Source organism: Nisaea sp., assembly GCF_040217065.1.
Taxonomy (GTDB): Bacteria; Pseudomonadota; Alphaproteobacteria; order Thalassobaculales; family Thalassobaculaceae; genus Nisaea.
Map to the genome: position 1 here is coordinate 1 of NZ_JAVJNX010000004.1, position 112,761 is coordinate 112,761.

At 62.0% G+C, this 112,761-nt stretch carries 112 protein-coding genes, 2 tRNA genes and 2 pseudogenes (1 of these 116 only partly in view); 58 read left to right on the top strand and 58 right to left on the bottom strand.

What is annotated here, in order from left to right:
• The 3 genes from RH950_RS01510 to RH950_RS01520 form a co-directional block, all read right to left on the bottom strand.
• On the bottom strand, positions 1-372 hold a 372-nt coding region (locus RH950_RS01510; RefSeq protein ID WP_350052999.1), incomplete at its 3' end, for a GTP-binding protein.
• Between the two features lie 102 nt (positions 373-474).
• Positions 475-548, bottom strand: a tRNA-Gly gene (locus RH950_RS01515).
• A gap of 110 nt (positions 549-658) precedes the next feature.
• Positions 659-743: transfer RNA gene (locus RH950_RS01520), tRNA-Tyr, on the bottom strand.
• A gap of 200 nt (positions 744-943) precedes the next feature.
• On the opposite strand from RH950_RS01520, the gene rlmB reads away from it, so the two are divergent.
• Entirely contained in the window at positions 944-1,753 is an 810-nt protein-coding gene (rlmB, locus tag RH950_RS01525; protein WP_350053001.1) for a 23S rRNA (guanosine(2251)-2'-O)-methyltransferase RlmB, read from the top strand.
• A 184-nt stretch (positions 1,754-1,937) separates the two neighbouring features.
• A complete protein-coding gene (locus RH950_RS01530; protein WP_350053003.1) occupies positions 1,938-3,410 on the top strand; it encodes a hypothetical protein in 1,473 nt (490 codons plus the stop codon).
• Position 3,411: 1 nt separating this feature from the next.
• On the opposite strand, the gene RH950_RS01535 is transcribed toward RH950_RS01530, so the two are convergent.
• Both RH950_RS01535 and RH950_RS01540 read right to left on the bottom strand, forming a co-directional pair.
• Positions 3,412-4,062: a c-type cytochrome gene (locus RH950_RS01535; protein WP_350053005.1), complete on the bottom strand. Its 651-nt coding sequence runs from the start codon at positions 4,060-4,062 to the stop codon at positions 3,412-3,414.
• A gap of 105 nt (positions 4,063-4,167) precedes the next feature.
• Positions 4,168-5,304 carry a zinc-dependent alcohol dehydrogenase family protein gene (locus tag RH950_RS01540; protein WP_350053007.1) on the bottom strand — a complete coding sequence of 379 codons (1,137 nt, stop codon included), beginning with the start codon at positions 5,302-5,304 and terminating at the stop codon, positions 4,168-4,170.
• Positions 5,305-5,588: 284 nt separating this feature from the next.
• On the opposite strand from RH950_RS01540, the gene RH950_RS01545 reads away from it, so the two are divergent.
• Complete coding sequence (locus RH950_RS01545) at positions 5,589-6,044, top strand: GNAT family N-acetyltransferase (protein WP_350053009.1); 456 nt, start codon at positions 5,589-5,591, stop codon at positions 6,042-6,044.
• Positions 6,045-6,057: 13 nt separating this feature from the next.
• On the opposite strand, the gene RH950_RS01550 is transcribed toward RH950_RS01545, so the two are convergent.
• Both RH950_RS01550 and RH950_RS01555 read right to left on the bottom strand, forming a co-directional pair.
• Positions 6,058-7,305, bottom strand: a complete 1,248-nt coding sequence (locus RH950_RS01550) for an FkbM family methyltransferase (protein ID WP_350053011.1) — start codon at positions 7,303-7,305, stop codon at positions 6,058-6,060.
• Positions 7,306-7,435: 130 nt separating this feature from the next.
• Complete coding sequence (locus tag RH950_RS01555; RefSeq protein WP_350053013.1) at positions 7,436-8,203, bottom strand: short-chain dehydrogenase/reductase; 768 nt, start codon at positions 8,201-8,203, stop codon at positions 7,436-7,438.
• Positions 8,204-8,785: 582 nt separating this feature from the next.
• Between RH950_RS01555 and RH950_RS01560 the strand changes: the two genes are divergently transcribed.
• On the top strand, positions 8,786-9,373 hold the full coding sequence (locus RH950_RS01560) for a 3'-5' exonuclease (protein WP_350053015.1): 588 nt from the start codon (positions 8,786-8,788) through the stop codon (positions 9,371-9,373).
• 26 nt (positions 9,374-9,399) lie between these two features.
• Here RH950_RS01560 and RH950_RS01565 read toward each other — a convergent pair whose 3' ends face one another.
• The 8 genes from RH950_RS01565 to RH950_RS01600 form a co-directional block, all read right to left on the bottom strand.
• Positions 9,400-9,891, bottom strand: coding sequence for a gamma-glutamylcyclotransferase family protein (locus RH950_RS01565; protein ID WP_350053017.1), 492 nt, complete (start codon positions 9,889-9,891; stop codon positions 9,400-9,402).
• Positions 9,891-10,355: a DUF8265 family protein gene (locus tag RH950_RS01570; protein ID WP_350053019.1), complete on the bottom strand. Its 465-nt coding sequence runs from the start codon at positions 10,353-10,355 to the stop codon at positions 9,891-9,893. The genes RH950_RS01565 and RH950_RS01570 overlap by 1 nt, the downstream gene beginning before the upstream one ends.
• 25 nt (positions 10,356-10,380) lie before the next feature.
• Positions 10,381-11,325, bottom strand: coding sequence for an acetamidase/formamidase family protein (locus RH950_RS01575; RefSeq protein WP_350053021.1), 945 nt, complete (start codon positions 11,323-11,325; stop codon positions 10,381-10,383).
• Between the two features lie 27 nt (positions 11,326-11,352).
• Complete coding sequence (locus RH950_RS01580) at positions 11,353-11,967, bottom strand: DUF2062 domain-containing protein (protein WP_350053023.1); 615 nt, start codon at positions 11,965-11,967, stop codon at positions 11,353-11,355.
• Between the two features lie 157 nt (positions 11,968-12,124).
• On the bottom strand, positions 12,125-12,940 hold the full coding sequence (gene phnX / locus RH950_RS01585; RefSeq protein WP_350053025.1) for a phosphonoacetaldehyde hydrolase: 816 nt from the start codon (positions 12,938-12,940) through the stop codon (positions 12,125-12,127).
• 17 nt (positions 12,941-12,957) lie between these two features.
• A complete protein-coding gene (locus RH950_RS01590) occupies positions 12,958-14,094 on the bottom strand; it encodes a TIGR03364 family FAD-dependent oxidoreductase (RefSeq protein ID WP_350053027.1) in 1,137 nt (378 codons plus the stop codon).
• Between the two features lie 77 nt (positions 14,095-14,171).
• A complete protein-coding gene (locus RH950_RS01595; RefSeq protein WP_350053029.1) occupies positions 14,172-14,720 on the bottom strand; it encodes a PAS domain-containing protein in 549 nt (182 codons plus the stop codon).
• Between the two features lie 218 nt (positions 14,721-14,938).
• Complete coding sequence (locus tag RH950_RS01600) at positions 14,939-15,379, bottom strand: protein tyrosine phosphatase family protein (protein ID WP_350053031.1); 441 nt, start codon at positions 15,377-15,379, stop codon at positions 14,939-14,941.
• Between the two features lie 234 nt (positions 15,380-15,613).
• Between RH950_RS01600 and RH950_RS01605 the strand changes: the two genes are divergently transcribed.
• Positions 15,614-16,819, top strand: coding sequence for a pentapeptide repeat-containing protein (locus RH950_RS01605; protein WP_350053033.1), 1,206 nt, complete (start codon positions 15,614-15,616; stop codon positions 16,817-16,819).
• On the opposite strand, the gene RH950_RS01610 is transcribed toward RH950_RS01605, so the two are convergent.
• Positions 16,812-17,957, bottom strand: a complete 1,146-nt coding sequence (locus tag RH950_RS01610) for a nucleotidyl cyclase domain-containing protein (protein WP_350053035.1) — start codon at positions 17,955-17,957, stop codon at positions 16,812-16,814. The genes RH950_RS01605 and RH950_RS01610 overlap by 8 nt on opposite strands.
• 240 nt (positions 17,958-18,197) lie before the next feature.
• On the opposite strand from RH950_RS01610, the gene RH950_RS01615 reads away from it, so the two are divergent.
• The 7 genes from RH950_RS01615 to RH950_RS01645 all read left to right on the top strand — a co-directional run bounded on the left by RH950_RS01615 (position 18,198) and on the right by RH950_RS01645 (position 25,565).
• Complete coding sequence (locus tag RH950_RS01615; RefSeq protein ID WP_350053037.1) at positions 18,198-19,388, top strand: pentapeptide repeat-containing protein; 1,191 nt, start codon at positions 18,198-18,200, stop codon at positions 19,386-19,388.
• 5 nt (positions 19,389-19,393) lie between these two features.
• The gene (locus RH950_RS01620; protein WP_350053039.1) at positions 19,394-19,771 is read left to right on the top strand and encodes a PilZ domain-containing protein; all 378 of its coding nucleotides are present in this window, start codon (positions 19,394-19,396) and stop codon (positions 19,769-19,771) included.
• A 264-nt stretch (positions 19,772-20,035) separates the two neighbouring features.
• On the top strand, positions 20,036-21,238 hold the full coding sequence (locus RH950_RS01625) for an imelysin family protein (RefSeq protein WP_350053041.1): 1,203 nt from the start codon (positions 20,036-20,038) through the stop codon (positions 21,236-21,238).
• A gap of 99 nt (positions 21,239-21,337) precedes the next feature.
• On the top strand, positions 21,338-22,837 hold the full coding sequence (locus RH950_RS01630) for a di-heme oxidoreductase family protein (RefSeq protein ID WP_350053043.1): 1,500 nt from the start codon (positions 21,338-21,340) through the stop codon (positions 22,835-22,837).
• A gap of 10 nt (positions 22,838-22,847) precedes the next feature.
• Complete coding sequence (locus RH950_RS01635) at positions 22,848-23,942, top strand: imelysin family protein (protein ID WP_350053045.1); 1,095 nt, start codon at positions 22,848-22,850, stop codon at positions 23,940-23,942.
• Positions 23,943-23,947: 5 nt separating this feature from the next.
• Positions 23,948-25,075: a DUF1513 domain-containing protein gene (locus RH950_RS01640; RefSeq protein WP_350053047.1), complete on the top strand. Its 1,128-nt coding sequence runs from the start codon at positions 23,948-23,950 to the stop codon at positions 25,073-25,075.
• A gap of 106 nt (positions 25,076-25,181) precedes the next feature.
• A complete protein-coding gene (locus RH950_RS01645) occupies positions 25,182-25,565 on the top strand; it encodes a c-type cytochrome (protein WP_350053049.1) in 384 nt (127 codons plus the stop codon).
• Between the two features lie 48 nt (positions 25,566-25,613).
• On the opposite strand, the gene RH950_RS01650 is transcribed toward RH950_RS01645, so the two are convergent.
• The 4 genes from RH950_RS01650 to RH950_RS01665 all read right to left on the bottom strand — a co-directional run bounded on the left by RH950_RS01650 (position 25,614) and on the right by RH950_RS01665 (position 28,534).
• Entirely contained in the window at positions 25,614-26,573 is a 960-nt protein-coding gene (locus RH950_RS01650; RefSeq protein ID WP_350053051.1) for a ChaN family lipoprotein, read from the bottom strand.
• On the bottom strand, positions 26,573-27,097 hold the full coding sequence (locus RH950_RS01655) for a hypothetical protein (RefSeq protein ID WP_350053053.1): 525 nt from the start codon (positions 27,095-27,097) through the stop codon (positions 26,573-26,575). The genes RH950_RS01650 and RH950_RS01655 overlap by 1 nt, the downstream gene beginning before the upstream one ends.
• 107 nt (positions 27,098-27,204) lie before the next feature.
• Positions 27,205-28,089, bottom strand: a complete 885-nt coding sequence (gene sigJ, locus RH950_RS01660) for an RNA polymerase sigma factor SigJ (RefSeq protein WP_350053055.1) — start codon at positions 28,087-28,089, stop codon at positions 27,205-27,207.
• 13 nt (positions 28,090-28,102) lie between these two features.
• On the bottom strand, positions 28,103-28,534 hold the full coding sequence (locus RH950_RS01665) for a carboxymuconolactone decarboxylase family protein (RefSeq protein WP_350053057.1): 432 nt from the start codon (positions 28,532-28,534) through the stop codon (positions 28,103-28,105).
• A 146-nt stretch (positions 28,535-28,680) separates the two neighbouring features.
• Here RH950_RS01665 and RH950_RS01670 point away from each other — a divergent pair, with 146 nt between their 5' ends.
• From RH950_RS01670 to RH950_RS01690, 5 genes are read left to right on the top strand one after another with little or no spacing between them, the layout of a single operon-like run.
• Entirely contained in the window at positions 28,681-29,415 is a 735-nt protein-coding gene (locus RH950_RS01670) for a DUF1538 family protein (RefSeq protein ID WP_350053059.1), read from the top strand.
• Positions 29,416-29,418: 3 nt separating this feature from the next.
• Complete coding sequence (locus RH950_RS01675) at positions 29,419-30,249, top strand: DUF1538 domain-containing protein (RefSeq protein ID WP_350053061.1); 831 nt, start codon at positions 29,419-29,421, stop codon at positions 30,247-30,249.
• Positions 30,246-30,596, top strand: a complete 351-nt coding sequence (locus tag RH950_RS01680) for a P-II family nitrogen regulator (protein ID WP_350053063.1) — start codon at positions 30,246-30,248, stop codon at positions 30,594-30,596. The genes RH950_RS01675 and RH950_RS01680 overlap by 4 nt, the downstream gene beginning before the upstream one ends.
• On the top strand, positions 30,593-30,994 hold the full coding sequence (locus tag RH950_RS01685) for a CBS domain-containing protein (protein WP_350053065.1): 402 nt from the start codon (positions 30,593-30,595) through the stop codon (positions 30,992-30,994). The genes RH950_RS01680 and RH950_RS01685 overlap by 4 nt, the downstream gene beginning before the upstream one ends.
• 20 nt (positions 30,995-31,014) lie before the next feature.
• Entirely contained in the window at positions 31,015-32,382 is a 1,368-nt protein-coding gene (locus RH950_RS01690) for an MFS transporter (RefSeq protein ID WP_350053067.1), read from the top strand.
• Between the two features lie 58 nt (positions 32,383-32,440).
• Here the strand turns inward: RH950_RS01690 and RH950_RS01695 are convergent, their stop codons facing one another.
• The 8 genes from RH950_RS01695 to RH950_RS01730 form a co-directional block, all read right to left on the bottom strand.
• Positions 32,441-32,884, bottom strand: a complete 444-nt coding sequence (locus RH950_RS01695; RefSeq protein ID WP_350053069.1) for a VOC family protein — start codon at positions 32,882-32,884, stop codon at positions 32,441-32,443.
• A 103-nt stretch (positions 32,885-32,987) separates the two neighbouring features.
• On the bottom strand, positions 32,988-33,620 hold the full coding sequence (locus tag RH950_RS01700; protein ID WP_350053071.1) for a 2-dehydro-3-deoxy-6-phosphogalactonate aldolase: 633 nt from the start codon (positions 33,618-33,620) through the stop codon (positions 32,988-32,990).
• A gap of 37 nt (positions 33,621-33,657) precedes the next feature.
• A complete protein-coding gene (locus tag RH950_RS01705) occupies positions 33,658-34,629 on the bottom strand; it encodes a zinc ABC transporter substrate-binding protein (RefSeq protein WP_350053073.1) in 972 nt (323 codons plus the stop codon).
• Positions 34,630-34,706: 77 nt separating this feature from the next.
• Entirely contained in the window at positions 34,707-35,510 is an 804-nt protein-coding gene (locus tag RH950_RS01710; RefSeq protein WP_350053075.1) for a metal ABC transporter permease, read from the bottom strand.
• Between the two features lie 27 nt (positions 35,511-35,537).
• Complete coding sequence (locus RH950_RS01715) at positions 35,538-35,921, bottom strand: RidA family protein (RefSeq protein ID WP_350053077.1); 384 nt, start codon at positions 35,919-35,921, stop codon at positions 35,538-35,540.
• Between the two features lie 124 nt (positions 35,922-36,045).
• A complete protein-coding gene (locus tag RH950_RS01720) occupies positions 36,046-36,987 on the bottom strand; it encodes a diguanylate cyclase (protein WP_350053079.1) in 942 nt (313 codons plus the stop codon).
• Positions 36,988-37,125: 138 nt separating this feature from the next.
• Positions 37,126-37,557, bottom strand: a complete 432-nt coding sequence (locus tag RH950_RS01725) for an acyl-CoA thioesterase (RefSeq protein ID WP_350053081.1) — start codon at positions 37,555-37,557, stop codon at positions 37,126-37,128.
• Between the two features lie 3 nt (positions 37,558-37,560).
• Positions 37,561-38,379 (bottom strand): hormone-sensitive lipase, encoded by an 819-nt coding sequence (locus RH950_RS01730; protein ID WP_350053083.1) that lies wholly within the window; start codon positions 38,377-38,379, stop codon positions 37,561-37,563.
• 134 nt (positions 38,380-38,513) lie between these two features.
• On the opposite strand from RH950_RS01730, the gene RH950_RS01735 reads away from it, so the two are divergent.
• Positions 38,514-38,990, top strand: coding sequence for a MarR family winged helix-turn-helix transcriptional regulator (locus tag RH950_RS01735; RefSeq protein WP_350053085.1), 477 nt, complete (start codon positions 38,514-38,516; stop codon positions 38,988-38,990).
• A gap of 19 nt (positions 38,991-39,009) precedes the next feature.
• Here the strand turns inward: RH950_RS01735 and hutC are convergent, their stop codons facing one another.
• Together hutC and RH950_RS01745 are read right to left on the bottom strand one after the other, a co-directional pair.
• Positions 39,010-39,711 carry a histidine utilization transcriptional repressor HutC gene (hutC, locus tag RH950_RS01740; RefSeq protein ID WP_350054234.1) on the bottom strand — a complete coding sequence of 234 codons (702 nt, stop codon included), beginning with the start codon at positions 39,709-39,711 and terminating at the stop codon, positions 39,010-39,012.
• A complete protein-coding gene (locus RH950_RS01745) occupies positions 39,708-41,084 on the bottom strand; it encodes a formimidoylglutamate deiminase (RefSeq protein ID WP_350053087.1) in 1,377 nt (458 codons plus the stop codon). The genes hutC and RH950_RS01745 overlap by 4 nt, the downstream gene beginning before the upstream one ends.
• Before the next feature lie 91 nt (positions 41,085-41,175).
• Here RH950_RS01745 and hutI point away from each other — a divergent pair, with 91 nt between their 5' ends.
• Genes hutI through hutU form a run of 3 tightly spaced genes read left to right on the top strand, consistent with a single transcriptional unit; the run spans position 41,176 to position 45,623 of the window.
• On the top strand, positions 41,176-42,375 hold the full coding sequence (gene hutI / locus RH950_RS01750) for an imidazolonepropionase (protein WP_350053089.1): 1,200 nt from the start codon (positions 41,176-41,178) through the stop codon (positions 42,373-42,375).
• Complete coding sequence (gene hutH / locus RH950_RS01755) at positions 42,372-43,919, top strand: histidine ammonia-lyase (protein WP_350053091.1); 1,548 nt, start codon at positions 42,372-42,374, stop codon at positions 43,917-43,919. The genes hutI and hutH overlap by 4 nt, the downstream gene beginning before the upstream one ends.
• A 30-nt stretch (positions 43,920-43,949) precedes the next feature.
• Positions 43,950-45,623 (top strand): urocanate hydratase, encoded by a 1,674-nt coding sequence (hutU, locus tag RH950_RS01760; protein WP_350053092.1) that lies wholly within the window; start codon positions 43,950-43,952, stop codon positions 45,621-45,623.
• Here the strand turns inward: hutU and RH950_RS01765 are convergent.
• From RH950_RS01765 to RH950_RS01775, 3 genes are all read right to left on the bottom strand, one after another.
• Positions 45,620-47,113, bottom strand: coding sequence for a tripartite tricarboxylate transporter permease (locus RH950_RS01765; protein WP_350053094.1), 1,494 nt, complete (start codon positions 47,111-47,113; stop codon positions 45,620-45,622). The two genes, hutU and RH950_RS01765, sit on opposite strands and share 4 nt — an antisense overlap.
• Positions 47,114-47,123: 10 nt before the next feature.
• On the bottom strand, positions 47,124-47,600 hold the full coding sequence (locus tag RH950_RS01770; protein WP_350053096.1) for a tripartite tricarboxylate transporter TctB family protein: 477 nt from the start codon (positions 47,598-47,600) through the stop codon (positions 47,124-47,126).
• Between the two features lie 102 nt (positions 47,601-47,702).
• Positions 47,703-48,641, bottom strand: a complete 939-nt coding sequence (locus tag RH950_RS01775) for a tripartite tricarboxylate transporter substrate binding protein (RefSeq protein ID WP_350054236.1) — start codon at positions 48,639-48,641, stop codon at positions 47,703-47,705.
• Positions 48,642-48,857: 216 nt separating this feature from the next.
• On the opposite strand from RH950_RS01775, the gene RH950_RS01780 reads away from it, so the two are divergent.
• From RH950_RS01780 to msrQ, 4 genes are all read left to right on the top strand, one after another.
• Positions 48,858-49,535 carry a response regulator transcription factor gene (locus RH950_RS01780; RefSeq protein WP_350053098.1) on the top strand — a complete coding sequence of 226 codons (678 nt, stop codon included), beginning with the start codon at positions 48,858-48,860 and terminating at the stop codon, positions 49,533-49,535.
• Positions 49,528-50,898 (top strand): sensor histidine kinase N-terminal domain-containing protein, encoded by a 1,371-nt coding sequence (locus tag RH950_RS01785; protein WP_350053100.1) that lies wholly within the window; start codon positions 49,528-49,530, stop codon positions 50,896-50,898. The genes RH950_RS01780 and RH950_RS01785 overlap by 8 nt, the downstream gene beginning before the upstream one ends.
• Positions 50,895-51,953: an ABC transporter substrate-binding protein gene (locus tag RH950_RS01790; protein ID WP_350053102.1), complete on the top strand. Its 1,059-nt coding sequence runs from the start codon at positions 50,895-50,897 to the stop codon at positions 51,951-51,953. The genes RH950_RS01785 and RH950_RS01790 overlap by 4 nt, the downstream gene beginning before the upstream one ends.
• 256 nt (positions 51,954-52,209) lie before the next feature.
• Positions 52,210-53,133 (top strand): protein-methionine-sulfoxide reductase heme-binding subunit MsrQ, encoded by a 924-nt coding sequence (gene msrQ, locus RH950_RS01795; RefSeq protein WP_350053104.1) that lies wholly within the window; start codon positions 52,210-52,212, stop codon positions 53,131-53,133.
• Here the strand turns inward: msrQ and pstB are convergent.
• Entirely contained in the window at positions 53,078-53,824 is a 747-nt protein-coding gene (gene pstB, locus RH950_RS01800) for a phosphate ABC transporter ATP-binding protein PstB (RefSeq protein WP_350054238.1), read from the bottom strand. The genes msrQ and pstB overlap by 56 nt on opposite strands.
• Before the next feature lie 185 nt (positions 53,825-54,009).
• Positions 54,010-54,636: a 2-hydroxychromene-2-carboxylate isomerase gene (locus RH950_RS01805; protein WP_350053106.1), complete on the bottom strand. Its 627-nt coding sequence runs from the start codon at positions 54,634-54,636 to the stop codon at positions 54,010-54,012.
• 139 nt (positions 54,637-54,775) lie between these two features.
• Between RH950_RS01805 and RH950_RS01810 the strand changes: the two genes are divergently transcribed.
• Entirely contained in the window at positions 54,776-54,958 is a 183-nt protein-coding gene (locus tag RH950_RS01810; RefSeq protein ID WP_350053108.1) for a DUF2256 domain-containing protein, read from the top strand.
• Here the strand turns inward: RH950_RS01810 and RH950_RS01815 are convergent.
• The 3 genes from RH950_RS01815 to RH950_RS01825 form a co-directional block, all read right to left on the bottom strand.
• Positions 54,916-56,442: a cryptochrome/photolyase family protein gene (locus tag RH950_RS01815; protein ID WP_350053110.1), complete on the bottom strand. Its 1,527-nt coding sequence runs from the start codon at positions 56,440-56,442 to the stop codon at positions 54,916-54,918. The two genes, RH950_RS01810 and RH950_RS01815, sit on opposite strands and share 43 nt — an antisense overlap.
• 269 nt (positions 56,443-56,711) lie before the next feature.
• On the bottom strand, positions 56,712-56,849 hold the full coding sequence (locus RH950_RS01820; RefSeq protein WP_350053112.1) for a hypothetical protein: 138 nt from the start codon (positions 56,847-56,849) through the stop codon (positions 56,712-56,714).
• 127 nt (positions 56,850-56,976) lie between these two features.
• Complete coding sequence (locus tag RH950_RS01825; protein WP_350053114.1) at positions 56,977-58,857, bottom strand: PhoX family protein; 1,881 nt, start codon at positions 58,855-58,857, stop codon at positions 56,977-56,979.
• A 428-nt stretch (positions 58,858-59,285) separates the two neighbouring features.
• On the opposite strand from RH950_RS01825, the gene RH950_RS01830 reads away from it, so the two are divergent.
• The 3 genes from RH950_RS01830 to RH950_RS01840 are packed head-to-tail and all read left to right on the top strand — an operon-like array spanning position 59,286 to position 61,172.
• A complete protein-coding gene (locus RH950_RS01830) occupies positions 59,286-59,999 on the top strand; it encodes an energy-coupling factor ABC transporter ATP-binding protein (RefSeq protein WP_350053116.1) in 714 nt (237 codons plus the stop codon).
• Positions 59,996-60,595: an energy-coupling factor transporter transmembrane component T family protein gene (locus RH950_RS01835; RefSeq protein ID WP_350053118.1), complete on the top strand. Its 600-nt coding sequence runs from the start codon at positions 59,996-59,998 to the stop codon at positions 60,593-60,595. Before RH950_RS01830 ends, RH950_RS01835 begins: the two co-directional genes overlap by 4 nt.
• Positions 60,596-60,620: 25 nt before the next feature.
• Positions 60,621-61,172 (top strand): biotin transporter BioY, encoded by a 552-nt coding sequence (locus RH950_RS01840; RefSeq protein WP_350053120.1) that lies wholly within the window; start codon positions 60,621-60,623, stop codon positions 61,170-61,172.
• Between the two features lie 73 nt (positions 61,173-61,245).
• Here RH950_RS01840 and RH950_RS01845 read toward each other — a convergent pair whose 3' ends face one another.
• The 6 genes from RH950_RS01845 to RH950_RS01870 all read right to left on the bottom strand — a co-directional run bounded on the left by RH950_RS01845 (position 61,246) and on the right by RH950_RS01870 (position 67,798).
• A complete protein-coding gene (locus RH950_RS01845) occupies positions 61,246-61,533 on the bottom strand; it encodes a hypothetical protein (RefSeq protein WP_350053121.1) in 288 nt (95 codons plus the stop codon).
• A 98-nt stretch (positions 61,534-61,631) separates the two neighbouring features.
• The gene (locus RH950_RS01850) at positions 61,632-62,600 is read right to left on the bottom strand and encodes a PLP-dependent transferase (protein ID WP_350053123.1); all 969 of its coding nucleotides are present in this window, start codon (positions 62,598-62,600) and stop codon (positions 61,632-61,634) included.
• A 4-nt stretch (positions 62,601-62,604) separates the two neighbouring features.
• Positions 62,605-63,747 carry a hypothetical protein gene (locus RH950_RS01855; protein WP_350053125.1) on the bottom strand — a complete coding sequence of 381 codons (1,143 nt, stop codon included), beginning with the start codon at positions 63,745-63,747 and terminating at the stop codon, positions 62,605-62,607.
• Between the two features lie 19 nt (positions 63,748-63,766).
• Complete coding sequence (locus tag RH950_RS01860) at positions 63,767-65,311, bottom strand: acetolactate synthase large subunit (RefSeq protein WP_350053127.1); 1,545 nt, start codon at positions 65,309-65,311, stop codon at positions 63,767-63,769.
• A 119-nt stretch (positions 65,312-65,430) separates the two neighbouring features.
• A complete protein-coding gene (locus RH950_RS01865) occupies positions 65,431-66,693 on the bottom strand; it encodes a polyhydroxyalkanoate depolymerase (protein WP_350053129.1) in 1,263 nt (420 codons plus the stop codon).
• A gap of 148 nt (positions 66,694-66,841) precedes the next feature.
• Positions 66,842-67,798, bottom strand: coding sequence for a S1C family serine protease (locus RH950_RS01870; protein ID WP_350053131.1), 957 nt, complete (start codon positions 67,796-67,798; stop codon positions 66,842-66,844).
• Between the two features lie 529 nt (positions 67,799-68,327).
• On the opposite strand from RH950_RS01870, the gene RH950_RS01875 reads away from it, so the two are divergent.
• The 3 genes from RH950_RS01875 (at position 68,328) to RH950_RS01885 (ending at position 71,605) form a co-directional block, all read left to right on the top strand.
• Positions 68,328-68,843 carry a D-glycero-alpha-D-manno-heptose-1,7-bisphosphate 7-phosphatase gene (locus RH950_RS01875; RefSeq protein WP_350053133.1) on the top strand — a complete coding sequence of 172 codons (516 nt, stop codon included), beginning with the start codon at positions 68,328-68,330 and terminating at the stop codon, positions 68,841-68,843.
• 125 nt (positions 68,844-68,968) lie between these two features.
• The gene (locus tag RH950_RS01880; RefSeq protein WP_350053135.1) at positions 68,969-71,140 is read left to right on the top strand and encodes a malate synthase G; all 2,172 of its coding nucleotides are present in this window, start codon (positions 68,969-68,971) and stop codon (positions 71,138-71,140) included.
• 9 nt (positions 71,141-71,149) lie between these two features.
• On the top strand, positions 71,150-71,605 hold the full coding sequence (locus tag RH950_RS01885) for a GIY-YIG nuclease family protein (protein WP_350053137.1): 456 nt from the start codon (positions 71,150-71,152) through the stop codon (positions 71,603-71,605).
• 33 nt (positions 71,606-71,638) lie between these two features.
• Here the strand turns inward: RH950_RS01885 and RH950_RS01890 are convergent, their stop codons facing one another.
• Positions 71,639-71,845, bottom strand: a complete 207-nt coding sequence (locus tag RH950_RS01890) for a hypothetical protein (protein ID WP_350053139.1) — start codon at positions 71,843-71,845, stop codon at positions 71,639-71,641.
• A 380-nt stretch (positions 71,846-72,225) separates the two neighbouring features.
• Between RH950_RS01890 and RH950_RS01895 the strand changes: the two genes are divergently transcribed.
• From RH950_RS01895 to RH950_RS01950, 12 genes are all read left to right on the top strand, one after another.
• Entirely contained in the window at positions 72,226-73,296 is a 1,071-nt protein-coding gene (locus tag RH950_RS01895) for a methyl-accepting chemotaxis protein (RefSeq protein ID WP_350053141.1), read from the top strand.
• Between the two features lie 28 nt (positions 73,297-73,324).
• On the top strand, positions 73,325-73,561 hold the full coding sequence (locus tag RH950_RS01900) for a hypothetical protein (RefSeq protein ID WP_350053143.1): 237 nt from the start codon (positions 73,325-73,327) through the stop codon (positions 73,559-73,561).
• Entirely contained in the window at positions 73,558-73,704 is a 147-nt protein-coding gene (locus RH950_RS01905) for a hypothetical protein (RefSeq protein ID WP_350053145.1), read from the top strand. Before RH950_RS01900 ends, RH950_RS01905 begins: the two co-directional genes overlap by 4 nt.
• Positions 73,701-74,747 (top strand): Rieske 2Fe-2S domain-containing protein, encoded by a 1,047-nt coding sequence (locus tag RH950_RS01910; RefSeq protein WP_350053147.1) that lies wholly within the window; start codon positions 73,701-73,703, stop codon positions 74,745-74,747. Before RH950_RS01905 ends, RH950_RS01910 begins: the two co-directional genes overlap by 4 nt.
• A complete protein-coding gene (locus RH950_RS01915) occupies positions 74,744-75,505 on the top strand; it encodes a hypothetical protein (protein WP_350053149.1) in 762 nt (253 codons plus the stop codon). Before RH950_RS01910 ends, RH950_RS01915 begins: the two co-directional genes overlap by 4 nt.
• The gene (locus tag RH950_RS01920) at positions 75,505-75,777 is read left to right on the top strand and encodes a hypothetical protein (RefSeq protein ID WP_350053151.1); all 273 of its coding nucleotides are present in this window, start codon (positions 75,505-75,507) and stop codon (positions 75,775-75,777) included. Before RH950_RS01915 ends, RH950_RS01920 begins: the two co-directional genes overlap by 1 nt.
• 13 nt (positions 75,778-75,790) lie before the next feature.
• Positions 75,791-76,504 carry an SDR family NAD(P)-dependent oxidoreductase gene (locus RH950_RS01925; protein WP_350053153.1) on the top strand — a complete coding sequence of 238 codons (714 nt, stop codon included), beginning with the start codon at positions 75,791-75,793 and terminating at the stop codon, positions 76,502-76,504.
• A gap of 251 nt (positions 76,505-76,755) precedes the next feature.
• Positions 76,756-77,937, top strand: a complete 1,182-nt coding sequence (locus tag RH950_RS01930; protein ID WP_350053155.1) for an acetyl-CoA C-acyltransferase — start codon at positions 76,756-76,758, stop codon at positions 77,935-77,937.
• A 12-nt stretch (positions 77,938-77,949) separates the two neighbouring features.
• Positions 77,950-79,149, top strand: coding sequence for an acyl-CoA dehydrogenase family protein (locus RH950_RS01935; RefSeq protein WP_350053157.1), 1,200 nt, complete (start codon positions 77,950-77,952; stop codon positions 79,147-79,149).
• Between the two features lie 13 nt (positions 79,150-79,162).
• Positions 79,163-80,305, top strand: a complete 1,143-nt coding sequence (locus tag RH950_RS01940; protein ID WP_350053159.1) for an acyl-CoA dehydrogenase family protein — start codon at positions 79,163-79,165, stop codon at positions 80,303-80,305.
• 143 nt (positions 80,306-80,448) lie between these two features.
• Complete coding sequence (locus RH950_RS01945) at positions 80,449-81,111, top strand: HAD family hydrolase (RefSeq protein WP_350053161.1); 663 nt, start codon at positions 80,449-80,451, stop codon at positions 81,109-81,111.
• Between the two features lie 85 nt (positions 81,112-81,196).
• Positions 81,197-81,868, top strand: a complete 672-nt coding sequence (locus RH950_RS01950; protein WP_350053163.1) for an HAD family hydrolase — start codon at positions 81,197-81,199, stop codon at positions 81,866-81,868.
• A 248-nt stretch (positions 81,869-82,116) separates the two neighbouring features.
• Here the strand turns inward: RH950_RS01950 and RH950_RS01955 are convergent, their stop codons facing one another.
• Positions 82,117-82,575 (bottom strand): tetratricopeptide repeat protein, encoded by a 459-nt coding sequence (locus tag RH950_RS01955; protein WP_350053165.1) that lies wholly within the window; start codon positions 82,573-82,575, stop codon positions 82,117-82,119.
• Between the two features lie 48 nt (positions 82,576-82,623).
• Positions 82,624-83,511 carry an S-methyl-5'-thioadenosine phosphorylase gene (locus RH950_RS01960; protein ID WP_350053167.1) on the bottom strand — a complete coding sequence of 296 codons (888 nt, stop codon included), beginning with the start codon at positions 83,509-83,511 and terminating at the stop codon, positions 82,624-82,626.
• 455 nt (positions 83,512-83,966) lie between these two features.
• Here RH950_RS01960 and RH950_RS01965 point away from each other — a divergent pair, with 455 nt between their 5' ends.
• Positions 83,967-87,452 carry a response regulator gene (locus RH950_RS01965; RefSeq protein WP_350053169.1) on the top strand — a complete coding sequence of 1,162 codons (3,486 nt, stop codon included), beginning with the start codon at positions 83,967-83,969 and terminating at the stop codon, positions 87,450-87,452.
• On the top strand, positions 87,449-88,549 hold the full coding sequence (locus RH950_RS01970) for a response regulator (RefSeq protein ID WP_502889689.1): 1,101 nt from the start codon (positions 87,449-87,451) through the stop codon (positions 88,547-88,549). Before RH950_RS01965 ends, RH950_RS01970 begins: the two co-directional genes overlap by 4 nt.
• Positions 88,550-88,652: 103 nt before the next feature.
• Here the strand turns inward: RH950_RS01970 and RH950_RS01975 are convergent, their stop codons facing one another.
• From RH950_RS01975 to petA, 3 genes are read right to left on the bottom strand one after another with little or no spacing between them, the layout of a single operon-like run.
• Positions 88,653-89,423: a cytochrome c1 gene (locus RH950_RS01975; RefSeq protein WP_350053173.1), complete on the bottom strand. Its 771-nt coding sequence runs from the start codon at positions 89,421-89,423 to the stop codon at positions 88,653-88,655.
• Entirely contained in the window at positions 89,423-90,679 is a 1,257-nt protein-coding gene (locus RH950_RS01980) for a cytochrome b (RefSeq protein WP_350053174.1), read from the bottom strand. Before RH950_RS01980 ends, RH950_RS01975 begins: the two co-directional genes overlap by 1 nt.
• Before the next feature lie 12 nt (positions 90,680-90,691).
• Positions 90,692-91,222, bottom strand: a complete 531-nt coding sequence (petA, locus tag RH950_RS01985; protein WP_350053176.1) for a ubiquinol-cytochrome c reductase iron-sulfur subunit — start codon at positions 91,220-91,222, stop codon at positions 90,692-90,694.
• A 187-nt stretch (positions 91,223-91,409) separates the two neighbouring features.
• Here petA and RH950_RS01990 point away from each other — a divergent pair, with 187 nt between their 5' ends.
• From RH950_RS01990 to RH950_RS02005, 4 genes and pseudogenes are all read left to right on the top strand, one after another.
• Complete coding sequence (locus RH950_RS01990) at positions 91,410-91,904, top strand: tRNA (cytidine(34)-2'-O)-methyltransferase (RefSeq protein ID WP_350053178.1); 495 nt, start codon at positions 91,410-91,412, stop codon at positions 91,902-91,904.
• Between the two features lie 287 nt (positions 91,905-92,191).
• Positions 92,192-93,543: pseudogene (locus tag RH950_RS01995) on the top strand (IS1380 family transposase).
• 392 nt (positions 93,544-93,935) lie between these two features.
• Entirely contained in the window at positions 93,936-94,712 is a 777-nt protein-coding gene (locus tag RH950_RS02000) for a substrate-binding domain-containing protein (RefSeq protein WP_350053180.1), read from the top strand.
• A 118-nt stretch (positions 94,713-94,830) separates the two neighbouring features.
• Positions 94,831-96,522 (top strand): methyl-accepting chemotaxis protein, encoded by a 1,692-nt coding sequence (locus tag RH950_RS02005; protein WP_350053182.1) that lies wholly within the window; start codon positions 94,831-94,833, stop codon positions 96,520-96,522.
• A gap of 68 nt (positions 96,523-96,590) precedes the next feature.
• Here RH950_RS02005 and RH950_RS02010 read toward each other — a convergent pair.
• Positions 96,591-96,731: pseudogene (locus RH950_RS02010) on the bottom strand (DNA-3-methyladenine glycosylase I); the annotation flags it as partial.
• A gap of 121 nt (positions 96,732-96,852) precedes the next feature.
• On the opposite strand from RH950_RS02010, the gene RH950_RS02015 reads away from it, so the two are divergent.
• The 3 genes from RH950_RS02015 (at position 96,853) to RH950_RS02025 (ending at position 99,151) form a co-directional block, all read left to right on the top strand.
• Positions 96,853-97,467: a TetR/AcrR family transcriptional regulator gene (locus RH950_RS02015; RefSeq protein WP_350053184.1), complete on the top strand. Its 615-nt coding sequence runs from the start codon at positions 96,853-96,855 to the stop codon at positions 97,465-97,467.
• Between the two features lie 139 nt (positions 97,468-97,606).
• Positions 97,607-98,173: a peroxiredoxin-like family protein gene (locus RH950_RS02020; protein WP_350053186.1), complete on the top strand. Its 567-nt coding sequence runs from the start codon at positions 97,607-97,609 to the stop codon at positions 98,171-98,173.
• A 93-nt stretch (positions 98,174-98,266) separates the two neighbouring features.
• The gene (locus RH950_RS02025; protein ID WP_350053188.1) at positions 98,267-99,151 is read left to right on the top strand and encodes a lipid A biosynthesis lauroyl acyltransferase; all 885 of its coding nucleotides are present in this window, start codon (positions 98,267-98,269) and stop codon (positions 99,149-99,151) included.
• 11 nt (positions 99,152-99,162) lie between these two features.
• Here RH950_RS02025 and RH950_RS02030 read toward each other — a convergent pair whose 3' ends face one another.
• Positions 99,163-101,004: an ABC transporter ATP-binding protein gene (locus RH950_RS02030; RefSeq protein ID WP_350053190.1), complete on the bottom strand. Its 1,842-nt coding sequence runs from the start codon at positions 101,002-101,004 to the stop codon at positions 99,163-99,165.
• A 238-nt stretch (positions 101,005-101,242) separates the two neighbouring features.
• Between RH950_RS02030 and RH950_RS02035 the strand changes: the two genes are divergently transcribed.
• The 5 genes from RH950_RS02035 to RH950_RS02055 are packed head-to-tail and all read left to right on the top strand — an operon-like array spanning position 101,243 to position 108,349.
• Positions 101,243-102,826 carry an ABC transporter substrate-binding protein gene (locus RH950_RS02035; protein WP_350053192.1) on the top strand — a complete coding sequence of 528 codons (1,584 nt, stop codon included), beginning with the start codon at positions 101,243-101,245 and terminating at the stop codon, positions 102,824-102,826.
• A 27-nt stretch (positions 102,827-102,853) separates the two neighbouring features.
• Complete coding sequence (locus tag RH950_RS02040) at positions 102,854-103,810, top strand: ABC transporter permease (RefSeq protein WP_350053194.1); 957 nt, start codon at positions 102,854-102,856, stop codon at positions 103,808-103,810.
• A gap of 13 nt (positions 103,811-103,823) precedes the next feature.
• A complete protein-coding gene (locus RH950_RS02045; protein WP_350053196.1) occupies positions 103,824-104,651 on the top strand; it encodes an ABC transporter permease in 828 nt (275 codons plus the stop codon).
• A complete protein-coding gene (locus RH950_RS02050) occupies positions 104,648-106,312 on the top strand; it encodes an ABC transporter ATP-binding protein (protein WP_350053198.1) in 1,665 nt (554 codons plus the stop codon). The genes RH950_RS02045 and RH950_RS02050 overlap by 4 nt, the downstream gene beginning before the upstream one ends.
• A gap of 21 nt (positions 106,313-106,333) precedes the next feature.
• Positions 106,334-108,349 (top strand): CocE/NonD family hydrolase, encoded by a 2,016-nt coding sequence (locus tag RH950_RS02055; RefSeq protein WP_350053200.1) that lies wholly within the window; start codon positions 106,334-106,336, stop codon positions 108,347-108,349.
• 97 nt (positions 108,350-108,446) lie between these two features.
• Here RH950_RS02055 and RH950_RS02060 read toward each other — a convergent pair whose 3' ends face one another.
• The 6 genes from RH950_RS02060 to smc all read right to left on the bottom strand — a co-directional run.
• Entirely contained in the window at positions 108,447-108,950 is a 504-nt protein-coding gene (locus RH950_RS02060; protein ID WP_350053202.1) for a F0F1 ATP synthase subunit B family protein, read from the bottom strand.
• Positions 108,950-109,540 (bottom strand): F0F1 ATP synthase subunit B family protein, encoded by a 591-nt coding sequence (locus RH950_RS02065; RefSeq protein ID WP_350053204.1) that lies wholly within the window; start codon positions 109,538-109,540, stop codon positions 108,950-108,952. Before RH950_RS02065 ends, RH950_RS02060 begins: the two co-directional genes overlap by 1 nt.
• Before the next feature lie 88 nt (positions 109,541-109,628).
• Positions 109,629-109,853, bottom strand: a complete 225-nt coding sequence (locus tag RH950_RS02070; RefSeq protein WP_028466437.1) for an ATP synthase subunit C family protein — start codon at positions 109,851-109,853, stop codon at positions 109,629-109,631.
• 77 nt (positions 109,854-109,930) lie between these two features.
• Positions 109,931-110,662 (bottom strand): F0F1 ATP synthase subunit A, encoded by a 732-nt coding sequence (locus RH950_RS02075; protein ID WP_350053206.1) that lies wholly within the window; start codon positions 110,660-110,662, stop codon positions 109,931-109,933.
• Between the two features lie 12 nt (positions 110,663-110,674).
• On the bottom strand, positions 110,675-110,932 hold the full coding sequence (locus tag RH950_RS02080; RefSeq protein WP_350053208.1) for an AtpZ/AtpI family protein: 258 nt from the start codon (positions 110,930-110,932) through the stop codon (positions 110,675-110,677).
• 295 nt (positions 110,933-111,227) lie between these two features.
• A protein-coding gene (gene smc, locus RH950_RS02085) for a chromosome segregation protein SMC (protein WP_350053210.1) crosses the window boundary here: on the bottom strand, positions 111,228-112,761 show its 3' portion. Its footprint extends 1,940 nt past the window's final position; only the last 1,534 of its 3,474 coding nucleotides appear in the window; the start codon falls outside the window, past its right edge; the stop codon is at positions 111,228-111,230.

The window sequence follows — 112,761 nt, forward strand, 5'->3', positions numbered from 1 at the left end:
GCGGGCCAGAAGGATGTGCTCGCGGGTCTGCGGCATCGGGCCGTCGGCCGCCGACACAACCAGGATCGCGCCGTCCATCTGCGCCGCACCCGTGATCATGTTCTTCACATAATCGGCATGGCCCGGGCAGTCGACGTGCGCATAGTGACGCGCTGCCGTCTCGTACTCAACGTGCGCCGTCGAGATCGTGATACCACGAGCACGCTCCTCCGGGGCCTTGTCGATCTGGTCATAAGCCGTGAAGCTCGCACCGCCGGCTTCCGCCAGCACCTTGGTGATCGCCGCCGTCAAGGACGTCTTGCCGTGGTCAACGTGGCCGATCGTGCCAATGTTGCAGTGCGGCTTGTTCCGCTGAAACTTTTCCTTCGCCATCGCGCACGTGTTCCTGCTTGATTTGGCGGTCATGCCGGCACGCAGCACCGATCACGACCCAAATTGATCCCTCTGCTTGGCCAGACCGCGGCGCCCGTGCGATGGAGCGGGTGAAGGGAATCGAACCCTCGTATTCAGCTTGGAAGGCTGCTGCTCTACCATTGAGCTACACCCGCCGAGCACATCGCACACCACGGCGGTGCCCGCGACAACTGCCCCGAACACCGACCAACCTCTATAGTCTCGTATCCTGCATCCATACCGGAGTCCGGCAGCGGAAGCAGGATGGTGGTGGGGGTTGGATTCGAACCAACGTAGGCATAGCCAACGGGTTTACAGCCCGTCCCCTTTAGCCACTCGGGCACCCCACCGGGTTCCCTTACACAGTTTCCGGGGACCGCTGGGCGCTCCGTCGGGGATCCGCGTTGGAAGGGAGAGCGAAATATGAGAAATAGTCTCTGTTTGTCAACGTGAAAAAACATGTCAAAAGCGGGAGCGGCGGCATTTGAATGAATGCAGCCGATTTCCGTCACGCAACATTCCGGAGCAATCCGGTCATGAGGTCGTCGCCATGGCAAAACCCCAATCCCGCCCATCCGCCGGTGGCAAACGCCGCGGCAAGCCGCCATCGAAGCCACCGGGGCGGGATCTGTTATGGGGCTGGCATGCCGTGTCCATGGGCCTGCAGAATGACAAACGCCGGATAACAGGCCTGCTTTGCACGGCCCGGTCCGAGTCGGAACTTGGACAATGCCTGGATAAACTGGCCGACTCGCGCAGAGCCGAAATTCCCGCGCCGCGAATCGTCGAGAAAGACATCCTCGACACTCTCGCCGGCCCGGACGCTGTGCATCAGGGGGTGGTTGCCGAAGTCCTGCCCCTCCCCGACGTGGCGATCGAGGACGTTATCGAGGATGCCGGAGAGCGCTGCCTGCTGGTGCTGCTCGATCAGGTCACGGACCCGCACAATGTCGGAGCGGTGCTGCGCTCGGCCTCCGCCTTCGGCGCCCGCGCCGTCATTGCCCCCGACCGCAATGCCGCACCGACGACAGGCGCGCTGGCGAAAGCGGCCTCCGGCGCGCTGGATGCGATTGATCTGGTCCATATCACAAATCTGAGCAGGGCCATGGATCAGTTGCGCGATGCCGGGTTCTGGTGCGTCGGACTTGATGGCGATGCCCGCGGGGCGCTTGAAAGCGTCGACCTCAAGGGCCGGATCGCGATCGTGATGGGAGCGGAAGGAAGCGGTCTCAGACGGTTGACCCGCGAACATTGCGACATGCTCGTCCGGCTGCCCACGTCCGGCCCGGTCGCGACCCTGAACGTTTCGGCGGCAACGGCCATTTCTCTGTATGAATATGCCCGGCAAAACCAGGATTGAGGCGAGTCATGTAGAAAATGGTCCAAGTAGTGTTCTATGCCACATGCATATGCTATTCCGCGTTGTAGAATTGACCCGTATCCGTCGTCGAATTCCGTGGATAACAGCTGTAGAATCGATGGAATTAACCAAATATTGTTTTTTGACGGCATACAGAGTGTTTTTATCCCGGCATGCAGATTGAATGATGGACCCGCAAAAAGCAGAAGCGCAGAGTTTCAAGGACGCGATATGCGAGGACGTGTCCGACTTCTATTCGCGGAAGTCCCGCGACGCCATCGGTCGTGCCGCCGGCCGGTACCTCCAATCCGTTCGAATTACGCCAACCGAGTTGCTGCATTCCCACCGGCATCAGCGCGCCTTCAGCGACGCCGGAACCACGCTCATGCAGGCGGTCCAGAAGGCCGCCATCGCGCAGGTCAAAGGCACCCAGATGCCTGTCAGCGAGCGGGTGCGGCGCCTCTACGAGATCACGGACAAACTGCATAAGGACGCCCTGGAAAAGCTTGAGAAAGAGCCGGCGCAAAAGCTCGAGAGAGAGAATATTCCGGATGTGGTTGCGCTTCGTAAAGGCGAGACGCCAGACGAGCAGGCCTTCCGGATCAGGGCCATGCTCACTGCCACGCTGGACGGCATAAACGACTGGGTCAAAAAGTTTGAGTGCCTCTATGAACTCGGCCATGACATTGCCGGCCTCGAAGCCTTCGGCCATTTCGATTCCATCATCGCCGAGATCCTCCGCGCCCCGAATGTCGGCAAGGCCATCTACGGCGAATTACCGACCGCAGCCGAGGAAATTGAAAAACTCCTTGCGCTCTATACCGGCGACATCGAGCCGTCTCACGCCCCCGACAAACCGGCAAATGCGAAAAATTTCTACAAGCTTGCGAAGTCCGGCTATATCCCGGAAACGCGGGACGTCCTGCTGCGACAGCTGACGCTGGCGCTGAACGCGGGCGGAAAGCTGACACGCGGAGATCTGCGCACGGAACTGGAAGAGGTCCGGGCACTGCACAAGCGCCTTTCGAACCCCAACGGGTTCCTCGGGGGCGAGGAATGCGACATTGCCCTGCAAAAACGCGAAGCATCCCTGCTGAGCGACGAGACAATCGATCTTCTTCTGGGCGGGCGTCTGGATGTCGGCCAGAAAGTCCAGCTGGCTCTGGAGGTGCGCCAGAACGCCATCAGCGAGAAAGGTGCGGATTACCTTTCGAAATATGTCACGTCGATCGTAGGCCAGCCGGATTTCTCCCGCGCCGTCATCGGCCGGGACGGGACGACGGAGGAGAAACTCGGCTTTATCGGCAAGATCTTCAAGGATGCCAGGGCCAATGGGTTTCCGCCCCGTATCGAGGACCGGATCTGCCGCGCCCTGGAAGAGATCCAGACGGATCTGCTGGAGAGCAGCGACTATTTCAAGACGCTGGAACGACGTGCCGGGTCTACGGCGAAGAAAGCCCTGACCGTGATCGACATGATCGGCGACGGGATCCTGGTCGGATCCGCCAACATCGCGATCGCGCGCAAATCCGCGCATGACTTCATGAAGAAACCGGATTTTCTGGAAACCTATCTGGCGGACGGCGACGCCTCGGCAAGCAAGAAATCCCGGCTTCAGGCACTTGAAAAACGCCTGAAAGCCGCCGGTCTGGCCTGAGCTAACCGCCGCTGGTACGCATTTCCGCTGCCTCCGCCTGACGCTGCCGGACATCCTCGGGCCAGCGACTTTTCAGAAACGCCACGACGGCCCAGATGCCGGCATCCTTGAGCTGAATTTCGAAGCTCGGCATGTTGTTCTTGTAACTGCGCGGCGAGAAGGGCTGGCCGCCATACTTGACCACGTCAAAGATATCGTCGTCGCTGAGCCGCCAGATCGGCGCGCTTCCGTCCAGCGGCAGCGCCGGCCGGCTGCCGGACGGAAAATCCCCGTCCCAGCCCGCCTGCCCTTCCATCGCGTCACCGTGACAGAAGGCACAGTTTTCTCGATAGAGCTTGTGCCCCTGCGCCACCAGGGCCGCGTCCTGCCAGTCCGCGCGGACGGCCGTCTCGAGGGCAGTGCGCTCGTAATAGACGGTCACCGCCGTGATGATCGCCCCGATCAGTGTCGCCGCGGCGAGAAACCGTCCCTTGGGGCCCAGCTTGCGAGACGCCCGGGCCGCCAGGCCGAGCCCTGCTTCAGCCTCGGCCTCCTCGGTTGAATCGATCATCTGGCGCAGTAACCGGTCGCTGCGCCGCTCGCTGCCGGAAAAGGCCCGGGCGCGGATCCGCGCCTGGCGGCGCGCCCGGCGTTCGTTATCGGTACGGCTCACAATCCGCCTCCGAAGCATGCGGGAATCTGGACATGCGGCGATGATACGCGAATGCCGTTGCGGCTGTCATCTCGCGCATCCGGCCGTCGGCCCGCCTGCTTCTCCTCAGGCCGCGTGCGGCGTCAGGATCTGCCGGATGGCCGATCCGTCGGCGAGCCGGTCAAATCCCTCGTTGATATCGTCGAACCCGACCGACCGGCTGATCAGCGCGTCGATCGGCAACCGGCCCTGCTGGTAGAGATCGATATAGCGCGGAATGTCCCGCACCGGCACGCAGCCGCCCATGTAACTGCCGCGGATTGCCTTCTCGTCCGACACCATCGCCGGCGGACTGAACGAGAAGGTGCTGCCGGCAGGCGCGAGACCCGCAACGACAAGCTCGCCGCCGGCGCGCAGCAGGCTGTAGCCAGTCTCCATGGCCGGAATGGCACCGGCGAAATCGAAGGCGAAATCGACGCCGCCACGTGTCAGGTCGCGGACCTGCTCGGCCAGGGTCGGGTCCTTCGCGTTGAAGGTGTGGGTGGCGCCGAGCTGACGGGCAAGGCCTAGCCGGTCATCATTCAGGTCGATGGCGATGATCGCCCCGGCGCCGGCCACCTTTGCACCGAGCAATCCGTTCAGGCCGACACCGCCGAGACCGATCACGGCGACACTGTCGCCGGGCCGGATCCGGGCCGTGTTCAGCACCGCGCCCACGCCGGTCATCACCGCGCAGCCGAAGATCGCCGCCTTCTCCAGCGGAATGCTGTCATCCACCTTGACGCAGCTGCCCCGGTCCATGACGGCATATTCGGCGAAACAGGAAACACCCGAATGGTGCGCGAGGGACTCGCCGGACGCGGATTTCAGGCGGCGACCGCCGCCCATCAGATCGCCCTTGGCCCGGGCCACCGCATTGACCTCACAAATCTGCGGGCGGCCTTCGAGGCAGCGCCTGCAGCGGCCGCAATTGGCGCTGAACTGGAAGACAACCGGATCGCCGGGCTTCAGGTCGCGGATGCCGGGGCCTATTTCGACCACCTCGCCCGCGCCCTCGTGGCCGAGCACAAGCGGGACCGGGCGCGGCCGGTTGCCATTGATCACCGACAGGTCGGAATGACAGAGCCCGGCGCCGATTACCCGGACGAGGATCTCGCCCGCTTCCGGCTTCGAAAGCTCCACTTCCTCGACGGAAATCGGCCGTGATTTTTCAAAAGGCGCCGTCGCCCCGGACTGCCGCAATACGGCCGCACGCATCTTCATGACTGTTTCCCATTCCCCGACATTTTTTTGACCCCGCCATTGTCGGCGGACTCTTGGCGGGACGGATCGATCATCGGTGTCCCGAAGGATTAGACCGTGAGTTTATGTCGCCCCTGCCGCCGCGGCAATCGTGTGAGATGGAAAATAGCTCCGGATTCAGCGTTCTAACGCCTTTCCTCAGAGCGGTGCACACCGGACAGCGCCGAGGGACGGGGTTTATGTCTCGCGCAGGAAACGGCCGGGCGCTATAGAAAAGGCCTCCCTGTTCAGCCGGGCCCGATCCGATGACCCTGACCTTCCGCCGCGCCACCGACGCCGACCTTGCCGCCATCATCGCCATGCTCGCCGACGACGCGCTCGGCCGGGAGCGCGAGAATACCAGCGTGCCTGTCGCCGCGTGCTACCGGGATGCCTTTGCCGCAATCTCCGCCGACACCAACCAGCTCCTCGCGGTCGCGGAGAAAGACGGCACGGTGACCGGCACCCTGCAGATCACCTTCCTGCCCGGCCTGTCGCATCAGGGCCTCTGGCGCGGGCAGATCGAATCCGTCCGGATTTCCTCGGCCGCACGCGGCGGCGGCATCGGGCGGCAGTTCCTGGAATGGGCGATTGAAACCTGCAGGGAGCGCGGCTGCGGGATCATCCAGCTGACCAGCGACAAGAGCCGGACGGATGCGATCCGGTTCTACGAGAATCTCGGATTCGCGGCCAGCCACGAGGGTTTCAAGCTGAAGCTTTGACAGCGCTGACCGCTCAGGAACGCGGCAGGCAATAGAAGATCGACTCGTATCGGGTCATCGAATAGCTGCCGAAATAGAAATCGTACCCCTCGCACATCTCCATCAGCGCCAGTGGCATTTCCCAGAGATGCCGGGTTGCGTGATAGACGCTGAAGGCGAGCTTGGGGCGGAATCGGGCGATGATCGGCGCGATATCCTTCAGGATCATTTCCTCCGCGCCTTCCACATCGAATTTCATCAGGTCGATCCGGTCCGGCGCGATCTCGTCAACCAGAGTGGTGATCTTCCGGGTCGGGTAGGTCTGGAGGCTGTCCGGGTTCCGGTCTTTCGCCTCTTGTGTCATCGAGTATTGATGCGATGACGCCTGCCCGTCGTCATACTCCAGGAAATCGGACACACCATCTTCGTTCGTCACACAAAACGGCCAGATTTCGGCGAACCCCTCAAACTGTTCCATGGCCGTCCGGGCAGACCGGGCAAGATAGCTGTAGCCCAGCGGATCGATATTGACGAGCCGGCCCCGGCCTTTCATCAGCGCCGCGAAGACCGGAAGCTCAAATCCGTCGAAAACTCCGAAATTCAGGACCGTGTCGCCCGGCGAAACCCGCGCGTAGTCAAAATATTGCTGGCTCCGCAGCATGGTGTTCACAAAACATTCGGCGCGATTGGCCGGTGTTCCCAGCAGAACTGACCGATAGGCGTTCTTGCTCCGCTGGTCCGCGAGTGCCGAGCCCACGGCGTTGATCTGCCGGACATGTGCCGCGATCCGGTTTGGGTCGCTCAAAGACGGAAACAGGCGCGGCGCGATGCTGATAGCCCCATCCTCGACCTTCGCATGCCCGTCCCGCAGCAACATTTCGGTGGCGATGTTCGTTGGCAGACTGACGCCCTCGGTCGGGTCTTTCTCCGGATCGGGAACGATCATCGGGGCAAAGCGGGTCATGAACCCGGCAAGGCCATTCGATGGACTGTCCGTCACGAAGGGGAACACAAAAACGCGGTCAGCCGCCCAGCCGGCAGCGGCCAGTTCTGCCGCCCGGCGAACCCAGTCAGGCTCCGGAATCAGCACGACCACGTCATCCGCCGGTACCGAAAGATCTCCCTCTGCAATCAGCCCCGAGAATATGGCGCCCGGCCGCGCCAGTCTGATCAGGTTGATCAGGCCGTGGGTCAGCGCGTCGGTGCCGTAAACCAGATACGGGACCTCGGGCAGATCAACGGGGTGGGTGATCGGCGTGTAGTTGATGGTGCGTGAGATCATTGATCACCAGGAAATACGAAACGGACCTCCGTGAGAGATACAACCTCCCACCCGGCGCGCAAGAAAATTGCCGCGGAGAACAGATTTGGACTGTCGCCGCGCTACCACGTGATGCCAGCAGCGACCTCGTCTACCGGTATGTTTGCCCTCCATCGAGATCGACCATGATCCCTGTCGCCCAGCCCGCACGCGGCGAACAGAGGAACGTCACCACGTCGGCGATCTCCTCCACCGAGGCGGCCCGGCCGAGAGGCTGGCCTGCCAGAAAATCCTGCCACCGGTCCGCATCGCCCTTCTCGTCCGCCGCCTTGGTCTTCAGCAGGGTGACAAGACGGTCGGTCGCGACCAGCCCCGGATTGACACCCAGAACCCGCATGCCATCCGCCAGCGCGTTCGAGCCCATCGCCTTGGTGAAGGCGTTGAGCGAGGCATTGCCCGCGGTGCCGGCGATGTATTTCGGATCCAGCTTCACGCCCGCGAGACCGATGACATTGAAGATCACGCCCCCGCCCTGCTCTTTCATCAGGGCGTAGAAGGTCCGGGTCATGTTGATATAGCCGAACACCTTGAGATCCCATGCCGCCCGCCAGGTGGCCTCGTCGATGGCCTGCAGATCACCTCCCGGAATCGCGCCCGCATTGTTCACGACGATATCCGGCACCGGCAGCGCGCCAGCGAGCGCTTCCACCGCACCCGGGGCGGACAGATCCGCCGGATGAATGCTGCAGGTGGCGCCGGCCGAGACCAGCTCGTCCCGCGCCCGCTCCAGCCGCTCTCCATCCCGGGCGACCAGATGCACGGCGCACCCCTCAGCCGCGAACGCCTTGGCGCAGCCGAGACCAATGCCCTTCGAGGCGCCGGTGATCAGAACGCGTTTACCTTCAAGTCCCAAGTCCATCTCAATTCTCCCTGCTGCAAAGCAGAGCGATCATGCCGCTCCGATCCGTCTTTCGGGCAGTATCGGGAGGATAAGGGCCCGGCGCCATGCTCCTCTCGCCAGTCGGAAGAAAAGCAGACATCGGAACTGAACTAAGGTGATTCACCCTGTTCGCGAATCTGGACACCGCCTTGACGGCGCCGATCAAGTTTCACCGCCATGCGTTCCCCGCAAGGCTCGACACTGACCCATGCGGGGAAAAAACCGGCCTATTCATTGACCCTCACCCGATTCGGAGTCACAGTTCCAGCGTCCCATCCGGACACACGGAACCCACAACAGGGAGGTCGTATACGCGATGGAACCACCGATGCAGGAAACGCGTCTCTGACAACGGGACGCGACGGCAACAAGCGGCAGCTGACGCTTCAAGTCCGCAGACATATCAAGTTTTTTGAGAGCTAAACGCTCGATAATCTGTTTATACAACAGGCATGTAATCATGCTATGCCCCACCTGACGCTGATGCGCGGTGGGGCTTTGCATTTTGGCTCCCTGACATATTCCTCACCGCTGTCCCACTGATCACGGGTAACCGCCGCGATGCATAAAAACCTGCGCCATGACCGGGTGCTGGTCGTCGATCTCGAATTGACCTGTTGGGACGGCCCGCCACCCGATGGCGAACGACCGGAGATCATCGAGATCGGTGTCGCGGAGATCGATCTGAAGCGGGACGAGATCAGCCGTACGGTGTCCATGCTGACCCGCCCGACCGCATCCCGCATTTCCCCGTTCTGCAGCAGCTTCACGGGCATTACGGAAGACATGGTGGAAGCTGACGGCATTCCGTTCGAGGAAGCCTGCCGGCGGTTGCGCAAGACCTACGGGTCGACATCGAAACTCTGGATCGGTTGGGGCAGCGACGATGCGCTGTTCGACACTGAAGTCCGGGCAAAAGGTGCCATGGACCCGGCCTCGCATCGCTATCTCGATCTCTGCCAGATCCAGGAATACATGCTGGCCGGCGGGCGCCGGATATCGCTCGATGAAGCGCTGACGGTCATGAAACTGGCCCGGGCCGGAACGGCTCACCGGGCGCTTGGCGATGCCGTCGACACGGCCCGTCTGTTCCTCGCCTGGCGCGAACGGTTCGGCCTCGGTGCCCTGCCGCACGAGCATTTCGACTGACGCCGTCCGTCTGGCGCCAAATCATCTCAGCTTCCGTAAATCTCCCGCACCGTATCGAGCCAGAGCCGGTCTGCTGCTTCCGGGTCGAGCCTGCCGAAGCCGGTCATGTAGATCTCGGCCACTTTCAGGAAGCGGGCTTTCTCCTCGCGCACCCAGTCCGCATAGGACCAGGGAATATCCGTCGGCGCGATATTGCGGACGGCGCCGCAGTAAAGCGCGGTTTCCGGACCCGTTCCGATTTCGACAGAACAGTGCTCGATGGTGAAGTCGAAATCCTCGAAATACCGGATTCGCGCATCGTCCTGCGGCGCGTAGTTGCGCATCAGCAGGCCCTCGACATGCAGGCCCGGCGCCTCGACCAGTGCCGGATAGGGCTCACGCTCGACCCGGACCCGGGCAAAACCGGACAATGTCGCCGCCGTCGTCAGCGGGCCCGGATCGTGCCCGAGGACGATGCCCAGCACGTCGGGATCCATCAGTGTTCCATAGAAGAAATACGGAAGCACCGGCACCGACACTAGCGATTCTCTGCCAGGAACACGGTGCAGCGGGTGGTTCCTTCGTGCTTGAAGACATAGATGCCGGGATAAATGTCCATCTCAAGCGATCCACGGATATCGCGCGCCCGGGCAGCCCGATAGGTCTCTCCGCCGACCCGGACGAAGCCGCCGCCATAGCGCCGGAACTGCCCCCCGCGACAGGCTTTCGTCGCCTGCCGGTCCAGATCCGCGACCTCATAGAGCGGCCTGTTGTCCTTGAACAGCAGACCGCGTTTCTTCGGGTTTTCGTAGATCGTCGATTTTGGCACCGTGACGCGCTTCATCCGCCATTTATGCTGCTCAGGCGCCCGCGAGAGATGCCGCGGGTTGGTCATTTCCGGAGAAATCCGTCCCGCCGCAGCAGGCGCAGGCGGCATCATCCCGCCGACCGCCATGGCGGCGACCAGACAGGCTGTCCGTCCGCAACGAAATAGATTCTGCATTACGTCTCCCGCCTTTTCAGTGCGCTCAACCGGCATCCGCCAGCAAATGTTTCGCCAGCATGACGTGGATTCCCTTGTTCCCGTTCACCATCTGGGTGACCCGCAGGTCGGCGGCCAGGCTGCACAGCATGTAGGCTTCCGGCCTGGTCCGGTTCGTCCGCGCGGTGATCAGGTCCAGCATCTGCCGCAGGGCATCCCGGCCGGCTTCATCCAGATCCTCGTTGAAGGCCATGGTCATGAAATGATCCGGCGTCTCCGCCCGTGGCAGGGTCAGGTGCATGTCATCGCGGACGGTGAGCCGGAAGCGCCCCTCGAGAGCGGTCTCGATTGCGGTGACGCAGACCTCGCCATCGCCCTGGGCACCATGCCCGTCTCCGGCGGAAAACAAGGCACCCTCGACGAAAACCGGCAGGTAGAGCGTGGTGCCCGCGACCAGTTCCTTATTGTCGATATTGCCGCCGTTCGCCCGCGGCTGAATGGTGCTGACCCGGCCCCAGGCTGGCGGCGGCGCAACCCCCATCACACCGAAGAACGGATGCAGCGGAAGCTCCAGGCCCCAGGGCAGCCGGCCGACATTTCGTTCAATGTCGATGGCTATGATGGAAAGCGTAACTTCATCGAAATCGTCCGGCAGCGCACCTTTCAGCGGTGCGCTGTAATTGAAGCCCCAGTCCTGCCGCACTTTCACGTCGAGAATGTCGACCTGCAGCACATGGCCGGGCTTCGCCCCCTCGACATGGACGGGACCGGTCAGAATATGACCCGGGAGCCCCGGCCGCATTGCGTCAATGACCGCCTGATGCTCCGGAAGGATCGTGAAATCCGGGCCTGGCAGGACCGGTTTGTCACCGGAGATCGACTGGATGACGACTTCCTCACCGGAGGCAACCGTCAGGGCCGGTTCCAGCGCCGCATCGAAGTAACCCCAATGCACCGTCTCCAGATTGCTCTTGAGCATATGCCCCGGCATGGCTCCCCCTTCCGTAAACCTCAAATATCAGTGATGGCTGTTGGTCGCCGGTTGGCGCGACTTGAGCACCGCCTGCTTGCGCGCCGCCTGCTTGCGCGCCGCTTTCCGGGCCTGTCGTTCGCGTCGCGCGACCTTGAAACGCTCGATATAAATGTGACTCCAGCGATACCCCAGCCAACCTCCAGCGACCATCCATGGCAGGCACCCGACAAACAGGGGCAGGCCCCATTCGTTCAGCATCGACGTCAGATAGGTCCAGACCGCCATGAATCCGGACACGTCCTGCCCCAGAATTGCATCCAGCCGCTCCGAGAAATGGCCGAAGGCGGTCAGGTTTTCCCAACGCCCGAGCATCAGGTTCCCGGTCTGCAGAAAGATGTAATAGACGATCGGCACCGTGAAGACGTTGGTCGCCCAGGTCCATGCCAGCGCCACAACCAGATTGAAGGTCCAGGACGGCCTGACAAATCGAAGCAGGGACCAGATCCCGGCCACGATCGGCATCTGGATGCCGACCAGGGGAGTCAGGGAGACCGCGACACCGATCCCGACACCGCGCGCCGTATAATCCGGCAGCCCCGTCCCGCGCAGGATGGGAATAACGAGCCGGTAACGTAGCAGGCGGTTGAAAGGTGTGATCATGGATAAGGTCAAATCGGATAGAGGGTGCCAAGCCGCACGTAGCGCCAGCCATAGCAAGCCATGAATGGCGACGTCACGTCACAAAGGGACGTTTGCACGAATCCGTTTACATTTCGTGACTGCCAGCCATCTTTACACCCCTGGTTCCCAGATTAATTCAGGGCCGCTCACCTTTGGCGAGACGCGCCTCGATATCGTCGACCACATCAAGCAGCGATGCGACACTGTCGATCAGGTAGTGCGGATTGGCGCTGCGCAGGGTCTTTTCGGCTTGCCGTTTTTTCTGTGCAAACGTTGCCTCGTCCAACGCTTCGGTATCCTCCAGGGACAGCCCGAACGCGTTTCCGGACACTGTCACGCCCACCGTCCAGCAACCGGCGGCATTGCCCTCGGCGATGCCCGGTTCGGTATCGTCCACCTTGATGCAGGCGGCCGCCGGCCAGACATCGAGATCCAGGAAGCACTTGTACATCATCAGCGGCGACGGCCGGCCGTGCGACAGATCGCCGGCACAGACCATGTTGTCCGGCGCGTAGCCGCGTTCCCGGGCAATCGGCACCAGCCGCTCCATGATCTCCCGGTTATAGCCGGTTGTTGAGCCGATCTTCAGACCCCGCCCGCGCAGCGCCGAGACGGTTTCAAGAGCGCCGGGAATGATATCCGCGAAGTCAGGAATCACATCCATGTTCATCGGCACGAACACCTCGTAGATCCGGTCCACATCGCTGTCGGCGAACGCTGCGCCCTGCGCCGCGCGCCACGCTTCCGCTATGCGCGGCTGGGTTCCGACCGCCTTGATATGATCCCATTTCGGCAACCCCATCGGCGCCCGCGCCTCGTCGATGGTGATCTCGACGCCGAATTCGGCGAATGCCCGCTGGAAGACCCCCATGGGCGCCCTGCTGCCGTGGTCGACAATGGTTCCGGCCCAGTCGAAAATGACGGCTTTGACATGTATGTCGTCGGTGGACATCTGGTCGCTCCTGTTGATTACGCTGCGTGCCCGTAGAGGGATGCGATTGTCTCTTCGCCGAGGGCAAAGGCGGTGCTCATGCCGGTGCCGCTGGACACGACCAGCAGCCGGACACCGTCCTCCGGCTCATCAATGAATGCGGTGCGGTCCGGCGCCGAGGGATAGATGCCGGTCCAGCGCTCGATCACCTTGCGGTTCCCGAGCTGCAGCATCCGGCAGGCTTCCTCCATGATCAGATCCTCGACCACGGCCGGGGCGAAGGGGTCGGGTGTCGTCGCGTAATGATGAGAATCACCAACAACAAGCGAGCCGTCCGCACCCTGCACCACAATCAGGTGAATGCCATGCGCCAGCCATTGCGGCTGCTCGCGCTCCAGCCGGGCGCGCAATTTCGAGGAGGCGGCGCAACCGGTGTAGCCTTCATACCGTACCAGGCTGAGATCGGACATGATCGCGCCCGGAAGCTTCCAGTCCGGCGGCTGGGGCGCAACCCGCAGCATCTGCAGCTTGCAGAGCCGGAGATCATAGGAAGCCAGCCGCTCCGGATAGAGCGTCGCGATATCCGGCCCGGGGCAGACAATCACGGACTCGGCGCGGATCGTCCCGTTTGTGGTCTCGACCGTCTCCGCCGTGACGCCGGTCACAGCGGTCGACCAGCGGAACTCGACGCCGCACACGGATTCAAGATACCGGGCCAGGCGCGGCAGGGCCTGACGCGGCTCGACCCGCGCTTCATGTGGACTCCACAAGCCTGCGCGCAGATTCTGCGGCCCGGCCATCGGCGCCTTCTCGCGGGTTTCGTCTGCTGTCAGCAAGACACAGTCGCGCCCCATTTCGGTGGCGGCAAACTCTTCCAGGACCGCGACCGCTTCCGGCCTCTGGGCAGTGACGAGCAAACCGTCATGCAGAACCGGAATTCCTGCTTTTGGCGCGATATCCCGCCAGATCATTGCGGACCTGAAGGCCCGTTCCCAGGTCTGCCCATGTTTCTGACCCGTGACTGTCACAAAGCCGAAATTGCGAACGGATGCGCCGTTCGACTGCGCATCGCGGTCGATGATGACAACCTTTTTGCCGCGTTTTGACGCCGCCAGCGCGCTCGCCAGTCCGCAAATCCCCCCGCCGACGATCGCCAGATCGTAGCTATGTCCCATCGTCATTCATCCGCAGTGATCACTCGTTTGCCGTTGCATAACGGTATGGCAAACGCTCTCGTCAATCGAGTGCGTATTCAGACGACGTCGATGCTGAAATGGGAAAATCGTCCGGAAACATCTTCCCAGCCGTCGCCGGTTGCGATGTGTACTTTCGGGTGGCTCAGTCCTTCGCCAGCCTCGATCACCTGGCAGGTGTAGCACATGTCGGCCCGGCCACCGTCCCTGGAGAGCGGCATAATCAGCCGGGAAGCCTTTAGAAAACGTCCCTGGTCCCAGCGAAACCGGCTGTGCGCCGCCACTGCGACCTGACGCTCGCAGGCAAGCATATACAGGCCGAGGATGAAGTCCAGATAGTCACCATCGAGAACGCTGGAAAGCTCCATTCCGGTGATATCACGGCCAAAAAATTCCGTGAAATGGGTTCCGACCACCCTGTGGTGAACCGTGCGCAGCTCCGTGTTCACATCCACCAGGATGGAATAGGGCAGGAATTTCGGGCCGATCTCCGTCGGATCGAGATCGCGCCGAAGCGCTATGTCATTCTCGCCCTTGATGCGGCACCAATAGGCATGCATCGCGATGAGTGTCGCGCTACCCAGAGCTGTTTCCGTCTCTAATAGCAACGCCTTTTGCCCCAGTCCGACGCACATACAGCCTGCATCGGATGCAAGCCAATCGGGGCGCAGCCTATCATTCAATTCGATTTTGTCTTAAATAATTTTCAGATTGTATGCTGGGGTGCCTATTTACTTAGATTTCGCAAATTCACAATTAAACCAAGGCCTTCGGCCAAGCATCATTTCGTTCGTATCGCCGTCCGCACCGCGGCGACAGATTTTCCTCAGGCACCGAGTGTTTCTCTGTATCCTTCGAGCATCGGCCCCATGGCAGAAAGATCGTACCCCTGCTCCGCAGCGGCCGATGTCACGTCCGAAATCGATTTCCCATGAAAGCAAACCTGAGTCAGAGCCCACAGGATTGTCGAGCGGGTTCCGCTACGGCAGAACGCGAAAACAGGCCCGTCGGACGCCTCGATTGCCGCATGATGCTGCTTGACCAGGTCCGGAGACAATGTCGGCAAGGTCATCGGAATATATGCATATGACAACCCGGCGGCTTCCGCGGCGGCCTTGAGTTCCGCGTCAACGGGCTGCCCCGCCTCTTCCCCATCCGGACGATTATTGATCACCGTCCTGAACCCCAGATCAGCTAACTCTTTCATTTCTTGAGGAAAAATCTGCCCCTTTGCAGCATAGATCTCGCTGATCCGCTTGAAGTCCATTGGGTTCAATCCTTCGGTTTCGATTGGAATGCATGACGGGTTTGCATCCATCATAGGCCAGCATGACGGATGAATTTAACCGAACTTGGGGCCATGTGCGAAAATTCCCGCCCGATCGATCAGTCCGACTGGTTCATAATTATAACCAATCTGATATAAACTCTTTCAGCAGACCACTATGCCGCTTGCTAATTACCTGGTCCGCATCGGGTAAATCTGGGTTTGGGGGAACCTATGGCCGCAGGGTCGATAGACCAGCATCTCCTGCTAGAAGATGCCCAGAAATTTCTGGGCACATTTCTGGCAGAGCACAAGAAATGGCTTCAGCGAAAGCCCGGTGGCAAGCAGTGCGACTTGTCGCGTCTGCATCTTGAGGGAGCAGACCTCCAGAGCGCTTTGCTCACCCGTGCCGTGCTTGTTGGCACAGATCTTCAGAACGCAAAGCTCGAAGGCGCCGACCTCAGTGAGTGCGATATGTTCGGGGCGAAGTTGCAGGGCGCGAATCTGCGGCGCGCGAAACTCCAGCGGACGATTCTGCGCGGGGTCAATCTGAGGAATGCAGATCTGTCTCATGCGGACCTGGAAGATGCGGATTTCCGCGGCGGACTGGTGCTCGGAGAGTCCCCCGGCGAGTCGCTCGGCATGGAACAGAGCGATCTGAGCGAATGCCTTATGGATTTCGCCCGCGGACAGCGTGCCAAACTCTCCAATGTCGATCTGAGCGGTGCGAGCCTGCGGGAAGCCAACCTGAAAGGCGCGGAGCTGTTCGGCTCCGACCTGTCGAATGTCGATCTGACGGGCGCCAACCTGGAAGACGCGGATCTGTCCGATACCCGGCTGACCAATGCCAAACTGGAGCGGACGATCCTGAAAGGCGCCCGGCTGGCGAACAGCATGGTCAGCGAAGACGCCCTGGCGAAAGCCGAGATTGACGCGAATGCGCTCGACGAGATCAACAACGTCAAACTCAGCATCGATCTGGACACCACCGGTGACTTCAAATCCTTGCCGCCGGAACTGCGTACCGCGCTGGCGCAGCATTTCGAATGGCTGCAGTCAAACGGTGCCCGCGGCTGCCGCGCGGTGATCAAGTCGATGTCCTTGAAGAAACTGAAGCTGCGCCGGCAGAACCTGACCGGTGTGGCACTCTATTCCTGCGACCTCAGCGATGCGGACCTCTCTTTCGCCAATCTGGTGCTGGCGGATCTTGAAAAGTGCAACCTGATGAATGCCAGTTTCGCAGGCGCCCTGATGTTCGGCACGAATTTCAAGGGTGCATTTATGAATGGGGCGGATCTGTCGAATGCCCATGTCGGGGCAATGCCGATTTTCGGGGCCGACGGCAAGCGCACCGGCAAGGTCCGCAAGACGGATATGAGCAAGGCGAACATCAGCGGCGTGAAGTTCGACGGTGTCGACATGGACGGCATCCTCAAATAGCCCCCGTTGCCTCCGGCCCGGCTCCAGGTTTCGCGCCTCCCCGGAGATCGCTGTGCTGCAGACCCGAGAAAACGGTGCTCCCGTCCTTCATATGCGTGTTGACCTTGGCGTTGTAGCAGATGTGTTCAATGCCGTGTTTGTCGACGATCTTGATTTTCTGGTTGCGGAACAGCGCTTCGTCCCGCGGCCCGGTCAGGTAAAACCGGCTCTCTTCCACTTGATTGCCGAAGACCTTGAGGTTCCTGAATCCATCCAGGACCTTGTTCGCGGCCACGACATAACGGTGCGCAGTCCAGGGTTCCGGCCCCTCCGCCCTGTTCACGCAATCCCCGACCAGGATCTGGTCCGCCCGTGCCTTGCCGATCAGGCGCGCCACATTGATGGTCACATCACCGACGATGTATTCGTGCCGGGCGACATATTTGGGGCTTGGCTCATAGAAGACGTAATGGCTTCCGCCGCTCAGCGCCATGCGGAGCTCCGGAAGTGGCATCTTTTCGGACATCTCCTGCTGCAGGCTCTTGTAGTAGAGCGAGAACAGGGTCATCAGCACACATAGGCTGACATCCTCATTCAGACCGGTCTGCAGGTTCCAGACATAATAACCGTCGCCGGTTGTCGACCGCCCCATTTCCATCGGCAGACCAGCGCGGTGCAGCGTCGCCTCCGCGAGAGACAGGCAGAACTGGAGCGTGGAAAGATAACTCGCCTGCTCTTCCGGCGTGTGTTTCGAGAACCCGACCACATCGATCAGGAAGACCGTACGGAACGGCACGAAACCGATCGAGTATCGCGACATGACGGACTCGACATCATCATGGGAGAGCCCATTCGCACTGCCGCCGATCGGGAAATCCAAGCGGATCTCGGTCGGCTGCACCGCGACGAAATTTACAACCTCCTTGAACTCGCCATCATTCAGATGGCGCGGTCCTTCAAACACCCGGCGGATCGGATCCTTCATTTGGAGCAGGCGGGTTTTCGGCAGCAGGACGAGTTCAAGCCCCTTCCCCGACGGCCTCCAGGCAACAACAGCACTTGATCCGAACTGAGACAACTCGAACAACAGCTGGTTCAGAGACAGACGCAGATCGTCACGTCGCCCTGAAGCATGGTGCCCCTGATTATCAGCGTGCATTGACGTTCACCTTGTGTAAAGGAATCGCCCCTACACTAGGATACTGCAAGGTGGCCGGGAACTCCCTTGCGTCGAAACCTGAACACTCGGGTGATAACCGTATTCGAAGCGCGATAGGCGAGGCCTCCTCGCCGAATTGCAAAATACCTGAGGACAGCTCAGGGCAGGACCGGGACGACGATACGCTTCATGACTGTGGCATTCGAAAATTCTGAACTCAAGCCAGTCCCAGAAGATCTGATGGCGGCGATCAAATCCCACCATACATATCTTTCCGGGAGGCCCGGTGGCCTGCGCCTGAAGAACGACGAACTCGACGTCTCGCATTGCCGTTTCGATTACATGTCCCTCTCGCAGGCCGTCCTGCCCTGTGCGGAGTTTTCCGAAAGCTCCTGCGTCCGCAGCGATTTCAGCGAAGCTGATCTTTATGGATCGAATTTCGCATGGGCCAAGCTGGAAGGTGCCATTTTTACAAAAACGGATCTTCGCGGCGCGAACTTTGTGATGGCCGACCTCACCGGCGCCTCCATGCAGAACGCGGATCTCCGGCCCGGTCAGATCGTCCGCTGGTCCGGCAACACCAGCGGCGGGCCGGTCAGCACCAACCTCGACAGCGCGAATTTGAATGACGCTGATCTGCGCGGCGCAGACCTGCAGGACGCGAACCTGAAAAATGTCCGCGCCATCGGCACCATGTTCGCCGACGATGATATGTATGCAACCAACCTCGCCGGCGCCATCCTGAACGGCGCGGACCTCTCCGGCTCGAAAATGCGCGGGGCCGTGCTTGCCGGGGCATCCGTCAAAGGCACAAACCTCTCGAACTGTGATCTTTCCGGCGCAAACCTGCGCAATGTGGATCTATCAAAAGCAACCCTCCACAACACCAATCTGGACGGCGCCATCACCCTGGAAAATGGCGCGGACCTGCCCGACGATATCGCGGAAGTTATCCGGTTGCACAGCCAGTGGATCATTTCGGATGGCGAAGTCGGCGAACGGGCCAATTTTGACGGGATGGACCTCAGGAACATCGCCCTGACGGGCTGCGATCTGCGCGGTGCACTCTTCACCGGCGCGCAGCTCGAAGGCACACAATTCAATCAGTGCGAACTGATGCTCGCGAACTTTTCCGGGACCGATCTGGTCCGGGCCAGCTTCCTCGGCGCCACACTGCGCGGTACGATCTTCGTGAATGCCAATCTGGTCGATGCTAAGTTTCTTGGCGCAAGGCTGGAAGTGGCTGAGATTTTCAACGCGCAGCAACAACGCACCGGCAAATCAATTCCCGTGATGTTCAATGGCGCGGTCCTGCAGGGAACGGACTTCTCCCGCGCCACGATCAGCGGTGCAATCTTTACCGATTCGGTTCAGTTCGGGACGATCTGGAACCATGCGAAAATCGAAAACTGTACAGGTATCGTCGGTTAAACAAGATGACAGCGAAAACGACCAAATCGATGACCTCCCTGCCCGGCAACCGTCGTGAATTCTCACGGCGCGCATCATCCCTGTCGGCCCTGATATCCCTGACACCGGAGTTCTCCGAATCCTGGCCCGCGAATATCGCCGACATTTCGCTGATCGGCATGAGGCTGACCGGGACATTGCCGCAAATCGACGGCGGCCCGGTTTTTGTCCGCCCCGACGGCACCGGCATCACCATCGCCGGGGATTTCATCTCTCAGGGTGAGGGCGGCTTGCGGTTGAAATTCGATCTCGACACCGTGCAGCTGGCTCAACTGGTCGCGTGTTCGGATGTTTACGCATCTCTCATTCTCGAGACGATTTCGGACGACTACCCACCGCGCTAACCCTTACAAACCAGCAGCATTCCCTTACCTAATAAGCTGATTTATATCATTTTTAAAGAAGACCAATTTAGTCACTTATTTGCTGTTGCAATTGAGAATGACTTTCAATATGGTCCCTTCATCGACGCCGGAGCCAACGAGACGGAGGTCTCCCGGACGATCTTTGGAGAATGAGATTTGCGCACGAAATCACTTGCCAAAACGGCGATCGCAGCCCTTGCAATCGCAGGCAGCCTCTCTGCCGCGCCGGTTCACGCAGACGCCATGAGCGCAAAGAAAGACATCATCAAGACCTATTCGAACATCGCGGCCGCCGCCTATGGGGACTCCCTGGCAGGCGCCAAGAAACTCCAGAACGCGATTGCTGCGCTGGTCGCCAAGCCGACGGATGTGACGCTTGATGCGGCCCGCAGCGCCTGGATCGAAGCGCGCGAGCCTTACCAGCAGACCGAGGCCTACCGGTTCGGCAATGCCATCGTCGACGATTGGGAAGGCAAGGTGAATGCCTGGCCGCTGGATGAAGGCCTGATCGATTATGTGCAGACGGACATCTACGGCGGCGAGTCGGACGGTAATCCCTATTACACAGCCAACGTGATCGCCAATCCCAAGCCGGTCATCGCCGGCAAGGAGCTGGATGCGAGCACCATCAATCGCGACCTGATCCAGTCCCTGCATGAAATCGACGAGATCGAATCCAACGTCGCGACCGGCTATCACGCCATCGAATTCCTGCTCTGGGGCCAGGACCTGAACGGCACCGGCCCGGGCGCCGGTGCCCGTCCGGTCAGCGATTTCAGCACGGAGAACTGCACCAACGGGAACTGCGCCCGCCGCGCCGCCTACCTCACCACCGTGACCGACATGCTTGTCGATGAGCTTGCATGGATGACGGAACAATGGGCTGACGGCGGCGCCGCGCGCACCGATCTGGTCGAGGGCGACGCGGATCGCGGCATCGCCACCATCCTGACCGGCATGGGCAGCCTCTCTTATGGCGAGCTGGCCGGCGAGCGGATGAAGCTCGGCCTGATGCTGCACGATCCCGAGGAAGAGCATGACTGCTTCAGCGATAACACCCATCGCTCGCACTACAACGATGCCCTCGGTATCCGGAATGTCTATCTCGGCGAATACACGCGGACCGACGGGTCCGTCGTGAAAGGCGCCAGTCTCTCAGCGTTCGTCGCCGGCAAGGACAGCAGCGCGGACACGGATCTGCGCGCCGCCCTGGATGCCACCATGAACAGGATGACCTCCCTCTCCGACACAGCGGAAAAGGGGGAGCGTTATGACCAGATGCTTGCGGAAGGAAACACGCGGGGGAACGAGATCGTTCAGGCCGCCGTGGATGCCCTTGCCGTGCAAACCAGGTCGATCGAGCGTGTCGTCGCAGCGCTCGGTCTGTCAGCCCTCGAATTTGAAGGTTCTGACAGTCTAGACAATCCGGGAGCTGTTTTTCAGTAACCGGTGCGGCACCAGCATATCTCTCCCACTCAAAGGGGACGGCTCACGCCGTCCCCTCTTTTCTGGTCGCACAGACCCACTTTGCGCTAGAACCGAATCATGCTGAACCGATCGAAACTGCTGTTCTGTGCGCTGCTGATCTGCGGTGCTGGCGCGCTCCCGGCATTCGCGGAGATGGAGCGGGACCGCATTGCCCGGATCACGACACCGACGTCCGATTTCTCCAGGCCGGAGAAATACGAGACCATGCAGGCGGGCGCCGCGACCCATCGCAAACGGGTCAATGGCGACGCCTTCTCCCATCCCTCCGCAAACATGGCTTTTGACCGCCGGCTCTATTTCGAAATCGGCGACGGTATCTTCAAGAAGATGTGGGTCAGTTCGCCTGCCAGCACGCAATCATCGGACGGTCTCGGCCCGCTCTACAACGCCCGCTCCTGCCAGCGCTGTCATCTGAAAGACGGGCGCGGCGCAGCGCCGGACGGTCTGCAGGCCGAGAACGGTTCCGTTGCCCTGCTGCTCCGCCTCAGCATCCCGCCGCAGAGCGACCAGGACCATGTCCGGCTGAATTCCGGGGCGGCCGCCGCCATCCCGGACCCTGTCTATGGCGGCCAGTTGCAGAATTTCGCGACGCCGGGCCAGACAGCGGAAGCGACCGTCACCGTGACCTACGAAGAAACTCCGGTGATGCTGTCGGATGGCATCACCGTGTTCCTTCGCATGCCCGTGATCACGCTGACCGACCCGGGCTACGGGCCCTTCCGGGAGGATCTGATGATCTCCCCGCGCATCGCCTCGCCGATGATCGGCCTCGGCATGCTCGAAGCGCTCTCGGAAGAGGATATCCTGAGCTGGGCCGATCCCGATGACCGGGACGGAGACGGCATTTCTGGGCGCGGCAATCGGATCAAGAGCAAACTCACTCAGGAAGTGATGCTTGGCAGGTTTGGCTGGAAAGCCAATCAGGCGACTCTCAAGGATCAGGTCACCGACGCCTTCTCCGGCGATCTCGGAATTTCCTCCAGCCTGCATCCGGCGAATGCCGGTGACTGCACCCCGGCCCAGTCCGCCTGCATGACCGCTCCGGATGGGGGAGACGCGAAAAGCGGCAATGTGGAAATCAATGACCACCTGCTGGACCTGGTGACCTTCTACAGCCGCAACCTCGCGGTTCCGGCCCGGCGCGATGCCGACGACCCGCAAGTGCTCGCCGGCAAGCGGGTATTCTACGAAGCTGGCTGCATAGCCTGCCATCGTCCGAAATACGTGACCCCGCGCGATCCGCTGCGCCCGGAACAATCCTTCCAGCTGATCTGGCCATATACGGACATGTTGCTGCATGACATGGGCGACGGCCTGGCCGACAACCGCCCCGACGGATTTGCCGACGGCCGGGAATGGCGCACGCCGCCGCTCTGGGGCATCGGCCTGACAAAAACCGTCAGCGGACATACAGATTTTCTGCACGATGGCCGCGCCCGCAACCTGCTCGAAGCCATTCTCTGGCACGGCGGTGAGGCGGCCGCCGCGCGCAACCGGGTGATCGATCTGCCGACCGGGGACCGCGAGAACCTTCTCCGTTTTCTCAACTCCCTATAGGCGACACGCCATGCAACGCATCCTGATCCTGATGGTCTCCATCCTGGCAATCTCGGCCGCGGGGCCGGCCGGACCGGCGCGCGCGGCAGATGCGGACGACACCTCCAGGGCCATTGCGAAGGCAAGCGTCTACGATCACATCATCCCGCGTTATGACCGGCTGGCTGCAGCCGGAGCCGGACTTGAAACCGCCGCCACGGCTTATTGTCAGGACCGCACACAGCAGAACTTCACCGCACTCGACACCGCTTTCCGGGATTACTGGATGGCCTGGGCCGGCATCCGGCATGTCCAGTTCGGCCCCGTGCAGTTCCTTGACCGGGGCTTCCGCATCCAGTTCTGGCCCGACACCCGGAACAAGATCGGCAAACAGCTGTGCCGCGTCCTCGCGGCTGAAGACAGTGCCGCGCTGGAGCAGACAATATTCACCAGGACCAGCATCGCGGTTCAGGGGCTCCCGGCCCTGGAGCGATTGCTGGCCGGCGGCAATGCGGGATATGACGGTCCCAAGGGCGCTTTCAAATGCGCCCTGACCGAGACCATAGCCAGCAATCTCGCCATTATTGCCAGAGGCATAGTCGATAACTGGAACCCGACCGACGGCTACGCCCACGCGGTCGCGGTGGCAGGTACCGGCGAGGGCCCCTATTCGGAAACCTACGAGGTGACGGTCGAGCTGTTGCAGAGCCTGCTTGGCGAGCTGGAAGCGAGCCGCGACGTCCGGCTCGGACGGCCGCTCGGCTCAGCCCTGGACAAGGCCCGCCCGAAACTGGCCGAAGCCTGGCGCAGCGGCCTGTCCAGCGACATTCTTGTCGCGTCACTGAAGGGCACTGAAGATCTTTATCTCAGCGGTGGATTCGACAGAGCCTTGCGGGATGCCGGAGAGAACGCACTGGCCGATCGGATCACCGCCGGGTTTCAACACGCCGTCACGCAGACCCGCGCGCTTGAAGGCTCCCTCTACGAGGCCTTCGCCGCACCGGAGAAACGCGAAGCCCTGCAGGCCATCCGCGCGGGTCTGAATGTGCTCGCCGGTCTGATCGGCACCGATCTGGCCGTTGCCCTCGATATCTCGCCGGGTTTCAACAGCCGGGACGGGGACTGAGTGTCATGATCACACGCAGAACCTTGATCGCCGGGCTCATCGCTTCCGGAGCAACCGCTCTGGTCTCCGCTCCGCTCACCGCAGGGCAGGCCGATGACCGCCTGCTGATATCCTGTGCCCGGAAGCCCGACGGCAGTTTCGTGCTGGTCGGCTTCACCGGGAAGGGCGCGGTCTCGTTCGAGCTGCCCCTGCCCGGGCGCGGGCACGCAACGACCATCTCGCCCGACCGTAGGACCGCTGTCCACATGGCCCGCCGTCCCGGACGCTTCATTCTGGTTGCCGATCTGGAGACGGGCACGCTCCGGGATCTGGTGAATGCGCCAAAGGGCCGGCATTTCTATGGCCATGCCGGGTTCTCGCCGGACGGGCGCCTGCTCTTCACCACCGAGAACGACTACGACAATGCCCGCGGCGCCATCGGCGTCTGGACCGCTGGTGCGCGCTATGAGCGGGTCGGGGAATGGGACAGCCACGGTATCGGCCCGCATGACCTCAGCCTGATGCCGGACGGCGTGACCCTGGCCATCGCCAATGGCGGCATCCTGACCCATCCGGACAGCGGCCGGGCCAAGCTGAACATCGCCGACATGGCGCCGGGCCTGGTTTTCCTCGATGCCCGGGACGGCAGCTTCATCCGCAAGGTCGAACTTCCGCAGGAACTGCACAAGAACAGCATCCGGCATCTCGATACCGGCCCGGACGGCACGGTGCTGTTCGGCATGCAGTATCAGGGCGACACATCCGATGCCCCGCCGCTTGTCGGCATGATCGGCCGCGACGGCAAGAGCACCCTGTTCGATGCCCCGGAAACCCTGTCACCCCGGCTGAAGGGCTATTGCGCCGATGTCGCCATCGACCCGAGCGGACAATTCGGCGCCGGCACCTTCCCGCGCGGCGACAGGATCGCCATCTGGTCGATCCCGGACGGCAGGCTGGTCTCCTTCAACAGCGTGCGCGACAGTGCCGGCGTTGCCCCCGGACCGCACGCAGGCGGCTTCCAATTCTCCACCGGTTTCGGCAAGCTTCTCTCCCGCGAGGTCGATTCCGGAAGCCATGTTACCGAAGGCCGCACCGAACGATTTGCCGGATTGGCCTTTGACAACCATATGACTGTGCTTGAGCGGCCACTCTGATGCGCGGTGCGACAGTTCAACGACTGGGCGTCGTTCGTTCGGAGCGGTACAAAGAAAACCGAACAGATCTGTCGACCTGAAACGACCGGCTCAATTGGAGAGAAATATGCTGCGCAAAGCCATTTACGTCGCCACCCTTCTGGCCCTTACCGTCACCCCGGCAATGGCCGAAGGCGACGCGGCGAAAGGCGAGAAAGTCTTCCGCAAGTGCAAGGCCTGTCATGTCGTCGACAAGGAAAAGAACCGGGTCGGCCCGCATCTCGTCGGGATCTTCGGCCGGGCCGCTGCGAGCGCGGAAAAATTCAAATATTCCAAAGCTTTGAAAGCCAAGGCAGACGAAGGTCTGGTGTGGGATGAGGCAAACATGGCCGAATTTCTGAAAGCTCCGAAGAAATATGTCAAAGGCACCAAGATGGCCTTCGTCGGGCTGAAGAAGCAGGACGAAATCGACAATGTCATCGCCTATATCAAGGCCGAAAGCGGGAAGTAAGACCGGGCGTCCGAAACATGGCCGCGCATCGGTTCCGCCGGTGCGCGGTCAGTCTTTCGTGGAGGCACCGAATCGAGCCTTGAGCTCGGCGCAATAGTCCTTATTCGGCTGTGCCGGATCCGTGTACCAGACATAGTCGAATCGGTCGGCCGGAATCTGGCGCTCTTCTCCCGCCCAGACGATCTCCAGATCGCCTTCCAGCAGGCCGATTGCCGAGACATTTCCGACGCCCAACCGTTGCTGAAGATGGAATCCCACACCTATATCGCGGCGCGCATGCTGTGCTCCGGCGATCAGCACGGCGCCGTCGGCTGCAGCGGCGGATCGTACCATCGCCTCTGCCAGACTGGCATCTCGCGCAACCTGGACGGCAAGCATCGGGGCAAGTCTGTCTCGCGGAATGAGCCCGCAATGCCCGCGATAAATCTCTCCCAGGAGCGCCTCCCGGACCGACTCCGGAATCGGCTCGTGTAATCGGAGAGCCGCCATCAGCTCGGGCTCCAGGTCCTCTCCGCCGCTGATCGCCCGCACCGTTGCCGCATCCAGATTTCCGGCAACCATCGGCAGCTTGACCGTCAACGCGACTTCCGCGATCGGGCGATAGAATTTCCAGTCGGGCCAGCCGGACCCGGCCCAGCCAACGACTTCGGCAAATGCATCCGGGTCTGCATTCCCGCTGGTTTGGAACTCATCGATCATGGGCTGCTTGCCGCGCTCGATCATCTCCCAGACCAGCGCCGGCTTCCGGCCCAGCGCGATCATGCGGCGCAGGAGTTCCGCCTGAATCTCGTGATGCTCGGGATTGTCGTGCTTTTCGCCAAGGAGAACAAAGCGCCGGTCCGCAAGGTCTTCCGTCAGGCGGTCTAGCGAAAGCGGCTGGCCCGTTGCCGTTTCAAACAAGGCGGGCGGCGGGGAGGCAGCACCCGGAGCGGCGGCTGTCAGCGTCAGGGCGACGATGAGCGCACAGAAATACGGGCCGACGCGATACGGGATACTGGAAATACTCATCAATCAAACAGGCTGTCGATGGCGTCCTGGTCCATGATGTCGTCGATCTCCGCCTGATCGTAGCGCGGCACGGTGCCATTGATCACACCGGAGATCTGCTCCAGCGTCAGCGTGATCTCACGCACCTTGGCCATGGTCTGCTCGCGGAATGCATCTTCCGGAATCGTGCCGTTCAGTTTCTTCAGAAGATCCACGGTCGCGAAGATCTGCTCATTGGCCGTCGCCACCAGGTCCTCGAAGGCATGGATATATTCGTGCGGCGCGTTTTCATAGGACCAGATGGCCAGTTCCTTGTCCGAGAATCCGCTCGCCGCAAAATGCTCGGTGTAAGTCGCCGGCTTCCATTCCTCAACCTCCTCAAGCATTTCCGGCATATCCGGAATCAGCTCGAACAACATCACCACTTCATTGAAATGGTTCAGATAATCGGTCGCCAGCAGGGAGGTCTCATTGATATTTGTCCCCCGGACCAGCAGCCTGTAGGTCTTGGTAAGGCGAGGTTGCGTCTCCATCTCGGCAAACATACCGCATTCCCGGCTCAGTTCAGATGCAATTTTGCCAGTAGAAACGGCAACTGCTTAAAATTACGTGTATTTTACGTCGATCGGTATCCTTCTTACAGGCAGCGGCCTCAGTCCGCGAGATCGAAACCGTGCAGCTTGTCCGGATTGCGCATGATCATGATTTCGGCGATCTGCCGGTCGGCATTGACGCTGAAGGAGACCACGGCATGGGCGACGGCACCGTGCCGCACGATCAGGGCACGCTGCGCGTTGATCTCGGCTTCGGTCACGGTATAGGCCGACCAGAATTTCGGCAGAGCCCTGGTGACAAAGGTGAGCACCCGATCCGCGCCTTTGACCGGCCCAAGGATGGATGCCGCTTTACCGCCGCTATCCGCCGTCAGAACCGCATCACGTGTCAGCAATCCGGCGAGGTCGTCCGCCGTCCCTGTCCGCAGTGCCGTCTGGAAGGCATCGATCAGCCTCTTCTGCAAATCCTGGGGGGCGGGTTTGGTATTACCCGCCTGCCGGACATTCACCCGGGCGCGGGAGACCAGTTTGCGGCAGGACGCTTCCGTGCTCCCGAGCTGCTCCGCGATTTCCGCATAGTCCATCGCGAACACATCATGCAGCACGAACGCCGCCCGCTCCTTCGGCGCCAGACGGTCCAGCACCAGCAGAAACGCCATGGTCACGCTCTCGCTGATCATCAGATCCGTCTCCGGCGTCGCGCTTTCATCCGTTGCCATAGGCTCCGGAAGCCAATGGCCGACATACTCGGTCCGGCTGCGCCGGGCTGATTTCAGAACGTCGAGAGCCCGCCGGGTACAGACCGAGGTCAGCCAGGCGCGGGGTTGCTCGATCGCGGCGCGATCGGTCTCGCTCCAGGCCAGGAACGTGTCCTGCGCGACATCTTCCGCCTCGGCACGGGAGCCAAGGAGCCGATAGGCGAGGCCGATCAGCATCGGCCGCGCCTGCTCGAACTCCAGAATGTGATCCGGACTCGATGTCATCAGTGCATTTTCATCAATGTTGGGAGACCTGAATACGGTTCCAGAGATTGATCATGGCGATGATCGCCGTCAGCGTCGAAATGTCCTTGTCGGAGAAGTGCTTACGCAGTTCCTCCCGCAATGGCCCAAGATCGGCCTTCGGGTCCAGCTCGGTCAAGGCCTCAGTCCAGGCCAATGCCGCCTTTTCCGCCGGGGTAAAATCCCGGACATGACGCCAGACGATAACCCGGTCGATCCGCTCTTGGCTGTCGCCGTCCTTCAGGGCTTCCGCGATATGCATTTTGACGCAAAAGGCGCACTGGTTGATCTGCGAAGCGCGCAGCTTCACCAGATGATGCAGCAGCTTGTCGAAACCGGCTTCGGCAATACTTCCCTCGACCGCTTGCAGTTTGCCGAGGACTGCCTCCGCGTTGGCATAAAAATTTATGGGCTCGGTGCCAGCCATATCTGTCTCCTGCTTGGCGTTACGATGTGGTTTCAAAGACATGTCGAGCCAGCCTTCTTGGCTGTGACGTCAGTCTGGAAATTTTCCGTATGCATGCGGCGATGGGCACACTGGATGTTGGCTGATCAACCGTTTAGCGTGCCTTCATGGTCAATCGGTTCCTTGCGTTCGGCTCTCTGTTGCTCAGCACTGCCCGTGATGTGTTGCCGATTGTTATCGTCGTTGCCTTCTTCCAGCTTGCCGTCCTGCAGCAGCCCTTCCCGAATCTGGGACAGACGCTGGCCGGCCTCGTCATCGTGATTCTGGGCCTGACACTGTTTCTGCAGGGTCTCGAGATGGCCCTGTTCCCGATCGGCGAATTCCTCGCCGGCGCACTGGCACGCAAGGGCAGCCTGATCTGGCTCCTGCTGTTTTCCTTCGGCCTCGGTTTCGGCACCACGGTTGCGGAACCCTCCCTGATCGCGGTCGGGGACGAGGCCGCCCGCGTCATGGCGGAAGGCGGCTTCATCGGAAACGATCCGGATGCAATGCGTTCCTATGCCCTCGCCTTGCGCTACACGGTGGCCGTTTCGGTCGGCCTCGCTATCGTGACCGGCGTCTTCCGCATCCTGAAAGGCTGGCCACTGCACTGGATCATGATCGGCGGCTATGTCGCTGTACAGGGCCTGACCGTCGTCGCGCCGGAGGAGATCATCGGCATTGCCTATGATTCCGGTGGCGTCACCACCTCGACAGTGACCGTCCCGCTGGTCACCGCCCTCGGCGTCGGGCTGGCGACCGTCATCAAGGGCCGCAATCCGGCAATCGACGGTTTCGGGCTGATCGCTTTTGCGTCACTTTCGCCGATGATCTTCGTGCTCATTTTCGGGATGGTGTTTTAGGCCATGGCGATGGAATGGATCAACGCTCTCATCGACGCCTTTCTCGGCACGCTGATCGACGTGTTCCCGATCGCCGCCATTCTGGCCTTTTTCCAGCTGGTTGTGCTGCGCCAGCGCATCCCGAATCTGGGCCGGGTGCTGCTCGGCTTCGTCTATGTGATTCTCGGTCTGGCGCTGTTTCTGGTCGGGCTGCAGGAGGCCTTGTTCCCGATCGGGGAGCTGATGGCGACACAGCTGACCGATCCGGCCTTCATCGCCCCAGGGCGCGCCATCGGGACCCTCGACTGGGCGGACTATTACTGGGTCTATCTGTTCGCCGCCGCCATCGGCTTTTCCACCACCATCGCCGAGCCGTCCCTGATCGCGGTCGCCAACAAGGCGAGCGATCTGACCGGTGGCACGGTCAATGGCTGGGGTCTGCGTATCGCGGTCGCCATCGGCGTGGCGCTCGCCATTACCGTGGGCGCCTTCCGGATCATCACCGGAACACCGCTCTATCTTTACATGATCGCCGGCTACGCCATCGTGGTCCTGCAGACATTGTACGCGCCGCGCATGATCATCCCGCTGGCGTACGATTCCGGCGGTGTCACCACTTCCACCGTGACCGTTCCGCTGGTCACGGCTCTCGGCCTCGGTCTCGCCTCGACCGTTCCGGGGCGGGACCCGGTGCTGGACGGGTTCGGACTGATCGCCCTTGCCAGCCTGTTTCCGATGCTCAGCGTGATGGGCTATGCCCAGGCCGGCGCCTGGATGGCCGCACGGCAAAAACGCCGTGCAAACGCCCTTTCCAGGATTACCTCAACACCCCCACAGCCAGGGAGCCAGCGATGAAGTTCAAGCTGATAGTTGCCGTGGTAAGCGATGCCAAGACCGAAATCGTGGTCGACACCGCACGGAAGTGCGGCGGCACCGGCAGCACCGTCATCACCAATGTCCGGGGCGAGGGCCTGAAACCCTCCTCCACCTTCCTCGGCCTGACCCTTGAGGGCCAGCGCGACGTCGTCCTGCTCGTGGTCGAGGAACATATGTCGCGCCATATCCTGGAGGAAATCTGCCGGGCCGGCCGGTTCGACGAGGATCTCGGCAGCGGTGTCGCCTTCCAGATCGATATCGAGGACGCCGTCGGCCTGACCTCGCAAATCAAGGAAATCGAAAAAGAGATCGAGGAAGAAATATGAACCACCATCCTTATGTGAAGGTCGAGGACGTGATGAGCGGAGACCCGCATGTCATCGACGGCCTCGCAACGGTGCGGAACGCCATCGACCAGATGCGTGAGCACAATGTCAGCTCGCTGGTGATCGAGCGCCGGGACGACCGGGACGAGTATGGCGTCGTCACGGTCGGCGACATCGCCGCGCACGTCGCCAGCAAGGACCGCTCGCCGGAACGCACAAGCGTCTACGAGGTCATGTCCAAGCCGGTGCTGAGCGTCGATGTCGGCATGGATATCAAATACGCGATCCGCATGCTGAACCGCTTCAAGCTGACCCGGGCACTGGTCACTCGCCAGGGCGAGATGGTCGGCATTGTGACCCTCAGGGACATGGTCGTGCGCTATACTGCGCCGGACTGACATCTGCCCAAGCGGGGAACATGATCGATATTCTGCGCCATTCCGCCTACAGGCATCTTTTCTTCGCGCAGGCCCTGTCGCTTCTCGGCAGCGGCCTGACAACGGTCGCCCTCGGATTGCTGGCCTATCAGCTCGCGGGACCGGATGCCGGGCTTGTCCTTGGCACCGCGCTCGCCATCAAGATGATCGCTTATGTCGTGCTCGGACCCGTCGGCGCCGCGCTTTCCTCCCGGTTTCGCCGAGGGCCCTTTCTTGTCGTGCTGGATCTGATCCGGGCAGGATTTGTCATCCTGCTGCCGTTCGTCACGGAAATCTGGCAGATCTACCTGCTGATCTTTCTGTTTCAGGCCTGTTCCGCCGCCTTCACGCCGACCTTCCAGGCAACGATCCCGGACCTCCTGCCGGAAGAGCGCGATTACACCCGGGCCCTGTCCCTGTCGCGCCTGCTCTATGATCTGGAGCAACTTGTCAGCCCGATGCTGGCCGGACTGCTCCTGACGGTCACGACGTTTCACGGCCTGTTTGCCGGCAACGCGCTCGGTTTTCTTGCGTCAGCACTCCTGATCGTCACCGCATCCCTTCCCGCCCAGAAACCGGATGCAACAAAGCGCAGCTTCCGCGCCCGGGTGTCGCGCGGCAGCTGGATCTACCTGAAGACACCGCGGCTGCGCGGTCTGCTCGCGCTGAGCTTCGCGGTTTCGGCGGCGGGATCCATGGTGATCGTCAATACTGTCGTCTTTGTCCGGGACGTACTCGGCGGCAGCGAACGGGACGTCGCGCTGTTCTATGGAGCGACGGGTCTGGGCTCGATGATCGTCGCCCTGACCCTGCCGAGACTGCTCGAGCACCGGTCCGCCCGACCGATCATGCTGGCGGGCGGCGCGCTTCTTGCGCTCTCGCTGTGCGCGGGCATCGCGGCGGAAACCTACCTGCAGGCCCTGGCCGCGTGGTGCATGGTCGGGATCGGCTCATCCATGGTGATGACCCCGTCGGGACTTCTGCTGCGGCGCTCGTCCCATGCCGAGGACCGGACCGATCTGTTCGCCGCCCAGTTCGCCCTGTCGCATGCCTGCTGGCTTGTCACCTATCCGCTGGCCGGATGGATCGCGACCGCCTACGGCATGAATGCCGCTTTCATGACGCTCGCGATCGGGGCGGCGGCGGGGCTGTCAGTCTCGCTGATGGTCTGGCCGCGGCGCGACCCGGCAGAACTGGTGCACGAGCATGAGGAACTGATCCACGAACACCCTGTTTCAGACGACGGGCACCACGGGGCGACGCACCAGGTACCGATCGATCCGTCAGGCCAGACACACCGGCATCGCAAGGTCCGCCACCGCCATACCTTTGTCATCGACGACCACCATACGGCATGGCCGCAAGGGTGACGCTGCCGCAGGCTGAAGCGCTGCCGGGAGCCGAGCGATACCGGGATCGGTTACGGTCTTACCAGGAGCCGGTATTCGGCATCGATGCCCAGGGCTCGGCCGGCGCCAGCGCCTCGCCTTCCTGCAGGATCTCGATGGAGATGTCGTCCGGGGACTTCACGAAGGCCATGTAGCCATCCCGCGGCGGGCGGTTGATGGTCACACCCGCATCCATGATCTTCTGGCAGGTCTCGTAGATATTCTCGACCCGGAAGGCGAGATGCCCCCAGGCCCGGCCGGTCTTGTATTCTTCCGGGTCCCAGTTGTAGGTCAGCTCGATCACCGGCGCGCGCTTGTCGGAGGCGGCAGTCGCCTCGTCACCCGGCGCGTAGAGGAAGATGTTCGTGAAGCGGCCCTTCTCGCTGTCATAGCGGTGGGTTTCCTTGAGGCCGAGAATCTCGCAGTAGAATTTCAGGCTCTCGTCGAGGTCGCTGATCCGGACCATCGTGTGCAGATACCGCATGTGTTCGCTCCCGCTTGGCATGCTTGTGGAATGGTGATGAGTTTATGACATCGCGCAGGCGCTGCCCGGTTACAAGCCCGGTTTCCGAAATGGGCTTATTCCGTCATTGCCCCGCACCGTCCCGCCAGGCGGCGATCAGAGCGCTGGCATCGGCCTTGATCAGGTCTACCGGCTTGCCCTGCTTGAAGATCGAGGAGCCGACAGCGACGGCTCGCGCACCGGCCGCAAATAAAGCGGCGATGTTTTCCAGTCCCACGCCGCCGGTGACGACGATTCCCCGGTCCGGAGGCAGGACCGCGCGCAACGCGCCAACGATTTTCGGCTGGATCGCGTCTCCCGGGAACAGTTTAAGATAATCCGCACCCGCGGCCAGCGCCTGAAAGGCTTCGGTCGGCGTGAAGAATCCGGGCATGGAGATCAGGCCGCGGGATTTCGTCTCGTCGATCACCCGGGCATCCGTATTCGGGGAGACCACCAGGCGCCCGCCCGCCGCCGCGACAGCGCGCACATCCTCGTCCGTCAGCACCGTCCCGGCGCCGATCACCGCGCGGCTACCGAAGTGGCGGGCGAGGCAGGCAATGCTCTCGAACGGCAGCGGCGAATTCAGCGGTACCTCGATCACGCGGATACCGGCGTCGAACAATGCCTGTCCGATCTCTTCCGCACGTTCGGGTTCCAGGCCGCGCAGAATAGCGACGATGGGACAGACGCTGAGCGCCTCTTCAATACTGATCACGGCCCGCCTCTCGATTGAGTTCAACCGGTGCAGTATGTCATCTCAGGCAGGATTCGAAACCGTCCGCTAATCCGAGCATCAGGGCATTGTAGGCATCCGGTCCGAACGGGATGGTACTGCCCACCGGATCAAGCGTGCTCAGCTTCACCCCCGAGCCTTCCGCCACCACCTCGGCAAGGCGGGGGCGGAACTGAACCTCCCGGAAAATGCAGCGGATCCCGCCATCCGCAACCCGCTGCCGGAGAGCCTGCAGCCGTGCCGCACCCGGAGGGGCGCCGGTTCCAAGGCTGATCGCGCCGGCCGCCGTCAGATCGAACGCGGCTTCGAAATACTGATAGGCATCGTGGAAGACGAGAAACGGCCGGTCACGGACCGGCGCAAGCTTCTGCCGGACCGTTGCGGAGAGTTTTTCAAGATCCTGCACCGCCGCTTCGGCATTGGCGTTATAGAGCGCAGCCCGGTCCGGATCATGTGCGACCAGCGATGCCGCAATCGCGCGGACGAAGGCCACGGCATTAGAAGGGCTCAGCCAGACGTGCGGATCGTCCGGACCGTGGTCGTGCCCGGCGTGCTCGTCTTGACCATCCTTGTCATGATCTCCGTGCCCGTGCTCCGCGCCCTCGTCATGCTCGGGAGAGTCCCAGAGCGTCCCCTCTCGAACAGGAAGATGCGTAACGCCTTTGACCTCACTCAGTTCGACAACGCGACCGCCATTGTCACCATCCCGGTCGACCGCCGCGTCAAGGAAGGTCTCGATGGTATGGGACACCAGAAAAACCAGATCGGCGTTTTCAATTGCCCGAGCATCGGACGGACGCAGCGCATAATCATGCGGCGACTGTCCGTTCCGGAGCAGCAAATGCGGCTCGCCCGCACCGGCCATGACCTTCGCAACAAGGCTGTGCACCGGCGGCATTGACGTGACAACCGAAAGCTCGGCACGCGCAGGCAGGGCAACAAGCAGAATAGCGGCGCATAAGCCGCCGATCTTTATAAACGGATATCTCATGGGGAATCTCAATGAGTGAATTCAATAACGTTATAACATAACAAAGTTTGAATTCAAGCCCAACCTGACCGAACCGCCTATTCCCTTGCCGACAATCTGCCCGGCCAGCGCGGCAGACCGATCAGGAAGACGGCAAAGGCAACGAGCACGATGGACGGCCCCGCCGGCGTGTCGAACTCCAGCGAGCCCAGCATTCCGATCAGCACGGAGACCACGCCGATAATGACGGCCCCGGCGACCATGGCCTCCGGGCTTTTGGCCCAGCGCCGCGCGCCGGCGGCCGGCAGGATCAGCAATGATGTGATCAGCAGAACCCCGACGACCTTGATTGCCACGGCAATGACCAGGGCGAGCAGCAGGGTGAAAATCAGGTTGGCGCGGCGGCCCCCGAGCCCTTCGGCCCGGGCCAGGTCGCTGCTGACCGTGGTCGCCAGCAACGGCTCCCAGATCCGCCAGAGACAGAGCAGAACGACCGCAACGACGGCATAGATCAGCATGATGTCCTGCCGGGAAACCGACAGCACATCGCCGAACAGCACGCCCATCAGATCGACCCTGAGCCAGCTCATCAGGCCGATGGCGACCAGCCCCATGGCGAGGGCACCGTGCGACAGAATCCCCAGCAACGTATCGGTCGGCACCGAACTCCAGCGCTCAAGCGACAGCAGAAGCGCGGCCACGGCGACCGTCACGGCGAAAATCCCGAGCACCGGCTCGATATTCATCAGGAAACCGAGCGCCAGTCCGAGCAGCGCGGAATGGGCCATTGTGTCGCCGAAATAGGCGAGCCGGCGCCAGACCACGAAACAGCCCAGCGGGCCGGCAGCCAGTGCCGCCCCGATCCCGGCCGCCAATGCCCGCAGCAGAAAGTCGTCAATCACCTGCGCATCTCCCGATCAGCGCATGGCTCAGAGCGCGACAGCCTCACCTTCGACTTCACAAAGAAAGTCAGGCAACGCGAGGGCAGAGATTTCAACATAGGTGCAGGCCGGTGCATGCCCCTCGAACATCCGGTCGCGGATCTCCCGGAAAGAGGCGACCGAGCCCGGCACCGTGGAATAGAAAACGATCTTCACGATGTCCGTCTTGGTCATGCCTGCACCTTCGATGACCTTGAACAGGTTCTCGAAAGCCTGAACCGTCTGGGCTTCCAGGCCCTCTCGCACACTGCCGTCCGGCGCAACGCCGATCTGACCCGAGGCAATGGCCCGCCGGGCATTGGCCGGCACGGTTACAAGCTGGGAATAACGCGAGGCTGGCGCTACAACGCCTTTCGGATTGGTGAATTCCATCGGATTGCTCTCCAACACTGTCACATGGACCTGGACTGACCGCCGCGGCGAGGATCACACGCGGCACGGTCTTGCAGAGATCACTTAGTGGGAATGGCAGGCAAGGAAAAATATATTCTGCGGCCTAGACTGTCTCAACCGTGTCCCGGACAACAACCTTATCGCGACCACTGTCCTTGGCTTCGTACAATGCGATGTCCACCACCTTCAGAAGGTCTTCGATAGTCTCGCAATCTGCATCCAGCTGAGTGCACCCGATGCTGATGGTGAAACTGAGCTCCTTGCCCGCCACCGGGACGCGAATGGCCCGCACCGCATTGAGCAATCTATCCGCCGAGACCAGCGCTTCCTTCGTGCCGGTTTCAGGCAGAAGGATGGCAAACTCCTCGCCACCGATTCGTGCCACGGTGTCCAGGTCGCGAAGTGCATTCTCCAGAACCTTGACCAGCTGCACGAGCACGACATCACCGACATCATGGCCGTAGCCGTCATTGATCCGCTTGAAATGGTCCACATCGATCATCAGAAGCGAGGACGGATGCTTGTACCGGCGTACACGCTTGAACTCATCCTCCAGCCTGGACATGAAATAGCGCCGGTTGAAGGCTGATGTCAGCGCATCCGTCGTGGCCAGCCGCTCAAGTTCCCCGTTCAGAAGTTCAAGGCGCATTGCATATTCCCGCAACCTGAGATGATTGCGGACCCGGGCCGTGACCACTGCCGGCTTGTACGGTTTGGTAATGTAATCGATTGCCCCGAGCTTGAGGCCTTTTTCCTCGTCACCGGCGTCAGAAAGACCGGTCACGAAGATCACCGGCACATTTTCTGTTCGCGGATCATCCTTCAAGGCCCGGATGACCTCATACCCGTCAAGATCCGGCATCTGGATATCGAGCAGGATCAGGTCCGGCGGGCTTTCGAGAGCCTTGTCGATTGCCTCGCGCCCGCTCAGGGCGGCCGAGACCGTTCCGAGATCCTTCAGGATAAGGCTGAGCAACATCACGTTCTCAGGAGCATCGTCGACCACGAGGATCGCGAACTCCGGACTATCGGTAGCGTTGCTCATCTCCGTCTCCATAATGCGGTCCACGGTATCAATTAGACATAGAAACTGTTCGAACTAAATATCCACCCGCAATAGTTAACGCCACGTGAAAACCCGCATATCTCAAATTTGGGACACCCGCACGCAAACACCGCAACCTTACCCCGATTCGGCAGCCGTCACTTCTTTGAACGCTTGCATTCGGCTCTTTATCTGCGCGCTCCAGGCGACCGGACGGCCGCTGCTCTTCACAAACTGGACGAGCGTTGACCGGCAAGTCAGACGCAGTTCGCCGCCACAGGACGCGACGATCTCCACATCCAGACTCGAGGTGCCGATACGCGCGACCGCGAGGCTCCAGTCCAGCACGTCGCCCAGCCGGCTGGGCGCACTGAAATCGACCGAGATCCGCGCTGTCGGGATGCCCCGGTCGTCGATCTCGTGCATCTGCTGGAATCCCCAATCGAGTCCGGTGCGGAACCATTCCTCCACGGTAAGATTGATCATCTCGAAATAGCGCGGATAGAAAACCATCGCCGCCGGGTCACAATGCTGAAAACGCACATGCTGCTGTATCTGGAACGCTGCCATGGATCAGGAATCCTCTCCGGTGAAACGCCGGGTCAGAAGCGAATCCGCTTCTTCCAGGTCGCCGATCACGTTGAAATGATGTTTGCCCTCGGCATGAACCGTCGCCATATCGGCGCCGAGTCCCGTCCAGATATTGCCGAGCAGATCGTTCTGGCGGCGAAATTCCGGGCGCTCGCCGGAGCCCACCCAACAGGTTAGCCGGGCACCCCGAGCGGGATGGAGCAAGGCAGGACTCTCCTTTTCGGCCTCGGCGGCGTCGAGTTTCAGGTCCTTGTTCATTTCCAGGTTCAGCAGGGGACGCAGATCGTGCAGGCCGCTGATCGAGACGGCCAGGGCAATGCGCGCTCGAGTCGCCGCGTCCAGCGGCGCGTCGCGGCACAGCATGCGGCTGACCAGGTGCCCGCCGGCGGAATGGCCGGCAAGATGGACGGGGCCGACGACCCGCTCCGCTGCCGCCTCGACCGCCCGGGCAATCTCCACCGTGATTTCCGAAATACGTGCGGCCGGCGCCAGGGTGTAGCTCGGCACGGCAACCGCCCAGCCGCGCGCGACCGCGCCCCGCGCCAGGTGCGACCAGGTACTCTTGTCAAAAGCCCGCCAGTAACCGCCATGGACAAACACCGCGAGCCCCGCAGCCGAACCGGCAGGCCGGAACAAATCGTACCGGTTGCGCGCACCCTCTCCATACGGGATGTCGAGCTCGGCCCGCTCGCCCAGCTCATGACGAAAGGCCGCGGCCCGCTGCTGCCACATCGGCGGATAGGTCTGCGCCGCGTCGATATGCGCGCCGTTCGCGTAGGCGTCATCCCAGTCGGCAATCATCCGCAGCATCTCCCCACCATATTCCGGCCTACCCTGCTGGCTGCGCGATTCTAGGAGACGTACCAACCGGCGGCCAGCGTCATTTAAATTCAATTTTCTGCTGCGAAATTAATTTAAAAGCCTAAGATTCACCAATGGTGCGATCATCAAGCTCACATCTCGCGGCAGCGGCGGAGACACGCAAAACCCGGCTCAGGCTGTGGCTGAATCTCCTGCGAACCACGCGTTCGGTTGAAAATGCGCTGCGGGAAGAAATGCGCCTCTCCTACGATCAGACCCTGCCGCGATTTGAAATCCTGGCCACCCTGGAACGCAGCGAGAACGGCCTCAGGATGAGCGCCCTTTCAGAGCAGTTGCTGGTTTCGAACGGCAATGTCACGGGCATCGTCGAACGGCTGGTCCAGGACGGTCTGGTCGAGCGGCTTCCTGTGCCGGGAGACAAGCGGGCCACGCTGGTGCGGCTGACCCATAAAGGCGAAGCCGTGTTCGCAGAGATGGCCGATGTCCATGAGCGCTGGGTGAACGATCTGCTCGGCTCGGTCGCCCCGGAAAATGCGCAATCCTTGATCGATGTGCTGACGAAAGTTCGCAAACGACTGCAGGATGACTGAAACCGGCCGGCGGAGCGCCTCAGATCTCCGTCGTCATGCGGTAGCCCGGCCGATAGGCCAGCTGGACGACGGTAATCGGCGCCGCGTCGTTCCATGTTGTCCGCTCGATCGCGAAAAGTGCCATACCTTCCTTGGTGTCGAGGGCCTTTGCCTGGACGGTTGATGCGTTCAGTGCCAGGAAACTGATGTCGCCCCTGGTGAAAGGCTGATTCCGGACCAGCCATTCGTTCGGGCTGATAACAGCGAAATCGGCGTCGGCAAACTCCGGCACAGCGTCCAGATTCACCCACCGGTCCTCATAGAGAAACGGCCGGCCATCCGCGCGGTGCAGGCCTCTCATATGGAGGGCCTCAAAGCTGCTGGTCAGCCCCACCTTCTGCAGCAGTGCCGCCGGCGGACAGGACCGCCTCTGCTCCAGAATGTCGAAGCGATAGGCGCAGCCCATCGCCTCGATCTCGATGCGGGTGATCGGAATTTCCAGCGTCGCCTTGCGCACCGGATCGAGCGCGACCCGGGTGCCCGCCTTGCGCCGCCGCTCCAGCAAGCCACTGTCCGCCAATCCCTGCAGGGCACGGTTCACCGTCGCCCGGGCGCAGCCAAACTCCACCGCAAGCTCGGTCTCGCCGGGAATCAGGTCGCCGGGACGCCAGACGCGGTCGGCGATACGGCGTTTGATTTCGGCCTGAATGCCCTGCCAGGACTTGAGCGCGGACTGCGTCAGAGTGCGTTCTCCAGATCACGAAGTGCTTCACGATAGCGCGCCCGGATCCGGTCCCGGGCGATGTGCCGGCCGTCTCTTACCACATGCCGCCCGGCGGACCAGACATCGCGCACCCAACGGTCGTCGCCGGCAAAGATGAAGGTATCGAGAATGCGGTCCCCGGTGCGCCCCGCAAGATCAAGCGCCGCGCCATCCAGCGCCACGAGGTCGGCCATCCGGCCCGGCGCTATGGCCCCGCTGTCGCGCCCCGCCGCCTGTGCGCCGCCCCGCACCGCCTCCTCGAACAGCACCCGCCCGGCGGACCGGTCCGGTTCGGCCAGAACGGCGCGGCCCTTGTCACGCAAGCGCTGGGAATATTCCAGCGTCCGCAGCTCTTCGCTGAGCGAGATCCGGATGTTCGAGTCCGAGCCGACACCGAAACTGCCGCCCGCCGCGCGATAGCGCACGCCGTCGAATATCCCGTCTCCAAGGCTGGATTCGGTGATCGGGCAGAGCCCGGCCACGGCACCGCTCTTTGCCATCGCCTCGGTCTCGGACGGCTCCATCTGAGTAGCATGGATCAAGCACCAGCGCCGGTCGACCGCATGGTTCTCCAGCAGCCAGGCCATCGGCCGGGCGCCCCAGGCCGCCTCCACTTCCTCGACCTCGGCAACCTGCTCGGCAACATGGATATGGAGCGGCCGGTCCGGACGCAATGCCGCCGCACCGGCAAGCGCCTCCCGCGTCACCGCGCGCAGGGAATGCGGGGCAACGGCGATGGCGCAGTCCGGTGTGAGCTTTGCCACCGCCGATTCCGCTTCTTCGAGCAAGCGTGCATAGCCGTCCGGATCGTTGCCGAAACGGATCTGCCCCGGCCCGAGATCCCGGCCGTCGCAGCCGCCGACCTGATAGAGCACCGGCGCCAGGGTAAGGCCGATCCCCGTTTCCGCCGCAGCCTCGACAACACGTTCGCTCATCTCTCCGAGAGCGGCATAGGGCGTGCCGTCGACCTGATGATGCAGATAGTGGAACTCCACCGATCCTGCATAGCCCGCTTCCAGCATCTCCATCTGCACCAGTGCCGTGATCGCGCTCACATGCGCCGGGGTCAGGGATTGCAGAAAGCGGTACATCAGCCGCCGCCATGTCCAGAAACTGTCTTTCGGATCGGGTCCCCGGCCTTCGGTCAGTCCCGCCATCGCCCGCTGGAACGCATGGGAATGCAGATTGACCGGAGCAGGCAGCAACACGGCGGCGCGATGGTCCGCGCCAGCGGAAGCAGCGGGGTCGCCGGTCCGGACCGACTCTAACCGGCCATCGCCGCCAATCGTGACCAGCGCATCCCGGTGCCAGCCGTCTTCCATCAGAAGCGTCTCTGCGAAAACCGTCGTCACGATGGCGTCTCCTTGTTGACAGCAATTATTATGTATAGACATAATATTCAAATCAGCCTTCCGGGCAAGCCTCCATTCGGACCAGACGGCCATGCAGATTCTCGGCAATGCCACGCTCGCGACCATGCTCCCAGACACCGGTTCCTATGGCCTGGTGAAGAACGGCGCCGTCGCGCTGCGGGACGGGAGAATCGCCTGGGTCGGGCCGGAAACAGACCTTCCGGCCATGTTCACCGACTGGCCGCGCGAGGATCTTGGTGGGCGACTCGTTACCCCGGCTCTGGTGGATTGCCACACCCATATCGTCTTTGGCGGCAACCGCGCCCGCGAGTTCGAATTGCGCCTCGAAGGCGCGAGTTACGAGGAAGTGGCCCGCGCCGGGGGCGGCATCGTCTCCACCGTGACCGCCACCCGTGCGGCGAGCGAGGATGATCTGGTCGCCGATGCCCTGCCCCGCGTCGACGCGCTGCTGGCGGAAGGCATCGCCACACTCGAAATCAAGTCGGGCTATGGCCTCGATATCGAAACCGAGCTGCGCATGCTGCGCGCCGCCCGTCGCATCGGGCAGGAACGGCCTGTCCGGGTCCGCACGAGCTTCCTCGGCGCCCATGCTGTTCCGGCGGAATACAAGGACCCGGCGGACGCCTATATCGACGAGATCTGCCTGCCCGCCCTGACAAAGGCAGCGGAAGACGGTCTTGTCGATGCGGTGGACGGGTTCTGCGAGGGCATAGCCTTCAGCCCGGCCCAGATCGAGCGGGTTTTCAAACGGGCCGAAGAGCTCGGCCTGCCGGTGAAACTCCATGCGGAGCAACTGTCCGATCTCGGCGGCACGGCACTGGCGGCGCGATACGGTGCACTGTCGGCGGATCATCTGGAATATCTCGGCGACGACGGCATCGCCGCCATGGCTGAAAGCGGCACCATCGCCGTGCTGCTGCCCGGCGCGTTTTACACATTGCGCGAGACGCAGCTGCCGCCGGTGCAGGCCCTGCGCGATGCGGGCGTGCCGATTGCGATCGCGACCGACTGCAATCCCGGCTCCTCGCCGCTGACCTCCCTGCTGCTGACGATGAACATGGCCTGCACGCTGTTCCGCATGACCCCGGAAGAAGCGCTGGCGGGCGCCACTCGGATCGCCGCGCAGGCACTTGGCCTCTCCGATGCCGGCACCATCGAGGCCGGCAAGCGGGCCGATCTCGCCGTCTGGGATGTCAAAGAGCCGGCAGAGCTGGCCTACCGCATCGGCTTCAATCCTCTCCACAAGCGCATTTTCGCGGGGACTTCATGAGCGACATCATCCTGACACCGGGCAGCACCACGCTGCTCGATCTCGAAGGCCTGCGCAGCCAGGGTCACCGGTTCCGGCTCGACCGGGCGGCAAAACCCGCCGTCGATGCGGCTGCCGCGCTCGTCGCCCAGGCGGCGAATGGCGGCGAGGCCGTTTATGGCGTCAATACCGGTTTTGGCAAGCTCGCCACCGTGCGGATCGCGCCGGAGGATACCTCCACCCTGCAACGCAACCTGATCCGCTCCCATTGCGCCGGTGTCGGCGCACCGACGGAGCCGCAGGTGGTGCGGGCGATGATGATCCTGAAGCTGCTGTCTCTCGGACGCGGTGCCTCCGGCGTGCGTTGGCAGGTGATCGAGCTGATCGAGGCCATGCTGCGCGCCCGGGTGACCCCGATCGTGCCAAGCCAGGGATCGGTCGGCGCGTCCGGCGACCTCGCCCCGCTGGCCCATATGGCGGCCGTCCTGATCGGCGAGGGCAAGGCGGAATACAAGGGCCGGACCATGCCGGGCAAGGAGGCGCTGGACGCTGCCGGACTGACACCGATCGAGCTTGGCCCGAAGGAAGGTCTGGCGCTGATCAACGGTACCCAGTTCTGTACCGCCTACGCACTGGTCGCCCTGTCCCATGCCTGGCGCAATGTCGAGGCGGGTGTGGTTGCGGCAGCCCTCTCCACCGATGCAATCATGGGCTCCACCGCGCCACTGCATCCGGCCATTCACGCACTGCGCGGCCATCCGGGCCAGATTGACGTTGCCGCCGCCATGCGGGCATTGATGGACGGCTCCGAGATCCGCGAAAGCCATATGCTCGGCGACACCCGCGTGCAGGACCCCTATTGCATCCGCTGCCACCCGCAGGTTTCCGGCGCCGCCATCGACATGATGCGCCATGCCGCCCGCACGCTGGAGATCGAGGCCAACGCGGTGACCGACAATCCGCTGGTGCTGGTCGAGGACAACCGGATCATTTCCGGCGGTAATTTCCACGCCGAGCCGGTCGGTTTCGCCGCCGACCAGATGGCCATCGCCATCGCCGAGATCGGCGCCATCGCCCAGCGCCGTGTCGCCCTGATGGTCGATCCGGTGCTGTCCTTCGACCTGCCCGCCTTCCTGACGCCGGAGCCGGGGCTGAATTCCGGCATGATGATCGCCGAGGTCACCACCGCCGCGCTGATGAGCGAGAACAAGCACCTCGCCAATCCCTGCTCGACGGATTCGACGCCGACCAGCGCCAACCAGGAAGATCATGTTTCCATGGCGGCCCACGGCGCCCGCCGGCTGATGCGGATGAACGACAACCTGACCCGGATCATCGCCGTCGAACTGCTCTGCGCCGCGCAGGGTGTGGAGTTCCGGGCACCGTTGAAAACCAGCGATGCCCTGCAGCGCGTGGTCGCCGCCATCCGCAGTATTTCGCCAACCCTGACGGACGACCGCGAGGTTGCGGTCGATATCGAAGCCGTCGCCGCGCGTATCCTCGACAAATCCATCGCGGAGGCCACCGAACATGGCCCGCTGATGGGCCTTTCCGCCCGCTACTAGACCCCCAACTGCCAGGCCGGAGCCGAAATCATGAGTGACCCACGCAAGAATGCCCGCGACATCTTCCCGCCGACCGGCCCGGAGCTGAACGCCAAGCACTGGACCACCGAAGCGCCGCTGCGGATGCTGATGAACAATCTGCATCCGGACGTGGCCGAGAACCCGCATGAGCTGGTGGTCTATGGCGGCATCGGCCGGGCCACCCGGACCTGGGAGGATTTCGACCGGATCGTCGCCAGCCTGAAGGACCTGGAAGAAGACGAGACCCTGCTGGTGCAGTCCGGCCGCCCGGCCGGGATCTTCCGCACCCACAAGGACGCCCCGCGCGTCCTGATCGCCAACTCCAACCTGGTGCCGCACTGGGCCACCTGGGAGCATTTCAACGAGCTCGATCGCAAGGGCCTGATGATGTACGGCCAGATGACGGCCGGCTCCTGGATCTATATCGGCAGCCAGGGCATCGTGCAGGGCACCTATGAGACGTTCGTCGAGGCCGGGCGCCAGCATTATGGCGGCGACCTGAAGGGCAAATGGATCCTGACCGGCGGGCTTGGCGGCATGGGCGGCGCCCAGCCGCTCGCCGCCGTCTTTGCCGGGGCCTGCTGCCTTGCCGTCGAATGCGACGAGACCCGGATCGATTTCCGTATCCGTACCGGTTATGTCGACGAAAAGGCCACCAGCCTCGATGAGGCGCTGGAGATGATCGCGCGCTGGACGGCGGCGGGCGAAGCCAAGTCCGTCGGCCTGCTCGGCAATGCCGCCGACATCTTCCCCGAGTTGGTCAAGCGCGGCGTGCGCCCGGACATCGTCACCGATCAGACCTCCGCGCACGATCCGATCAACGGCTACCTGCCCCAGGGCTGGTCCGTCGCCGAATGGCGCGCCAGGCGGGAGAGCGATCCGAAAGCAGTCGAGAAGGCCGCGCGCGCCTCGATGAAGGTGCATGTCGCCGCCATGGTGGATTTCTGGAACCAGGGTGTGCCGACGCTGGATTACGGCAACAACATCCGCCAGGTCGCGCTGGAGGAGGGGCTTGAGAACGCCTTCGCTTTCCCCGGCTTCGTGCCCGCCTATATCCGCCCGCTGTTCTGCCGGGGCGTCGGCCCGTTCCGCTGGTGCGCCCTCTCCGGCGATCCGGAGGATATCTACAAGACCGACGCCAAGGTGAAGGAGCTGATGCCGGACGACACGCACCTGCATAACTGGCTCGACATGGCGCGGGAGCGGATTTCCTTCCAGGGGCTGCCGGCGCGGATCTGCTGGGTCGGCCTCGGCGACCGGCACCGGCTCGGCCTTGCCTTCAACGAGATGGTCCGGAACGGCGAGCTGAAGGCTCCGGTGGTGATCGGCCGCGACCATCTGGACAGCGGCTCCGTCGCCTCCCCGAACCGGGAGACCGAAGCGATGAAGGACGGCTCAGACGCGGTCTCCGACTGGCCGCTGCTGAACGCTCTCCTGAACACCGCCTCGGGCGCCACCTGGGTCTCTTTGCACCATGGCGGCGGAGTCGGCATGGGCTTCTCCCAGCATGCCGGCATGGTCATCGCCTGCGACGGCACGGAGGATGCCGACCGGCGGCTGGAGCGGGTGCTCTGGAACGATCCGGCGACGGGCGTCATGCGGCATGCGGATGCGGGCTACGAGATCGCCATCGAGTGCGCCCGGGAACATCAACTCAATCTGCCGGGCATTCTCGGCCGCTAAGCCGCCTTGCCCTGCCGCCAGCGCCGGTATGTCGGCAACAGGATCAGCCCGACGCCGATGACCAGCAGGCCAAGGGTCATAGGCCTTTCGACAATGAAGCCCGGGCCGTCCCCGAGGTTCATCGCCCGGGCGAAGTTGTTCTCCAGTATGGAGCCGAGGATGAAACCGATCAGCAGCGGGGCCAGCGGATAGTCGGCAGCACGGAGAATGGTCGCGAAGACGCCGAGCCCGACCAGAATCAGGAGTTCCGTTGCGTTATTCTGGCCAATGTAGGCGCCGATCAGGGTGAAGAAGAGAATGAACGGGATCAGGTAGCTGCGCGGTACCGTCAGCAGCTTGGCGATGTAGGGTATCAGAGGCAGGTTCAGGATCAGCAGCACCACGTTGCCGATATACATGGAGATGATGACGGCCCAGAAGATATCCGGGTTGTCGATCATCAGCCTCGGCCCTGGCTGCACGTTCAGCGCGATCAGGGCGCCGAGCAGGATCGCGGTGGTGCCCGAGCCCGGAATGCCCAGCGTCAGAAGCGGCACGAAGGAACCGGTACAGGCCGCGTTGTTTGCCGCTTCCGGCGCTGCCAGCCCCTTGATCGATCCCTTGCCGAAAGCCTCCTGGTCCGCGCCCTTGGCGATGTTGCGCTCGACCGCGTAGCCGAGGAAGGAGGCGATCGTGGCGCCGGCCCCCGGCATGACGCCGATCAGGAAGCCTTGAATGGATTGCCGGCCGATCACCGGAGCAATCGCCTTTGCCTCCTCCCGGGTGATACGCAGGTCCTTGATCTTTCCGCCCTGGTTATTGCCACCACGGCTCGGGTCCAGGATCAGGTAGATCGCCTCCGGCAGGGCGAACAGCGCCATTGCCAAGGTGATGAAGCCGAGCCCGGACTGCAGATCCATGATGCCCATCGTGAAGCGGGGTGCGTTGAACAGGGCCGACTCGCCAACCGTGGCCAGGATCAGGCCCAGAACGGTCATCATCAGTGCCTTCAGGATCTTTCCCGAGCCCGCGAAGGCGGCAATCGCCGAGAGCCCCACGACCATGAGCGCAAAATATTCGGCCGAATGAAATAGCAACGCAACCGAGGACAGCATGGGCGCGAAGCCCATGAGCAGCAATGCGCCGATCGTGCCGCCGGAGAAGGAGGCAATGGCGGCGATGGTCAGTGCCTTGCCTGCCTTTCCCTGGCGCGCCATCGGATAGCCATCGAAGGACGTCGCGACAGTTCCCGCCACGCCGGGCGCGTTGATCAAGATCGAGGAGGTAGAGCCGCCGAAGATGGCGCCGTAATAGACCCCGGCCAGCAGGATCAGTGCGGCGGAGGGATCGCCGATCTTGATGGCAACCGGAATCATGATGGCGATTATGGACATCGGGCCAAGCCCGGGCAACATGCCGATGAAGGTGCCAAGCAGACACCCCAGAACGACCATGACCAGGTTCTGGAATGAGAATGCGGCGTCAAGGCCGAGCAGAATACCGTCAAGCATCGGAGCCTCCTCAGCTCATGAGACTGGGAAATGGACGCAGGAAGATGCCGAGCGCCTCCTGCACGACCAGCCAGACGAAGACGGCTCCGCCGATCGCGACAGGGACGAGCAGTTTGAAGTTTCGTTCACCGAGAATCATGCCCGTCGCAACGAGGAACAGCGTCGTCGCGGCAAGGAACCCGACAGGGCGCAGGGCAACCGCAAAGAGGATCATCGAGAGCACGATCAGGAGCGCCTGGCCGACCTTGTAATCGCCGAGCCTGGACAGGTCGATTTCCGGCGCGGTGCCCTCGGCGGCCGGTTTGCGCGGAGACACCAGAATCAGAAACGAAAGAATGACAGCGGCAACGCTCAGCACCGTCGGCCAGGTGTTCGGCTTGAACGACATGTGCCGCTCGAAAGGCAACAGCGGATATTCGAACGCGGCGAAGCCGTAAAGCAGGGCTCCGGCAAGAAAGAGCGCGGCGATCCATTTATCGAGCGGCATCTCGTCCTCCCTTTTAGTGCGTGCAGGCGAAGCCCGGAGGCTTCGCCGCAACAGCTCTTCCTTTTACAGGAAGTTATTGTTTCTTCGGACCCGGCGTGCGGATCACAGGAAACCAAGCTTTTTCATCAGATCCCCGACCTGCTTTTCCTGCTTCTCCAGGAATTTGCGGAAATCATCGCCGGAATTGTGAATGTTGACCCAGCCATTGCGAGCCCGCACTTCTTCCCATTCCGGAGTGTCGTACATCGCCGCAAGCGCCGCGCGGTACTTGTTGGCGGTCTCTTCGGGCAGACCCGGAGCAGCGAAGAACCCGCGCCAGTTGACGAATTCAACGTCGATACCCTGCTCCTTCAGCGTGGGGGCGTCCTTGAAGGCTGGAACACGCTTTGGCGCGGTAACGCCAATGATCTTCACCTCACCGGCTTCTGCCAACGCAACCGCTTCGGAAAAGCCGGTGGAGAGAGCCGCAATCTCGCCGGAGAGCAATGCCGCCATCGCCTTGCCGCCCGCGTCGTAGGGAATGTACTTCACCGCCGTCGGATCGGTCTCCGCCGCTTCCATGGCCATCGCCGCGACCAGATGATCCATGCCGCCAGGTACGGAACCGCCACCGATCGCCACTTTTCGCGGGTCCGCCTTGTAGGCAGCAACCAGATCGGTGAAGGAATTCAGCGTGCTGTCCTTGTTGACCACAAAGGCCGCATAATCGCCGATGGTGCCCGCAATCAACGTAAGATCCCGGAAGTTCTGCGGAAACACCTTGGTCAGGGAGCGGATGACGATCGGCGTCGAATTGACCATCAGGGTACCCTGATTGGACTCGGCATTCTCGATCAGAAAACCGATCGCCTTGCCGCCACCGCCGCCGGACATGTTCTCATAGGATGCAGAGCCGACAATGCCCGACTTGGTCAGCGCCTCGCCGGTCCCGCGCGCAGTGCCGTCCCAACCGCCGCCGGCACCGCCGGGGATCAGGAAGTGGATCGAATCGACGACTTTCTCAGCCGCCTGCGCACCGCCGAAACCGGCAAGCGACATCATCGCAGCCACCGCTAACGGAGATCCAAAACGAAAGAATTTCATAGCTTTCCTCCCAGGAAAATGGCGGGTGAAGGTCTTTCCCGCCTTCATTAAAACCGCAGCGATCCTATTCCATCAACCTGTCACCAACCTGTCGCGGGCCTGGCGTCTGGATTTCGGGCGTGGCAGGCGCCATGCTGGGCAAATAATGCACGAATGCGAGAATCGAGACAGCCGATGCGCGTATTGCTCGTCGAAGACACCGAGGATGTCGCCGAGGCGATCGTGATCGCGTTCGGGCGTGCCGGCTACCCGGTGGATCATGCGGCGAGCCGTGATGCGGCGGAAGCCGCGCTGGCGGTTCAGGATTACGACGTTGCGATCCTGGACATCAATCTGCCCGACGGGTCGGGGGTCGATCTGCTGCGCACCCTGCGCCGGTCCGGCCGCCAATTCCCGGTACTGATGCTGACAGCACGACTTGCTGTCGATGACCGGGTCGAGGCGCTCGATATCGGTGCCGACGACTATCTCATGAAACCCTTCGATCTGCGCGAACTGGAAGCCCGCGTGCGCGCACTCTATCGGCGCCAGTCAGAGCCCCGGCCGACGGTCCTCACGCACGGCGACGTCACCCTCGACCCGGCCAAGCAGGTGGTGGAAATGGCCGGCTCCGCACTGACCCTCACCCGCCGTGAGTTTGCCCTCCTTCGGGTATTCATGAGCGATCCGGAACGGGTGCTCTCGAAGGACAAGATCTTCGAGCGCATGTTCGCATTCGACGAAGAAGAGGTCGGGATCAATGCTGTCGAGCTCTATGTGGCCCGGCTGCGCAAGAAGCTGGACGGATCCAGATTGTCGATCCGCACCCTTCGCGGCCTCGGCTACCAACTCACCGTGAACAGCGATGCGTAGCCCATCGATCACAACGCGGCTTGCGGCGACGATCATTCTTGTACTGCTCGGTGGCGGAATCGTCGTCATGCTCGCTGCACTGGCCTATGGACGCCAGGCATCCGACGAGGCCTATGACAAGCTTCTGGCGGGCGCCGCCTTCGAGATCTCGCGCGCCATTGCCGTCGCCGACGGCAAGCCGTTTGTCGACCTGCCGGTTGCCGCATTCGAGATCCTCGCTCTTGCACAGGACGATCGTGTTTTCTACCGGGTGATGACCGAAGAGGGGATAACGCTTACCGGGTACGAGACATTGCCGGCCCCGACTTCCATGGGCGCGACAGTCGCGTTTTACGATGGCGAGATCTTCGCGTCGAAGATCCGCCTCGCATCCGTTACCCGGCGTATGGCCGAGCCCGGATATTCAGGCAATGTCCGCGTGATCGTCGCGCAGACCACCGGTGCACGCTCCGCGCTTGCCTGGAACATCGCCCAGAAGGCACTGGTCCTTCTCCTGGTTTCCGGCGGCATGCTCGTGGTTCTGGCGATGGTCGCCGTCGCCTCCTCGCTACAGCCGCTGCGTCGCATTGAGCGCATCCTCCGGCGCCGGGAATCCGTCGACCTGACGCCGCTGGAGGTTGCGGCGCCGAGGGAAGTCGAAGCGATGGTCGGCGCCATAAACCATTTCATGTCACGCCTCGCGCGCCGCGTTGACGCAATGCAGAACATGATCGCGGACGCGACTCACCAGCTGCGCACCCCGATCGCCGCTCTCCGGGCACAAGCGGAGCTCGCCAGCGACGAGACCGACCCGGAGCAGTTGCGTCAGATCATCAAGCGAATCCATCAACGCACACGCGGCCTCTCCCGGCTGGCGGACCAGTTGCTGAGCCGTGCACTCGTGATTCACCGCGCGGACGCCGTGGCGCGAACGCGACTCGATCTGAGAAAGATCGCGATCGCCGCCTCGGAAGAAATCGATCACGATGATGCCGAAGCGGCGGCGCATCTCCGGTTGGATCTGCCGCAGGATGCGGTTTGGATCACGGGAGACACGCTCACCCTCGTCGAGGCGACAAAGAATCTCGTTACCAATGCCTTCAAGTACGGGCTCCCTCCCGTCACCCTTTGTGTTCGGGGAACCCCCACTCCCACCCTCCAGGCGATCGACCATGGTTCGGGCATTCCGGAGGCCCTGTGGCCCGAATTCGGCCGCCGGTTCGCCCGGGGCGGTCGGACCGATATCGACGGCGCCGGCCTCGGGCTCGCCATTGTCAGGTCCGTGGCCGAAGCGCATGCGGGCACGCTGGCCTTCTCGCGGCCGGCTCCCGGAACATTCGCCGTCTCGCTCATCCTTCCGCCGGGAAAGGGCGCGCGCGAATGATCCGGTTGCTTTTCATCTTCCTTCTCTGGCCCTGCGCCCTCCAGGCGCAGGAAGCTGTTGCCCTGTACGGACCCGACCGGGACGCCGCATCAACCTATATGGTCATCGAGGGATCGACGGATGTCACGCCCTTCACCCCTCTCCTCGAGGCCTTTGCCGCGCAGAACCCGCAGTTTGCCATCCGGTACGAACAATGGAGCACCAACGACATATACACCCGCGCGGTTGCAGCCTGCCGCGAAGGTCGCCGAAGCGCGGACCTGGTGATCAGTTCCTCGATCGACCAGCAGGTCAAACTGGCCAATGACGGATGTGCCCGAAGATACCGCTCCGCGGTCACCGACACCCTTCCCGAGTGGGCGGTCTGGCGCAACGAGGTCTTCGGACTGACCCGCGAGCCGGCGGTCATCGTTTACAATCGCGACAAGGTTCCGAAACCGGATGTGCCGCATTCCCGGTTCGACCTGTTCCGGCTCCTGCGCGAACCGGGCAACCGGTACACGGGACGGGTCGCGACCTATGATATCGAGCGTTCGGGCCTAGGGTACCTGTTTGCCTTTGCCGATGCCCAGCAGGCCACCACATTCGGCCGCCTGATCGAAACCTTCGGCCGGAATCATGCGGTGGCCACCTGCTGTTCCGCCGAGATCATCGACCGGGTCGCCAGCGGTGAGTTTCTCATCGCCTACAATCTGCTCGGATCCTATGCCCTGCTGCGCGCCGCCGAAGACAACAGGATCGGGGTTGTCGCCCCGACCGACTATACGCTCCTGCTGTCCCGCGCAGCTCTCATTCCGAAAAGCAGCGGGAACTTCGACGGTGCCCGGCGGTTCATAGATTTCGCACTCGCGCCTGCCGGAAGGGCCGCTCTCACCGAAGGTCATCTGATCATTGAGTTTTCCGGGGAAGACGGAAGCAACAGCCTGAACTTGCCGGCCTCAAGCCTGAGGCCGATCAAGTTCTCTCCGGTTCTCCTGGTCGGTCTTGATGCGCAGAAGAAATCCCTGTTCCTTGAGCTCTGGCGCTCAAGCGTGTCGCAGATCCGCTCACCCTGACCTGACAGCACCGTGGCAATCTGGTCTTCGTCTGCAAAGGCTCTCGAAGTTCCGGCGCCCGGTGTCATGCGGGCAGGACGAGCCCCTCGCATGTCTGGGGCTCCAGCCTTCAATCAGTTGAACCTTCGGGCATCCTCAGCCCGCATAAAGGTGGCACCGATCACGGAATAGTGCGTTTGCAGGGGAGGAGAAACCAACCAGCTTTTCCCGACGCGCCCCGTTTTCGGTTTCAGGCAAGGCAAGGATAGAGTCCCGCATGAGCGTTGTTACCGGCAGCCGCCGGATGAGCCGTCCGTTTGCCGTTTATCTGCCCTGGACAGACCGGACCGGACGAATCTCGAGCGCGAAGCTCATTACTTTCCTGACCCTGCTGGCCCCGGCCCTGCTGCTGCTTTACGACAGCCAGGCCGGCACGCTCGGCCCCCGCCCATGGGAAGAGGCCATCGGCCGGGTCGGCTGGTGGTCCGTGGTCTTCCTGCTGGCATCGCTGGCCGTCACGCCGCTGCGCCGGGCGTTGCGCTGGAACGGGCTGTTCGCGGTACGCCGGATGATCGGCGTCAGCGTCTTTCTCACGGTCATGCTGCATCTGCTGCTTTATACCGGCCAGCAATCCTGGGACCTGCCCAAGGTCGCGGGTGAAATCATCCTGCGCTTCTATCTGACCATCGGTTTCGTCGCCCTGCTCGCCCTCGCCGCCCTTGCCGCGACGTCGACGGACGGCATGATACGGCGCCTCGGCGGCAAGCGCTGGCAGCTCCTGCACAAGCTGGTCTATCCGATCGGCCTGCTGGCGCTGGTGCATTTCTTCCTGCAATCCAAGAACGACGTGACCGAGCCGATCCTGTTCAGCGGGCTGTTCACCTGGCTGATGCTATATCGGCTATGGTGCTGGCGCCTTGGCGATCCGGCAGTCGTGGGACTGGTGCTTCTAGCGGTCGGTGCGGCGCTGCTGACAGGCATCGGCGAGAGTATCGGCATCTCGCTCAAACATAACGTCCCGCTCCCGGTAATGCTCCAGTCGCAATTCGATTTCGGGATTGGCATTCGACCAGCCTGGTGGGTGCTGGGTGCTGGCCTTGCCATAACGTTCGCAGCGGTGATCCGGCGAGCGCGAGCCGGAACAATCAACCGTAGCGCCCGCCAATATAATCCCGGCAACGGTGGTCGTCCGGCGCGTTGAACAGCGTCTCCGTGTCGCCAATCTCTACCAGCTCACCGAGATGGAAGAACCCGGTGCGCTGGGCAACCCGGGCCGCCTGCTGCATATTGTGGGTAATGATGACGATGGTGAAATCGGCCTTCAACTCGCCGATCAAGTGCTCAATCAGGTCGGTCGCGTGGGGATCCAGCGCGGAACAGGGCTCGTCCATCAGAATAACGTCCGGCTCATAGGCAATCGCGCGGGCGATACAGAGCCGCTGCTGCTGTCCACCGGAGAGATCCGTGCCCGGCTCCGCAAGCCGGTCCTTCACTTCCTCCCACATACCGACCCGTTCCAGGCACGTCTGAACGGTATTTTGAACATCCTCGCGTTCCCAGACCATGCCGCGGATCCGCGGACCGTACGCGACATTGTCAAAGATCGAGGAAGGAAACGGGTTCGGTTTCTGTGCCACCCAGCCGAAACGCCGACGCACCTCCGTCGGATCAAGTGCGGGATCGTAGATATCCTGACCGTCCAGGGTAATTGTGCCTTCGAGACGGGTCCCCGGCAGGATTTCGTTGGTCCGGTTCAGGCACCGCAGCATGGTCGACTTACCGCATCCCGAAGGCCCGATAAAAGCGGTGACCTCACGATCGTAGAGATCAAGACTGACCCGGTCCAACGCCTGCTTTTCGCCATACCAGAAGCTTACATCCCGGCACTGCATCTTCAGGCGGCCGTCAGAGTGATGGTGACCGTCCGGAAAATTCAGCTCTTGCTCGAACAGATATTTTGTCATGGCCGGGAGACTGTACAGTCCCCTGGGGCTGGCCATTGACACAGATCAAAAGACCGCAATTGTAACGCAGGCTTCACATTTAATTGCGCCGGCACAGATCCTTCGGAACTGGCCTAGGCAGGCAGGGTCCAGTCGTTCGCAAAGGGCTTTTCCAATGCTCGCGCCACCAGCTCCAGCCGGTCCTGGCCATAGAACGGATCGCCGTCGACGACATAGGTGGGCGAGCCGAAGAAGCCCCGGTCGATGGCTTCCCGGGTATTCGCGCGGTGTTGTGCGTCGATCTCCTCCGCACCTGCGGCCTCGAACAGTGCCGTCCCATCGAGCCCCACTGAAGCAGCAATGGCGAGCAGGGTGTGCCGGTTCGAAAGATCCGCATCGTCGGCCCAGTGCGCTTCGAGAAAGCCATGCGCCAGACGATCCGTCGCCGCCCCGGTCTCCCCGCAGGCGATCAGCATCCGGTTCGCCATGTCGTAGGACTCATGATGGTAGGTCGGCCGCCGTTTGATGGTTCGGGCGCCGCGATATTCCGCCCAGCGACCGATTTCACGGCCAAACCAGTATGAAACATACGTCTCCTCGCGCACCCGCTCCGCATTGCCGCGCGCCGTCACCAGATCGCGCAGAAAGAACGGCCGATGCACCACCACGGCGCCCGCCTTCGCCGCGATCTCCTGGAACAGGGCCGAGCCGATATAGGCATAGCCGGAATAGGCCGCATAAAAATATTCGATCGTCTTCATCTCGTCTCCGAAGCAGCAGGGTACCGCCGCCATACTAGACTCGGGGCGGGCGGTCCGCGAGACGCAAGATGAGCGAGTGATCCCGGTCGCACACTCGACCGTAAAGGCAGTACCGTTCCGTCACGACCTGGAGACCCGAATGCGCCGCAAGAGCGACCTGCCGGAAAAAACCTGCCCCGTCTGCGACCGCCCCTTCTCCTGGCGCAAGAAATGGGCCCGGGTCTGGGACGAGGTACGCTACTGCTCGGAGCGCTGCCGGCGAGCTGTGAAGACCGCCGTTCATCGCAACCCGGAGAGAAAGACCGCCGCGCTCTCGCGATAGGCCGCGCGCTTCTCCTCCGCCATCCGGTCCCATGTCCTGTAGACTTGCCCGAGCCGAGGATTGTCACCGATCAGGGCACGGTTGCGGACGAGAAAGTCCCAGTAAAGCGCGTTGAAGGGGCAGGCACCGGCGCCGGTTTTTCGCTTCACGTCAAAGCGGCAGGTGCCGCAATAGTCGGACATCCTGTTCATGTAGTTGCCGCCGGCGGCATAGGGTTTTGAGCCGAGCAGCCCGCCATCGGCGAACTGGCTCATCCCCAGAGTGTTCGGCAACTCGACCCACTCATAGGCGTCAGCATAAACGGCGAGATACCATTCATGCACCGCGCGCGGCTCGATCCCGGCAAGCATGGCGAAATTGCCGGTGACCATCAGGCGCTGGATATGGTGGGCATAGGCCTCTTCCCGCGTCTGCCCTATCGCGGCGGCAAGGCAGGCCATATCGGTCTTACCCGTCCAGTAGAATTCCGGCAGAGGACGTGCGGCCCCGAAGAAGTTCATGTCCGCATAGTCCGGCATTTTCAGCCAGTAGATCCCGCGGACATATTCCCGCCAGCCGATGACCTGGCGGATGAAGCCTTCCGCCGCGTTCAGCGGTACCTCTCCCGCGGCATACGCCGCCTCGACCTTGCGGCAGACCTCCAGCGGGTCCAGCAGGCCCGCATTGATGTATTGGCTGACTACAGCGTGATAGAGAAACTTCCGGCCGCGCAGCATTGCATCCTGGAAATCCCCGAAACGCGGCAAGGCCACCGAAATGAAATGCGCGAGGGCGGCTTCCGCCCCGGCGCGGGTGACAGCGAACCAGAACGGGCGGAGATCGCCGAAATGATCCGCGAAACGCTCCTCGACCAGATCGAGCACCTCGCCGGTCGTCCGGTCCGGCTCCTCGCGGTGCGGCTCCGGCATGAACAGGTCCGGCGCGGCCGGCTTGCGGTTCTCGGCATCGAAATTCCAGCACCCGCCGCATGGCGCGTCCCCCTCCATCAGCAAGCCGGTCCGGCGCCGCATCCCGCGGTAGAAATGCTCCATGCGGAACTGCTTGCGTCCGTCGGCCCACGCCGCGAACTCCTCTTTCGAAACCAGAAAGCGGTCGTCGGGCAGGATCTCCACCGGCACGCTTAGCCGCTCCTGCCACCCGCGCATATCCTGAAGCAGGCGCCATTCCCCCGGCTCGGTTACCAGGACGCGACCGCTCCCGTGACGCCGGACGGCGCGCCCGACCTCTCCGCCGAGCGATCCCGTGTTCGCGTCCGAGTCGAGACGCACATACTCGACGTCCCAGCCCGCGTCCCGCAGCTCGTCCGAGAAATGCCGCATGGCGGAGAACAGGAAGGCGATTTTCTTTTTGTGGTGCCGGACGTAGGTCGCCTCCTCCGCGACCTCGGCCATAAGCACCAGATCGCGCCCCTTGCGGGCCTTGCGGAGCGCGGAAAGCCGCGGCGTCAGTTGGTCCCCGAGAACCAGAATCAGATCACCCGCCATTGCCCGCACCCTCAGAACCCGCCTAGGGAGAAGTACGAGGATCCGCCAAAACCGGATCGATCAGCCCGGAGGCCGCGCCGGAAATACCTTGAACGCGGCAGCTCCACAGACCCGGGCACTGGGTTTGTCGCCGGCTGCGGATCACCGACGCAAAGCATCAACGGGTCCGAAGCACGGGCTTCACCTGACCCGCCACTTCCCTGCCCGCCGACCTGAAATGCGTTTCGGCTTGAATTCCCGCGCCGCCTGGGGCAGAAGCCCAGCACTCCCTATCCGGTCATGGCTGCGCGGCATATCGGCTTGCGCACCGCCACGGCGCCTGCCTTCGCCGCGATCTCCTGAAACAGGGCCGAGCCGATATAGGCGTAGCCGGAATAGGCCGCGTAGAAATACTCGATTTTTTTCATGGAATGACCGGAGAGCCGTTACGGGACGAAACACCCTAACCGGCAGATCGCCCGGCTTCGAGAAGATATCAAAAGCAAACGGCCGGCTGCGTCGGCAGCCGGCCGTCCTATTCGTACTTCGCCGGTCTTAGCCGATCAGGCCGCCGTCATTGCGTTTGATGGCAATGACACAAGACTGGGGAACCGTGTCGCCGCCGCGCGGGAAGTGGCTGTCGCCCTTCTCGCCCGGATGCTGGATGCCGACGAACAGGGTCTTGCGGTCCGGGCTCCAGGTGATGCCGGTGACCTCGCACTCCTTCGGGCCGACCAGGAACCGTTTGATCTCGCCGGTTTCCGGATCGCCCACCAGCATCTGGTTGTTCCCCATACCCGCGAAGTCGCCTTCGTTCTTGTAGCTGCCGTCCGTCTGGATCCAGAGCAGGCCGGTGCTGTCGAAGGCAAGACCGTCCGGGGAGTTAAACATGTTGTCGGCATTGATGTTCTTGGAACCCGCGTAAGCGTCGGAATGAACCGTCGGGTTGCCCGCAAGCACGAACAGGTTCCAGTTGAAACCGCTCGCGACATGGTCGCCGCCTTCCGGCTGCCAGCGGACGATCTGACCGTAATTGTTCTTCTCGCGCGGGTTCGGGCCGACAGCCGGAGTGGCGTCGCCACCGGCATTCGGTTTCACACCGCGATTCTTGTTGTTGGTCAGGCAGCAATAGATCTCTGCCTTTTTCGGATGGGCCGAGACCCATTCCGGGCGGTCCATCGTGGTGGCGCCGACTTTCGAGGCCGCGATCCGGGTATGGATGCAGATCTCCGCTTCGGACATGCCCGTTGTTTCCGGTGTCAAAGCGAGCCATTCGCCGGTTCCGTCTTCGTTGAATTTGGCAACGAAGAGCACGCCGTCTTCAAGCAGGTCGGAATTGTCGCCACCGATCGCATAGACGCCGTCCGAGACGAATTTGTAGATGAATTCACCGCGCTCATCGTCTCCCATATAGACGACGACCCGGCCGTCGGCCGCGACGACGACTTCCGCGTTCTCGTGCTTGAATCGGCCAAGGGCGGTGCGCTTTTTCGGTGTCGAGGCAGGATCCATCGGATCGATCTCGACCACATAGCCGGCCCGGTTCGGCTCATGCGGATGTTTGGAGATGTCGAACCGCTCGTCGATTGTGGCCCAGGCATAGCCCCAATCCTTGGTCTTCACGCCATAACGGGACAGCTCCGCGCTCGGCTTGTAATTCTCGTCGCTGGAGGAGAAGTAGCCGTTGAAGTTTTCCTCGCAAGCAAGATAATTGCCCCACGGCGTCCGGCCATTGCCGCAATTGTTCCAGGTGCCAAGCGACATGGTCCCGCTCGGGTCGGCTTCGGTCTTCAGCAGATCATGGCCACGCGCCGGGCCGGTGATTTCCATCGGGCTGTCGGCGGTGATCCGGCGGTTGAGCGGGGAATCGATGACCGTCGCCCATTTGCCGTCCTGCTCGACGATTTCCATGACGGACACGCCGTGCGCCGCCTTGCCCTTGCGCACATCGTCGGCGTTTTCCGGCAGCATGCTTTCACGGTTGCCGTACATGATCGGACGGTTCGTATATTCGTTGTTCACGGCGAGCACGTGACGACTGCCATCGACGAACAACGCCATGCCGTCATTGTTGTCACCGAAAGACAGCTCCTGGCTCTCCGCGGTACCGCGGGTCGCATCGTCGAAAGCAACGCCCGTGGACCAGAGCGGATCGCCCCACGAGACGACAACGTCCCAGCTATAGCCTTCCGGCACCGTGATGGTGTCTTCGGTATTGGCGGCGATCTGCTTGAAAGACAGCCGCGATGCGGCCTGCGCCGGTGTCAGTGCCGAGGTCCCCATCAGGAAGCTGGCCGCTCCGAACACTGTCAGCGCGCCAAGAAAGCCGCGGCGGCTCATCGCTTTTTCCACAACAATGTCGAAACCGCAAACGTCCGGGCTCGGGTTGGTCGCCTCATCCCATTCGTCGAAGGACATTTCATGGTCAGCTGCCATCGCAGCTGCACGGATCACGTTTGTCATATCTCACCTTTTCTACGTTTTGTCGGCAGAGTGACCTTGCTCAGGCCTCATCTTCCCGGGCTGCTGTTTTTTGCCGCCGAAGCGCTTGTTTGCATCCGCAGCCTACGCAGGCGCTGTTGTGTAAATATGACATCGAGCGATCAATTTTCGCTTTTCATTCCCCTTTGGCCGAGGAATGAGACGAAGTGTCGACTGCTGAAACCAACAGGACTCTCTTTGCGCTTTTTTATGTACTGTCTTTCATTCGTTGACAGCCTTTCCGGATTCAGCATTTCTTCTCGCACCTGGTTTTGCAGGCAAGATCGACGGCAGGATAGAGCGCCTTTCGGGTTGAATTCCCGCGCCGCCTGGGGCAGAAGCCGAGCACTCCCTATCCGGTCATGGCTGCGCGGCATATCGGCTTGCGCACCGCCCCGAGGACCGGCGACGAGGACGTTGCATTGATCGCATTCGATACTGTCAGCGTGACGGCGGGCGACCGGACCGTGCTCGCGGATATCTGCCTGACGCTGCGGGAACGGCGCATTGCCGTGATCGGCGCCAACGGGTCCGGTAAATCGACCTTCGCCCGGCTGATCAACGGTCTGCGCCGGCCAAGCATCGGTGCCGTCACCGTGGATGGCCTCGATACCGTGAAAGCCGCGAAGGAGATCCGACGGCATGTCGGATTTCTGTTTCAGGACCCGGACAATCAGATCGTCATGCCGCTGGTGGAGGAAGACCTTCGTTTCAGCGTGAAGGCGCTGAAACTCGGTCCGGCAGCGGAAAACGCTCGGATAGAACGCATCCTCGACACGTACCGGCTGACCCATTTGCGGCATCAACCCTCCCACAGCCTGAGCGGCGGCGAAAAGCAGCTGCTTGCACTCGCCAATGCGATGCTCCGGGAGCCGCGTTATCTGGTGCTGGACGAGCCCACCACCCTGCTCGACCTGAAAAACCGGAAACGCGTGATGAATGCCATTGATGGGCTGGAGCAGACGGTGATCTGCGTCACCCACGATCTGGAGATCGCCGCGACAGCGGAACGTGTGCTTGTCCTCGCGGATGGCCGTGTCGCTTACGATGGCACGGCGACCGACGCCATCGCGGCCTACCGGGAGATGGCGGCGTGAAACTGACGCTCTATATCCGCCGGGACTCTCCGGTCCATGCCCTGCCCGCCGGCTGCAAGCTCTGTCTGCTGCTCACGGCGGGAGTGCTGATCCTCCTGACCGACAATCCTCTGCTCCTCGGCGGCGGACTTGTCACGGCGCTGGCCGGTTTTCCGCTCGCCCGGCTCCCCCTGCCGGAAATCTTCCATCAGGCCCGCCCTCTGCTCATTGTCCTGGCAATCTTCTTCACGGCACATGCCCTGTTTACTTCGATCGGGACAGGAACGGTGCTGACCCTGCGGTTCGCCATCATGATCGCCGGCGGCCTGCTGCTGACGCTGACGACACGCGTCTCGGACCTGATGGCCGTGCTGGAGCGCGGGCTCAGCCCGCTCGCGCCGCTCGGTCTCAATCCGGAAAAGGCCAGCCTTGTCTTCGCCATGACCATCCGTTTCATTCCGGTTCTCGCGGAAACCTGGGAAACGGTGCGGGCAGCGCAACAGGCCCGCGGCATGGACCGTAATCCGCTCGCCCTGCTGATCCCGATGACGGTGCTGACCCTGCGCCGGGCGGAGCAGATCAGCGACGCCATCGAGGCGCGGGGCGTGGATCTCTAACGCAGAAACTTCGGGAGGCTATCTCATGACCACACGCGACCTTGTCCTGATCGCGCTATTTGCGGCTATTACCGCCGTGCTCGGACTGTTCCCGGCCCTCACGCTCCCCGTGACCGGTGTTCCGGTGACGGCGCAGACACTCGGCGTCATGCTGGCCGGCTCCGTCCTCGGCGCCCGGCGCGGCGGCCTGGCACTCGTCGTCTTCCTGGTGCTGGTCGCCCTGGGCCTGCCGCTGCTCGCCGGTGGACGCGGCGGCGCGGCGGTTTTCGCCGGCGTCACGGCCGGCTTCCTGTTCAGCTGGCCGGTCGCGGCCTTCGTCATTGGCTGGCTGACGGAACGGCTCTGGAGCCGGTACGCGCTCCTTCATGCCGTCGCCATCAACGTCTTTGGCGGCATCCTCGTGGTCTATGCCGGCGGCATCGCCTGGATGGTTGCGGTCGCGGGCATCCCGCTGGACAAGGCGCTTTACGGCTCACTGCCGTTCATCCCGGGCGATGCGCTGAAAGTCATTGCCGCGGCCACGGTCGCGGTCGCCCTGAAACGCTACCAGCAGCATCCGCTCGGCCAGACGGTCTGACCCGACAACCGAACGGGTCCGGAATCAAAAAGCGGCCCTTCGGGGCCGCTTTCAGACTGGTCTGTGGGATTGCTCAGACCGCAATATCGAGTGTCGTCCCGCGGTTCGGGTCGCCGGAGCCCGGCAGCCGGTCGTCACGGCTTTGTGCGCCCGGATTGTCGTTCTCGCCGCGATCAGCCGACGTGTCGGTGACATTGACCACGGTGGGTTCGCTCGGAGCTGCGTCGATGCTGGCACCTGATGCGCCGATCTGCTGCTCGGACTGATCATCTTCCCCAACGGGCGGTACCGCAGGTGCCTGCGTCTGCGTCAGGTTTCTGAGGTCTGCTACTGATGCGCTTACTGCTGGCCCAACAGCCATCGTCCGTCTCCAACCGAAGTTTCGAACCGGTCTCAATTCGTCCTTGTAATATAGCGATTACAGCCTGAAATTTCAATCTATCTTGATGCAGGGCACTGTCAGCCGGCTGTTTCAGCGAACGCGGTCTGGAAATCCCGGACCAGAATCTCTGGATCTTCCGCCGGGATACCGAACCGGACGAGCCCGTCCGGAATGCCCAATGCGAGACGGATGTCCTGCGGAACCGCTTCGTAGTTCCGGCAAGCGTAGTGCCAATAGCTGCCCGGCTGTCCCGGCGCCGTTCCGGGCCGGAACCGGCTCAGACGACCAAGAGCCGCGCTGATCTCGTCCGCCCGGCCGTCGATGATCACCGACAGGTCCGGACAATCCTCGCCGGGATGGAAGAGCTCCGCAACAATGCCCCAATCCTTCAGGAAGGATGCGAGCGCCGCCGCCGCCGACGCCCGCGCCGCCATCACCTCCGGCGCTGCCTGCAGGGCCAGCAGCAATGCCGCGGCCTGGTCGGGGCTCGGCATGGCGTCATAGGCGTTCTGCAAATAGGCGAAGCGGTCTTCGACGAAACCGGCAGACCCGGAGAATGTGACGAGCCCTCCGCGAGAGACACCGGGAGGCGCTGAGATGAACACCGCATCGCAACCATCCGCAAGCGGTTTGGTGACCGCATGACCGAGCCCGGAATTATCCACCAGAACCAGAACATCACGGGCTTTGGCGAAGGCCGCGACACGGCCAATATCAGCCCGGGAGAGACGTGGCCCGGCCACGGCCTCGAGCCAGAGCATCCGGGTGTCGGCGGTAACAGCCCGTTCCAGCGCATCCAGATCCGCCATATCCGCGATGCTGACCCTGAGGCCCGCGGACCGGCGCCGGACGGATTCGATCATCCTGTAGGTGTCGGGGTGCGCGCCTTCGGAGAGGACCAGATGACTGCCCCCGTCAAGCAGGTCTAGCAATGCTGAAATGGCCATCGGCGCGGAGACGAATCCATAGCCGACCCTGCCGCCATACGCCGCCGCGAAGGCCTGTTCGAGCGCAATCAGCGCCGCCGATTTGTCTGGCGCCGCCATCAACTCAGCGGCCGTTGAGAATTCTGATGCTGGTCTGGGCCAGGGACTGAAGCGGCTCGAATCTGAGAAACCGCATCGAAGAATCCCCCACATAGGTGCGCCAGAGCTCGATCGAATGGTCGATCCGGCTCATGGAATCGCCAATCTGATAAAACCGGGTCCGGGCCTTTTGCAGAAACTCGATGAATGGCTCCGGGCTCTTGTGGTCCCGGAACAGGGTTTCATAGGAATTGCGATAGTCCGCCAGCATCAGGTGAACTGCTTTCCAGCGCTTCTGATAAAGCTTTCGCCACTGACCGAGCCGCTCGTTCAAGACGACCTGCGCCGTCGCAGGCATGCTGTCGAGCGGGCGCGACTCGGTGTTCAGCCAGTTTGCGTAATCTTTCCAATGCGCCTGCCGCCGCGCGAACAGATGCTCGTAATAGATAACGCCTTTCCAGGCATAGAAGGTGTCCGCGGCGTCGCTCTCCGAAATCCGCATCGCCTGCATCAAGGGGCTCAGGGCATCCGTGTCGGTACCGTCCCAGAGCTTGTTGACCAGCGTCTTCAGATAGATCGCACGATTCGCGTCGGTCACGCCCTCGAACGCGGTTTCGACGATCGGCTGGAACTGTTTCATGACGTGGTCACGCACCCTGCCATATTCCGCGGCGGTGACCTCGAAATAACCCGGATGGGGGTCGTATCCCTCGGCCTCCATCCGCTCCCGGAACAGGAAGGGATCCACCGAGGGCAGATCGTCCAGAATGTTCAGAATCTTGAGATCGGCCTCGGCTTCCTCGGACTCCGGCGACGCCGACATCCCCGCATGGAACTGCATCGCCATCCGCAGATTCTTGTCATTCAGGAAGATGGAGCGCCCGCCGTCCAGGTCCGCCTTTTCGCCGTAGGAAAAGAAGATCTTGGTCCCGACGGGTTTCGTCGCCGCTTCCCGCATCTCGTCGTCGGGATAGGTTTCCTTCATGAAGATCGCGTTGTTCAGGTCCCTCGTCTTGAACAGGAACTGCCCCGGCGCGCCGCCGTCCGCCAGCACATTGCGGTGCAGAGCCGCACAGTTGAAGACGCGGGAAGACCCGGCCTGCAGCATGCGCGACAGCTGCTCTATGGCAAGACGTTCAATCGAAACACGTTTACGCGTATGACCCATGGCGGGAATGTACCAGAAATTACATCCAGGCTTCGATCAAATGCGGTCCAGGTTCATTCAGCGCGCGTTTAAACTGCTCGTTGAACTCATCCGCGGTGGTTGCCCGGGTGGCCGGAACCCCCATTCCCTGCGCCAGCTGGCGCCAGTCCAGGTCCGGGCGGCCGATTTCCAGCATGTCAAAGGCTTTCCTGCCGGGATTTTCGGCCCCCACATTCATCAATTCACCCTTCAGGATCTCATAGGTCCTGTTGGCAAAGATGACGTTCACGACATTACATTTCTCACGCGCCTGGGTCCAGAGCGCCTGCAAGGTGTACATGCCGCTGCCGTCGCCTTCGAGGCAGATCACCTTGCGGTCCGGGCAGGCGATCGCCGCGCCGGTCGCATATGGCATGCCGATACCGATGGAGCCGCCGGTCAGTGACAGCCAGTCATGCTGCTCGGTTCCGGCAGTAAAAGGCATCAGCCCCCGACCGGACGTCACTGATTCATCAGCGATGATCGCATCTTTCGGCATCAGGTGGCCGATCGCCGCGGCGATGCTCTCAGGCGTCAGCTCGCCGCTCATCAGCGCCGGCTTTTCAGCCTTCTGACGGACCGGCTCGATATCGGTCGCACCGAGTTCCTCGGCAATGTCGGTCAGGGCAGCCAGCAGATCGTAGCCTTCCCGCGCCACGTCAACGACATTGCAGCTTTCCGGGATCAGTACGCTCGGCTTGTTCGGATAGGCGAAGAAAGCGACCGGCACGGGCGCGCCGATCAGGATCAGGTTCTTCACCGATTCAAGCTGCTTCAGCGCGATATCCACCGGATACTGAATCCGTTCGACAGGCACCCGGCCCGCGCCACGCTCCCAGCGCCGGTTACTGGTCTTGCAGCTCAGGCGGCATCCGGTCTTCGCCATGATGCGACCGGCCATCTCCAGCGCCTCGCCCATCAGCGCGGTGTCGGAGATATGGATCATGCACTCCTCGCCGGAGGTCAGTGCCGCCGCCGCCGCACGAACAGCGTCGGCTGATGCTTTCGGGCGGGCAACCGGGGCGACAGGAGCCGCCGGGCCATTGGATTCTTCCCATGCGGTGTTGGCCGGGAGAATCAGCGTCGCCACCTGACCGGGGACGCCCATGGAAGCGGCAACAGCGTCGGCGCCGTCTGCCGCAACATCCTTGGAGGACCGCGAGGTCTTCACCCAGCCGGAGACCGGGCGGGCGATGCCTTCGATATCGGCTGTCAGCGGCGCGTCATATTCGATGTGATAGGTCGCGTGCTCGCCGACGATGTTCACGACCGGCGTGAATGCCTTCTTCGCATTGTGCAGGTTGGCAAGACCATTGCCGAGCCCCGGGCCGAGATGCAGCAGCGTGGAGGCCGGTTTCAGCGCCATCCGCGCATAGCCGTCCGCCATGCCGGTCACCACACCCTCGAACAGGCCGAGCACGCAGCGCATGCCCTCGACCCGGTCAAGCGCGGCGACGAAATGCATCTCCGAGGTTCCGGGGTTGGAGAAACACACGTCCACTCCGGACGCGACAAGGGTACGCACCAGACTCTCTGCGCCGTTCATTTTTATCCTCTGGGATCAGGGGGCCAAAAAAAGGAGCGGCGATGATGGCGCCGCATCCTGCAAAGCGCAAGCGCGGACGCCACATGCCATTCGTTCCGATGGCCGACGGGTTGGTCCCGTCAGCTCGCGATTACGTGCAGCTTGCGGGCCTTGGCGCCAAGTTCATGATCGTGCTCACGGATGAACCCCTTCACCACCGGCGCGATTTCCCGGCGCCAGCGACCGCCGTTGAAGACGCCGAAATGGCCGACATTCTTCTGCAGGTGATAATGCTTCATGGAATCCGGCAGGTTCGGCGTGATATCGAGTGCGGCCCTGGTCTGGCCAACACCGGAAATATCGTCGAGCTCTCCTTCAACGCACAGAATAGCGGTCCTGGTGATCTGCTCGGTTTTCACCGGATTCCAGCGGGCCATCAGCTCACCCTTCGGCAATGAATGCTTCTGGAACACTTCTTCCACCGTCTGCAGATAGAATTCCGCCGGAAGATCCATGACAGCCAGGTACTCCTCGTAGAAGGCCTTCTTCTTGTCGGCCTCCTCATCATCACCCTCAACCAGGTGATCGAACAGCTCGTTGAGCGAGAGCATGTGCTTGTCGAGATTCATCGAGATGAAGTTCGTGAGCTGGATGAAGCCCGGATAAACCCGGCGTCCCATGCCCGGATACGGTGGCGGGACGACGGTGATGACATTACGCTCGAACCATTCGATCGAATGCTCCTGGGCCAGCGTGTTCACCGCTGTCGGATTGCATCGTGTATCGATCGGACCGCCCATCAGCGTCATCGAGGCAGGTGCACAGATATCGCCCCAGCCGGACATCACCGCCACAGCGGCCAGTGCCGGCACGCTCGGCTGGCACACCGCCAGGACGTGGGTGTTCGGGCCGAGATAATGCAGAAAGTCGATAATGTAATCGATGTAATCGCTGAGATTGAAACGGTCGGCCGTCATCGGCACATAGCGGCAATCGTTCCAGTCCGTCACATAGACATCGTGGTCCGGCAGCATCGTTTCCACGGTTCCCCGCAGCAACGTCGCGTAATGCCCCGAAACCGGCGCGATCACCAGCAGTTTAGGATCGTTTCGCTTAATCTCGCGCTTGAAATGCACCAGATTGCAATAGGCGCGATGGATGACGGTCTCTTCCTCGATCGCGACGTCCTTGCCGTCGATCACCGTCTTGTCGAGTCCCCATTCGGGCTTGCCATAGCGCCGGGTGACGCGCTCGAAAAGTTCCGTCGCGGAACTAAGCTGCCGGCCCAAAGGGGTGTAGGATAGCGGGCTCCAGGGAGCCGTGGCCACGTTACGAACGGCCTGCGCTCCCATCCGCCATGGCTGGATCGCCATGCGGGTCGCTTCATACATGTGGTATAGCATTGCTTATGCTCCGCGTTCCGACGGTCCCGCCTGATCAGGCCTGATCGCCTGCCGCAAGGTCCGCGCTGTAAACTGCACAATAGTGGCACTCAAATTGCTGCATTGCACCAAAGAATGTCGAGACGCCGCTCCGCCGGTGCCGCCAAGGCTAGTGAAGGGCCGGAGACTTCAGCAAGGCGTCCCGCGAGATAGAACGCACATTCGCACTCAGAACCTCACCGTCTCTTACAAGCGACAAAGGCACCGTCACGCCGGCATCGCCGAGCGACCAGACATGCCGGAGGAACTCCGCCAGAGATTTGACCCGCTCATCGTCCACGGCAACAACAATATCGCCGACCATGATGTCGGCCTCATCCGCAGGACCATTCTCGCTGAGTGCGGCGACCACGACCTGATCATGAATCTCGGTCCCGAAGAGCCCGAGCCAGGGGCGTGCCGGTTTCTCCACCCGTCCATAGGTCGACAATTGCTCGAGGATGGGTTTCAGCAGGTTGATCGGCACCACCATGTTCCCGTCGATCGCCGTATCCTCACCGGTCTGCTGAACCATGAGAGAGCCGATTCCCAGCAGACTGCCGTCCGGGCCGATCAGCCCGCAGCCGCCCCAGTTCGGATGCGCCGGCGCCGTGAAAATCGCCTCGTCGAGCAGGTATTCCCAGTATCCGGCGAATTCCCGGATGGCCATGACCTCCGCGGCGATCGCGCCCCTGGCGCCGCCAAGACCGCCAAGCACGACGGCATCGCCCTCGCTGAGAATATCCGAATCGCCCAGCGGCAGAGCCGGCAGATCAAGGTGACCGAGGGCCTGGATGAGACCGAAACCGGTCTCCTGGTCATATCCGAGGACATGACCGGCAACTGCCCGGCCGAAATTATCCGTGATCCAGACCTGCTCGGCTTCCGTTACGAGATAGCCGATGGTCAGGACCAGACCGTCTTCCCGGATGACCACACCATTGCCGCTGCGCTCCGTGCCGAGCAGGCTGGCTGTGTAGGCATCTTCGGGGATGGCCGTGCGAATCCCAACGAGGGAAGCGTAAACACGATCAAGATCGTATCCGTAGTCTTCCTGCTTCGGCGAGTTTGCGCGTTGCTGTTCCATAAGTGTCCTGACGCTGAAACGATGCTGCCCAGAATTTTTATTCACTATACAGGGCTGTTTCCCTGTTGGAAGAGCATCACCCCGTCTCGAATGACGGTGGGGCCCAACCAACACAAGGTCAGTGTCGAAGCGCTGCGTCCGGCCTAGCGGCCGCGCATGTAACGCTTTTCAGGACGATACGGGTGCAAGAATGCCTGTACCGACTTGCGGACGATTTCCATAAAGCGGACCATTCTGTCCAACTCCGTCTGAAGGATGGGTTCGGCCCGCCGCTTGCAGCGGTCGGCCGGCCCGATCCGGGTTTGAACTATCTCTTGCCGATGCAATCATCGGGCCAAGATCCGACTGCTGCATCGCGTGTCACAGGATGCGATATAGGAATGAAAATATCGTAAAGGAACCAAGGCGTTTGACTAAAATCCTCACAGCATGGGCGGATTGTGAACAATCTCACTCCCGCCCTTATGAAATTCGGAACGGATGATGCCTGGTAGAGTTTTGACCGATTGATCACCATGCTGGCTAAACAATGAGCAAGAGACCCGCAGCCTTTCTCGACCGAGACGGCGTTCTGAACCGCGATACCGGATATCCGCACCGCCCAGACCAGATCGAGTGGGTAGACGGTGCCCGGGACGCGGTTGCGCAGCTCAAGGCGCACGGCTATCTCGTGTTTGTCGTCACCAACCAGGCAGGAATCGCTCGCGGCCTCTACGACGTACCGGACGTCGAAGCTCTGCATCGATGGATGGAGGCACAAGTCCGCGAGCGTGGCGGCGCGATCGACGATTTCCGCATCAGCCCCTATCATCCGGATTTCGACGACGGCCGTTTCACGGCACTTGCGCATTGGCGCAAACCGAAGCCGGGCATGATCGTCGATCTTCTGTCTCACTGGGACGTCGACCTCGCCCGCTCCTTCCTGATCGGCGACCGGCTGACCGATATGCAGGCCGCAGAAGCCGCCGGCCTTCGGGGACACCTCTTTAAAGGCGGTGATCTGCTGAAATTTGTGAACGACCTGTTGGCGACCGCGCCGGATTGAGCGGTTGCACAATAAAATGGTTCCGGTTTTCACATCGCGGAACCGCCGCTTGCGTGCCGGGGGACGGATCAAGAGGATGCGCCTCGATTTCTGACCCATGAAACCCACGCGGAAAGGGCCACGCGATGACCAGCCGGATCCAGATCGGCAGCCTGCAGATCGACCAGACGCTGTATAACTTCATGAACGAGGAAGCCCTTCCGGATACCGGTGTTGCTCCGGAGGCGTTCTGGACCGGGTTTGAGCGTATCGTGTCTGACTTCGCGCCGAAGAACCGGGCGCTGGTAGCCAAGCGTGACGCGCTGCAGAGACAGATCGATACCTGGCACAAGGCCAATCGCGGCGCCGACTTCGATCTTGAAGCCTACAAGCTCTTCCTGAAGGATATTGGCTATCTCGTGCCGGAAGGCCCGGCCTTCTCCGTCGGCACGGAAAATGTCGATGCAGAGATTGCCACCGTCGCCGGCCCGCAGCTGGTTGTCCCGGTGATGAATGCCCGCTACGCGCTGAATGCCGCGAACGCCCGCTGGGGCAGCCTCTATGATGCACTCTACGGTACCGACGCCATATCCGACGAGGGCGGCGCGGAAGCCGGCGGCGTCTACAATCCGGCCCGCGGCGCCAAGGTCATCGCCTGGGCCCGCGACTTCCTCGACACATCGGCACCTCTCTTGCGAGGAAGTCACGCGGATGCCGCCGGCTACAGCGTTGTAGACGGCCAGCTTTCCGTCGCACTGAAAGACGGCACAGCGACCGACCTGAAGGCCCCGATCCAGTTCGCCGGATATAACGGCGATGCGGCCGCGCCGGACGCCGTCCTGCTGCGCAACAACGAGCTGCATTTCGAGATCGTCATCGATCGCGGCCACATGATCGGCAAGGACGACGCGGCCGGTATCGCCGACGTCATCGTCGAAGCCGCGCTGACCACGATCATGGATTGCGAGGACTCGGTTGCCGCCGTCGATGCCGAGGACAAGGTGCTGGCCTACCGCAACTGGCTCGGCCTGGCGAAAGGCGACCTCGCCGACAAGTTCATGAAGGCTGGCAAGGAAGTCACCCGCACGCTGAACCCGGATCGCATCTACGCCGCCCCCGATGGCAGTGAGGTCCGGCTGCACGGGCGCAGCCTGATGCTGGTCCGAAATGTCGGCCTGCTGATGACCAACCCGGCCATCCTCTATGACGGCGGCAAGGAAATTCCGGAATGCCTGATGGATGGCGTGTTCAACGCGGCCATCGCCCTGCATGACCTGCGCGGCGAAAACAAGGGCGGCAACAGCCGGGCCGGTTCCGTCTATACCGTAAACCCGAAAATGCACGGCCCCGAGGAAGTCGCCTTCATTGAGGCGCTCTTCAGCGAGACGGAGACGCTTCTCGATCTGGCGCCGAACACCCTGAAAATGGGCATCATGGACGAGGAGCGCCGGACGACGGTGAATCTCAAGGAATGCATCCGGGCCGCCAAGGACCGGGTCGTCTTCATCAATACCGGCTTCCTCGACCGTACCGGCGACGAGATCCATACCTCCATGGAAGCGGGTCCGATGATCCGCAAGGGCGACATGAAAGCCTCGCCATGGATCAAGGCCTACGAGGACTGGAACGTCGATATCGGGCTGGAATGCGGCCTGCAGGGCCACGCCCAGATCGGCAAGGGCATGTGGGCCATGCCGGACCTGATGGCGGAAATGCTGAAGCAGAAGAAGGGCCATCCGGAAGCGGGCGCCAACACCGCCTGGGTGCCGTCCCCCACCGCCGCCGTGCTGCATGCCACGCATTATCACGAACTGAACGTGAAACAGCGGCAGGACGAGCTGAAGACCCGTGGCCGGGCCAATCTGGATGACATCCTGTCCATCCCGGTGGCCACGCGCCCGAACTGGGACGCGGAAACCATCCAGCAGGAACTCGATAACAATGCCCAGGGCATCCTCGGCTATGTGGTGCGCTGGGTCGATCAGGGCGTCGGCTGCTCCAAGGTGCCGGACATCAACAATGTCGGCCTGATGGAAGATCGAGCAACCCTGCGGATTTCCAGCCAGCACATCGCCAACTGGCTGCATCACGGTGTCTGCACTGCGGCCCAGGTCGAGGAGACCATGAAGCGGATGGCGAAGGTTGTGGATGGCCAGAATGCCGGCGACCCGGCCTATACGCCGATGGCTCCCGACTTCGACAAGAGCATCGCCTTCCAGGCCGCCTGCGATCTGGTGTTCAAGGGACGGGAGCAGCCGAGCGGCTATACCGAACCGGTCCTGCATGGCCGCCGCCTGGAGGTGAAGGCCCGGGGCTAGTCAAACAGCATGGCCAACCTGACGCTGGAGGAATTCGCCACCATCGTCCGTGACCTGGTCGGAATGCCGTCGATGGACCTTGCGGCCGGACGGGCTGCCGGACCGGAACCGGGAAGCTATCTGCTGTTGCTCGACATCGCTGAGCCCCTGACAATCCACATCAAGAATAGAGACTGGCGGTTATCCGCCGGTCTCTTTGTCTATGCGGGCAGTGCCCATGGCGCTGGCGGACTAAAGGCGCGGCTGCGCCGGCATTTTCGCAAAAAGAAGAAACCGCACTGGCACATCGACCGGATAACAGGAGAAGTCCGGGCCATGCACGCTCTCTGCTATCAAGGCGTCTCGGAATGCGCTTTGTGTGCAAAGCTTATCGGCAGCGACAGGTTTTCGCTGCCGATACCCCGCTTCGGCAGCAGCGACTGCAAGAGCTGCCCCGCACATCTTCTGGAACTCACCGGTGCATGACGCCCGGGGTCGCAGCCCGGCGCGGTCCCGGACCTAGTCATTCTCGCGCGGCCGCAGCCCAAGATCCATGACCTGCTTGCGCGCATCATCGTCCTCGGTGCCGGCCATGGCCGACAGCAGCATGGCCGCGGCAACGACACCTTCCATATGCGCTTTCAAGGGAGACAGGCCTCGATCGAAGGATTCGGAAACCGTTTCGTAATAGGCTTCCTCGATCATGACTCTGGTGCTGTCGTCCACGGTAACCTCTGTCCAAAAACATCCACAGGGCCTGTTCGCCTCTGTCGCGCGATACAGCGCCCGAAGTGAGAATGACAAGAAATATCAATATCTTATTGATCGAAACATTGTGCAACCGGATGTCGCCGGCATGATCCTCGGGAGATCTGACGCTCGAGTTAACCTAGAGCCCTAAACCTAACAAATCGTCACCGGAAACCCGGATCGGCGCGGATCAGAATCACTATTTTATTTACCGCAGCCTGACAGACAGGATCAACGATTTGGCATTCCGGCCCTGACGACCAATCACAAATCCTTGAGTAGGGATTTGAATACCCACCTCCACACCGATTTGGGCCAAGGTTGGGTTTGACGCGGACGAGAAGGAATGCGGCTGCATGGATGTGACTGAATTAATCGCCGGCTGCGGCCTGGACCGGAAACGGGCGGCAGCGCTGCCGGAAATATGGGAGCAATTCGTCGCACAGGAACTGGACGACGCGCTGGAGGCCACCTATCGATTCTGCACGTCCTTTCCAGGGCTCGCCGAATTTCTCTGGGGACAGGACGAGCGGACATGGATTGCGAGCCAGAAGGATCGCTGGGCCAGCGTGTTCGCCTCCGGCATCGACGGAGGCCATGTCGAGCGGGTCCGCGGCTTCGCCCGGGGCGACCTGGAGAGCGCCATGAACCCGGCCGTCTATGGACAGTTTTTTGCCTGCCTCGGCCGCGAGCTGTCAGCCCGCATTCTGGCCTCCGGCGACGGGGCACCGGAGGCCCGGGAGGCAGCTCTTCTCGTCGGCACGCTGATGAATGCCGAAGCAACCATTGCCTCCTCCGCCTATAGCGCCGCGCAGAACGAGAAAAATCAATCCACCATCGAAGAGCTGACGGGCCTGATGGGACAGAATGTCGGCGACATCATCGGCGGGGTTGCCGGCGCGTCCGACAAGCTCTCCTCCAGCATGGCGACCATCAGCGAGAATGTCGGCCGCAACCTGAATCTGGCGACCGACATCTCCAGCACCGTTGATTCGGCTGTCTCCCGGCTTTCCGAGCTCTCATCGGCCATCGATGGCATTCTGAAACTGCTCGACGGTATCAAGCTGATCGCCGGCCAGACCAACATGCTGGCCCTGAACGCGACCATCGAGGCGGCCCGTGCCGGCGAAGCCGGGCTCGGCTTTGCCGTTGTCGCCCGCGAGGTGAAAATGCTGGCCACGGACAGCCGGGAAGCCGCGGATGGCATCGCCGGCATGACGAACCGCCTGAGCGATACACTCGGCATGGTGCAGACCGGTTTTGCGGACATTACCGAGCGGGTATCAACCATGGTACGCTCGATCCAGGAAAACGGCATGGCCGCGGAAGAACAGCACCGGGCGACCGGCGAGATCGCGGACCGTATGGCCCGGCTCAGCCAGGAAATAGACGAGTCGATCTCCGGTATCCGCCGGCATTACGGCTGACGGCAGAGCGGCAACGGAAGGCAGGCGGATGATTGACGTACCGGCCGTCGAAACGGTTCAGGGCATTTTCACCGCCGCCACCTATTACGGCTATATCGGCATGGCGGTAGCCGCTGTCTTCCTGCTCTACGGGATCGACCAGATCGATCCCGGATCCCGTGGCAGCTATCTCTTCCGGCTGTTCCTGGTCCCGGCGGCGGTCGTCTTCTGGCCGGTCATCCTTTGGCGCTGGACCGTGATCGCCCGCTCGGGAGATCACCCATGAAACGCCGTCACCAGCGCTGGCACCTGCGGATCTGGATTGCCCTGGCCGTGCTGCTGCCCGCCCTTCTTCTGACCACCGTCCTGCAGCGCCAGGAGCGCCCGATCGAACCGCCGCTGCAGCTCGGCCAGGGAGCGGCGCAATGAGCGTGCAGTACAGACCCGTGACCTGGGCGAGGAACAAGGTCATCTACGATCTCGTGCTCGGGTTCGGCATTGCTGCCTTCATCATCCTGTTCCTGCGCTATGCGCCGGGCTGGCTGGAAAGCCCGCGAATCAGCGGCCCGCAACTCCGGATGCGGGCGTTCGGCACCTGCGCCTTCCTGCTGCTGACGATCGTGCTGAGCATCGGCCCGCTGGCCCGGCTGGACAGCCGTTTCCTGCCGCTGCTCTATAACCGCCGGCATTTCGGCGTCGCCATCTTCTTCGTCGCCCTCGCCCATGCGCTCTCCGTGACCGGCTGGTATCAGGCCTTCGGTCCGATCGACCGCTATGTTGCCCTGCTGGCATCGAACACCGCGGTCACGTCCTGGCAGGCCTTCCCGTTCGAGTATCTCGGTATCTTCGCCCTCGGCATCCTCTTCACCCTGGCCGCGACCAGCCATGATTTCTGGCTGAACTTCCTTGGCGCTCCCCTGTGGAAAGCGATCCACATGTCGGTCTATGCGGCCTATGCCGCCGTGATCGGCCATGTCGCGCTGGGTGTGCTGCAAGCGGAACATTCCCCCTGGCTGATCGGCCTGACCGGTGTCAGCGTTCTGCTTGTCTGCGGCTTGCACATTGCGGCCGGATTGCGGGAACGGGCCACGGCAAACGCTGTGTCTGTCGATGAAGAGTGGGTGCATGCCGCCTATATCGTCGATCTGCCCAACGAAGGCGGTGTGACTGTCTTCCTGCCGACCGGAGAGAAAGCCGCCCTGTTCCGCTATGACGGCAAGGTCTCCGCGCTCTCCAACGCCTGCGCCCACCAGAACGGCCCGCTGGCCGAGGGCCGGATCATTGACGGCTGCGTCACCTGCCCCTGGCACGGCTACCAATACCGGCCGGAGGACGGCTGCTCGCCTGCCCCCTTCACCGAGAAGGTGGCGACCTACCGGCTGCGCCGGGACGGGGACCGCATCCTGATCGACGCGAACGCCCTGCCGCCGGGCACGCCGGTGCCGCCGATCCAGCTGGAGCAGAGCGCATGAGCCACTCCTCCGGAGACTTCTTCGTCGGCTATCTGAAGACACCGCCGAAACTCGCTCTGTTCCTGACATTCGTGGCCGTGCTGCTGACCGGCCTCGGTATCGGCGGCGGCTTCGCCCTGCTTGCCAGCCAGCCCAACTACGGCGATGGGGGGTTCAAGGGCGGCTACAAGGAGCATCTCGGCATCCTCCAGGCGGCGCCCTATCCGATGCTGCGGCTGCCGCCGGACGCAGATCATCCCGACGGCCGGACCATCCTGCTTTCCGAGCCCGGCAAGCGCGGCGCACAGCAGCGCGCGGTAAAGCATGACGGCCAGATCGTCGATGTCGGCGGAGTCTTCATCACCCGCGAGGGGACGCGCCTTCTGCAAGTCGGCGGCGCTGCGAAAATCCGCCCGGCGAACGAACCAGCGTCCATGCAAGGCTTTGTCCCGGCTGCGGACGTACCACTCGGCCCAGTGACGCTGCGCGGCGAGATCGTCGATACGAAATGCTATCTCGGCGCCATGCGCCCCGGCGAGGGCAAGGTGCACAGGGCCTGCGCCAACCTCTGCCTGATGGGCGGCATCCCGCCGATGCTGGCGGTCTTTCATGAGAACGAGGCGCCGACCCTGCTGCTGCTGACCAACGCGGAGGGGGAAGCTCTCGATGCCGACATTCTGGATTATGTCGCGCCCTATGTGTCCGTCACAGGCGAGCTTTATCGCCGGGGCGACCTGCTGATGCTGCGCACCGACGCCAGCCGGATCAGGTTCCTCTGATGCGCCCGGCGACATTCCTTCGCCTGCTGCTGGGACTGGCCTATGCCGCCGCTGTCGGCTGGCTGCTTTACGATTATTCGGACGAAGCGGCATCCCTGCTGCGCGGCCGCTGGCTGAAGGACCTCTGGCCCGGCGCGGAGAACGTGATCAGGGTGGGATGGCTCTATGATCTGCGGATCGTCGCTGTGCCCGTCTATGCGGCAGTCGGGCTCTGGATTGCCGAACGGATCTGGCATCGGCTGACGGCTCTGTTCTGGCCCGAGGAACAGTGAGGGGAAAACGGTCATGGTGGACATAGCGCGCAAGGTCATCGCGGTCAGCGGTGCGACCGGCAATCTTGGCGCCGCCTGCGTCACGGCGGGCCTCGCCGCAGGTGCCAGGATCGCGGCGCTCGGGCGCTCGAAAGCCGCCCTCGAACGGCAGTTTCCGGATGCCGCGAGCGATCCCCACATTCTGCTCCTCGACGGCGTCGATCTTGAGGAAGTGTGGTCGGTCGACGCTGCGCTTGCCCGGACTGTTGATCGCTTCGGCGGACTGGATGCGGTCATGAACACGGTCGGCGGTTTCGCCATGGGGCGAATCGCCGGGGACAGTTTCGATACCTGGAGTGCGATGCAGGCGATAAACGTGCAAACCGCCTTCACCCTGACCCGGGCCGCCATCCCCCTGCTGCAGCAGCGCGGCGGCGGTAGCATCGTGCATGTCGCTGCCCTTGCCGGCCTTGCGTCCGCGCCCGGCCTCTCCGCCTATGCCGCGTCGAAAGCAGCCGTCTTGCGGCTGGTCGAAGCCGCCGCCGCCGAACATCGCTCGGACTGCATCCGGGTCAATGCGGTGATGCCCGGCACCATCGACACGCCGCAGAACCGGGAGGCCATGCCGGATGCGGATGTCAGCAAATGGGTGTCGCCCGCCGCCATCGCCGACGCCATGCTGATGCTGGCCGGCGACCACGCCCGTGCCGTCACGGGCGCTGCCATTCCGGTCACCGGGCCAAGCTGACAGACAGAGGCTCGGCAGGGCCCGTGACGGACTCTACCGGAAAGGCCTGTGAACACACGTCCTGCGGTCGGCAGATCGAACTCTGTCGCCTGCCTGGCGCTTTGCTGGACCGGCCGCGTTAGGGCGCAACGATCCCACGGCTCTTCTGGTCGCCGCCAGTTTCGCCACGCGAAACCGGATTTCGAAAATACTTGTCGGCCTCCCCGGCTGTTCGATATGACTTATAAAAAAGCACTTGGGAGGAATGAAGAGTGAAAGAGGCAGTCGTCCTTTCGACCGCCCGCACGGGACTGGCAAAATCCTTTCGCGGCGCCTTCAACGACACACATGGCGCGACCATGGCCGGGCATACGCTCGAACATGCGGTCAAGCGCGCCGGTGTCGCCCCGGGCGAGATCGAGGATGTTATCCTCGGCTGCGGCCTGCCGGAAGCGGCAACGGGCAAGAATATCGCACGGCTTTCGGCAATCCGCGCCGGCCTGCCGGTCTCCGCCGGCGGCGTCACCGTCAACCGGTTCTGCTCATCCGGCCTGCAGGCCATCGCCATGGCGGCGCAGCGCGTCATCGTCGACGGCGTGCCGGTGATGGCGGCGGGCGGCGTCGAATCCATCAGCCTGACCCAGGCCAACCTGAACCAGACCCGGCTGGAAGAGCCCTGGCTGATGGAGCACAAGCCGGAGCTCTATCACTCCATGATCGAGACGGCGGATCTGGTGGCCTCCCGGTACGGCATCAGCCGCGAGGCCCAGGACGCCTATTCCGTACAAAGCCAGCAGCGCACGGCGGCGGCCCAGGAAGCCGGCAGGTTCGATGACGAGATCGTCCCGATCACCGTCGAGAAGCTGGTGAAGAACAAGGAAACCGGCGAGGTCAGCCGGGAGACCGTCACCCTCGTGAAAGATGAATGCAACCGGCCCGGCACCACACAGGAAGGCCTCGCGGGCCTCTCCCCCGTGCGCGGCGACGGGCATTTCATCACGGCCGGCAATTCCAGCCAGCTTTCCGACGGCGCGTCGGCCTGCATCATCATGGACAGCAAGCTGGCGGAGCAGCGCGGACTGGAGCCGCTCGGCATCTTCCGCGGCCTCGCCACCGCCGGCTGCGAGCCGGACGAGATGGGCATCGGCCCGGTCTTTGCCGTGCCGCGCCTCTTGGAACGGACCGGCGTCAAGCTGGAGGATATCGGCCTTTGGGAGCTGAACGAGGCCTTCGCCTCGCAGGTTCTCTATTGCCGCGATAAACTCGGTATTCCGGACGAGATACTGAATGTGAACGGCGGCTCGATCTCGATCGGCCATCCTTACGGGATGACCGGATCGCGTATGGTCGGGCACGCCCTGATCGAAGGAAAGCGCCGCGGCGCGAAATATGTAGTGACCACGATGTGCGTCGGCGGCGGAATGGGCGTCGCCGGGCTCTTTGAAGTGGCATAAGGGAGCAGGCAAATGGACTTGAATTTCACCCCGGAGGAACAGGCGTTTCGTGAACAGGTACGCGCCTTCCTGCAGTCCGATCTTCCGGACGATATCCGGGACAAGATGAAGGGCGGCAAACGCCTCGTCAAAGACGACTATTTCCGCTGGCACCAGGCACTGTCGAAGCGCGGCTGGCTGGCCACGAACTGGCCGAAGGAATATGGCGGGCCGGGCTGGACGCCGGTGCAGAAGCATATCTTCGACGAGGAATGCTATTCCGCGGGCGCCCCGCGTATCCTGCCCTTCGGCGTCAACATGGTCGCCCCGGTGATCATGAAATTCGGCAGCCAGGAGCAGAAGGATTATTATCTGCCCCGTATCCTCGACCTGACCGACTGGTGGTGCCAGGGCTATTCCGAGCCCGGCTCCGGCTCGGACCTTGCCTCCCTGCGCTGCAGCGCCAAGCGCGAAGGCGATCATTATATCGTCAACGGCCAGAAGACCTGGACCACGCTCGGCCAGTATGCCGACCACATCTTCTGCCTGGTCCGCACCGATCCGGATGCGGCAAAGCCCCAGCAAGGCATCTCTTTCCTGCTGATCGACATGAAGACGCCGGGTATCACCGTCCGCCCGATCATCCTGCTCGAAGGCGAGCATGAGGTGAACGAGGTCTGGTTCGACGATGTGAAGGTGCCCGCCGAGAATATCGTCGGCGAGGAGAACAAGGGCTGGACCTACGCCAAGTATCTGCTGACCCATGAGCGCACCGGCATCGCCAATGTCGGCGCCTCCAAGGCGGCCCTGCTGCACCTGAAGGCGATTGCCCGCGACCAGCGCAAGAACGGCCGGCCGCTGATCGAGGACCCGCTGTTCCGCAATCGCCTCGCTAAGGTGGAGATCGACCTGATGGCGCTGGAAATGACCAATCTCCGTGTGCTGGCCGAAGTCCAGTCCGGCGGCGCGCCGGGGCTGGAAAGCTCGATCCTGAAGATCCGCGGCACCGAGATCCGCCAGGAGATCACCGATCTCTCCCGCCGGGCCCTCGGCCCGTACGCGCTGCCGTTCCAGTCGGAAGCGCTGGAAGGCGGCTTCAATGGCGAGCCGGTCGGCCCGGACTATGCGGCCCCGGTGGCCAAGCAGTATTTCAATATGCGCAAGCTCAGCATCTATGGCGGGTCCAACGAGATCCAGAAGAACATCATCGCCAAGGCCGGGCTCGGACTCTAAGGGAAACACGACTATGGATTTTTCGCTCAGCGAAGAGCAGCGGATGCTCAAGGACACGGTCGAGCGCCTGGTGCGCGAGACCTATGATTTCGAGAAACGGCAGAAGATCGCCGAATCAGAAGAAGGCTTTTCCCGCGCAGTCTGGGGCCAGCTGGCCGAACTCGGCCTGCTCGGCGTGCCGTTCCCGGAAGATTTCGGCGGGCTCGGTGGCGGCGGGATCGATCTGATGATTGTCGGCGAGGCGCTGGGGCGCGGCCTGGTGGTCGAGCCCTATCTCGCCACCGTGGTGCTCGGCGGCGGACTGGTCGAACTGCTCGGCTCAGACGCCCAGAAGGAAGAGATCCTCGGTGCCGTGGTCGGCGGCGAGAAACTTCTGGCCTTCGCCCATGGTGAACCCGACGGCCGCTACGAGACCGCCCATGTCCGCGCCACGGCCGAAAAAACCGACGGCGGCTGGACGCTCACCGGGCGCAAGTCGGTGGTGCTGAACGGCGGCGAGGCCGATACCCTGATCGTCTCCGCCCGTGTCAGCGGCAAGCATGACGACGAGGACGGCATCGGCCTGTTCCTGGTCGACAGGGGAGCGGTAAACATGACGCTCCACAGTACGCCCGCAATCGACGGTACCCGCGTCGCAGAAATCGCCTTCGACGGTGTCGAGGTCGGTGCGAAAGCCGTGCTCGGCACGCCGGGCGCCTGCTTCCATGCCATCGAGGAGGTCCTGGCCCGCGCCGTCATCCTGCTGTCGGGCGAAGCGGTCGGTGCGATGGATATGGCGGTCGATACCACGGTCGAATACCTGAAGACCCGCAAGCAGTTCGGCAAGTCCCTCAGCCAGTTTCAGGTCCTGCAGCACCGGGCCGTCGATATGCGGATTGCGCTGGAGGAGGCCCGCTCACTCGCCATTCTGGGCGCCGCCCGGCTGGGCGAGTCCCGGGATCTGCGCGAGCTGGCCGTCAGCGCCGCCAAGTCCGGCATCGGCCGACATGCCCATTTCGTCGGCGAGCAGGCCATCCAGCTGCATGGCGGCATCGGTATGACCTGGGAAGTCCCGGTCGCGCATTACGTCAAGCGGCTGGTCATGCTCGACCACCTGTTCGGCGATACCGACCACCACCAGGAACGCTTCGCCGTCCTGTCCGACGCGGCGGCTTAAGCGCTCATCGAAATGTAAACTGTCATCCCGCATCAAGTGCGGGATGACAGTTTTGTTCTAGGTTCGGACACCGGCCATCCACCGGTGACACCGACGCCGAAATTGCCTAAACCGGAACTCCCTTCTCCTGACCGGATGCCCCCATGTTCTCCGCCATCATCTTTGACTGCGACGGCGTCCTCATCAATTCAGAGTCGATCCTCAGAGATTATTACAGAGGCTTTCTGGCCAGGCTCGGCCTGCATTACGATCCGCACGCCTACAGCAAGAAATTCAAGGGCAAGGCCTGGCCGCAATTCGCGGCACTGGTCGAGGAAGAATACCGGGAGACCTTCGGCAAGCCGATGCCCGAAGGCAGCTATCATGGTGTCAAGGATGGGACCTGGGCGGAATACCAGCGCTCCCTGCAGCCCACCGACGGGATCGACCTTTTACTCGACAGTATCACCCGCCCCAAGGCCGTCGCCTCGAACAGCCATGCCGCATCGCTGGAGCGCAAGCTGCGCCATACCGGCCTGATCGGACATTTCGCCCCGCATCTGATCTCCCTTGAAGACGTCGTGAATGGCAAACCGGCGCCGGACATGTTCCTCCTCGCGGCGGAGCGGCTTGGCGCCGCGCCCGGTGAGTGTCTGGTCATCGAGGACAGCGTGACCGGCGTCACCGCCGGCGTCGCGGCGGGCATGGCGGTCTGGGGCTATGTCGGGGAAAGCGGCGGCGACCCGGATCTGCCGGGCATGCTCCGGGCGGCCGGAGCGAGCGCCATCTTCACCCATCACAATGAGATCCGCGCAAAACTGGCATGACGAGAGGACCGGTGACAGAGCGGGGGTAAACCCGTATTTGGAGAAACCCTCGGAACCGCGATGCACTGGCCGCGAAAGGGCTCCCATGTTTTCCGCCATCATCTTCGACTGCGACGGCGTTCTGGTGAATTCCGAATCGATCCATCTCGCGCTTGAGCTGGACCATCTGGCAGCACTTGGCCTGACCTATGATCGTACGGAGTACGTGCATCGGGTGAAAGGCAGGTCCTGGCCGGATTTTCTGTCCATTCTCTCCGGCGATCATGAGGCGGCCTTCGGCACCCCGCTGCCCGAGCACTTTTCAGGCGAGCTCTCCGGTGCCGTCTGGCAGGCATTCGAGAGCCGCTTGGCTGCCATGGACGGCGCGGCTGCTCTGCTCGACAGCATCTCTTACCCTCTGGCCGTCGCCTCCTCCAGCGGCCACCAGACCCTGCGCAAAAAACTGGAGATGACAGCACTGCTGGACTTCTTCGACCCGCATGTGGTCTCCAGCGATCATGTCGAGAACGCAAAACCGGCCCCCGATATCTTCCTTCACGCAGCCGAACGCCTCGGGGTTGCACCGGATCGCTGCCTTGTCATCGAGGACAGTGTGAACGGTGTTCTGGGAGCGCGCGCAGCCGGAATGGTCGCTTGGGGATATACCGGCGATGCAAAGGGGGAAGCCAGTCTTCCAGCCCGGCTGAAAGAAGCCGGCGCCGCCGACGTATTTGCCCATCACGATGAAATCCGACAGCAGCTCGGCCAAGAGCGATAACGGACGAGCAAGCCCTCCCTAGTTTCCTGCTTTCGCAGGAATGACGACCTGGAATGAGCGCTCTCAGAGAAAATTCGTCATTCCCGCGTGCGCGGGAATGACGGTTGAGGGAGAGCTCGGCTCGCACAAAAACTCTTGATCCTTGCGCATGTGGGAACCCAGAAATCACAGAGCGACCTCTGCGAGAACCAGTTAGGAGAAGGACAAGAGGCTCAGACGCGAGATCTATGGCTTGGAAGAGGCAATCTCTATCCGAGCTCCTGCTCCGCCAGCGCGATGCGCGCGTCGTGGAACCGCGGGTTCAGGGCCAGGCACTGCTCGTAGCAGGTCCGGGCATGATCCTTGTCGCCGGCTGCATCGAAGACCTGGCCGAGGGTGAACCAGGGGTCCGGGTCCGAGGGGTTGAGATAGATGGCCCGATTCAGGGCGGACGCGGCGGGCTCCAGCCAGCCGGCCTGGAAACAGGTCATCCCGAGCTGGCGTTGATGATCCGCGTCAGCCGGATCAAGCACCGCGGCCCTGCCAACCAGTTGCGCCGCCTCGTCGTGACGGCCGTTCTGCATCGCCAGGATGCTCTTGACGTGGAGCGAGCGCGGGCTGTCCGGCTGGCCTTTCGTGACCCGCCGATAAAGGTTCTCCAGCCGTGCCGTGCCCATATTCACCACCCGCGCGGCGCGGGAAGGGCTGTCTTGCGAGGTCCGTTCCATAACGGCACCACCTTAACCCGCGCGCGCCGATAGCACCACAGGGGAGCGTCAGGCACCCAGCACGCGGCCGGCGACGGCATCCAGCTTGGCGACCAGCTCCGGGTCCCGCGCCTCCGGATGGGTGATCAGGGCATATTGCAGCGCATTGTCGCCACCCTGCTCGTCCAGCTCGGGCCGCTTCGCCAGCATCGGTGCGACGGTGCGGACCAGATCGCGGGCCTTCTCCGCATTCCCGGTGAGTACCTTGATGACCTGCTCGACGGTCACGCTGTCATGCTCCGGATGCCAGCAATCGTAATCGGTGATCATGGCGACCGTGGCGTAGGGAATCTCCGCCTCGCGGGCCAGCTTGGCTTCCGGCATATTGGTCATGCCGACCACGTCGCAGCCCCAGGAACGGTAGAGCCTGCTCTCCGCCAAAGTGGAGAATTGCGGGCCTTCCATGCAGATATAGGTCCCGTTCACGCTGTGCGGCAGGCCGAGCTGCGTGCAGGCTTTCGCCAGCGCGGCCTGGATGCGTTCGGAAACCGGGTGGGAGAAGGAGACATGAGCGGCACAGCCGTTCGTGTAAAAGGTCTTCTCCCGGGCAAAGGTGCGGTCGATGAACTGGTCGATCAGCACGAAATGGCCCGGGGCGTAGTCTTCCTTGAGCGAACCGACGGCACTGAGGGAGATGATGTCCGTCACCCCGGCCCGCTTCATCACATCGATATTGGCGCGGTAGTTGATCCCGCTAGGGTTCAGCTTGTGGCCCCGGCCGTGGCGCGGCAGGAAGACCAGCTTCTGGCCATCCAACTCGCCGAACAGCAACTGGTCCGACGGGGTCCCGAAGGGCGAGGACACCTCCTCCCAGCGCGTGTTGGCCAGGCCGTCGATCTCGTAGATCCCGCTGCCGCCGATAAAGCCGAGGACCGCGTCGCGCGTCAGTTCCGTCATGGGGGTGTACCGCCTTCTCGCAGAAAGAAATCCGATCCCTGCCTAGCCGATGGCCGCAGGCTTGCCAATCGCAAAAAGCAGACACGCGGAACATGTGTGACAGGCCGCGCCGGTACGCCCCCGGTAAATATCCAGGCCTGCAACACCAACGACGAGACATCCGGAACGTGCACCCAGGATGCATCTCCCGGAACAATCCCATGCCAAAAGCATCTTGATATTGTGACAGTTCTGACATTGATCAATTTTAGCGGCTCCCCGATAACTTTATATTAGGGCTTTGCCTTTAGACAGGAGCAGGTCGAGGTCCGGCAAGGACTGCCTACAGGATCGCGGCAGGGAGGCATTCAGAGCTTGAAAACGCATTCTCTCGTGCGGCAGCGATCGGCCACGCGCCGAATTACACCGTGCCGTACTGCTCTCCCGCCGCATACTCACCTCGGCGCCGAATGCCCATGAATCTGTTTCTTGATCGCTTTTTCACGCCGGTTCAGGAAGTCTTCCAGCCGGTCAACGCCTTCCCGGGAACCTACGATTTCGGCCTTGTGGGGCTCTCCGTTTTCATCGCAATCACGGCTGCGGTCGTGGCCCTGTCGACCTCTCCACGCATTGCCGCAGCCGGGAGCCCCGGGGCTCGTGCCGCATGGCTCGTGGCCGGCGGGGGCTGCATGGGCGGTGGTATATGGGGCATGCATTTTGTCGGCATGCTGGCTTTCTCTCTACCGTGCGGCATCAATTATGACCCGCTCCTGACACTTGTCTCGATGATACCCGGAATGCTGGCCAGCACCGTCTCCCTGCTCGTGATCAGCCGGGGCGACAGGATCACGTTTCGCGAGCTTTCCATCGGCGCCGTTCTTCAGGGAGGCGGCATCGGTGCCATGCACTATGCCGGGATGGCCGCAATGCGCCTTGATGCCGTGCTGTTGTATGACATCAAGATGGTCGTGCTCTCGGTGCTCGTCGCCGTTGTCCTGGCCTTTGTCTCACTCGGCATCCTCGTTGTGCTCCGGAGCGTCGAGGCCCTGCGGCCATTGGCCATTCCCGTCGCGGCCGTCATCATGGGCTGCAGCGTCGCCGGCATGCATTACACGGCAATGCAGGCCGCGCTGTTTTTCCCCCTGGCCAGCGTGCTCGGGACCGGCAGTTCATTCGACCCGGCGATCATGGCCATCGTCATCGCTCTTCTGGTCGTCTGCTTCGGCGCGGCCACACTGGCCGCGGCCTTTGCCGGACGGCAGTTCGAGACAGCTTCCGCGCTCCGGCAGGAAGTCGAGCTCCGGACCGCCCTGGAGATACAGGCCCGAACCGATCATGCCCGCCTGCAGGCCATCATGGACAATATCGAGGCGGCCATCGTGACCATAGACCAGCAGGGCATCATCCTGCACTGGTCGCCGGGCGCGGAGAAAATCTTTGGCTATGAGATAGCCGAGGTGCTCGGACGGAACATCTCCATGATCATGCCATCCGATGTGGCAGCGCGCCACGACGGCTATCTCGAAAGTTACCTCGAAACCGGTCAGCGGAACATTATAGGCATCGGCAGGGAGGTCACCGGACGGCGAATGGACGGCAGTGCCGTGCCGATCGATCTCGCCATCAGCGAGACCCGGCTCGACGGCAAGCCCCTCTTCATCGGTGTCATGAGCGACATCACCGAGCGCAAGCGAAGCCATGCGGAGCTTGAGCAGGCGCGCATAGAGGCCGAAGCCGCCAACAAGGCAAAGTCTCTCTTCCTGGCAAACATGAGCCACGAGATCCGCACGCCATTGAACCCGATCATTGGCCTGGCGCATCTGCTGCAGAAGACCAACCTCGACCGGATACAATCCGAATATGCCCGCAAGATCCACCAATCCGGCGGGCATTTGCTGAAGATCATCAATGACATCCTGGACTTCTCCAAGGTCGAGGCCGGCGAGCTCGTACTGGAGGAAACCGATTTCGAAATCGACGAAATCCTTGACAGCATTTCCTCGGTCATCGCCGAACGCAGTGCGGACAAGTGCCTGGAATTGATTTTCGAGGTGCCTACGGACCTGCCGCGCGACTATCGCGGCGACCCGCTCCGCCTTAGCCAGATCCTGATCAATCTGGCGAACAACGCCGTCAAGTTCACCGAGACCGGCGAGGTCTGCATCGCGATAAAACTGCTGGAAAAATCGGAAAAATCGGCGCATCTGCGATTCTCGGTGCGCGATACCGGTATCGGGATCACCGAGGAGCAGATCAAAAAACTGTTCCGGTCCTTCCAGCAGGCGGATGAGTCGACAACACGCAAGTTCGGCGGCACCGGCCTCGGGCTTGCAATTTCGCAGAAGCTCGCCGGCCTGATGGGCGGAAGCGTGGATGTAGAGAGCACGCCGGGCAAGGGAAGTACCTTCTGGCTCGATCTCTGGCTTAACCTTGGTGAGAGATCGGGCTTGCGGCACCTGTCAAATCCCGATCTTCGCGGCCGCAAGGTCCTGGTCATCGAGGACAATGCCTCGGCAAATCACGCCATTTGCGAGATGCTGACATCGATGTCATTCGTGGTGGACAGCGTCGATAACGGCGCGGCCGCGATTGAACGGGTCCGGAACGGTATCCATTATGACCTGGTGTTCGCGGACTGGCGCATGCCGAACATGGACGGCATCGAAACAATCCAGCATCTGCGCCGCGAAAGCCCTGCGGGTCACGTACCAGGTTTCGTTCTGGCGACCGCTTACGGACGCGACGATGTCATGAACGCCGCGGCCGAGGCAGAGATTGAGGAGGTCCTCGTCAAGCCGCTCAATCCGTCCGAACTGTTCAATGCCGCGCTCCGTGTCCTGCGCCATGATCCTGTCGATGCCGCGCCCAAGTCCGGATCCCCGAGCGACGCCGAAAGCCTGGTGCCGCTGTTCCTCGCCCGCCGCCGCATTCTTGTGGTTGAGGACAATGCCCTGAACCGGGACGTGGCCATCGGCCTGCTCCGTGCATTCGGCGGCCAGCCCGAGATTGCCGAGAATGGCGCCGAGGCCGTCGCCCGTGTGGAAAGCACTCGTTACGACGCGGTGCTCATGGATATCCAGATGCCTGTCATGGACGGTTTCGCAGCGACGGCCGAAATCCGCCGGCGCTTTCCGGATCTGCAGCTTCCGATCATCGCAATGACGGCGAACGCCCTGAGCGGCGACCGGGAGCGCTGCCTCGAGGCGGGCATGGACGATCATATCGCCAAGCCGATCGACCCGGACGTTCTGTATTCGGTCCTGCAGCGCGTGCTCAACATCGACCAGCTGCCTGCGGCGGCCATGCCGGACGCAGGTTCAGGTCCACTGCCCGTGACGGACTTCCGCCTGCACCAGAGTGTCGATGTGACAACGGGCCTCAAGAGGGTACTGGGAGACAGGGAAGCCTATTCCCAGATGCTGGATCGTTTCCTCGAAGGCCAGGCTGCGCTCGTCGGACGGATCACCGGCGCGCTCGAAGCCGGTGATTTCGCAACCGCCGAACGGGAGGCGCATACCGCGCGTTCGGTGGCCGGCAATATCGGCGCCATGCAGATCTCCGAAGATGCACGCATTCTGGAGGACGCCATCAGGGAACGAGTTTCCCCGGACAGGCTTTCGGATCTGGTCGGCAACCTCGCGCAGCACCTGCAACCGGTTCTGAAATCAATCGCGGCCTTGCGCACAGACATAACGACCGACGCGGATCAGGAAAGTGACGCACCGGACAATGCCTTGGCCAGCGGGCGAGCCGCTCTCGGCGAACTGGTCCGGCTGCTGGCAGATGATGACGCGGATGCCAGGGACCTGTTTTCCGAACGCCGGGCGGACCTGCGCGCTGTGCTCGGGCTTCAGAAATTCACCGAAATTGCCACCGCGATCGACAGTTTCGACTTCGAGCAGGCCCACTCGATCTGCATCGAACTGTACTCCGCCACAACAGTGGAGCCATTACCGGAATGACGGAAACAGTGTCTGGACAGAGGACTATTCTCGTGGTCGACGACACGCCAGACAATCTGGCCTTGATGAGTCGCCTGCTGAAAGATCACTACAAGGTGAAAATCGCCAACTCCGGCCGGCGCGCCCTGACAATTGCGGCGGTGGAGCCACGGCCGGATCTCATTCTGCTCGACGTCATGATGCCGGAGATGGATGGATACGAAGTGTGCCGCCGGCTGCAGGCCGACCCGTCGACGACAGATATTCCGGTGGTTTTCCTGACCGCCCGCAGCAACCAGGAAGACGAGCATCTCGGCCTTGAGCTTGGCGCGGTCGACTATATCTCCAAACCGATCAGCCCGCCGATCGTACTGGCCCGCGTGCGCAACCATCTCCAGCTGAAGCGCGCCGCCGACCTGTTGCGCGACCAGAACAGCTTTCTGGAAAGTGAGGTGACCCAGCGCACGGAAGATATCAGGGCCATGCGCGACGCGACCATTGTCGCCCTCGCCTCTCTCGCGGAAACCCGGGACAACGAGACCGGCAACCATATCCGCCGCACCCAGGACTACATGAAGGTTCTTGCCGAAAAACTGGTCGAAAACCCCAAATTCGGCGCCTTCCTGCAGCCCGAGACAATCGACCTGCTGTACCGCTCGGCCCCGCTTCACGACATCGGGAAGGTCGGCGTGCCGGACTCCATCCTGCTGAAACCGGGCCGCCTCACGCCGGAAGAATTCGACATAATGAAGACCCACACGACGCTCGGCCATGACGCCTTGAGCAAGGCGGAAGAGGTTGCCGGGACCGGCGACGAGCGCTCATTCCTGCAATTGGCGCGGGAAATCGCCCTGACCCATCATGAGCGTTGGGACGGCAAGGGCTATCCCCAGGGTCTGGCCGAAGACGACATTCCGATTGCCGGCCGCCTCATGGCCGTTGCCGACGTCTACGATGCCCTGATCTCGAAGCGCACCTACAAGGATGCCTTCTCGCACGAAGAGGCGGTTGCAGAGATCCGCAAGGGACGCGGCACCCAGTTCGATCCCGACATCGTCGATGCCTTTCTTGGTCTCGAAGGCGTTTTTCGGGATATCGCCGCCTCACACGCCGACTGAACCCCACTGACCATATATATCTGCCCGGATCTGTTTCCCGGCCGGAATCAAAAAGGGCCGCGTCGAACGACGCGGCCCTTCAGAAAAACATAGTCGCTCAGGATCAGTGCACGTCGGCCCAGATCTTCCGCTTGGAAGCATAGAACAGGCCGCTGGCGACGATCAGGAACAGGATCACCGCGACACCGGTTCGCTTGCGCTCTTCCAGGTTCGGCTCGGACGCCCAGGTCAGGAAGGCCGTCACATCCCTGGCCATCTGGTCGACGGAAGCCTTGGTGCCGTCCGCATAGGTCACGCCGTCCTCATAGAGCGGCTGCGCCATGGCGATCTGGAACCCCGGGAAGACCTTGTTGTAGCTCATGCCTTCCGCGACAGTCTCGCCTTCCGGAGCCTCGCCATAGCCGGTCAGAAGCCCGTATATGTAGTCCTCGAACCCGGCCCGCGCCTCGACAATGAGGGAAAGATCCGGCGGCAGGGCGCCGCCGTTGGAGGCCCGTGCGGCATTGTCGTTCGCGAACGGTGCGACAAAACGGTCGGCCGGGGTGCCCGGACGGGTAAACATTTCGCCTTCATCGTTCGGGCCGTCAACGACGTCGTACTGCGCCGCGATGGCTTTCACTTCCGCTTCCGAATAGCCGATATCGGCCAGGTTCCGGAACGAGATGTAGTCCAGCGAATGACAGGACGCGCAGACTTCCCGATAGACTTGGAGGCCCCGCTGGACCGACGCCCGGTCGAAGGTTCCGAACAGGCCGGAGAAGGACCAGTCCTGCTTTTCCAGGTGAATGGGGTCACCGGCGGCGTGAGCAACCGGCCCCCCGATGGACAGAGCCGCGAACAGGGCGGTTGCCGCGATCAGAGACCTCATACGCATTATGCTTTCTCCTTCGGGGCTGCCGGTGCGGCGGCCGTTCCACCCGCGCCGCCAAGCACGGACTCGCTGATGCTTTTCGGTAGCGGCTTCGGTGTCTCGAATATCGAGAGCAGCGGAAGCACGACGAGGAAGTATGCGAAGTAATAGATCGTCGCGATCCGGGACGCGGTGACATACCAGCCCTCAGCCGGCTTGCCGCCGAGCCATGTCAGCGTGATGCAGTCGATGAACAGCAGCCAGAAGAAGATCTTGAAGACCGGCCGGAAGCTGCCGCTGCGCACCGGAGACCGGTCGAGCCACGGCAGGATGAACAGCACCGCGATGGCGCCGAACATGGCCAGCACGCCCATCAGCTTGTCCGGAACAGCGCGCAGGATCGCGTAGAACGGCAGGAAGTACCATTCGGGCACGATATGCGCCGGCGTGACCAGCGGGTCGGCCGGAATGTAGTTGTCCGGATGGCCCAGGAAGTTCGGCGCGAAGAACACGAAGAAGGCGAGCGGGATCAGGAAGACGAACAGGCCGAACGCATCCTTGATGGTGTAGTACGGATGGAACGGAATCGTGTCCTGCGGGCCCTTCACATCGATACCCAGCGGATTGTTCGAGCCGAAACGGTGCAGCGCGATGATGTGCAGCACGACGACCGCGAAGATCACGAACGGCAGCAGATAATGCAGCGCGAAGAACCGGTTCAGGGTCGGGTTGTCGACCGAGAAGCCGCCCCACAGCCAGGTGACGATATGCTCACCGACCAGCGGGATGGCGGAGAACAGGTTGGTGATGACGGTCGCACCCCAGAAGCTCATCTGGCCCCAGGGAAGCACGTAGCCCATGAAGGCGGTCGCCATCATCAGCAGCATGATCACCACGCCGAGCATCCAGAGCAGCTCGCGCGGCGCCTTGTAGGAGCCGTAATACAGGCCGCGGAACATGTGGATATAGACGGCGATGAAGAAGAAGCTGGCGCCGTTCATATGGATGTAGCGGATCAGCCAGCCGGAATTGACGTCGCGCATGATGCGCTCGACCGAGGCGAAGGCGTAATCGACATGCGGCGTGTAGTGCATCGCGAGCGTGATGCCCGTGACCAGCATGATGACCAGCATGATCCCGGCCAGCGAGCCGAAGTTCCACCAGTAGCTGAGGTTCTTCGGGGTCGGATATTCATGCGCTTCATGATGCAGGAAGCTGAAGATCGGCAGACGGTGGTCAATCCACCGGACGACCGGATTGGTAAAATTAGCAGTGCTCATCGCTCAGCCTCCTCAACCGATTTTAATGGCGGTGTCGCCGGTAAAGACATACGGCGGCACAGGCAGGTTGAGGGGCGCCGGACCTTTGCGGATCCGGCCGGAGGAATCGTAGTGCGAGCCGTGGCAGGGGCAGAACCAGCCATCGAAATCGCCGCGCACGTCGGTTGGCTTCTGGCCGAGCGGCACGCAGCCGAGATGGGTGCAGATGCCGACGAGGATCAGCCATTCCGGCTTTTCCACCCGATCGGCATCCGGCTCCGGGTCGCGGAGATCGTCGAGGTCGACATCCGTGGCCTCCGAAATCTCCGCTGCCGTCCGGTGGCGGATGAAGACCGGCTTGCCGCGCCAGACCACAGTGACCGACATGCCTTCTTCGATGCCGGAGATATCGACCTCCGTGCTCGCGAGGGCAAGTGTATCAGCCGCCGGATTCATTTGATTGATTAACGGCCAAACCGCGGCCGCGGCGCCAACCGCACCGACAGCGCCGCTGGCGACGTTGATAAAGTCGCGCCGTGTCGCGCCTTCTTCCATCTCAGCCATTGTAATTCAGCACCTCTCGCCCACTTATGCTTCGGCTTGGAACTTAGCCCGTCCCCCGCCCTTGCGAGTGCGACACAGGGTCGCGCGCGACAGACAGGTTAAAAGCCCTGCTCCGAAGCTATTGCTTCGTCCTATACTGCACCCCGAAACCAATTGCAAAGCCTCCCGTCAGCAATAGGCAGCCAACGTGCGAATTGCACTCTATCAACCGGATATCCCGCAAAATACCGGGACCATTCTCCGTCTCGCCGCCTGCTTTGGCGTTTCCGTCGATATAATCGAGCCTTGCGGCTTTGCCCTGAGCGATGCGCGGATGCGCCGCGCCGGGATGGATTATATCGATCATGTGGACTGGATTCGGCACAGTTCATGGGAGCGTTTTCTCGAGCAGCGGACGCCCGGCAGGCTGGTGTTGCTGACGACAAAAGCCGATCAGTCCCTTCAGAAATTCGTTTTCGAGAAGGGTGACACGCTGCTGTTCGGCCGGGAATCCACCGGTGTGCCGGCCGATGTGCATGATCACGCCGACGCCCGCATCGCGATCCCGATGCGGAAGGGTCTCAGGTCGCTCAATCTCGCTGTCTGCGCTTCCATTGCGACCTGGGAGGCGTTGTGCCAAACCGGTATGACGGGAACACGGCACGATGGAACCGCCGATGCGATTCCGCCTGGTCCCGTCTAGATGGGCATGGCGCGTTTGCCAGGATGATGCCTCAGCAGCCGGACCTCCTCGTAATCCACCCGGCGCACCAACGATGCAATTCCGGCCATGCACATCGAAAGTCTACGCGACACCATGCTTCTTCCAGACATGGCGCAAACAGATCTGATGCTTTTATTGTCTTTGCCCTCAGTGCTCTTTTCGGATCATTAAGCCCGTATTTCCCAAATGAGGCCATGAATTAGCGACGAAGATGCAGGATTCTGATATAAAAATCAATGTGTTGATGTTGTTTTAGAGGGGTTTTGATGGTTCACCCGATGGGTGAAAGCGAAGCGGGGGGGCTTCGGCTCGGTTTTGACCGCCGATTGAAGCTCGGCTTCCACGGCTCGAAGATCACATCGGATGCGGGTCTGCTTGCCTTTCGGGAACTAGACGACGCCCTTGGATTGACCGAAGCCGCCGGTGGTCGGCTTTTCGATCCGCGTCCCGGCCGGAACGGCCAACATGGGATGACGGGCCTGTTCGGCAATCCACCTTCGGGCGGCTTGGCGGCTATGAAGACGTGAACGATGCCGACCGTCTTGGGCGCGATCCGGCGATGCGATGGATTGTCGGCGGGCATGCCGTCGCCAAGCAAGCGGCCTCGGCCAGCCAGATGGGGCGTTTCGAGACCGAATTCTTGGCGACAGATGACAACATCGCCACTCTTGCCGATCTGTCTGGCGCTTGGATCGACCGGGTTCACGACCGTCATCCGCTGAAGAAGGCGATCCTCGACATGGATTCCAGCGTCAGCCCGACTCATGGCGCTCAGGAAGGGACCGCTTACAACGGCCATTTCGGCTGCACCTGCTATCACCCGCTGTTCGTGTTCAACCACATGGGCGATCTGGAGCGGTTCCGCCTGCGTCCCGGCAATGTTCACAGTGCCGGCGGCTGGCGGGATGCCCTGGTGCCGGTGGTCGAACGCTACAAGGAACGAAAGGTTCGGCTGTACTTTCGCGGCGATGCCGCTTTCGCCTCACCGGACCTCTACGAGTACCTTGAAGCCGAGGGCATCCTTTACGCGATCCGTCTCAAAGCCAATACCGTTCTCCAGAACCACATCGCCCATCTGCTGCGTCGTCCGGTCGGACGCCCGCCCAACCATGTTCGCTGTTACCATGCCAGCTTCAGCTACCAGGCCGGCTCGTGGGACAGGAAACGCCGGGTGGTGGCCAAGGTGGAGTGGCATCCCGGCGAGCTTTATCCCCGTGTCGGGTTCATCGTCACCAATCTGAGCCGCTCCGCCGAACGGGTCGCTGCCTTCTACAACCAGCGGGGCACGGCCGAGCAGCACATCAAGGAAGGCAAGGACGCCATCAAGTGGACCCGGCTGTCATGCCGCAAGTTCCGCAACAATGAAGTCCGGCTTCAGCTTCATGCCCTGGCCTACAACCTGGCCAACTTCATGCGGACCCTGGCCCTGCCCAAGGAGGTGGAACACTGGTCGTTGACCACAATCCGAGAAAAGCTGGTGAAGATCGGGGCGAAGATCGCCGCCCATGGCCGGTACGTCACTTTCCAGATGGCGGAGGTCGTGGTGCCACGCAATCTGTTTCAGGGCATCTTGGAGCAGATCGACCGGTTGCGAAGACCAAGCGCAGCACCGGCCTAAACAGAGGAAGGGCAAGATGGCGAAGGGAGAAGTGCGTCCGAATGAGGGGAAAACCGTCATAAACAGGGCATCAGAGGTCCCCCGTTGGTCGAAACATCGATCCAACGGCCGGGAGGGCGATCCATCGTTCCAATCGCGGGGACGCTCGGCTACCATCAGGCCCGAAACCAGAGGCCATCTGGGGAATGTCGGTTATGTCTATACTTATAAACTTCCCGCAATAGAAGTATTGATTTAAACGTATTCTCTATTTTTTACTGACACCAAATAATATGAGCGCTTGATATTAGTCAATATCGTCAATGTTAACTTTTTTTTACTTCCACCCAATAAATTTCCGTCATCGACGGCTCCTTGTCGTCCAATAATTTTTCAGACGAAAGGTCATTTAAATGCGCTTCACTCCTAAGACCATCGCCAAGTTACTTGGCACGCTTGTCCTTCTCGGCATTGTTGCTGCTGCTCCGGGAGCCGTAGAGGCCCAAGGTGTTCTTACAGTCAGCGGGTCCACCACGGTGGATAATACAATCATGACCCCGTTCCGCTCCGAAGTTGAGCAGAAGTCTGGTCTGAAACTGAAAATCGTTGGTAACGGCTCCGGAAACGGCATCGCCGACCTCGAAGCCGGCAAAGCGGATGTTGCCATGATCTCCAGTCCGATGGAGAACGTCATTGCCAAGGCAAACAAGAAAAAGCCCGGCAGCATCAAAGGCGACGGCCTGATCTCTCACCCGGTCGGCGGCACAAAACTGTTTGTGGTCGTCAATAAGAGCAACCCGGTAGCCAAAACCCTGACCGCAGACCAGGTCCGTGCGATCTTCAAAGGTGAGATCAGTAACTGGAACGAGGTCGGTGGTCCCGATGCCGCCATTCAGATTTTCTCCGAGCGTGCCGGAGGCGGTGCCCGGGCGACCCTGGAAAAGAGCTTCCTGAAAGGTGAAATCACTCCCAAGGCAAAGCCCGTCGGCGGTGTTGCTCTTGGCGTCAAGGTCGCCAGCCAGAATCCAAAAGCCATCACCTTTGCTGGCCGGAAAATGCTGAACGACAAGGTTGTTGCCGTCGAAAGCGTGCTGGTCGAGCAACCGCTGTGGTTGGTTACCAAAGGCGAGCCGACAGCAGATGCAGCCAGCCTGATCAAGGCGACAGCTGAAATCGGGAACGCGCTTTAACCGAAATCTCAGGCAACCGAACGGGAATTCACAAGTTCCCGTTCGGTTCCGCCGCGTCGCAACTCCCGAAGAAGCGACGCGACGGAACCGGAAACCGGAAACCCATGAAGGATTAAACATGTCCAGTCTCACGCTTCGTACAAAGCTGATGGCGCTATTGCTCAGCGCCCTGTTGGCCGTTGTCGCGATTGGTGGCGTTACAATCGTCGGGATTGAGCATCTTCGGAAATCCGGCAGTGATATCTACGAACGGGCGTTCGTCGATATGGGCATGCTCTCTGAACTGCAGCTTACTTTCGAACGACAGAGGGGCCTCGTCAGCCGTGCGCCGGCCGAACTCGATCTTGACCGTTTGAGTGAACAGCTTTCAGAGTTCGACCAGTTGACTGCTTCTTTGCAGACGCGCATTGAAGACTATCAGGCAATGGACCAGGACTCGGCGCTTTCACAGGGCGTTCAAGGTCTCGCCGTGAAGCTGAACGTCTATCATGAGGTATCCGCTGAGGTTTATGCGTCCGCCGAAAGCTTCGATTCCGAGAATGCAATTGCCCTCGTGGCCGGCCCTGTAAGCGAGGCTGCTGCGGCAGTCTCAGCCGATCTTGCGACCCTGGCCCGCACCACGGAGGGTATTGCGCGCGGCACGGTCGAAACAATGCAGGCTGACAGCGGCCTTATTCAACAGGGCATGGCGGGCGTCGCAGCTCTTCTCCTGATCGTGCTCGGCGGCGGTGGCTATTGGTTCATCAGCTTTGGCGTGAGCCGTCCGATCACAGATCTTGCGGCGACCATGGACGAACTGGCGAACGGCAACAGAGAGGTCGAGATTCCCTCACTCGGACGCCATGACGAGATTGGGGCAATGTCGGCAGCAGTCCAGATCTTCAAGAAAAACGCGATCGAGAACGAGCGCCTGCAGAAGCACGCCAAGGAACAGGAACAGCGCGTGGACCAGGATCGGCGCCAGGCGCTGAACGATCTGGCCGGGACGTTCGAAAGCAGCGTTGCGAGCGTGATCGACGACATTTTGGTTCAGATCAACGAGCTTGGGGCCAAGGGACAGATAGTCACCGAAGCATCCGACAGGACGAAGACCGACGCCGGGTTTGTTCTTGATCGCTCAGACCAGACCAGCAACAACGTGGCGACCATTGCAACCGCCGTCGAACAGCTTTCAGCGTCAATCCGCGAGATCAGTGTTCAGACCAGCAGTGCGCAGGAGATGACCTCCTCCTCAGCACGGGACGCGCAAAAAGCCATGGGCGAGGCAACGACGCTGGCAAAGGCGACGGAGGAAGTCGGCGGGATCATCCAATTGATCAACGACATTGCCGAACAGACAAATCTCCTCGCGCTCAATGCAACCATCGAAGCTGCACGAGCCGGGAACGCTGGCAAAGGTTTTGCCGTGGTCGCCTCCGAGGTCAAAAGCCTCGCAAACCAGACTGCGCAAGCGACCGAAGAGATCAGCTCGAAAATCAGCAGCATTCAGAATGTCGCCGAGAGCATGGCCCGGATCATCGGTGCGGTTGATAGCGGCATGAGCAGCATGGACGAGATCGCCAGCGGTATTGCGGTCGCGGTTGAGGAGCAAGGTTCTGCAACAGACGAGATTTCGCAGAACATCGCGCAAGCCGCCGACGGTACCAAAGAAGTCTCGCAATCAATGGCACAGGTTGACAGTTGCGCAAGAGATACGGGCTCGGCGGTCGCCGGCATGGTCGAAATCAACCAGCATCTCGCCGACAGGGCCCAACAGCTCAAGGCCGAGACCGAGCGCTTTCTCGCCAGCGTCCGTCAGGAAACGGCGTAAAAAACCACAAGGTCCGGCTTGCGGTGCAAAAGCGGGGATTGGCCGCAGACACAAGCCCCCATACCGGATCACGTCCGGGATGACGCTCTTGGCACGGGTCGCTTGAACGCCGCCCGTGCCTCCTCCACGCGCGCCCGGACCACGCAGGCCTCGACATGGTCGTTGATCAGTCCCATCGCCTGCATGAAGGCATAGACCGTGGTCGGGCCGACGAATTTCCATTAAGAGTATCCGAAATTGAGTAACAAAATTTTAGCATAATTTGTCCTATTCTAATCCTTGCGGCGGTCTAAACCTTGACAAACATCAAACAGCAACCATCCTAAACCTATGGCCAGACAGAAAGAATTCGACAGAAACGAAGTCCTCGAGAAAGCAATGCAGGCTTTCTGGCGACGCGGCTACGAAGCAACGTCCGTTCAGGATCTTGTATCGGCGACCGGCATCAATCGCGGATCGATGTACGACACGTTCGGGGACAAACGCGGGCTTTTTCAGGCGGCGGTTGAGTTCTATATCTCGAATGTCAGTGCGGGGCGCCTGAAGAAAATGACCGGGTCCGGCCCGGCCCTCGAAGCGATCCGGGATTATTTTGAGGATCTTGTTGCATTTTCGGTGAAGGATGGCCGCGAGCTTGGCTGTCTGATCACCAACTCCGTCGTTGAGCTTGCACCGCACGACGCCCCCATTGGCGACATGCTGCGCGACAGCTTCGGCCGCGTCGAAGATGTCTTCCGCCGGGCCCTGCTTCGGGCCCAGGACGCCGGAGAGCTGTCCCTGGATGTCAACGTCAAGGCCGTGGCCCGTTTTCTGACGGCAACAGCCAACGGGATTCGCGTGTTCGCGCGCGCCGACGCCGATGCCGAGACATTGCATGATATCGTCGACAGCGCCTTGTCCGTGATCGAAGGCCAGCGACCCGACTTGCCGATCGCGGCCGAGTAGAGGCGGCCCGGCCGGGGCTTTCGCCTTCACCCCCGTTTCGTCTCGAAACACATTCCCTTGAGGAACGATAATTCAGGTTGATTTCTGGAACGGTAATTCCATATTAATCATCATCGAATTCAACCACGGAAGACCATTCATGACCCAGCTTACACCGCTCTTTCCCCGCCAGCAGGTGCCCGCCCTTTCCGTCGACACGGTCGGCGGCGGCAGTTGGAGCCTCGCCGATGCAAAGCCTGAGAATTTCAGCCTTGTCGTCGTTTATCGCGGCCTGCATTGCCCGATCTGCGGCATGTATCTGAAGGATCTCGACCGCAAGCTCGCCGACTTCAAGGAACACGGCGTCGAGGTCATCGCCATCTCCAGCGACGATGCCGCCCGCGCTCAGCAGTCCAAGGAAGACTGGAAACTGGAGAATCTGACACTCGGCTATGGCCTGACCCTCGAGAAGGGCCGTGAGTGGGGCCTCTATATTTCCTCCGGACGGGGCAAGACGTCCGTCGGCGTCGAGGAGCCGAAACTGTTCGTCGAGCCCGGCCTGTTCCTTGTCCGCCCGAACGGCGAGCTCTATTTCGCCAGCGTCCAGACCATGCCTTTCGCACGGCCGGATTTCGCGGCGATCCTGAAAGCGCTCGATTTCGTTCTGGCGAAGGACTATCCGGGCCGCGGCGAAGTCGTCGATCACCTGGCCCAGGCCGCCGAATAAACCCGCCTTCCGGGGAAGTCGTGCCGCGGCTTCCCCGGCCCCCGCATCCGAAAGTGGCTGACACCGCCCTCGGCCTTGAGCTACTAGGGCTGGGTGACAGATCATCCGCTCAAGACCCTCCGTTTCCGCATCGAAGCAGCCCTTGTTGGCGGACTGCTTGTGATCGTGCGGCTGCTGCCGCTTACCACATCCTCCTGGATCGGCGGCAAGCTGCTGCAGATCGCCGGACCGCTGCTGCCCGCGCATCGTACCGCCCGCAGCAACCTGGAGCGCGCCTTTCCGGAAAAAGACAGCTCCGAGATTGCCGGCATCCTCAGGGATATGTGGAACAATCTCGGCCGGACAGCGGCGGAATATCCACATCACGACACGATCAAGGCCGAAGCTTCAGAGCGCCTCGAGGTGCATGGCGGCGCGTTGCTTGACGAACTCGTGACCCGCCCGCGACCGGCGGTCTTCTTCTCCGCCCATCTCGCGAACTGGGAAGTGCTGCCGATCGCTTCTGCCGTGCGCGGCCTCCCGGTGAATCCGGTGTTCCGCCGCCCGAACAATCCCTTCATGACCGCGCTCTTCGAGGACCGGAGACCGCACCCGGACGTGCAACTGATCGCCAAAGGCCCCCGTGCCGCGCGGGAGTTGCTGAAAATCCTGAAGCAAAACCGCTCCGTTGCGCTTCTGATCGATCAGAAATTGCGGGAAGGCATCCCGGTGCAGTTCTTCGGCCGGGATGCGATGACCGCAAGCGCCTTTGCCGAGCTGGCCCAGTTCGTTGACTGCGATATCTACCCGACGCGGGTCGAGCGGCTGCCGGGGGCCCGGTTCCGGGCGACCATCTACCCGCCTCTGGCAAAACCGGACACGACGGACCGGAAAGAAGCCGTGCGCCAGCTCACCCAGACGGCGACAAGCATGATCGAGGACTGGATCCGCGAACGGCCGTCGGAATGGTTCTGGGTACACCGGCGCTGGCCGGACTGACACCCTTTGTCTTACGTGCCGACCTTCGCCGCGTCCGCCGGCCCGAATTGCAGCGCATGCAGGTGCGCATAGAGACCTGCCTCGCCGATCAGCGCGTCGTGGGTGCCGCTTTCAACCACACGCCCGCCATCGAAGACATGAATGACGTCCGCATGCTGGATGGTCGAGAGACGGTGGGCGATAACGATGGTCGTCCGCCCCTTCATCAAAATCTTGAGAGCATTCTGGATCTGCCGCTCCGACTCGGTATCCAGCGCGCTGGTGGCCTCGTCCAGCAGCAGGATCGGCGCGTCCTTCAGAATGGCCCGGGCGATCGCAAGCCGCTGGCGCTGGCCGCCTGAAAGCCTCGTGCCCTGTTCGCCGATCACGGTCTCGTAACCGTCCGGCAGGGCCGTGATGAAGCCGTCCGCCGCCGCCGCCTTGGCCGCGGCGCGGACTTCCCCGTCGCTTGCATCGAGCCGGCCAAAGCGAATGTTGTTGATGACAGTATCATCGAACAGCACGACGTCCTGGCTGACGATGGCCAACGCCTCGCGGACGCTCTCGATGGTCACCGTCCTGATATCGAGACCGTTGACCATGACACTGCCGCCGGACGGATCGTAGAAGCGCGGGATCATCGAAAGCACCGTGCTCTTGCCGGCACCAGAGGGGCCAACCAAAGCCGTGACCTTGCCGGCCGGCGCCTCGAAACTCACATCGTTGAGCGCTGCTTCCGGCGCCATACTGACCTCACCCGTCTCATCGTCAACCGCAGCAGGCGCACCGTAGGAAAACTGGACGGCATCGAACTTCACCGCACCCGCAACCCGTGGCAGCGGCTTGGCTCCCGGAGCATCCTTGATCTGCGGAGCTTGGTCGATCAGAGCGAACACCCTTTGGGCGGCAGCGAGGCCCTCCTGGATGTGGGTTGTGATTTTGCCGAGTGCCCGGAGTGGCTGATAGGCCATCAGAGTCGCCGCGATGAAAGAGAAAAAGGCACCGGGAGATGTATGTCCATCAATCACCCGGGCGCCGCCATAGGCAATGACCGCTGCCACGGCGACGCCGCCGAGAAAATCGATGATCGGCTGCGGCGCAGCCTTCACCCGAACCCCCCGGTAATTCAACTGGAAGAGCCGCTCCACCAGCCCTTGAATGCGTCCGGTCTCATTCTCTTCGAGACCAAAAGACTTGATCATGCGGATACCCTGGAAGCTCTGGGTCAACAGGCTGGTCATCGCGCCCATTTCCTCTTGCGTCTCGGCCGAAACACGGCGCATACGCTTGCCGAGCTGACGGATCGGATATGCCGAGAGCGGCGCAACGACGAAGGTGATGCAGGCCAGCAGCCAGTCCTGATAGAACATCACCGCAACCAGAAAAATGACGGACAGCGTATCCCGGCCGAGACCGACCAGGGCATTCGCCACTGCGTTACGCATCGCATTGATGTCGAACGTAAAGTGCGAAATCAAGGTGCCGCTGTGCCGGTCCTGGAACAGGCCGAGATCGAGATGGATCAGGTGCCGGTAAAGCCGGGCCTGCGTGTCAGCGACCACCCGCTGACCGACATAGCCGACCAGCACTTCCTGCACATAGGCCGCAACACTCTTCACAAAGAAGGTCGCGACGACCGCACCAGCGACCAGCCACAAAACCGACAGATCTTTCTCGACGAAAATCTTGTTCACCATCGGATCCATCAGCCAAGCCGATGCGGCCGTCGCGGCAGCAACCAGCACCATGCACAACACGGCGAGGACAAGACGCCCCGTATAGGGTCTGACAAGGTCGCGGACCACACGCCTGAGAAGCGAGATACTGGCTTCGTCCGTGATGCTGATTTTAGGCCGGTCTGGTTTCTGCGCCATTCAGTCCAATCCAAGCAATGCGGCGCCCTGCATATAGCATGGCACCGTGCGACTTCCAGCGATTTGCGGCACGCAGAAATGCACCGTGACCGACAATTCCGAGCGGACCATGTTGATTTAAATTCGCTATCCCGTACTATTGCTGTCTCGCATTCAAGATAATCCGGTCATTCGGATAAGCGCCTGACAAAGCAATAACAATAATCGGCGCTCGAGCTTGGCAAAACAGGAGGCTTACATGAAATCGAACAATAAGTTCACGTCACCGTTGAACGCGGACGTGTCCCGCCGGGGATTCCTTGGTGGTACTGCGGCACTTGGCGTGACCGCGGCATCCTCTTCGGCATTGATGGGCAAGAAGGCCTATGCTGCCAAGAAGGGCGGCCATCTGCGGGCCGGCATCGCGCACGGATCGACCACCGATTCACTCGATCCGGCGACCTGGGAAAACGGTTACACCCTGTCCCTCGACTACACCCTGTTCAACCATATCGGTGAAGTCGACCATACCGGCGCTGTCCAGCCGGAACTTGCGGAAAGCTGGGAAGCCTCCCCGGATGCCAGGACCTGGTCCTTCAAGCTGCGCAAGGATGTCGAGTTCCACAACGGCAAGACCCTCGAAGCCTCCGACATCATCGCCTCCATTGAATATCACATGGGCGAAGACACCAAGTCCGCGGCGAAATCGCTGCTGGCGCAGGTCAAGTCGATGAAGGCCGACGGCAAGAACGAAGTCGTGATCGAGCTTGAAGCCGGCAATGCCGACTTCCCGTATGTGATCAGCGACTATCATATCGCCATCAAGCCGTCCAAGGACGGCAAGATCGACCCGATGTCCGGCATCGGTACCGGCCCGTATGTGCTCGAGAATTATGAGCCGGGCGTGCGCATGACGGCGACAAAGAACAAGAACTACTTCAAGTCCGACCGCGGCCATTTCGACTCCGTCGAACTGATCACGATCATTGATCTTGCGGCCCGTCAGAACGCGCTGACCACCGGCGAGATCGACATGATGGACCGGGCCGACCTGAAGACGGTTCACCTGCTGAAGCGCCAAAAGGGCGTCAACGTCATGGAGACTGTAGGCTACAAGCACTACACCATGCCGATGCGCACCGACACGGCGCCGTTCGACAATAACGAGCTGCGCCTGGCGCTGAAGCACTCGGTCGACCGTGAAGAGCTGGTGAAGAAGATCCTGCGCGGCCATGGCGTCGTCGGCAACGACCATCCGATCAGCCCGACCAACCAGTACCATGCCGAAGGTCTGGCCCAGCGGATGTACGATCCGGACAAGGCGAAGTTCCACTTCAAGAAAGCGGGTCTCGACGGCACAACGATCCAGCTTTCCGCCGCCGACGCCGCCTTCCCGGGCGCTGTCGATGCTGCCGTGCTCTACAAGGAGCATGCGGCCAAGGCAGGCATCGATATCGAAGTCGTCCGCGAGCCGAACGACGGCTACTGGTCGAATGTCTGGATGAAAAAGGGCTGGTGCGCCTGCTATTGGGGCGGCCGTCCGACCGAAGACTGGATGTTCACAACGGCCTATGCCGCCGGTGCCGACTGGAACGACACGTTCTGGAAGCACGACCGGTTCAACGAGCTGCTTCTCGCGGCCCGGGCCGAGCTCGACAGCGACAAGCGCCGGACCATGTATTACGAGATGCAGGAAATCGTCAGCAATGACGGTGGCGTGGTTGTCCCGATGTTCGCGAACTATGTGTTCGCCGCATCCGACAAGATCCTGCCGTCCGAGCAGATGGCCGGCAACTGGGAGCTCGACGGCTGCAAGTTTGCGGAACGGTGGTCCTTCGCCTGAGCGGCGGGGACGCTGTAGGTCAGCCCCATGTCACAGATCCTCAAAATGGTTGCCCAGCGCTTTGCGCTGGGCTTCCTCACCCTTTTTGTTGTTTCACTCATTATTTTTCTCGGGATCGAGCTGCTCCCCGGCGATATCGCAGAGGAAATTCTCGGCCAGAGCGCCACACCGGAAACCGTTGCCGCCTTCCGGACGGAACTCGGCCTCGATGTTCCCGCTCACATCCGCTATTTCGACTGGCTCTGGGGCATGCTCAATGGTGATATGGGCCGCTCCCTCGCCAACAAGCGTGAGATTTCCGAACTGATCGGCCTGCGTTTCGGAAACACGCTGTTCCTTGCGGTCACCGCCGCGGCGATCTCCGTACCGCTCGCCCTCACCCTCGGCGTGCTGGCCGCATTGTACCGCCACTCCTTCTACGATCGCGCGGTCAACGTGGTCACACTGAGCTCCATTTCTTTTCCGGAATTCTTTGTCGCCTATATCCTGATCTTCCTGCTCTCGGTGACCTTCCCGATATTCCCGTCCATTGCCAATATCAGCGATGCGACGCCGTTCTGGGAAAAGGTCTACAAGGTTCTGCTGCCGGCCCTGACCCTCACTCTCGTCGTCGTCGCGCACATGATGCGGATGACCCGGGCGGCCATCATCAACCTGCTCGCCAGCCCCTATATCGAGATGGCGAACCTGAAGGGTCTCAGCCGGGCACGGGTGATCGTCAAACACGCCCTGCCCAATGCGCTGGCACCGATCATCAATGTCGTGGTGATCAACCTCGCCTACCTGATCGTCGGCGTGGTCGTGGTCGAGGTGGTGTTCGTCTATCCGGGCCTCGGCCAGCTCATGGTCGATTCGGTCTCGAAGCGCGATCTGCCGGTGGTGCAGGCATCCGCCATGATCTTTGCCGGCACCTACGTCTTACTGAACCTGCTCGCGGACATCCTGTCGATCCTGACAAATCCGCGCCTGCTGCATCCGCGATGAGGGAGGAAGTCCAATGAACGCCGCCCTCAAACTGCTGGCCAGCGCTCCCTGGAGCGCCAAGTTCGGCATCGTCGTCATTCTCGGCTACAGCATCGTTGCCATCTTCGCGCCGGTACTGACCTCCTATGGCGAAACGGAAATCGTCGGGGCCGAGTTCGAGCCCTGGGGCGGGGATTTCATCCTCGGCACAGACAGTCTTGGCCGGGACATGGTAACCCGGCTGATATACGGCGCGCGAAACACCATCGGCATCGCCTTTCTGACCACCGGGCTCGCCTTCGCGCTGGGCTCCGTGATGGGCTTTCTCGCCGCTGCGATCTCGGGTTGGGTCGACCAGCTGCTGTCGCGCATCGTCGACGTCCTGATGGCGATCCCGGCCCTGATCTTCGGCCTTCTCGTCCTCACCATCGTCGGCACCTCGATCGTGAATATGGTGCTGGTCATCGCCGTGCTGGAATCGACCCGGGTGTTCCGGCTGGCCCGCGCCGTGGCCATGGGCATCGTCGTGATGGACTACGTCGAAGCCTCCCGGCTCCGCGGGGAAGGGCTCTGGTACATCATGAGCCGTGAAGTGCTGCCGAATGCCCTGCCCCCGCTGGTGGCGGAATTCGGCCTGCGCTTCTGCTTCGTCTTCCTGTTCATCAGCGCCCTCAGCTTCCTCGGCCTCGGCATCCAGCCGCCGACCGCCGACTGGGGCAGCATGGTCCGCGACAACGCCACCCTCATGACCTTCGGCGATATCACGCCTCTGGTACCGGCGGCGGCCATTGCCCTGCTGACCGTCGCGGTGAACTTCGTCGTCGACTGGTTCCTCCACAAGGCAAGCGGATTGAAAGAATGAGCGAACAGAGCGAGCAAGACATCCTCCTTCGTATCCGCGGACTGCGCATCGAGGGCATGAGTGGCGACAGCTGGCAGGAAATCGTGCATGGCGTCGATCTCGACCTGCGCAAGGGCGAGGTCCTCGGGCTGATCGGCGAATCCGGCGCCGGCAAGTCGACCATCGGTCTGGCCGCCATGGGCTACGCCCGGGACGGTTGCCGGATCACCGGCGGAGAGATCCAGTTCGACGGCATGGATCTGGCTGCGATGGAGGATTCCGAAAAACGGCAAATCTGGGGAGCCAGGATTTCCTATGTCGCGCAAAGCGCGGCGGCGGCTTTCAATCCCGCACACCGGTTGATCGATCAATTCACCGAAGCCCCGGTGCAGCATGGCCTCTCTGACAAGTCCACCTCGGAGGAAGAAGCGCGGGACCTGTTCGCCCGTTTGCAGCTGCCTGACCCGGACGGCATCGGCCTGCGCTATCCGCACCAGGTATCGGGCGGTCAGCTGCAACGCGCCATGACCGCCATGGCGATGTCCTGCAAGCCCGACCTGATCATCTTCGACGAGCCGACCACCGCGCTTGACGTGACCACCCAGATCGAGGTGCTCGCCGCGATCCGCGACGTGGTCGAAGCCTACAATACGGCCGCCATCTACATCACACACGATCTTGCCGTCGTCGCCCAGATGGCCGACCGGATCATGGTGCTGCGGCACGGAGATCTGGTCGAGGAGGGCGATACCCGCTCCATGCTGGCCGCCCCGAGAGAGACCTATACCCAGGAGCTTCTCGCGGTGCGTAGTTTCAAGAGTGTCGAAATGGCCAATCCGGCAGGCGAAGAGCCGCTGCTCCGAGTCGACAATGTCACGGCAAGCTACGGGGCTGTCCCGGTCCTGCATGGCGTCTCCGTCGATATCCACAAGAAGCGGACGGTCGCGGTCGTCGGGGAATCGGGCTCCGGCAAGAGCACGCTCGCGCGGGTCATCACCGGCCTGTTGCCGGCCAAGAGCGGCAGCGTCAGCTATAATGGCGAGATCCTTCCTGCCAATTACAGGCAGCGCGACAAGAGTCAGCTCCGCCGCATGCAGATGATCTACCAGATGCCCGATACCGCGCTTAATCCGCGCCAGCGCATCCGTGACATCATCGGCCGGCCGGTCGCCTTCTATCTCGGGCTGAGCGGGACGCAGCTGGAAGACCGGGTGCGGGAGCTGCTGTCGCTGATCGAGCTGGAGCCTGACGATTATATCGACCGGCTGTCGACGGAACTTTCCGGCGGTCAGAAACAGCGGATCTGCATTGCCCGGGCGCTGGCGGCCGAGCCCCAGCTGATCATCTGCGACGAAGTCACCTCCGCGCTCGACCAGCTGGTCGCCGAGGAGATCCTGAAACTGCTGCAGCGCCTGCAGGATGAGCTCGATCTGTCTTACCTGTTCATCACCCACGATCTGGCGACGGTCCGTGCCATCGCGGATGAGGTCGTGGTGATGCTGCAGGGCGAGGTTGTGGAGCACGGCTCGAAGACGGAAATGTTCAAGCCGCCGCATCACGATTACACAGACCTGCTGCTGTCCTCCGTGCCGGAGATGGATCCGGACTGGCTCGACAACCTGCTTGCAGAACGGGCCGAAATGGCAAAGCAGGGCCGGGTCCTGAAAGCAGCCGACCACTAACCGAAGGCGCCTGGAGCCTCCATGCAAACAGTCGGACAATTCCCCCACGCCGTGCGGGAAATCGAGAACTGCTGGATCACTCTCAGCGACGGCTGCCGTCTGGCCGCCCGGATCTGGTTGCCGGAAGGGGCCGAGAATGCGCCGGTCCCGGCGATCCTCGAATATCTCCCCTACCGCAAGCGGGATGGAACGTCGGCTCGCGATGCCCTGACCCACCCCTATTTCGCCGGCCATGGCTATGCCGCGATACGCGTCGACATGCGCGGCAACGGCGAATCCGACGGCATCATGGAAGACGAGTACCTGCCGCAGGAACAGGATGACGCGCTGGAAGTGATCGACTGGATCACCAGCCAACCCTGGTGCTCCGGCGCTGTCGGCATGATCGGCATCTCCTGGGGCGGCTTCAACGGATTGCAGGTCGCCTACCGCCAGCCCGAGGCCCTGAAAGCCGTGATCACCATCTGCTCCACGGATGACCGCTATGCGGACGACATCCACTACAAGGGCGGGGCGATGCTGAACGAGAATATGGGCTGGTCCTCGACCATGCTGTCCTATTCCTCCCGGCCGCCGGACCCGGCGCTGGTCGGCGAGAGCTGGCGCGAGACATGGCTGAAACGGCTTGAGGCCGAGCCGCTGCTGATCGCCAACTGGCTGCATCACCAGACCCGCGACGCCTTCTGGAAACATGGATCGGTTTGCGAGGACTATGCCCGCATGAATGTGCCGGTTCTGGCCGTCGGCGGCTGGTCCGACGCCTACAGCAACGCGGTGCCGCGCATGCTGGAAAACCTGCCCGGCTTTGTGCGCGGGATCGTCGGGCCGTGGCTGCATAAATATCCGCATTTCGCGGTTCCCGGCCCGGCTATCGGCTTCCTTCAGGAATGTCTGCGCTGGTGGGATCACTGGCTGAAGGGGATCGACCGCAGCGTCGAGCAGGACCCGGCCTTCCGGGTCTATATGCAGAATTCCGTGCCGCCGAAAGCCGCCTACGCAACCCGCGACGGCCGCTGGCTCGGTGAGCAGGACTGGCCGAGCCCGAACGTGGAGACCACGCGCCTTTATCTGCAGGACGGGCGCCTGAAGGACGTACCAGGTGGCAGCGCCGAAACCCTGATCCGCTCGCCCGAGACGGTCGGGCAGGCCGGCGGGGAATACTGCATGATCTGGCTCGGCCCGGAAGGCCCCACGGATCAGCGGGTGGACGATGCCGGCTCCGTCTGTTTCGAGACCGCGCCGCTGGACGGCCGGATGGAGATCCTCGGCGCGCCAATACTCGATCTGGAAATCTCGTCGGACAGGCCGGTCGCGCATCTGATCGCCCGGCTGAACGATATCGCGCCGGACGGATCGGCGACCCGGATCACCTATGGCGTGCTGAACCTGACCCACCGGAACAGCCACGAGCATCCGGAAGCGCTCTCACCGGGCAAACGCTATCGCGTATCTCTCCGGCTGGATGATATCGCCTACGCCGTGCCCCCGGGCCACCGGATACGGGTCGCCCTCTCGACGAACTACTGGCCGATGATCTGGCCCGCACCGGAAGCCGCGACAATAACCCTCCAGGAAGGCAGCAGCAGCCTGTCCCTGCCCCTGCGCCCCATGGACGGCACGGACGCCCTCTATGAGCCCTTTGCCGACGCAGAGGCGGCTCCCCCGCTGCAGAAGGATGTCCTCCGGCCCGCGAGGAACACACGGACGATCACGACCGACGCGGAGACCGGCCGGCAGAGTATCTCGATCCTGGATGATTTCGGCTCTGACCGGATTGTCGAGATCGACCTGACGACGGACCATATCGCGCGGGAGACCTATTCAATCCAGCCCGGCAACCCGCTCAGCGCGCGGATGGAGACCCACTGGAGCCAGGGCCTGTCCCGAGGCGCCTGGAATGTCGCAACGGAGACCTATTGCACGCTGACCGGCGATGCGACCCATTTCCATGTCACCGGCCGGATAGAAGCCTATGAAGGGCGCGCGTTGATCTTCGGGAAGAATTTCGAAGAATCGATTCCCCGCAACATGCTCTGACCGAACCACATGAAGAGCCGTCATTCACCTCCCTTGCATAAATTTAACAACAAAAAACCCCGCCGAAGCGGGGTTTTTCGAAACACTTGATGGTCGTTTACTGGAGACGGTCAGGAAGGTCCGCGACCGCGCTCTTGATGATCTTGTCATTGACCTCTGCCGACATTTTCTCGGCCAGCAGATGGCCGGTCGCAGCCATGGCCAGTTCAACGGTCTGGTTCCGGATATCCTGAAGTGCCTGAACTTCCGCCCGGGCGATCTTTTCAGCCGCCTGTGCCTCACGGCGTTTCAGGGATTCCTTGAGGTGCTCTTTCGCGTCCTTGCGGATGCGGGCGGCCTCTTCCTTCGCATGTGCGACGATATCCTCGGCTTCCTTAAGCGCATCGCGCTGCAGCCGCTGGAAATTCGCCAGAGCCGCCTGCGCTTCTTCACGCAGGGCTTCGGCTTCCTTCAGCTGGGCACCGATGGCCGCGGACTTGTCGTCCAGCATGCCGCCGACCTTTGAGACGACCGGCTTGATCGCGGCGATGACGAAGATGACAAACGCAACCGCGACCCAGCCCGAAGCGCCCAGACCGAGTAAGAGCTCTTCTTCCTGCATCACTTCGTCTCCATGGCCTGGGCGACCGCCTTGTTCAGGTCGGTCTTGGTTACCTTGACCCCGATCAGCTTGGCGACCGCATCACCGGCAACATCGCTCACAACGTCCTTGACGTTCGCGAGAGCTTCGGTGCGGGCTTCCTCGATCCGGGCCTCGGCTTCCTTGATCTGCACGGCAGAGGCAGCATCAGCCTCGGCTTCGGCTTTCGCGTTCTTTCCGGAAGCATCGTCCTTGGTCTTGGCGATGAGCTTCTGGGCAGAGCCACGGGCATCCGCCAGGGCCTTCTCGTAGTTGGCCTGAACCTCGTCAGCATCCGCCTTGAGCTTCCCGGCCTTGTCGAGATCTTCCGCAATCCGGCTGTGCCGTTCTTCCAGCACATACTCGATGCGCGGAATCGCAACCTTCGCCATCGCGATATAGAGCACGATGAAGGTGACGAAGAGCCAGAAGACCTGGGTCGGAAACGTGCCAACATCAAGCTGCGGCAAGGTACCGCCACCATTGTCGCTGGCGGCCATGGCCCCGTTGGCAATCAGCGCAAGAACGCCGGTGCCACCGAGCACAGCCGAAAATCTGAGCAAGGGCTTCATACCGCTGTCCAATTCCGTTCCAGTATTCTCGTTAAACCGGAGAGAGCCGCACCGCAGATGCGGCAGGCGGCTCTCACGCGAACCGGTCTTAGGAGAACAGGATCAGGAACGCAATCAGCAGCGCGAAGAGCGCCACGGCTTCGGTCAGGGCGAAGCCCAGAATGCCGATGCCGAAGACTTCGCTACGCGCCGCCGGGTTGCGGGCGATGGAAGCAACGAGGGTGGAGAAGATATTTCCGATACCAACGCCGACACCCATGAGGGCAATAACAGCGATACCGGCGCCAATCATCTTCGCGGCTTCAACGTCCATGTTCAAATCCTTCCTTTGGATCAGGTAGTGCACATATCAGGCCGGAGATCCGGCCCGGTTTCTAGTTCCCTCAGGCCTCAGTGCAGATGGATCGCATCGTGCAGGTAGAGGCAGGTGAGAATGGTGAAAACATAGGCCTGGAGCACCGCCACCAGGATTTCGAAGGCGGTCAGTGCCACAATCAGGGCAAGGGGCGCAACCCCAAAGACACCGAGGGCAACGACAAAGCCGCCGAACACCTTCAGCATCGTGTGGCCGGCCATCATGTTCGCGAACAGACGAACGGAGAGGCTGACCGGGCGCACGAAATAGGAAATCACCTCGATCGGGATCAACAGCGGCGCCATGTAGACGGGCGCGCCGGACGGGAAGAAGAAGGTGAAGAATTTCAGGCCGTGGCGTGCCAGTGCGATCAGCGTGACGCCGATGAACACGACAAAAGCCATGGCGAACGTCACGATGATCTGGCTCGTCGGCGTGTAGCTAATGCCGGGGAACGGGATCATGCCGAACAGGTTGCAGGCCAGGATGAACATGAAGAGGGAGAAGACGAAGGGGAAATACTTGCGCCCCTCGCTGCCGACATTCTCTTTCACCATGTTGGCGACGAACTCGTAGGAGAGCTCGGCCATCAGCTGCCAGCGCCCCGGAACCAGCTTCCGGCTGCTCATGGACAGGGTCAGGAAGCCGGTGATGCCGACAATCGCCACAACCATCATGGCAGCGGAGTTGGTGAAGGAAAGATCGATGCCACCGACCTCGATCGGGACAAATGTCTTCAGCTCAAACTGCTTGACCGGTGATGCCACGCGCCGTTCCCCTCAATCGTCCTCGACCCGGTCTACGGGCCGTTTGTCTGTCGGAGACCGGCGGTAACCCATCCGCAGTCCTTCTCCAGTCGCAGCGCGGTAGACATTCATCATGCCGCCGGCAGCGCCCAGAAAGAAGAACAGGATGAGCAGCCAGGGACCGGTCCCAAGCCATCTGTCCAAGAAGTACCCTATACCGGCGCCAACAGCGACACCGGCAACCAACTCCACCCCGATCCGCATGGCCATTCCGAGACCCTCGGAAGCCATGGAACCGCGACCGCCCTTCGGACCGCTTTCTCCATTTTCCCTGCCACGCGCTCGCTTCAATCTGTCGTCCAGATCGTCGAGTGATGGAGGATCGCTAGGCGTTTCACCTGTCATGGAGCGAGCCCGAACGGCCGAAGCCAGTTGATGTACCCCGCCTCCGCCAGCCGAGGCCTACGAAAGCGCCGCAAACATACGGAGGGGTCCTTGCGCTGTCAAGGCGGAAGCCGCACTGCGAAAACAGGTCTAATTATCTGATTTGTATAGTATTTTTCAAAGAGACCCGTGATCCGGGATTCTAAACCGCGTCGCGAAGCTCCACCGCGCCTGCCAAATCGACCGAAACCAGCTGGCTGACGCCGCGTTCGGCCATGGTGACGCCGAACAGCCGGTCCATCCGCGCCATGGTCAACCGGTGATGGGTGATGATCAGAAACCGGGTGCCCGTGGTCTTGCTGATTTCCTGCAACAGGGTGCAGAAACGATCCACATTCGTGTCGTCGAGCGGCGCATCGACCTCGTCCAGCACGCAGATCGGCGACGGGTTTGTCAGAAAGGCCGCGAATACCAGCGCGACCGCCGTCAAAGCCTGCTCCCCACCGGACAGCAGCGACATCACCTGCATCTTCTTGCCCGGCGGGCTGGCCATGATCTCCAGCCCGGCATCCAGCGGGTCGTCATCCTCGACCATCTTCAGATGCGCCTGTCCGCCGCCGAACAGCCGGCTGAACAGGTCCTTGAAATGGGCATTCACCCGCTCGAAGGATTCCAGCAGCCGCTCCCGGCCTTCCCGGTTCAGGGTCTGGATCGCGCCGCGCAGCCGGGCGATCGCCTGGATCAGGTCGTCCCGCTCGCTCTCCATGCCGGCGATTCTCTTCTCCAGCTCCTCGACTTCCTGCTCGGCCCGCAGATTGACCGCACCGATCCGTTCCCGCTCCCGGGTCAGCCGCTCCAGCCGGTTGCTGACCTCCTCCGCATCCGGCAGCGCCGAGTCGGGATCGATCCCGGCTTTCGCCAGAATTTCATCCGGCCGGCATTCCAGCCGCTCGGCGATCCGCTCGCGCAGGGCCGCGATCGCCTGGTTGATCTGCTCCAGCGCGCCCTCGGCCCGGATCCGCACTTCCCGCGCCTCGGCCAGTTCCCGGTCCGCCTGCCGGGCCGCGTCGTCCGCTGTCCGCTGCAGAGCCTCCGCCGCGCTCAGCACGTCGGCCGCCTGGCTGCGTTTGCCCTCGGACTGGGTGATGGCATCAATGAGCGCCTTGCGCTGGGTTCCGATTTCCGCCGGCCGGGCCTCCAGCCGGGAGATCTCCGCGCGTTCCGCGATCTGCCGCTCGGTCAACTCCTCCTTGCGCGACGCCGCCCGCTCGTTCCGGTCCGACCAGGAGCGCAACTCGCCATCAATGGCGGACAGCCGGGTGCGCCGGGACTCCGCCTCCCGCACCAGCCGGTCATGGGCGCTGCGGGCTTCCGCCAGTCCATTGCGGGTATCGGCGAGCTGCTGCCGCAGCCCCGCGCTCTCGGCCCGCAGGGTCGCGACATCGTCAAGCGCGGCTTCCCCTGCCTCGGCCGAGACCCGCTGGTTCTCTGCCTCCTCGATCTCGCCTTCGTACCGCGCCTTGCTGTCGTCGATGGCGGACAGCTTGGAATCGATCTCGGCCAGCAGGGCCGCCAGCCTGGAACGCCGGGTCAGGGCCGTCTCGTTCTCGCTGAAGGCGGCGCGCATGGCCTCCCGCGCCGCCTTCTCCGCCTCCGCCGCTTCCCGCTGGGAGATGCGTGCGGCCTCGAGCCTTTCACTGCCGCCGGCCCGCTCCTTCTCCACCACCGTGATTTCG

Excerpts from the sequence above, each read along its gene's own strand:
- RH950_RS01650 (WP_350053051.1), bottom strand. The coding sequence starts at position 26,573 with ATGAGTATTTCCAGTATCCCGTATCGCGTCGGCCCGTATTTCTGTGCG.
- RH950_RS01920 (WP_350053151.1), top strand. The coding sequence starts at position 75,505 with ATGCGCCCGGCGACATTCCTTCGCCTGCTGCTGGGACTGGCCTATGCC.
- RH950_RS01540 (WP_350053007.1), bottom strand. The coding sequence starts at position 5,304 with ATGAAGATGCGTGCGGCCGTATTGCGGCAGTCCGGGGCGACGGCGCCT.
- RH950_RS01625 (WP_350053041.1), top strand. The coding sequence starts at position 20,036 with ATGAGCGCAAAGAAAGACATCATCAAGACCTATTCGAACATCGCGGCC.
- msrQ (WP_350053104.1), top strand. The coding sequence starts at position 52,210 with ATGAGCGTTGTTACCGGCAGCCGCCGGATGAGCCGTCCGTTTGCCGTT.
- RH950_RS01720 (WP_350053079.1), bottom strand. The coding sequence starts at position 36,987 with ATGAGCAACGCTACCGATAGTCCGGAGTTCGCGATCCTCGTGGTCGAC.
- RH950_RS01530 (WP_350053003.1), top strand. The coding sequence starts at position 1,938 with ATGATGGACCCGCAAAAAGCAGAAGCGCAGAGTTTCAAGGACGCGATA.
- RH950_RS02030 (WP_350053190.1), bottom strand. The coding sequence starts at position 101,004 with ATGGCGCAGAAACCAGACCGGCCTAAAATCAGCATCACGGACGAAGCC.
- RH950_RS01725 (WP_350053081.1), bottom strand. The coding sequence starts at position 37,557 with ATGGCAGCGTTCCAGATACAGCAGCATGTGCGTTTTCAGCATTGTGAC.
- RH950_RS01605 (WP_350053033.1), top strand. The coding sequence starts at position 15,614 with ATGGCCGCAGGGTCGATAGACCAGCATCTCCTGCTAGAAGATGCCCAG.
- RH950_RS02020 (WP_350053186.1), top strand. The coding sequence starts at position 97,607 with ATGACCCAGCTTACACCGCTCTTTCCCCGCCAGCAGGTGCCCGCCCTT.
- RH950_RS01840 (WP_350053120.1), top strand. The coding sequence starts at position 60,621 with ATGACCACACGCGACCTTGTCCTGATCGCGCTATTTGCGGCTATTACC.
- RH950_RS02000 (WP_350053180.1), top strand. The coding sequence starts at position 93,936 with ATGCGCTTCACTCCTAAGACCATCGCCAAGTTACTTGGCACGCTTGTC.
- RH950_RS02060 (WP_350053202.1), bottom strand. The coding sequence starts at position 108,950 with ATGCAGGAAGAAGAGCTCTTACTCGGTCTGGGCGCTTCGGGCTGGGTC.
- RH950_RS01945 (WP_350053161.1), top strand. The coding sequence starts at position 80,449 with ATGTTCTCCGCCATCATCTTTGACTGCGACGGCGTCCTCATCAATTCA.
- RH950_RS01875 (WP_350053133.1), top strand. The coding sequence starts at position 68,328 with ATGAGCAAGAGACCCGCAGCCTTTCTCGACCGAGACGGCGTTCTGAAC.
- RH950_RS01820 (WP_350053112.1), bottom strand. The coding sequence starts at position 56,849 with ATGAAAAAAATCGAGTATTTCTACGCGGCCTATTCCGGCTACGCCTAT.
- RH950_RS02015 (WP_350053184.1), top strand. The coding sequence starts at position 96,853 with ATGGCCAGACAGAAAGAATTCGACAGAAACGAAGTCCTCGAGAAAGCA.
- RH950_RS01770 (WP_350053096.1), bottom strand. The coding sequence starts at position 47,600 with ATGCCGCTCGATAAATGGATCGCCGCGCTCTTTCTTGCCGGAGCCCTG.
- RH950_RS01805 (WP_350053106.1), bottom strand. The coding sequence starts at position 54,636 with ATGAAGACGATCGAATATTTTTATGCGGCCTATTCCGGCTATGCCTAT.
- RH950_RS01960 (WP_350053167.1), bottom strand. The coding sequence starts at position 83,511 with ATGACGGAACTGACGCGCGACGCGGTCCTCGGCTTTATCGGCGGCAGC.
- RH950_RS01810 (WP_350053108.1), top strand. The coding sequence starts at position 54,776 with ATGCGCCGCAAGAGCGACCTGCCGGAAAAAACCTGCCCCGTCTGCGAC.
- RH950_RS02070 (WP_028466437.1), bottom strand. The coding sequence starts at position 109,853 with ATGGACGTTGAAGCCGCGAAGATGATTGGCGCCGGTATCGCTGTTATT.
- RH950_RS01730 (WP_350053083.1), bottom strand. The coding sequence starts at position 38,379 with ATGATTGCCGACTGGGATGACGCCTACGCGAACGGCGCGCATATCGAC.
- RH950_RS02035 (WP_350053192.1), top strand. The coding sequence starts at position 101,243 with ATGAAATCGAACAATAAGTTCACGTCACCGTTGAACGCGGACGTGTCC.
- RH950_RS02065 (WP_350053204.1), bottom strand. The coding sequence starts at position 109,540 with ATGAAGCCCTTGCTCAGATTTTCGGCTGTGCTCGGTGGCACCGGCGTT.
- RH950_RS01965 (WP_350053169.1), top strand. The coding sequence starts at position 83,967 with ATGAATCTGTTTCTTGATCGCTTTTTCACGCCGGTTCAGGAAGTCTTC.
- RH950_RS01765 (WP_350053094.1), bottom strand. The coding sequence starts at position 47,113 with ATGCTTGACGGTATTCTGCTCGGCCTTGACGCCGCATTCTCATTCCAG.
- RH950_RS01900 (WP_350053143.1), top strand. The coding sequence starts at position 73,325 with ATGATTGACGTACCGGCCGTCGAAACGGTTCAGGGCATTTTCACCGCC.
- RH950_RS01910 (WP_350053147.1), top strand. The coding sequence starts at position 73,701 with ATGAGCGTGCAGTACAGACCCGTGACCTGGGCGAGGAACAAGGTCATC.
- phnX (WP_350053025.1), bottom strand. The coding sequence starts at position 12,940 with ATGTCCACCGACGACATACATGTCAAAGCCGTCATTTTCGACTGGGCC.
- RH950_RS02045 (WP_350053196.1), top strand. The coding sequence starts at position 103,824 with ATGAACGCCGCCCTCAAACTGCTGGCCAGCGCTCCCTGGAGCGCCAAG.
- RH950_RS01940 (WP_350053159.1), top strand. The coding sequence starts at position 79,163 with ATGGATTTTTCGCTCAGCGAAGAGCAGCGGATGCTCAAGGACACGGTC.
- hutI (WP_350053089.1), top strand. The coding sequence starts at position 41,176 with ATGCAGATTCTCGGCAATGCCACGCTCGCGACCATGCTCCCAGACACC.
- RH950_RS01615 (WP_350053037.1), top strand. The coding sequence starts at position 18,198 with ATGGCGGCGATCAAATCCCACCATACATATCTTTCCGGGAGGCCCGGT.
- petA (WP_350053176.1), bottom strand. The coding sequence starts at position 91,222 with ATGGCTGAGATGGAAGAAGGCGCGACACGGCGCGACTTTATCAACGTC.
- RH950_RS01950 (WP_350053163.1), top strand. The coding sequence starts at position 81,197 with ATGTTTTCCGCCATCATCTTCGACTGCGACGGCGTTCTGGTGAATTCC.
- RH950_RS01560 (WP_350053015.1), top strand. The coding sequence starts at position 8,786 with ATGCATAAAAACCTGCGCCATGACCGGGTGCTGGTCGTCGATCTCGAA.
- RH950_RS01860 (WP_350053127.1), bottom strand. The coding sequence starts at position 65,311 with ATGAACGGCGCAGAGAGTCTGGTGCGTACCCTTGTCGCGTCCGGAGTG.
- RH950_RS01775 (WP_350054236.1), bottom strand. The coding sequence starts at position 48,641 with ATGATGTCGCTTGCCGGTTTCGGCGGTGCGCAGGCGGCTGAGAAAGTC.
- RH950_RS01925 (WP_350053153.1), top strand. The coding sequence starts at position 75,791 with ATGGTGGACATAGCGCGCAAGGTCATCGCGGTCAGCGGTGCGACCGGC.
- RH950_RS01590 (WP_350053027.1), bottom strand. The coding sequence starts at position 14,094 with ATGGGACATAGCTACGATCTGGCGATCGTCGGCGGGGGGATTTGCGGA.
- RH950_RS01865 (WP_350053129.1), bottom strand. The coding sequence starts at position 66,693 with ATGCTATACCACATGTATGAAGCGACCCGCATGGCGATCCAGCCATGG.
- RH950_RS01580 (WP_350053023.1), bottom strand. The coding sequence starts at position 11,967 with ATGATCACACCTTTCAACCGCCTGCTACGTTACCGGCTCGTTATTCCC.
- RH950_RS01705 (WP_350053073.1), bottom strand. The coding sequence starts at position 34,629 with ATGAGATATCCGTTTATAAAGATCGGCGGCTTATGCGCCGCTATTCTG.
- RH950_RS01895 (WP_350053141.1), top strand. The coding sequence starts at position 72,226 with ATGGATGTGACTGAATTAATCGCCGGCTGCGGCCTGGACCGGAAACGG.
- RH950_RS01785 (WP_350053100.1), top strand. The coding sequence starts at position 49,528 with ATGCGTAGCCCATCGATCACAACGCGGCTTGCGGCGACGATCATTCTT.
- RH950_RS01690 (WP_350053067.1), top strand. The coding sequence starts at position 31,015 with ATGATCGATATTCTGCGCCATTCCGCCTACAGGCATCTTTTCTTCGCG.
- RH950_RS01575 (WP_350053021.1), bottom strand. The coding sequence starts at position 11,325 with ATGCCGGGGCATATGCTCAAGAGCAATCTGGAGACGGTGCATTGGGGT.
- RH950_RS01845 (WP_350053121.1), bottom strand. The coding sequence starts at position 61,533 with ATGGCTGTTGGGCCAGCAGTAAGCGCATCAGTAGCAGACCTCAGAAAC.
- RH950_RS02055 (WP_350053200.1), top strand. The coding sequence starts at position 106,334 with ATGCAAACAGTCGGACAATTCCCCCACGCCGTGCGGGAAATCGAGAAC.
- RH950_RS01825 (WP_350053114.1), bottom strand. The coding sequence starts at position 58,857 with ATGGCAGCTGACCATGAAATGTCCTTCGACGAATGGGATGAGGCGACC.
- pstB (WP_350054238.1), bottom strand. The coding sequence starts at position 53,824 with ATGCAGTGCCGGGATGTAAGCTTCTGGTATGGCGAAAAGCAGGCGTTG.
- RH950_RS01665 (WP_350053057.1), bottom strand. The coding sequence starts at position 28,534 with ATGGCTGGCACCGAGCCCATAAATTTTTATGCCAACGCGGAGGCAGTC.
- RH950_RS01670 (WP_350053059.1), top strand. The coding sequence starts at position 28,681 with ATGGTCAATCGGTTCCTTGCGTTCGGCTCTCTGTTGCTCAGCACTGCC.
- RH950_RS01780 (WP_350053098.1), top strand. The coding sequence starts at position 48,858 with ATGCGCGTATTGCTCGTCGAAGACACCGAGGATGTCGCCGAGGCGATC.
- RH950_RS01620 (WP_350053039.1), top strand. The coding sequence starts at position 19,394 with ATGACAGCGAAAACGACCAAATCGATGACCTCCCTGCCCGGCAACCGT.
- RH950_RS01855 (WP_350053125.1), bottom strand. The coding sequence starts at position 63,747 with ATGGGTCATACGCGTAAACGTGTTTCGATTGAACGTCTTGCCATAGAG.
- RH950_RS01695 (WP_350053069.1), bottom strand. The coding sequence starts at position 32,884 with ATGCGGTATCTGCACACGATGGTCCGGATCAGCGACCTCGACGAGAGC.
- RH950_RS01675 (WP_350053061.1), top strand. The coding sequence starts at position 29,419 with ATGGCGATGGAATGGATCAACGCTCTCATCGACGCCTTTCTCGGCACG.
- RH950_RS01870 (WP_350053131.1), bottom strand. The coding sequence starts at position 67,798 with ATGGAACAGCAACGCGCAAACTCGCCGAAGCAGGAAGACTACGGATAC.
- rlmB (WP_350053001.1), top strand. The coding sequence starts at position 944 with ATGGCAAAACCCCAATCCCGCCCATCCGCCGGTGGCAAACGCCGCGGC.
- RH950_RS01610 (WP_350053035.1), bottom strand. The coding sequence starts at position 17,957 with ATGCACGCTGATAATCAGGGGCACCATGCTTCAGGGCGACGTGACGAT.
- RH950_RS01570 (WP_350053019.1), bottom strand. The coding sequence starts at position 10,355 with ATGCAGAATCTATTTCGTTGCGGACGGACAGCCTGTCTGGTCGCCGCC.
- RH950_RS01545 (WP_350053009.1), top strand. The coding sequence starts at position 5,589 with ATGACCCTGACCTTCCGCCGCGCCACCGACGCCGACCTTGCCGCCATC.
- RH950_RS01735 (WP_350053085.1), top strand. The coding sequence starts at position 38,514 with ATGGTGCGATCATCAAGCTCACATCTCGCGGCAGCGGCGGAGACACGC.
- RH950_RS02050 (WP_350053198.1), top strand. The coding sequence starts at position 104,648 with ATGAGCGAACAGAGCGAGCAAGACATCCTCCTTCGTATCCGCGGACTG.
- RH950_RS01935 (WP_350053157.1), top strand. The coding sequence starts at position 77,950 with ATGGACTTGAATTTCACCCCGGAGGAACAGGCGTTTCGTGAACAGGTA.
- RH950_RS01980 (WP_350053174.1), bottom strand. The coding sequence starts at position 90,679 with ATGAGCACTGCTAATTTTACCAATCCGGTCGTCCGGTGGATTGACCAC.
- RH950_RS01655 (WP_350053053.1), bottom strand. The coding sequence starts at position 27,097 with ATGTTTGCCGAGATGGAGACGCAACCTCGCCTTACCAAGACCTACAGG.
- RH950_RS01715 (WP_350053077.1), bottom strand. The coding sequence starts at position 35,921 with ATGGAATTCACCAATCCGAAAGGCGTTGTAGCGCCAGCCTCGCGTTAT.
- RH950_RS01880 (WP_350053135.1), top strand. The coding sequence starts at position 68,969 with ATGACCAGCCGGATCCAGATCGGCAGCCTGCAGATCGACCAGACGCTG.
- RH950_RS01630 (WP_350053043.1), top strand. The coding sequence starts at position 21,338 with ATGCTGAACCGATCGAAACTGCTGTTCTGTGCGCTGCTGATCTGCGGT.
- RH950_RS01970 (WP_502889689.1), top strand. The coding sequence starts at position 87,449 with ATGACGGAAACAGTGTCTGGACAGAGGACTATTCTCGTGGTCGACGAC.
- RH950_RS01550 (WP_350053011.1), bottom strand. The coding sequence starts at position 7,305 with ATGATCTCACGCACCATCAACTACACGCCGATCACCCACCCCGTTGAT.
- RH950_RS01555 (WP_350053013.1), bottom strand. The coding sequence starts at position 8,203 with ATGGACTTGGGACTTGAAGGTAAACGCGTTCTGATCACCGGCGCCTCG.
- RH950_RS01600 (WP_350053031.1), bottom strand. The coding sequence starts at position 15,379 with ATGGACTTCAAGCGGATCAGCGAGATCTATGCTGCAAAGGGGCAGATT.
- RH950_RS01955 (WP_350053165.1), bottom strand. The coding sequence starts at position 82,575 with ATGGAACGGACCTCGCAAGACAGCCCTTCCCGCGCCGCGCGGGTGGTG.
- RH950_RS01645 (WP_350053049.1), top strand. The coding sequence starts at position 25,182 with ATGCTGCGCAAAGCCATTTACGTCGCCACCCTTCTGGCCCTTACCGTC.
- hutH (WP_350053091.1), top strand. The coding sequence starts at position 42,372 with ATGAGCGACATCATCCTGACACCGGGCAGCACCACGCTGCTCGATCTC.
- RH950_RS01915 (WP_350053149.1), top strand. The coding sequence starts at position 74,744 with ATGAGCCACTCCTCCGGAGACTTCTTCGTCGGCTATCTGAAGACACCG.
- RH950_RS01815 (WP_350053110.1), bottom strand. The coding sequence starts at position 56,442 with ATGGCGGGTGATCTGATTCTGGTTCTCGGGGACCAACTGACGCCGCGG.
- RH950_RS01975 (WP_350053173.1), bottom strand. The coding sequence starts at position 89,423 with ATGCGTATGAGGTCTCTGATCGCGGCAACCGCCCTGTTCGCGGCTCTG.
- RH950_RS01850 (WP_350053123.1), bottom strand. The coding sequence starts at position 62,600 with ATGGCGGCGCCAGACAAATCGGCGGCGCTGATTGCGCTCGAACAGGCC.
- RH950_RS02005 (WP_350053182.1), top strand. The coding sequence starts at position 94,831 with ATGTCCAGTCTCACGCTTCGTACAAAGCTGATGGCGCTATTGCTCAGC.
- RH950_RS02080 (WP_350053208.1), bottom strand. The coding sequence starts at position 110,932 with ATGGCTTCCGAGGGTCTCGGAATGGCCATGCGGATCGGGGTGGAGTTG.
- RH950_RS01685 (WP_350053065.1), top strand. The coding sequence starts at position 30,593 with ATGAACCACCATCCTTATGTGAAGGTCGAGGACGTGATGAGCGGAGAC.
- RH950_RS01905 (WP_350053145.1), top strand. The coding sequence starts at position 73,558 with ATGAAACGCCGTCACCAGCGCTGGCACCTGCGGATCTGGATTGCCCTG.
- RH950_RS01640 (WP_350053047.1), top strand. The coding sequence starts at position 23,948 with ATGATCACACGCAGAACCTTGATCGCCGGGCTCATCGCTTCCGGAGCA.
- RH950_RS01885 (WP_350053137.1), top strand. The coding sequence starts at position 71,150 with ATGGCCAACCTGACGCTGGAGGAATTCGCCACCATCGTCCGTGACCTG.
- sigJ (WP_350053055.1), bottom strand. The coding sequence starts at position 28,089 with ATGACATCGAGTCCGGATCACATTCTGGAGTTCGAGCAGGCGCGGCCG.
- RH950_RS02040 (WP_350053194.1), top strand. The coding sequence starts at position 102,854 with ATGTCACAGATCCTCAAAATGGTTGCCCAGCGCTTTGCGCTGGGCTTC.
- RH950_RS01635 (WP_350053045.1), top strand. The coding sequence starts at position 22,848 with ATGCAACGCATCCTGATCCTGATGGTCTCCATCCTGGCAATCTCGGCC.
- RH950_RS01790 (WP_350053102.1), top strand. The coding sequence starts at position 50,895 with ATGATCCGGTTGCTTTTCATCTTCCTTCTCTGGCCCTGCGCCCTCCAG.
- RH950_RS01680 (WP_350053063.1), top strand. The coding sequence starts at position 30,246 with ATGAAGTTCAAGCTGATAGTTGCCGTGGTAAGCGATGCCAAGACCGAA.
- hutU (WP_350053092.1), top strand. The coding sequence starts at position 43,950 with ATGAGTGACCCACGCAAGAATGCCCGCGACATCTTCCCGCCGACCGGC.